106 protein-coding genes and 1 pseudogene (1 of these 107 running past the window's edge) are annotated in these 112166 nt (G+C 64.0%); 51 read left to right on the top strand and 56 right to left on the bottom strand.

Translation table 11 applies throughout. From position 1 onward, the window contains the following. The 7 genes from NCG91_RS19225 to NCG91_RS19195 all read right to left on the bottom strand — a co-directional run. A protein-coding gene (locus NCG91_RS19225; RefSeq protein ID WP_251350821.1) for a ribonuclease Z crosses the window boundary here: on the bottom strand, positions 1-354 show its start. It extends 627 nt beyond the left edge of the window; 354 of the gene's 981 nt are visible here — the first part of the coding sequence; the start codon lies at positions 352-354; its stop codon lies beyond the left edge, outside the window. A 46-nt stretch (positions 355-400) separates the two neighbouring features. Continuing rightward, positions 401-1900: a metal-dependent hydrolase family protein gene (locus tag NCG91_RS19220; protein ID WP_251350820.1), complete on the bottom strand. Its 1500-nt coding sequence runs from the start codon at positions 1898-1900 to the stop codon at positions 401-403. 154 nt (positions 1901-2054) lie between these two features. Beyond that, positions 2055-2894 carry a formate dehydrogenase accessory sulfurtransferase FdhD gene (fdhD, locus tag NCG91_RS19215; protein WP_251350819.1) on the bottom strand — a complete coding sequence of 280 codons (840 nt, stop codon included), beginning with the start codon at positions 2892-2894 and terminating at the stop codon, positions 2055-2057. A 15-nt stretch (positions 2895-2909) separates the two neighbouring features. After that, on the bottom strand, positions 2910-3830 hold the full coding sequence (locus tag NCG91_RS19210) for a bestrophin family protein (protein ID WP_251350818.1): 921 nt from the start codon (positions 3828-3830) through the stop codon (positions 2910-2912). A 27-nt stretch (positions 3831-3857) separates the two neighbouring features. Continuing rightward, entirely contained in the window at positions 3858-4838 is a 981-nt protein-coding gene (locus NCG91_RS19205; RefSeq protein ID WP_251350817.1) for a cytochrome d ubiquinol oxidase subunit II, read from the bottom strand. 30 nt (positions 4839-4868) lie between these two features. Continuing rightward, the gene (locus NCG91_RS19200; RefSeq protein ID WP_251350816.1) at positions 4869-6248 is read right to left on the bottom strand and encodes a cytochrome ubiquinol oxidase subunit I; all 1380 of its coding nucleotides are present in this window, start codon (positions 6246-6248) and stop codon (positions 4869-4871) included. A gap of 13 nt (positions 6249-6261) precedes the next feature. Continuing rightward, positions 6262-8574, bottom strand: a complete 2313-nt coding sequence (locus NCG91_RS19195) for an FdhF/YdeP family oxidoreductase (RefSeq protein ID WP_251350815.1) — start codon at positions 8572-8574, stop codon at positions 6262-6264. Positions 8575-8740: 166 nt separating this feature from the next. On the opposite strand from NCG91_RS19195, the gene NCG91_RS19190 reads away from it, so the two are divergent. Beyond that, complete coding sequence (locus NCG91_RS19190) at positions 8741-9025, top strand: helix-turn-helix domain-containing protein (protein WP_251350814.1); 285 nt, start codon at positions 8741-8743, stop codon at positions 9023-9025. Between the two features lie 113 nt (positions 9026-9138). Further along, positions 9139-10221: a GTP 3',8-cyclase MoaA gene (gene moaA / locus NCG91_RS19185; RefSeq protein ID WP_251350813.1), complete on the top strand. Its 1083-nt coding sequence runs from the start codon at positions 9139-9141 to the stop codon at positions 10219-10221. Positions 10222-10351: 130 nt separating this feature from the next. Here moaA and NCG91_RS19180 read toward each other — a convergent pair whose 3' ends face one another. Further along, on the bottom strand, positions 10352-11773 hold the full coding sequence (locus NCG91_RS19180; protein ID WP_251350812.1) for an aminotransferase-like domain-containing protein: 1422 nt from the start codon (positions 11771-11773) through the stop codon (positions 10352-10354). A 158-nt stretch (positions 11774-11931) separates the two neighbouring features. Between NCG91_RS19180 and NCG91_RS19175 the strand changes: the two genes are divergently transcribed. Continuing rightward, entirely contained in the window at positions 11932-12894 is a 963-nt protein-coding gene (locus NCG91_RS19175; protein WP_251350811.1) for a Dyp-type peroxidase, read from the top strand. Positions 12895-12937: 43 nt separating this feature from the next. Then, entirely contained in the window at positions 12938-13321 is a 384-nt protein-coding gene (locus NCG91_RS19170; RefSeq protein ID WP_251350810.1) for a hypothetical protein, read from the top strand. Positions 13322-13393: 72 nt separating this feature from the next. Here the strand turns inward: NCG91_RS19170 and NCG91_RS19165 are convergent, their stop codons facing one another. Further along, a complete protein-coding gene (locus NCG91_RS19165; RefSeq protein ID WP_251350809.1) occupies positions 13394-13756 on the bottom strand; it encodes a hypothetical protein in 363 nt (120 codons plus the stop codon). A 226-nt stretch (positions 13757-13982) separates the two neighbouring features. Between NCG91_RS19165 and msbA the strand changes: the two genes are divergently transcribed. Next, on the top strand, positions 13983-15818 hold the full coding sequence (gene msbA / locus NCG91_RS19160; RefSeq protein WP_251350808.1) for a lipid A export permease/ATP-binding protein MsbA: 1836 nt from the start codon (positions 13983-13985) through the stop codon (positions 15816-15818). Positions 15819-15822: 4 nt separating this feature from the next. On the opposite strand, the gene NCG91_RS19155 is transcribed toward msbA, so the two are convergent. Continuing rightward, positions 15823-16230 carry a hypothetical protein gene (locus tag NCG91_RS19155; protein ID WP_251350807.1) on the bottom strand — a complete coding sequence of 136 codons (408 nt, stop codon included), beginning with the start codon at positions 16228-16230 and terminating at the stop codon, positions 15823-15825. 77 nt (positions 16231-16307) lie between these two features. On the opposite strand from NCG91_RS19155, the gene NCG91_RS19150 reads away from it, so the two are divergent. From NCG91_RS19150 to NCG91_RS19140, 3 genes are all read left to right on the top strand, one after another. Beyond that, the gene (locus tag NCG91_RS19150; RefSeq protein ID WP_251350806.1) at positions 16308-17435 is read left to right on the top strand and encodes a toxin-antitoxin system YwqK family antitoxin; all 1128 of its coding nucleotides are present in this window, start codon (positions 16308-16310) and stop codon (positions 17433-17435) included. Positions 17436-17514: 79 nt separating this feature from the next. Next, positions 17515-18009 carry a MarR family winged helix-turn-helix transcriptional regulator gene (locus tag NCG91_RS19145; protein ID WP_099664914.1) on the top strand — a complete coding sequence of 165 codons (495 nt, stop codon included), beginning with the start codon at positions 17515-17517 and terminating at the stop codon, positions 18007-18009. A gap of 76 nt (positions 18010-18085) precedes the next feature. Continuing rightward, the gene (locus tag NCG91_RS19140; protein ID WP_251350805.1) at positions 18086-19201 is read left to right on the top strand and encodes a toxin-antitoxin system YwqK family antitoxin; all 1116 of its coding nucleotides are present in this window, start codon (positions 18086-18088) and stop codon (positions 19199-19201) included. Here NCG91_RS19140 and NCG91_RS19135 read toward each other — a convergent pair. Together NCG91_RS19135 and NCG91_RS19130 are read right to left on the bottom strand one after the other, a co-directional pair. Further along, complete coding sequence (locus NCG91_RS19135; protein WP_251350804.1) at positions 19198-20520, bottom strand: chloride channel protein; 1323 nt, start codon at positions 20518-20520, stop codon at positions 19198-19200. The two genes, NCG91_RS19140 and NCG91_RS19135, sit on opposite strands and share 4 nt — an antisense overlap. A gap of 86 nt (positions 20521-20606) precedes the next feature. Then, positions 20607-21530, bottom strand: coding sequence for a LysR family transcriptional regulator (locus tag NCG91_RS19130; protein WP_251350803.1), 924 nt, complete (start codon positions 21528-21530; stop codon positions 20607-20609). A gap of 96 nt (positions 21531-21626) precedes the next feature. On the opposite strand from NCG91_RS19130, the gene NCG91_RS19125 reads away from it, so the two are divergent. Continuing rightward, positions 21627-22637 carry a zinc-binding alcohol dehydrogenase family protein gene (locus NCG91_RS19125; protein ID WP_251350802.1) on the top strand — a complete coding sequence of 337 codons (1011 nt, stop codon included), beginning with the start codon at positions 21627-21629 and terminating at the stop codon, positions 22635-22637. A gap of 19 nt (positions 22638-22656) precedes the next feature. Here the strand turns inward: NCG91_RS19125 and nhaR are convergent, their stop codons facing one another. Next, positions 22657-23556: a transcriptional activator NhaR gene (gene nhaR / locus NCG91_RS19120; protein WP_251350801.1), complete on the bottom strand. Its 900-nt coding sequence runs from the start codon at positions 23554-23556 to the stop codon at positions 22657-22659. Between the two features lie 159 nt (positions 23557-23715). Here nhaR and NCG91_RS19115 point away from each other — a divergent pair, with 159 nt between their 5' ends. Together NCG91_RS19115 and NCG91_RS19110 are read left to right on the top strand one after the other, a co-directional pair. Next, on the top strand, positions 23716-24678 hold the full coding sequence (locus tag NCG91_RS19115) for a TerC family protein (protein WP_034759011.1): 963 nt from the start codon (positions 23716-23718) through the stop codon (positions 24676-24678). A 69-nt stretch (positions 24679-24747) separates the two neighbouring features. Continuing rightward, positions 24748-25149, top strand: a complete 402-nt coding sequence (locus tag NCG91_RS19110; protein WP_077401482.1) for a TerB family tellurite resistance protein — start codon at positions 24748-24750, stop codon at positions 25147-25149. Positions 25150-25155: 6 nt separating this feature from the next. Here the strand turns inward: NCG91_RS19110 and NCG91_RS19105 are convergent, their stop codons facing one another. Further along, positions 25156-25509 (bottom strand): YnfA family protein, encoded by a 354-nt coding sequence (locus NCG91_RS19105; RefSeq protein ID WP_251350800.1) that lies wholly within the window; start codon positions 25507-25509, stop codon positions 25156-25158. A 45-nt stretch (positions 25510-25554) separates the two neighbouring features. Then, complete coding sequence (locus NCG91_RS19100) at positions 25555-26718, bottom strand: sugar diacid recognition domain-containing protein (protein WP_251350799.1); 1164 nt, start codon at positions 26716-26718, stop codon at positions 25555-25557. Between the two features lie 146 nt (positions 26719-26864). Between NCG91_RS19100 and NCG91_RS19095 the strand changes: the two genes are divergently transcribed. After that, the gene (locus NCG91_RS19095; RefSeq protein WP_251350798.1) at positions 26865-28196 is read left to right on the top strand and encodes an MFS transporter; all 1332 of its coding nucleotides are present in this window, start codon (positions 26865-26867) and stop codon (positions 28194-28196) included. Positions 28197-28228: 32 nt separating this feature from the next. Continuing rightward, positions 28229-29497 carry a glycerate kinase type-2 family protein gene (locus NCG91_RS19090; RefSeq protein WP_251350797.1) on the top strand — a complete coding sequence of 423 codons (1269 nt, stop codon included), beginning with the start codon at positions 28229-28231 and terminating at the stop codon, positions 29495-29497. On the opposite strand, the gene NCG91_RS19085 is transcribed toward NCG91_RS19090, so the two are convergent. After that, a complete protein-coding gene (locus NCG91_RS19085) occupies positions 29498-30514 on the bottom strand; it encodes a zinc-binding alcohol dehydrogenase family protein (protein ID WP_251350796.1) in 1017 nt (338 codons plus the stop codon). A 95-nt stretch (positions 30515-30609) separates the two neighbouring features. Here NCG91_RS19085 and NCG91_RS19080 point away from each other — a divergent pair, with 95 nt between their 5' ends. Further along, positions 30610-31524, top strand: coding sequence for a LysR family transcriptional regulator (locus NCG91_RS19080; RefSeq protein WP_251350795.1), 915 nt, complete (start codon positions 30610-30612; stop codon positions 31522-31524). Between the two features lie 25 nt (positions 31525-31549). On the opposite strand, the gene NCG91_RS19075 is transcribed toward NCG91_RS19080, so the two are convergent. Further along, positions 31550-31927, bottom strand: a complete 378-nt coding sequence (locus NCG91_RS19075; RefSeq protein WP_077401501.1) for a c-type cytochrome — start codon at positions 31925-31927, stop codon at positions 31550-31552. Positions 31928-32176: 249 nt separating this feature from the next. On the opposite strand from NCG91_RS19075, the gene NCG91_RS19070 reads away from it, so the two are divergent. The 3 genes from NCG91_RS19070 (at position 32177) to NCG91_RS19060 (ending at position 36203) form a co-directional block, all read left to right on the top strand. Beyond that, positions 32177-33742 carry a DUF1800 domain-containing protein gene (locus NCG91_RS19070; protein WP_251350794.1) on the top strand — a complete coding sequence of 522 codons (1566 nt, stop codon included), beginning with the start codon at positions 32177-32179 and terminating at the stop codon, positions 33740-33742. Between the two features lie 20 nt (positions 33743-33762). Further along, positions 33763-34953: a DUF1501 domain-containing protein gene (locus tag NCG91_RS19065; RefSeq protein ID WP_251350793.1), complete on the top strand. Its 1191-nt coding sequence runs from the start codon at positions 33763-33765 to the stop codon at positions 34951-34953. 89 nt (positions 34954-35042) lie between these two features. Continuing rightward, positions 35043-36203, top strand: coding sequence for an AI-2E family transporter (locus tag NCG91_RS19060; RefSeq protein WP_251350792.1), 1161 nt, complete (start codon positions 35043-35045; stop codon positions 36201-36203). Positions 36204-36309: 106 nt separating this feature from the next. Here NCG91_RS19060 and NCG91_RS19055 read toward each other — a convergent pair whose 3' ends face one another. Then, positions 36310-36534, bottom strand: a complete 225-nt coding sequence (locus NCG91_RS19055; RefSeq protein WP_010396348.1) for a hypothetical protein — start codon at positions 36532-36534, stop codon at positions 36310-36312. A gap of 141 nt (positions 36535-36675) precedes the next feature. On the opposite strand from NCG91_RS19055, the gene NCG91_RS19050 reads away from it, so the two are divergent. The 3 genes from NCG91_RS19050 to NCG91_RS19040 are packed head-to-tail and all read left to right on the top strand — an operon-like array spanning position 36676 to position 39178. Further along, complete coding sequence (locus tag NCG91_RS19050; protein ID WP_251350791.1) at positions 36676-37434, top strand: phosphatase PAP2 family protein; 759 nt, start codon at positions 36676-36678, stop codon at positions 37432-37434. 12 nt (positions 37435-37446) lie between these two features. After that, positions 37447-38355, top strand: coding sequence for a diacylglycerol/lipid kinase family protein (locus NCG91_RS19045; protein ID WP_251350954.1), 909 nt, complete (start codon positions 37447-37449; stop codon positions 38353-38355). Positions 38356-38359: 4 nt separating this feature from the next. Beyond that, on the top strand, positions 38360-39178 hold the full coding sequence (locus NCG91_RS19040; RefSeq protein ID WP_251350790.1) for a metallophosphoesterase family protein: 819 nt from the start codon (positions 38360-38362) through the stop codon (positions 39176-39178). A gap of 139 nt (positions 39179-39317) precedes the next feature. On the opposite strand, the gene cls is transcribed toward NCG91_RS19040, so the two are convergent. After that, a complete protein-coding gene (gene cls, locus NCG91_RS19035) occupies positions 39318-40694 on the bottom strand; it encodes a cardiolipin synthase (RefSeq protein WP_369811612.1) in 1377 nt (458 codons plus the stop codon). 11 nt (positions 40695-40705) lie between these two features. Next, positions 40706-42817: a site-specific recombinase gene (locus tag NCG91_RS19030; RefSeq protein WP_251350788.1), complete on the bottom strand. Its 2112-nt coding sequence runs from the start codon at positions 42815-42817 to the stop codon at positions 40706-40708. A gap of 366 nt (positions 42818-43183) precedes the next feature. Here NCG91_RS19030 and NCG91_RS19025 point away from each other — a divergent pair, with 366 nt between their 5' ends. Continuing rightward, entirely contained in the window at positions 43184-44245 is a 1062-nt protein-coding gene (locus tag NCG91_RS19025; RefSeq protein WP_251350787.1) for a porin, read from the top strand. Here the strand turns inward: NCG91_RS19025 and NCG91_RS19020 are convergent. The 3 genes from NCG91_RS19020 to NCG91_RS19010 form a co-directional block, all read right to left on the bottom strand. Next, on the bottom strand, positions 44233-44811 hold the full coding sequence (locus tag NCG91_RS19020; protein ID WP_251350786.1) for a DUF3617 domain-containing protein: 579 nt from the start codon (positions 44809-44811) through the stop codon (positions 44233-44235). The two genes, NCG91_RS19025 and NCG91_RS19020, sit on opposite strands and share 13 nt — an antisense overlap. A 67-nt stretch (positions 44812-44878) precedes the next feature. Then, the gene (locus NCG91_RS19015; RefSeq protein WP_251350785.1) at positions 44879-46426 is read right to left on the bottom strand and encodes a TerC family protein; all 1548 of its coding nucleotides are present in this window, start codon (positions 46424-46426) and stop codon (positions 44879-44881) included. A gap of 82 nt (positions 46427-46508) precedes the next feature. Further along, the gene (locus tag NCG91_RS19010) at positions 46509-46784 is read right to left on the bottom strand and encodes a hypothetical protein (protein ID WP_251350784.1); all 276 of its coding nucleotides are present in this window, start codon (positions 46782-46784) and stop codon (positions 46509-46511) included. A 282-nt stretch (positions 46785-47066) separates the two neighbouring features. Here NCG91_RS19010 and NCG91_RS19005 point away from each other — a divergent pair, with 282 nt between their 5' ends. Next, a complete protein-coding gene (locus NCG91_RS19005) occupies positions 47067-49910 on the top strand; it encodes a M16 family metallopeptidase (protein WP_251350783.1) in 2844 nt (947 codons plus the stop codon). Between the two features lie 216 nt (positions 49911-50126). Here the strand turns inward: NCG91_RS19005 and NCG91_RS19000 are convergent, their stop codons facing one another. The 4 genes from NCG91_RS19000 to NCG91_RS18985 all read right to left on the bottom strand — a co-directional run bounded on the left by NCG91_RS19000 (position 50127) and on the right by NCG91_RS18985 (position 52373). Continuing rightward, complete coding sequence (locus tag NCG91_RS19000; protein ID WP_099668175.1) at positions 50127-50765, bottom strand: YiaD family glycine zipper/OmpA-like lipoprotein; 639 nt, start codon at positions 50763-50765, stop codon at positions 50127-50129. 214 nt (positions 50766-50979) lie between these two features. Beyond that, the gene (locus NCG91_RS18995; protein ID WP_010396376.1) at positions 50980-51126 is read right to left on the bottom strand and encodes a lmo0937 family membrane protein; all 147 of its coding nucleotides are present in this window, start codon (positions 51124-51126) and stop codon (positions 50980-50982) included. A gap of 183 nt (positions 51127-51309) precedes the next feature. Then, on the bottom strand, positions 51310-51552 hold the full coding sequence (locus NCG91_RS18990) for a hypothetical protein (protein ID WP_251350781.1): 243 nt from the start codon (positions 51550-51552) through the stop codon (positions 51310-51312). Positions 51553-51716: 164 nt separating this feature from the next. Beyond that, positions 51717-52373: an outer membrane lipoprotein gene (locus NCG91_RS18985; RefSeq protein ID WP_251350780.1), complete on the bottom strand. Its 657-nt coding sequence runs from the start codon at positions 52371-52373 to the stop codon at positions 51717-51719. Positions 52374-52559: 186 nt separating this feature from the next. Here NCG91_RS18985 and NCG91_RS18980 point away from each other — a divergent pair, with 186 nt between their 5' ends. Beyond that, positions 52560-53336, top strand: a complete 777-nt coding sequence (locus tag NCG91_RS18980; protein ID WP_099664892.1) for a Crp/Fnr family transcriptional regulator — start codon at positions 52560-52562, stop codon at positions 53334-53336. 96 nt (positions 53337-53432) lie between these two features. On the opposite strand, the gene NCG91_RS18975 is transcribed toward NCG91_RS18980, so the two are convergent. Then, positions 53433-53651, bottom strand: coding sequence for a YMGG-like glycine zipper-containing protein (locus NCG91_RS18975; RefSeq protein ID WP_010396384.1), 219 nt, complete (start codon positions 53649-53651; stop codon positions 53433-53435). A gap of 177 nt (positions 53652-53828) precedes the next feature. Next, positions 53829-55865: an AsmA family protein gene (locus NCG91_RS18970; RefSeq protein WP_251350779.1), complete on the bottom strand. Its 2037-nt coding sequence runs from the start codon at positions 55863-55865 to the stop codon at positions 53829-53831. A 252-nt stretch (positions 55866-56117) separates the two neighbouring features. Here NCG91_RS18970 and NCG91_RS18965 point away from each other — a divergent pair, with 252 nt between their 5' ends. From NCG91_RS18965 to NCG91_RS18935, 7 genes are all read left to right on the top strand, one after another. Then, positions 56118-56522, top strand: coding sequence for a DUF4398 domain-containing protein (locus NCG91_RS18965; protein ID WP_099664890.1), 405 nt, complete (start codon positions 56118-56120; stop codon positions 56520-56522). 25 nt (positions 56523-56547) lie between these two features. Continuing rightward, positions 56548-57447, top strand: a complete 900-nt coding sequence (locus NCG91_RS18960; RefSeq protein ID WP_099664889.1) for an OmpA family protein — start codon at positions 56548-56550, stop codon at positions 57445-57447. A 106-nt stretch (positions 57448-57553) separates the two neighbouring features. Next, positions 57554-58090, top strand: coding sequence for a ferritin-like domain-containing protein (locus NCG91_RS18955; protein ID WP_070224913.1), 537 nt, complete (start codon positions 57554-57556; stop codon positions 58088-58090). Between the two features lie 58 nt (positions 58091-58148). Further along, positions 58149-58451 (top strand): ElaB/YgaM/YqjD family protein, encoded by a 303-nt coding sequence (locus NCG91_RS18950; protein ID WP_035826246.1) that lies wholly within the window; start codon positions 58149-58151, stop codon positions 58449-58451. An 18-nt stretch (positions 58452-58469) separates the two neighbouring features. Further along, a complete protein-coding gene (locus NCG91_RS18945; protein WP_251350778.1) occupies positions 58470-58856 on the top strand; it encodes a phage holin family protein in 387 nt (128 codons plus the stop codon). A gap of 21 nt (positions 58857-58877) precedes the next feature. Beyond that, complete coding sequence (locus NCG91_RS18940) at positions 58878-59216, top strand: hypothetical protein (protein ID WP_035826249.1); 339 nt, start codon at positions 58878-58880, stop codon at positions 59214-59216. A gap of 134 nt (positions 59217-59350) precedes the next feature. Next, positions 59351-60505: a patatin-like phospholipase family protein gene (locus tag NCG91_RS18935; protein ID WP_251350777.1), complete on the top strand. Its 1155-nt coding sequence runs from the start codon at positions 59351-59353 to the stop codon at positions 60503-60505. A 28-nt stretch (positions 60506-60533) separates the two neighbouring features. Here NCG91_RS18935 and NCG91_RS18930 read toward each other — a convergent pair whose 3' ends face one another. The 3 genes from NCG91_RS18930 to NCG91_RS18920 are packed head-to-tail and all read right to left on the bottom strand — an operon-like array spanning position 60534 to position 61545. Next, positions 60534-60836 (bottom strand): hypothetical protein, encoded by a 303-nt coding sequence (locus NCG91_RS18930; protein ID WP_099664886.1) that lies wholly within the window; start codon positions 60834-60836, stop codon positions 60534-60536. 44 nt (positions 60837-60880) lie between these two features. Continuing rightward, a complete protein-coding gene (locus NCG91_RS18925; RefSeq protein WP_010396415.1) occupies positions 60881-61033 on the bottom strand; it encodes a DUF3309 family protein in 153 nt (50 codons plus the stop codon). A 59-nt stretch (positions 61034-61092) separates the two neighbouring features. Beyond that, complete coding sequence (locus tag NCG91_RS18920) at positions 61093-61545, bottom strand: outer membrane lipoprotein (RefSeq protein ID WP_077401560.1); 453 nt, start codon at positions 61543-61545, stop codon at positions 61093-61095. A 265-nt stretch (positions 61546-61810) separates the two neighbouring features. Between NCG91_RS18920 and NCG91_RS18915 the strand changes: the two genes are divergently transcribed. The 3 genes from NCG91_RS18915 to NCG91_RS18905 all read left to right on the top strand — a co-directional run bounded on the left by NCG91_RS18915 (position 61811) and on the right by NCG91_RS18905 (position 64028). After that, positions 61811-62365, top strand: a complete 555-nt coding sequence (locus NCG91_RS18915; protein ID WP_099664885.1) for a hypothetical protein — start codon at positions 61811-61813, stop codon at positions 62363-62365. An 82-nt stretch (positions 62366-62447) separates the two neighbouring features. After that, positions 62448-62759: a BON domain-containing protein gene (locus NCG91_RS18910; RefSeq protein WP_046682432.1), complete on the top strand. Its 312-nt coding sequence runs from the start codon at positions 62448-62450 to the stop codon at positions 62757-62759. 72 nt (positions 62760-62831) lie between these two features. Beyond that, entirely contained in the window at positions 62832-64028 is a 1197-nt protein-coding gene (locus tag NCG91_RS18905) for an AI-2E family transporter (protein ID WP_369812293.1), read from the top strand. A 60-nt stretch (positions 64029-64088) separates the two neighbouring features. Here the strand turns inward: NCG91_RS18905 and NCG91_RS18900 are convergent, their stop codons facing one another. Together NCG91_RS18900 and NCG91_RS18895 are read right to left on the bottom strand one after the other, a co-directional pair. Continuing rightward, positions 64089-65036 carry a YihY/virulence factor BrkB family protein gene (locus NCG91_RS18900; protein ID WP_251350776.1) on the bottom strand — a complete coding sequence of 316 codons (948 nt, stop codon included), beginning with the start codon at positions 65034-65036 and terminating at the stop codon, positions 64089-64091. Between the two features lie 70 nt (positions 65037-65106). Beyond that, positions 65107-66132 (bottom strand): OmpA family protein, encoded by a 1026-nt coding sequence (locus NCG91_RS18895; RefSeq protein ID WP_099664883.1) that lies wholly within the window; start codon positions 66130-66132, stop codon positions 65107-65109. A gap of 471 nt (positions 66133-66603) precedes the next feature. Here NCG91_RS18895 and NCG91_RS18890 point away from each other — a divergent pair, with 471 nt between their 5' ends. Then, positions 66604-72351, top strand: a complete 5748-nt coding sequence (locus NCG91_RS18890) for an alpha-2-macroglobulin family protein (RefSeq protein WP_251350775.1) — start codon at positions 66604-66606, stop codon at positions 72349-72351. Between the two features lie 17 nt (positions 72352-72368). Beyond that, a complete protein-coding gene (gene pbpC / locus NCG91_RS18885) occupies positions 72369-74465 on the top strand; it encodes a penicillin-binding protein 1C (protein ID WP_251350774.1) in 2097 nt (698 codons plus the stop codon). Here pbpC and NCG91_RS18880 read toward each other — a convergent pair whose 3' ends face one another. From NCG91_RS18880 to NCG91_RS18830, 11 genes and pseudogenes are all read right to left on the bottom strand, one after another. After that, positions 74466-75965, bottom strand: coding sequence for a type VI lipase adapter Tla3 domain-containing protein (locus tag NCG91_RS18880; RefSeq protein ID WP_251350952.1), 1500 nt, complete (start codon positions 75963-75965; stop codon positions 74466-74468). A 236-nt stretch (positions 75966-76201) separates the two neighbouring features. Continuing rightward, positions 76202-76798 carry an effector protein Tle3 domain-containing protein gene (locus NCG91_RS28150; RefSeq protein ID WP_435526500.1) on the bottom strand — a complete coding sequence of 199 codons (597 nt, stop codon included), beginning with the start codon at positions 76796-76798 and terminating at the stop codon, positions 76202-76204. Positions 76799-77437: 639 nt separating this feature from the next. After that, positions 77438-78520, bottom strand: a pseudogene (locus NCG91_RS18870) (T6SS effector phospholipase Tle3 domain-containing protein); the annotation flags it as partial. A gap of 92 nt (positions 78521-78612) precedes the next feature. Further along, the gene (locus NCG91_RS18865) at positions 78613-79209 is read right to left on the bottom strand and encodes a hypothetical protein (RefSeq protein ID WP_143451349.1); all 597 of its coding nucleotides are present in this window, start codon (positions 79207-79209) and stop codon (positions 78613-78615) included. Between the two features lie 159 nt (positions 79210-79368). Then, a complete protein-coding gene (locus NCG91_RS18860; protein WP_251350771.1) occupies positions 79369-79677 on the bottom strand; it encodes a hypothetical protein in 309 nt (102 codons plus the stop codon). A 104-nt stretch (positions 79678-79781) separates the two neighbouring features. Further along, positions 79782-81128: a sigma-54-dependent transcriptional regulator gene (locus NCG91_RS18855; protein WP_034758888.1), complete on the bottom strand. Its 1347-nt coding sequence runs from the start codon at positions 81126-81128 to the stop codon at positions 79782-79784. Next, entirely contained in the window at positions 81115-83022 is a 1908-nt protein-coding gene (locus tag NCG91_RS18850) for a sensor histidine kinase (protein WP_251350770.1), read from the bottom strand. Before NCG91_RS18850 ends, NCG91_RS18855 begins: the two co-directional genes overlap by 14 nt. A gap of 234 nt (positions 83023-83256) precedes the next feature. Then, a complete protein-coding gene (locus tag NCG91_RS18845; RefSeq protein ID WP_077401587.1) occupies positions 83257-84048 on the bottom strand; it encodes an ABC transporter ATP-binding protein in 792 nt (263 codons plus the stop codon). Between the two features lie 11 nt (positions 84049-84059). Next, the gene (locus NCG91_RS18840) at positions 84060-84869 is read right to left on the bottom strand and encodes an ABC transporter permease (protein WP_369812242.1); all 810 of its coding nucleotides are present in this window, start codon (positions 84867-84869) and stop codon (positions 84060-84062) included. 36 nt (positions 84870-84905) lie between these two features. Next, positions 84906-85907, bottom strand: a complete 1002-nt coding sequence (locus tag NCG91_RS18835; protein WP_099664875.1) for an ABC transporter substrate-binding protein — start codon at positions 85905-85907, stop codon at positions 84906-84908. A 404-nt stretch (positions 85908-86311) separates the two neighbouring features. Continuing rightward, complete coding sequence (locus NCG91_RS18830) at positions 86312-86548, bottom strand: hypothetical protein (RefSeq protein ID WP_251350769.1); 237 nt, start codon at positions 86546-86548, stop codon at positions 86312-86314. A gap of 479 nt (positions 86549-87027) precedes the next feature. On the opposite strand from NCG91_RS18830, the gene NCG91_RS18825 reads away from it, so the two are divergent. Together NCG91_RS18825 and NCG91_RS18820 are read left to right on the top strand one after the other, a co-directional pair. Then, positions 87028-87528: a winged helix-turn-helix domain-containing protein gene (locus tag NCG91_RS18825; protein ID WP_010396453.1), complete on the top strand. Its 501-nt coding sequence runs from the start codon at positions 87028-87030 to the stop codon at positions 87526-87528. 345 nt (positions 87529-87873) lie between these two features. Next, positions 87874-88746, top strand: coding sequence for a M90 family metallopeptidase (locus NCG91_RS18820; RefSeq protein ID WP_251350951.1), 873 nt, complete (start codon positions 87874-87876; stop codon positions 88744-88746). Positions 88747-88755: 9 nt separating this feature from the next. On the opposite strand, the gene NCG91_RS18815 is transcribed toward NCG91_RS18820, so the two are convergent. Next, positions 88756-89457, bottom strand: a complete 702-nt coding sequence (locus tag NCG91_RS18815; protein ID WP_251350768.1) for a LytR/AlgR family response regulator transcription factor — start codon at positions 89455-89457, stop codon at positions 88756-88758. Further along, positions 89454-91100, bottom strand: coding sequence for a histidine kinase (locus NCG91_RS18810; RefSeq protein ID WP_251350767.1), 1647 nt, complete (start codon positions 91098-91100; stop codon positions 89454-89456). The genes NCG91_RS18815 and NCG91_RS18810 overlap by 4 nt, the downstream gene beginning before the upstream one ends. Positions 91101-91264: 164 nt before the next feature. Between NCG91_RS18810 and NCG91_RS18805 the strand changes: the two genes are divergently transcribed. The 7 genes from NCG91_RS18805 (at position 91265) to NCG91_RS18775 (ending at position 97866) form a co-directional block, all read left to right on the top strand. Further along, the gene (locus NCG91_RS18805; protein WP_251350766.1) at positions 91265-93397 is read left to right on the top strand and encodes a beta-lactamase family protein; all 2133 of its coding nucleotides are present in this window, start codon (positions 91265-91267) and stop codon (positions 93395-93397) included. Positions 93398-93656: 259 nt separating this feature from the next. Continuing rightward, on the top strand, positions 93657-94487 hold the full coding sequence (locus NCG91_RS18800; RefSeq protein WP_251350765.1) for a transporter substrate-binding domain-containing protein: 831 nt from the start codon (positions 93657-93659) through the stop codon (positions 94485-94487). 20 nt (positions 94488-94507) lie between these two features. Next, the gene (locus NCG91_RS18795) at positions 94508-95185 is read left to right on the top strand and encodes an amino acid ABC transporter permease (RefSeq protein ID WP_251350764.1); all 678 of its coding nucleotides are present in this window, start codon (positions 94508-94510) and stop codon (positions 95183-95185) included. Then, positions 95185-95877, top strand: a complete 693-nt coding sequence (locus NCG91_RS18790) for an amino acid ABC transporter permease (protein ID WP_099664868.1) — start codon at positions 95185-95187, stop codon at positions 95875-95877. Before NCG91_RS18795 ends, NCG91_RS18790 begins: the two co-directional genes overlap by 1 nt. After that, complete coding sequence (locus NCG91_RS18785; RefSeq protein WP_251350763.1) at positions 95874-96617, top strand: amino acid ABC transporter ATP-binding protein; 744 nt, start codon at positions 95874-95876, stop codon at positions 96615-96617. The genes NCG91_RS18790 and NCG91_RS18785 overlap by 4 nt, the downstream gene beginning before the upstream one ends. A 126-nt stretch (positions 96618-96743) precedes the next feature. Beyond that, on the top strand, positions 96744-97310 hold the full coding sequence (locus tag NCG91_RS18780; RefSeq protein ID WP_099664866.1) for a glycine zipper domain-containing protein: 567 nt from the start codon (positions 96744-96746) through the stop codon (positions 97308-97310). 196 nt (positions 97311-97506) lie between these two features. Beyond that, positions 97507-97866 (top strand): hypothetical protein, encoded by a 360-nt coding sequence (locus NCG91_RS18775; RefSeq protein ID WP_077401630.1) that lies wholly within the window; start codon positions 97507-97509, stop codon positions 97864-97866. Positions 97867-97887: 21 nt separating this feature from the next. Here the strand turns inward: NCG91_RS18775 and NCG91_RS18770 are convergent, their stop codons facing one another. Continuing rightward, positions 97888-98754, bottom strand: coding sequence for a universal stress protein (locus NCG91_RS18770; RefSeq protein WP_251350762.1), 867 nt, complete (start codon positions 98752-98754; stop codon positions 97888-97890). Between the two features lie 86 nt (positions 98755-98840). Next, complete coding sequence (locus NCG91_RS18765) at positions 98841-99161, bottom strand: hypothetical protein (RefSeq protein ID WP_251350761.1); 321 nt, start codon at positions 99159-99161, stop codon at positions 98841-98843. 232 nt (positions 99162-99393) lie between these two features. On the opposite strand from NCG91_RS18765, the gene phbB reads away from it, so the two are divergent. Next, a complete protein-coding gene (phbB, locus tag NCG91_RS18760; RefSeq protein ID WP_251350760.1) occupies positions 99394-100140 on the top strand; it encodes an acetoacetyl-CoA reductase in 747 nt (248 codons plus the stop codon). Positions 100141-100327: 187 nt separating this feature from the next. Here phbB and NCG91_RS18755 read toward each other — a convergent pair whose 3' ends face one another. From NCG91_RS18755 to NCG91_RS18730, 6 genes are all read right to left on the bottom strand, one after another. Continuing rightward, the gene (locus tag NCG91_RS18755; protein WP_251350759.1) at positions 100328-100699 is read right to left on the bottom strand and encodes a TraR/DksA family transcriptional regulator; all 372 of its coding nucleotides are present in this window, start codon (positions 100697-100699) and stop codon (positions 100328-100330) included. A 109-nt stretch (positions 100700-100808) separates the two neighbouring features. Continuing rightward, positions 100809-101225: a VOC family protein gene (locus tag NCG91_RS18750; protein ID WP_251350758.1), complete on the bottom strand. Its 417-nt coding sequence runs from the start codon at positions 101223-101225 to the stop codon at positions 100809-100811. Between the two features lie 83 nt (positions 101226-101308). Beyond that, positions 101309-101770, bottom strand: coding sequence for a hypothetical protein (locus NCG91_RS18745; protein ID WP_099664860.1), 462 nt, complete (start codon positions 101768-101770; stop codon positions 101309-101311). Continuing rightward, positions 101755-102573 (bottom strand): hypothetical protein, encoded by an 819-nt coding sequence (locus tag NCG91_RS18740; RefSeq protein WP_251350757.1) that lies wholly within the window; start codon positions 102571-102573, stop codon positions 101755-101757. Before NCG91_RS18740 ends, NCG91_RS18745 begins: the two co-directional genes overlap by 16 nt. 88 nt (positions 102574-102661) lie before the next feature. Next, complete coding sequence (gene otnI, locus NCG91_RS18735) at positions 102662-103462, bottom strand: 2-oxo-tetronate isomerase (RefSeq protein ID WP_251350756.1); 801 nt, start codon at positions 103460-103462, stop codon at positions 102662-102664. 243 nt (positions 103463-103705) lie between these two features. After that, positions 103706-105076 (bottom strand): DEAD/DEAH box helicase, encoded by a 1371-nt coding sequence (locus NCG91_RS18730; RefSeq protein ID WP_099664857.1) that lies wholly within the window; start codon positions 105074-105076, stop codon positions 103706-103708. Positions 105077-105367: 291 nt separating this feature from the next. Here NCG91_RS18730 and NCG91_RS28060 point away from each other — a divergent pair, with 291 nt between their 5' ends. The 4 genes from NCG91_RS28060 to NCG91_RS18705 all read left to right on the top strand — a co-directional run bounded on the left by NCG91_RS28060 (position 105368) and on the right by NCG91_RS18705 (position 110662). Further along, positions 105368-106606 carry a methyl-accepting chemotaxis protein gene (locus NCG91_RS28060; protein ID WP_285817177.1) on the top strand — a complete coding sequence of 413 codons (1239 nt, stop codon included), beginning with the start codon at positions 105368-105370 and terminating at the stop codon, positions 106604-106606. Between the two features lie 44 nt (positions 106607-106650). Beyond that, entirely contained in the window at positions 106651-107028 is a 378-nt protein-coding gene (locus tag NCG91_RS18715; RefSeq protein ID WP_251350755.1) for a BlaI/MecI/CopY family transcriptional regulator, read from the top strand. A 3-nt stretch (positions 107029-107031) separates the two neighbouring features. Then, a complete protein-coding gene (locus NCG91_RS18710) occupies positions 107032-108438 on the top strand; it encodes a M23/M56 family metallopeptidase (protein WP_251350754.1) in 1407 nt (468 codons plus the stop codon). 88 nt (positions 108439-108526) lie between these two features. Beyond that, entirely contained in the window at positions 108527-110662 is a 2136-nt protein-coding gene (locus NCG91_RS18705; protein WP_251350753.1) for a TonB-dependent receptor plug domain-containing protein, read from the top strand. A gap of 2 nt (positions 110663-110664) precedes the next feature. On the opposite strand, the gene NCG91_RS18700 is transcribed toward NCG91_RS18705, so the two are convergent. After that, positions 110665-110907, bottom strand: coding sequence for a hypothetical protein (locus NCG91_RS18700; RefSeq protein ID WP_251350752.1), 243 nt, complete (start codon positions 110905-110907; stop codon positions 110665-110667). A gap of 215 nt (positions 110908-111122) precedes the next feature. Here NCG91_RS18700 and NCG91_RS18695 point away from each other — a divergent pair, with 215 nt between their 5' ends. Continuing rightward, positions 111123-111776 (top strand): hydrolase, encoded by a 654-nt coding sequence (locus NCG91_RS18695; protein ID WP_251350751.1) that lies wholly within the window; start codon positions 111123-111125, stop codon positions 111774-111776. Between the two features lie 70 nt (positions 111777-111846). Then, positions 111847-112166, top strand: a 320-nt coding sequence (locus NCG91_RS18690; RefSeq protein ID WP_251350750.1) for an amidohydrolase family protein, incomplete at its 3' end; no start/stop codon positions are given.

The following is a 112166-nucleotide window of genomic DNA, read 5'->3' as shown; positions in this document are numbered from 1 at the left end:
GATGTGGATCAGCGGATACGTCAGGAACAGTTCCGTGTGCAGCAGGGTGGCGTCGAGCCAGGCCTTGATGGCGGCCGGGGCGATCAGCAGCAAGGGCTTCTTGCGCCCCGTCATCGAGGCGCTGGCCAGCAAGCCCGGCAGCCCATAACTGTGGTCGCCATGCACATGGGTGATGCAGATGCCCACCAGGTCGTGCACGGACAGGGGGATGCGCTGCAGCCGGTGCTGCGTGGCTTCGCCGCAATCGATCATCCACCAGTCGCGGTTGTGCGTCGTTTGCAGGGCCAGCGATGTGACGTTGCGGTAGCGCGTGGGCACGCCGGAAGACGTGCCGAGAAAAGTCAGTTTGAACATGGGCGCATTATGCGGCAAGCCGACGCCGTTGCCAACGCGCCAGTCTTCAGCTTGCCAATGGCGCGCGCAATTTGTCCTTGTAGATGCGTCCGTTCTTCATGATCAGCAGCAGGTTTTCTTCCGGCTGGGCGAGGAAATCCAGGTTTTTCGCAGGGTCGCCATCGGCCACCAGCAAGTCGGCCAGCGCGCCCGCGGCCAGCTTGCCCAAGGTGCCAGGGTAGGGCGAGCGCTGGCCGGACAGGGCCAGCAGTTCGCCATTTTGCCCCGTCGCCTGCGCCAGCAAGGTCAAGGGATCGTAAAAGCGCGTGAGTTTTGCCAGCTGGCGGCCTTGCGTGGGCGTGTTTTTCGCGTTGAACAGGATATCCGTGCCCCAGCCCGTCTTGATGCCGTACTTTTGCGCCAGCGCATACGCCCTCACCGTGCCTTCGGATACGATCCTCTGGCTGGCCTTGCGCGCCGCATCGGGATACACGTTCGCATCCGCGTCTTGCAGGAACGGTTGCAGGCTCCACCACGTGCCCGTGTCGCGCATCAGGCGCGCGGAGTCGTCGTCGGCCAGCTGGCCATGCTCGATGCTGCGCACGCCGGCGCGGATGGCCCGCTGTATGCCTTTCGGCGTGTAGACGTGGGTCATCACATACGTGCCCCAGTCGGCCGCCGCTTCCACGCCGGCGCGCAGTTCGCGCTCCGAATACTGCGTACTGTCGAGCGGGTCATACATGGAGGCGACGCCGCCGCCCGCCATCATCTTGATCTGCGTCGCGCCCAGCATCAGCTGCTCGCGCACGCGGCGCAGCACTTCCGCCTCGCCATCGGCGATCATGGCCATGCCCGCCGTTTCCGCCATGCCCAGCGGTGCATTCGCCGCGCGGGGGATATCGGAGCGCAAACGGAAGTCGCCATGACCCGAGGTTTGCGAAATCATGGCGCCCGACGGAAAGATGCGGGGGCCGTCGACGATGCCTTCATCGATGGCGCGCTGCAATGCAAACGCGGGGCCGCCCGGATCGCGCACGGACGTAAAGCCCCGCAGCAAGGTGCGCTGCGCTTCCTGCGCCGCCACCAGGTACAGATAGCCGATATCGGACGTCATGGCCGTCACCTGGTTGATGGCGGCCAGCATGGTGTGCCAGTGGGCGTCGATCAGGCCCGGCATCACCAGCTTGCCCTGGCAATCGATCACTTGCGCGCCGTCCACCTTTTCGCCGGCCGGCAACAGGGTGGTAATGGTCGGGCCCGTCACCAGCACGTGGATGCCGGAGCGGGGCGCCTTGCCCGTGCCGTCGAACAGGCGCAGATTGGTCAGCAGCAGGGGGCGCTGGGGCGTTTGCGGCTGCTGGGCGATGGCGTTGCCGGTGGACAGGCCGAGGCCGATGAAGGGCGCCAGCATGGCGGCCGCGCCGCCGAGGAATTGCCGGCGCCGCATGTCCGCCATCACCCGCTGGTGCAGGATGGTGAAGACGGTGCCGCCGCAGTCGCAGGCGCGCGGCTTCAAGCCGCCCGTTTGCCAAGTGTCCGCCAGATGCTGCTCCTGTGCCAGGGCCATCGCGTCATCCTTTCATCGCTGCCGCGCCGTGTGCTGGCAAGCGGACAAAGTTAATTAATGGAAACAATGACCATTGAAAGCCCGCAGCGATGGCAAGTCAAGCGTGCACTTGCTTTACAGCAAAGAATGCAGCATCTGCCGTTCAAGGTACATGCTAAGGTGCATGCTGGCCGCTATCTTCGCCCGCCGTGTAATCGACAAAGCCGTCGCGGCGGCAAAAGCTGGCCAGCTGCATGCCGGCCTGGCGCGCGATGCGGATGGCCAGCGAGGTGGGTGCCGAGATGGTGGCGACGAGCCCGATATGCATGCGCGCCGACTTGCGCACCAGTTCATAGCTGGCGCGGCTGGACAGAAAGACGAAGCCGTCGTGCATGGCGATGCGGTGCAGCGCCAGGTAGCCGATCAGTTTATCCAGGCCGTTATGCCGGCCCACGTCCTCGAATACTTTCACGATGGCGCCCTCGGCCGTGCACCAGGCGGCCGCATGCACGCCGCCCGTCTTGTGCATCAGCTCCTGGTAGGGCAGCAGTTCGCGCGCGGCGCGGCCGAGGATGGCGCTGCTGGCGACCAGCGGCGGCAGGGGGCGCGTGATCTTTTCCGGCACCAGGTCCAGCAGGGCCAGGCTTTCGATGCCGCACACGCCGCAGCCCGTGCGCCCGGTCAGCGCGCGGCGGCGGGCCTTGAGCTTGATCAAATCCGGCTGTGCGATGGTCAGCCGCACTTCCGCGCTATCCTCGCCGCAGCACACGTCGAGGTCGTAGATGTCGCGCACGCTGCCGACGATGCCTTCGGTCAAGGTAAAGCCGACGGCGAATTCCTCGAGGTCGCGCGGCGTGGCCATCATCACGGCGTGGGCGATGCCGTTGTAGACGAGGGCCACGGGATACTCCTCGGCCACCATGTCGCGGCCCGCCGTGGCCACGCCCCCCTGGTGGCGCACCATGGGAACGTCCAGGTAGCCGTCGCGTTCGATGGTGGTGATGTCGCATTCCATGATTTTTTCCTCCGGTTAATCGATCTGATAGCGCGGGCAGGGCCGTATCGAGGGCGGCAGCGGGTCGCCATGCAATTCCAGCAGCGAGCGTTCCGTTTCCCGCGTCATGGCATTGAGGGCCAGGCAGTTGGGCGCCAGGCCGAACGGTTCGGCGATCTGCTGCGCGATGGCTTCCAGCGCAAACAGGGTGTAGGCGACGAACACGGAAATGAGGGGCGTGGCCACGCCGATGGCGTCCACCAGGCCCAGCGGCAACAGGAAGCAATACATGTAGACGGTGCGGTGCACCAGCACGCCGTATGGATACGGGATCGGCGTGTTCTTGATGCGCTCGCAGCCGGCCACGGTGGCGGCCAGGTCGTTGAGCTGGGTGTCGAGCATCCACAGCAGCTGCGTCTGGCCCGGCTGGTGCTGCACGGCGTCGTGCAGCATGGCGCGCACCGCATGCAGTATGGCGACGGGCTTGAAGTTGACGCCCTGCAAGCGCTGCACGTCTTCGGCCGGCAGGTAGCGCGCCAGGTCTTCCTGCGGGTCCGTCTGGCGCAGCTGGTGCTTGAGCGCGTAGACGAAGGCGACCAGGCGACGCAGCAGCAACTCGTGGTCCAGGCCGCTCGTTTCCTGCGGCAGATACGTGAGCGCCTGCGAAGCGAGGGCCCGCGCGGCGATCAGCAATTGCCCCCAGATATGCCGCGCCTCGACGAAGCGCGCATAGCTGGCGTTGTTGCGAAAGCCGAGAAAGATCGCCAGGCTGATGCCGACCATGGGAAACGGCGCCGTATCGAGCGGAATCTTGACGCCGAAGATACGGCCATCCGTCAGCAAGGCCAGCGAGCTGACGACCAGCATCAGCAGCAATTGCGGGATGATGGCTTGCAGCACCGAGCCATCCCAGACAAACAGCATGCGGAACCAGTTGGTGGTGGGGCGAATGATCATGATGGAAGACGCATGCTGTGATGTGAATCAATGTTTCCGGGGCACGACTTTGCCCTCGAAGACGTAATATTGGAACAGGTTGTAGCCGATCATGATCGGCAGCATCGTGCCCATGCCGATCAGCATGAAGATCAGGGTCGGCTCATCGGACGCGGCCGCCGCGATGCTGAGCTTGCCCGGCACCAGATCCGGGAAGAAGCTGATGGCCAGGCCCGCGAACGACGCCAGGAACAGCACGATGGCGCCGCGGAACGGGCCGCGCACGCCGTTCACGTGCACGGCCCACAGGATGTAGATGAAGGCGCTGGCGGCGATGGCGGCCAGGGCCAGCAGCACGCCGAACACGCCCGGCTGCGCCCAGCGGTCGTGGCCGATGGCGCTGAAGACCATGGTGCCGGCCGACAGCACGATGGCGGCCGCGACCGTCGCCAGCACGCTGGTGGTCGCGTAGCGGCGCGCCGCCGCTTCCAGCAAGCCGCCCGTCTTCTTGATCAGATACGTGCTGCCCAGCAGGCAATAGCCGGCCACCACGCCCAGCGCCGTGCACGCCGTGAAGATGCCGCTCAGCCAGCCCGGCTGCAAGCCCGTGATGACCTTGCCCAGCACCACGCCCTGCGCCACGGCGGCCAGCAGGCTGCCCACGCCGAAGACCACGTCCCACAGGCGCTTGTTGCCGGCCGCGTGGCGGAACTCGATCGAGGCGCCGCGCATGATCAGGCTGGCGATCAGCAGCATGATGGGAATGTACAGCTGTTCCAGCAAGGTGGCGTAAGCGCTGGGAAAGGCGCCGAACAGGGCGCCGCCCACCACCACCAGCCAGGTTTCGTTGGCGTCCCACACGTGGGCGATCGATTGGAAGATCAGGTTGCGTTCCTGCTCGCGGCGGGTGAACAGGCTGAGGATGCCCACGCCCAGGTCGAAGCCGTCCGTGACGACGTAAAAGATCAGCATCAGGCCGATCAAGCCGAACCAGGCATTGCCCAGCATGGCATGCGAATTCATATCCATTACATACTCCTAGTCAGATAGCGGCGCATGTCAATACCCCGCGGCATGGGCGGCGTCCGGCAGCGGCAGCGCCACGTCCGGGCCTTGTTGCAGCCATTTCTTTGCGAACACAAAGAAGGTGAGGAACAGCACGACGTAAAACACGGCAAACATCAGCATGCTGCCGGCCACGGCGTGGGCCGCCACGTCGGAGACGGCGTCGCGCGTGCGCAGCAAGCCGTACACGACCCACGGCTGGCGGCCCACTTCGCGCACGATCCAGCCGCACTCGACGGCGATGTAGGGCAGCGGAATCGTCAGCACCCAGGCCAGCAGCAGCTTGCGGTTGCACACGAACTCCTGCACCCGTCCACCCACCTTGCGCCAGGCCACGAAGGTCCAGAACGACAGCAGCACGAACCACATGCCGATGCCGGCCATGGCGCGGAACGCGTAGTACAGCAGCGGCAGCATGGGCGGCTGGTCTGCGCGGGCGATGTCGGCCAGGCCCGTGATCTTGCCCGTGGCGCTATGCGTGGCGATCACGCTGAGCATGCCGGGCACTTCGACGGACCAGTCATTCTTTTGCTCCGCCTGGTTGGGCCAGGCCAGCAAGGACCAGGCGGCCCCTTCGCCATCGCGGTTCGTGTGCCAGTGGCCTTCGATGGCCGCGCCCTTGGCGGGCTGGGTCTTAAAGACGTCGACGCCGCTGGAATCGCCGAGCCACACTTGCAACGGTGCGATGACCAGCAGCAACATCAGCGCCAGCTTGAACGAGCGGGCGAAGAAGGCCGGTTCGCGGCGCTTGAACATATACCAGGCGGAAATGCCGGCGATGACGAACAAGCCCGTTTCCACGGCGGCCACCCACATGTGGCCCACGGCCCAGGCCATGTCGGGATTGAAGATGGCGGCCACGTAATCGGTGACGATGATCTTGCCGTCCGCCACGCGCACGCCGGCCGGCGTCTGCATCCAGGAATTGGCGACCATGATCCAGAACGAGGAAATGCTGGACCCCAGCGCCACCATGCCGGTGGCAAACAGGTGCACGCCCTTCGGTACGCGGCCCCAGCCGAACATCATGACGCCGATGAAACCCGCTTCCAGCATGAAGGCCATGGCGCCTTCGAAGCCGAGGATGTTGCCGATGAACTGGCCGGAATGGTGCGAAAACGGCGCCCAGTTGGTGCCGAACTGGAATTCCAGGGGAATCCCGCTGACGACGCCGACGGCGAAGTTGAGCACCAGCAACTTGCTCCAGAAGCGTGCGTGGCGGTAGTAGACGGGGTCGCTGGTGCGCAGCCACAGCGCCTCGACGACGAACAGGAACAGCGACAGGCTGATCGTCAAGATGGGCCACAGGATGTGGAAGATGGCCGTCATCGCAAATTGCGCGCGCGACAGGTCCAGGGTATCGAAACCGAACATGGCGTTCTCCTGTTCAGCTGACTGCGGCCGAAGGCGACAGCAGCACGGGGATGGATTTGAAGGTCGGCGTGCGCGAACCGTAGCCGACGCTGTCGAGCGGCACCAGCGGATTGGTTTCCGGATAGTAGGCGCCGATGCAGCCGCGCGGGATGTCGTACTCGACCAGCAGGAAACGGTCGGCGCGGCGTGCTATGCCGTCGTGCCACACGCCGATCAGGTCGACCCAGTCGCCGGCCGCAAAGCCCAGCATGGCCAGGTCGTCCTTGTTGATGAAGACGACGCGGCGCTGGCCGAAGACGCCACGGTAGCGGTCGTCCATGGCGTAGATGGTCGTGTTGTACTGGTCGTGCGAACGCGTCGTCATCAGCACCATCAGGCGCTCGCCATATTGCTGGCGCGCACGGTGGATCGGCGTGTCCAGTTCCACGGCATTGACGAGGAATTGCGCCTTGCCGCTTTCCGTCTTCCATACCCGTTCGCGCGAGGCGATTTCTAGATGGAAACCACCCGGCTTGGCCACGCGCAAGTTGTAGTCGAAAAAGTCATCGAACACTTGCTCGATGGAATCGCGCAGCAAGGCATAGTTGCCGGAATAGCGCAGCCAGTCGATCTTCTCGCTGCCCAGGGTCGCTTGCGCCATGCCGGCCACGATGGCGATTTCCGAACGCAGGTTGGGCGAGGCGGGCTGGTTCATGCCGAACGAGATATGCACCATGCTCATCGAGTCTTCCACCGTCACGCCTTGCGCCACGCCCGACTGCACGTCGATTTCCGTGCGTCCCAGGGTGGGCAGGATCAGCGCATCCTTGCCGTGCACGAGGTGGCTGCGATTGAGCTTGGTGGCGATGTGCACGGTCAGGTCGCAGGAGCGCAGCGCGTCCCAGGTGCGCGGCGTGTCCGGCGTGGCCATGGAGAAATTGCCGCCCAGGGCGACGAACACTTTCACCTTCTTCTCCAGCATCGCTTCGATGGTGCCGACGGCGTCGTAGCCGTGGTGGCGCGGCGGCTCGAAGTTGAAGACGAGGCCCAGGCGGTCGAGGAATTCCTTGGTCGGCTGTTCCTCGATGCCCATGGTGCGGTCGCCCTGCACGTTCGAGTGGCCGCGCACGGGGCACAGTCCCGCGCCCCGCTTGCCGATATTGCCGCGCATCATCATCAAGTTCGACAGGATTTGCACGGTGGCCAGCGAATTCTTGTGCTGCGTCACGCCCATGCCCCAGGTCGAAATGACGGCCTTGCCCTTGACGTAGATCTGCGTCAATTCCTCGATCTTGTCGCGCGCCACGCCCGATTCGGCCAGCAGCAAGTCCCAGCTTTCCGCGCGCAGGTCGGCGGCGAAGGCGTCGAAGCCGCTTGTGTGTTCGGCGATGAAATCGCAGTCGAGCACGCGCTCCTGGCCGTGGGCGACGGCGTCGTCATCGAGTTCGACGACGCGCTTGGCCATGGCCTTGATCAGCGCGAAGTCGCCGCCCAGGGTGGGGCAGATGAACAGCGAACAGATGTTCGTGCTGCCGCCCGTCAGCATTTCCAGCGGGTGCTGCGGGCTCGTGAAGCGTTCCAGGCCCCGCTCGTGCAGCGGGTTGATGGACACGATGGTGGCGCCGCGGCGCGACGCTTCGCGCAATTCACCCAGCATGCGCGGGTGGTTGGTGGCCGGGTTCTGGCCGAACAGCAGCAGGGTGTCCGCATGCTCGAAGTCGTCCAGCAGCACCGTGCCCTTGCCGATGCCCACCGTTTCCGGCAAGCCGCGGCTCGTCGCTTCGTGGCACAGGTTGGAACAGTCGGGGAAGTTGTTCGTGCCGTAGGCGCGCACGAACAGTTGATACAGGAAAGCCGCTTCGTTGCTGGCGCGGCCCGACGTGTAGAAGGCGGCCTGGTTCGGGTCGTCCAGCGCGTGCAGGTGGTGCGCCACGAGGGCGAAGGCGTCGTCCCAGGAAATGGCCTGGTATTTGTCGCTGGCCGCGTCGTACACCATGGGGTCCGTCAGGCGGCCATGTTGTTCCAGATCATAGTCCGACTGCTCCATCAATGCGGTGACCGTGTGCTCCTCGAAAAACTCGGGGCGCACGCGCTTGCTCGTCGATTCGGCGGCCACGGCCTTGACGCCGTTTTCGCAGAATTCGAACGTCGACGCGTGTTCGCGGTCGGGCCAGGCGCAGCCGGGACAGTCGAAGCCGTCGGGCTGGTTTTGTTCGAACAGCGAACGGTAATTGCCCGCGCTGACTTTCTCCTTGAACAGGTTGATGGCCACGTACTTGAGGGCACCCCAACCGGCCGCGGCATGGGTGTAGGGCGCGATGCGCGCGTCGGACTTTGGCTTGCTCATGATGACTCTCCTGGTGATATGCGATGGGACAATCACATGGTAGGGGCGGCGGCTTGCCCCGTAGGCGCACAGTTCCGGACAAAAAAACAGAGTACAGATGGCAAGGTGACGATGCCGGTCGCGCCGGCGCCGGCCGTGATCTATGATGTGGACAAGGAGAAAAAACATGCACAAGGAAGACAAGGAAGACGGCATCGACGCGGCCCTGATAGCGCTGCTGGCGCTGCTGTGGGAAGCGCGGCAGGAGGCGCCGGAGAAACCGTGGTCGCTGGCCAAGCTGGCCAAGCGGGCGGGAGTACAGATGAGCACTTTGTTGCGCCAGCTCAATGCGCTGTCCAGCGCGGGACTGGTGAACGTGACGACGGCGGAGAGCGGCGGCGGCAGCGCGCTGCTCAGCGCGGCGGGCGCGGACCTGTGCGCCACGGTGTTTGCGGCACCGTCAGCGCAGTAGGAGCACAGTCCCGCGCGTCTGTACTCTATCGGCCGGAGCCGGACTGTACCTCCTTGCCCCCCTTCATTCGTCCTATGCTACTTCCAGACGAATGCCTATCGAGGGGAAGCACCATGAACACCATCCTGTATCCGCAGCCGGCGCTCCGGCAGCCAAGCCATATCGAACCGTGCGTGGACATGCTGGGCCGCCCCCTGACGGATTTGCGCATTTCCGTGATCGATCAGTGCAACTTCCGCTGCACCTATTGCATGCCGGCCGAGCTGTACCCCAGCGATTACCCGTTTCTTCCATCGAGCGAGCGCCTGTCCTTCGCGCAGATCGAAACGATGGCGCGCGCCTTCGTGCGCCTCGGCGTCGACAAGATCCGCATCACGGGCGGCGAGCCGCTGCTGCGCAAGAACCTGGAACAGCTGATCGAAGCGCTGGCGAAACTGACCACGCCGGACGGACGCGCCGTGAGCATCGCGCTGACGACGAATGGCAGCTTGCTGGCGGCCAAGGCGCAGTCGCTCAAGGATGCGGGCCTGGAGCGGGTCACCGTCAGCCTCGACAGCCTCGATAACGGTATTTTCCAGCGCATGAATGGCGTCGACTTTCCCGTCGAGAAAGTGCTGCACGGCATTGAGGTGGCGCAAGCCGTGGGCTTGACTCCCGTGAAGGTCAACATGGTGGTGCAGAAAGGCGTCAACGATAGCCAGATCGTGCCGCTGGCGCGCCATTTCCGCCACACGGGCGTGGTGCTGCGCCTGATCGAATTCATGGACGTGGGCGGCATCGGCGCCTGGTCGCGCACGCATGTCGTCACGTCCGAGGCGGCGCGCGCGTTGATCGCCGACGAGTTCCCCCTCGTGTCGCTGGGCGAAGGCAAGCCTGTCTCGCACGAAACGGCCAGCCGCTACCGTTATCTGGATGGCGGCGGCGAAGTGGGCTTCATTTCCAGCGTGTCGCAGCCGTTCTGCGGCGACTGCAGCCGCGTGCGCGTGTCGTCGGACGGCAAGCTGTTTACGTGTTTGTTCGCCCAGGACGGCCTCGACCTGCGGCCCCGGCTTGATTCCGCGCAAGGTCTGGAAAGCCTGTTGCGCCAGCATTGGCAGCGCCGCGGCGACCGCTATTCGGAAGTGCGCGGCGCACTGGCCCAGCTTGGCGGGCGCAAGCAGTATCCCACCGTGCGCATGTCGCTGGTGGGCGGATAACTGATTTACAACGCCTAGCAAAACCGTAGCGAGCGGAAGTAAGTTGTGGCTAAGAAGCGCAACTGTACGAAGGTACAGTGAGCATCGCAGGCCGCAAATTACGACGCGCAGTAGGTTTTGATAGGTGTTATTAGAGGAATTCGGTGATGAGCTTACCGAGCAGGATGATGGCTTGCTCGACGCCCACGCTCCACGGATAGCTGTAGTTGAGGCGGATGCAATGCTTGTAAGCCTGGCTGACGGAAAACATGCGCCCCGGACCCACGGTGATCTTGCATTCCAGCGCGCGCCGGTACAGCTGCATGGAGTCTATGTCGCCAGGCAATTCCACCCACAGCACGTAGCCGCCCTGCGGGTGCGAGATTTTCGTGCCAGCAGGAAAGAAACGCTGCACGGCGGCCGCCATGATGCGCGCCTGCTGGGCATACGCCTTGCGGGTGCGGCGCAGATGCTGTTCGTAGCCATCGTTTTGCAGGTATTCGGCGATGGCCAGCTGGGGAAACGAGGACGTGGCCAGGGTGTTGAGGAATTTGAGTTCCTCCACCTTGCCCCGGTAGCGTCCGGCCAGCGCCCATCCCACGCGCTGCGCGGAACTGAGGCTCTTGGAAAACGAGGAGCAATGCAGCACCAGGCCCTTGCGGTCGTAGGACTTGAGCGAGGTTGGGTGGGCGTCGCCGTAATACAGCTCGTTGTAGACGCCGTTTTCGATGGCGGGCACGTCGTGCTGCTCCAGCAACTGGTACAAGGCCCGCTTGCGCTGGTCGGACATCTGGAATCCCAGCGGATTCTGGAAGTTCGGCATCACCATGACGGCGGCGATCGGCTGCCGGGCCATGATGTCGGCCAGCGCTTCGATGCTGATGCCTTCATACGGGTCGGTGGATACTTCCACCACCTTCATGCCCAGCCGTTCGACGGCCATCAGCATGGCGTAGAAGGTGGGCGACTCGACGGCGATGGTGTCGCCCGGCTTGGCCACCGCTTGCAGGCACAGGTTGATGGCTTCCGTGGCGCCCACGGTGACGATGATTTCGTCGGGATCGACGGCCAGGCCGTTTTCCATGTAGCGGCGGGCGATTTCGCGGATCAGCTGCGGGTTGCCCGGCGGCAGGTCGTCCGTCACGTTCCAGGCGCGGTTGCGGCGCGCCACCGCGCCCGCATACTGGTTGATGCGTTCCCAGGGAAACAGCGATGGGTCGGGGTAGGGCGAGCCCAGCGGGATGGCGTCGTGCAAGCCGATCGAGCGCAGGGTCGACAGCACCAGGCGGCTCACGTGCACTTCCGCCGGCACGGGGCTGGGGTGCGACGCCTGCATGCAGATGGACGGCGTGGCGGTGTCGCCGGCCCGCTGGCGCACGAAGTAGCCGGACTGGGGCCGGCTTTCGATCACGCCCATGCCCTCCAGCTTGACGTAGGCGCGCAGCACCGTGGTGATGCTCAGCTTGTGCTGCTGGCTGGTCTGGCGCACGGACGGAATGCGTTCGCCGGGCAAGAGCACGCCCTTGGCCACCAGTTGCTCGATGTCGCTGACGAGCTTTTCATACAATTTCATGCAATGGTATCCATTCTTATTCTTGCTCTACGTCATTGCATTATCGTCCAATTCATGACTACCTATAGTTACAGTTATCGCATGTTGCCAAAATGAAACTACCAACCGGCACTTCTGGTTTAAGATCCACATAGAAACGAAAAAGAGGAACCTCTGTCATGGCAATTCCACAAAGCATGCTGTCTGTCGTCGCGCGCGACGAAGTGCATTTGCAGTTCAAGGTGAAGGCCGGCGTCGACATGCGGCAGCTGTTCCAGCGGCTGGGCAAGCTGTGGGAATCCGAAGTCACGGGCATCCTGGACCCCACCCTGAACCGCCACCATCAGTTGACGGGCGGCACGGCCAATGTGGTGCTGGGATTCAAGCCCGAACTGTGGCGCGCCGCGTGCCCAGGCTGCGTGCCGGACAATATGGCATCGTTCGCGCACGACCTGGTGGGCGCCAACGGCAAGACGGCGACGGCTACCCAGCACGATTTCTGGGTCTGGATCACGCAGTCGAACGCGGCCACCCTGTACGACAGCATGCGCACGACGCTCACCTTGCTCAGTCCCTTCGCCGAGCTGGCCAGCGAACAGGTGTGTTTTCCGTATCACAATAACGTGACCTTTGACGGCTTTGCCGACGGCGTCGCCAACCCGAATCCATTCCGCGCCAACGGCGTGGCCATCATCCCGGACGGCGAAGCGGGCGCGGGCGGCTCCACCGTGCTGCTGCAGAAATGGCGCATGGACGTGGAGCGCCTGCGCGCCTTGCCCGTGCACGCGGCAGAGCAGGTGTGGGGCCGCACCAAGGCCGGCAGCCATGAATTGTCGCCGCTGCCCGTCGATTCCCACGTGGGCCGCAACCAATTCATCCGCGATGGCGAGGAAGTCGATATCGTGCGCCGCAACGCCAATTACGCCAATGCCAGCGAGGCGGGCGTCATGTTCGTCGGTTTTTGCAAGGACATCACCGTGACCATGGGCATGCTGCGGCAAATGTACGGCGTAGGCTATGATGGCGTCACCAAGACGGACCGGCTGCTGGATTTTTCCACGGCGCTGTCGTCGGCGATCTATTTCGTGCCCAGCATCGACGCCTTGCTGGCCGCGGGCATTTCGCCGGCGGACCCCGGCTGAGGGCTGCCCCGGCGGTCCCTATTTTTACTTTAAAGGAGTTTTCATGCGTATACGTCCCGCCACACTGCTGTCCGCCCTGATCTTCGGCAGCGTCGTCTTCAGCGCTTCCGCTTCCGCCGTCGGCCTGGGTTTCCTGGCCGATACGCCGATGGCTTACCTGAACAAGAACGACAAGCCCGTCTTCGTCAAGGCCGTCACCGACGTGCTCAATGACAAGAAAGATGGCGAAACCGTGCAATGGAGCAATGAAGGCTTGCGCAATTCCGTGCGCATCGCCGCCGACATCACGGCCAGCGACACGCAAAAGACGGATGAGCAAACCTGCCGCAAGGTACAGGTGGGCTTGAGCGCCAAGGGTCAGGAACAGACCCTCAAGCTGACGGTCTGCAAGGCCGGCACGGCTGCCTGGAAAGTGAAAAAACAATAAGCACCGGCCGCCGCCCTTCCTTGCCGGGAGGGCGGCGTCGCGATGACTGCCCGCAGCGTGCGCTGCGGCTGCCTAGTCGTGGTTGATGGCTGCCACCTGGTGCAAGCATGCCTCGTCGGTGAGCAAGGTGACCACCGCATTGGTTCTGGCATGGACGCGCACGCCCTTGAGCCAGTCCGGCAGGGCAAGGACGGCGCCCGCCACGATGGGCAGGATGACCTGGATCACGGACTCGCTGCCCCTGGGCGGCGTCGCCTCGAAGTCCAGGTCCTGGATGCCGTCCTGCGGCGGCTTGAGGTAGACGCGCGGCGCGAGGGGGATCGCCTGCCAGCCGCCGGAGCTGACTTCGCCGATCGCGCTCACATGCAAATGCGGGGGAAGGCTCTTGTCGATGGCGAGGTGCACGGCCTTTACTTTGTAGATGGGAACGCTCATGGTATCTCCAGGAAGGATGGGGTGCGCCGCCAGGCCCGCGGCGTGTAGGGCCAGTCCCGATGTCTCGGCATCGTTAAGCTAGCTCAGCAAGTGTAGGTCGTATTTTCACCATCACCATCTCCAATTGTCACCATGGCCAGGCGCGCAAGCCATGCTGCTCTACTTTCTTGGGGGAAAGCCACCCGCAACGGTTAGAATCACGTTTTACCTTCTTTTTCCCATCTGCATGCAGCAAAGTCGCCTCCTGTTCTTCCGCCTGGCCGGCCAGTTTCGCCGCTATGGCGCCATCGTTGCCGCCACCTTGCTGGCCGTGGGCGTGGCGTCCGCCACCGATGTGTTATTAATCAGGCAATTGCAAAACGTCGTCGACGCCATGCGCGCGACGGCCAGCACGCAGGCCGCGCCCGCGTCCGGCGTGATGGGCATGCTGCAGGGCTGGGTCGACCGTTTCTTGCCGGCACAGGCAGGGCAGGTGGACTTGTGGGTGATTCCCGCCACCATCCTGGGCCTGGCCGTGTTGCGCATGGTGTCGAGCTTTGCCGGCGATTACGGTTCCGTCTGGTTATCGAGCCGGGTGCAGGCGGATTTGCGCGAAAAGATGTTCGCCACCATCATGCGCCTGCCCAGCCGCTTTTTCGACACCACCACCACCAGCCTGACGCAGTCGCGCGTGGCCTTCGACGCCAGCCAGGTGTCGCAGGCGGGCTTGAACGTGCTCAACGTGATGGTGCGCGATTCCGTCGCCACCGTCGGCTACCTGATTTTATTGTTCAGCATCGACGTGAAACTGGCCCTGTTCTGCATGGCGTCGATGCCCATCGTGGCCATCGTCGTGACGCTGGCGGGCCGCCGCATGCGCCACCTGAGCAAGAGTTCGCAGCAAGCCGTGGGCGAGCTGACGTCCGTGCTGGACGAAAGCATCGGCGGCCAGCGCGTGGTGAAAATCTTTGGCGGCCAGGATTATGAACAGGCGCGCTTCGTCAACGTCGTCAAGCGCAACCGCCAGCTGGCCGTCAAGCATGCCGCCACCTCGGCCATGAATTCCGGCTTCATCATGATGCTCGTCGGCATTACCCTGTCGTCCGTGATCTATTTCGCCATGCTGCGCGCGCAAAGCGGCGCCATCACGCCGGGCGCCTTCGTCGCCTTCATGGGCGCGCTGATGGCGATGCAGTCGCCGATCAAGAATTTGACCAAGATCAATGAGCCGCTGCAGCGGGGCTTGGCGGCGGCCGAGTCCGTCTTCGGCTTGATCGACACGCCGCTGGAACCGGACCCGGGCACCATCGCGCCGGTCACGGTGCAGGGTAATCTGTCTTTGCAGAACGTCAACTTCCGCTACAACAGCGACGATCCCGATGCGCCCACGGCCTTGAGCGATATCACGCTCGACATCCGCGCCGGCGAAACGGTGGCCCTGGTGGGCGGCTCCGGCGGCGGCAAGACGACCTTGCTGGGCTTGCTGCCGCGCTTCTACGACGTCAGCGGCGGCCAGATCCTGCTCGATGGCGTCGACCTGCGCGACTATGCCTTGCTGGCCCTGCGGCGCCAGTTCGCCCTCGTCAGCCAGGATGTGATTTTGTTCAACGACACGATGGCGGCGAATATCGCGTATGGCGACCCGGCCCCGGACCAGGCCCGCATCGAAGCGTCGGCGCGCGCCGCGTATGCGCACGATTTCATCATGCAGTTGCCGCAAGGCTACGAAACGCAGGCGGGGCAGAACGGTTCGCGCCTGTCGGGCGGGCAACGCCAGCGCCTGGCCATCGCGCGCGCCCTGTACAAGGACGCGCCGATTCTCTTGCTGGACGAAGCGACCAGCGCGCTGGATACGGAGTCGGAACGTTCGGTGCAGGCGGCGCTGGAAGTGCTGATGCGCAACCGCACCACCATCGTCATCGCCCACCGCCTGTCGACCATCGAAAGCGCCGACCGCATCGTCGTCATGCAGGGCGGGCGCCTGGTGGAATCGGGCAGCCACGCCACCTTGCTGCAGCAGGGCGGCGCGTATGCGCGCCTGCATGCGAGCCAGTTGTCGCCCGTCAAGGATGGCGCGGCCTAGAACCTCAGAACACGTGAATTTCCTGTAATACCAGCGTGGCGCCCAGCGCCGTGCCTTCCACGCGGAAGGTGGCGGTCAGGTCCGACCAAACGCCATTCAGTGGCAGCGCGTGGCGCACTTCGGCGATCGCCACGCCGCCGTCCTCGCTTGCCGGGCGCTCGACGCAGCGTTCGTGCGGCGCACCGCTGGCTTGCGCCGCCGGCGTGACGCGATACACCGTGCCATCCGCATACGGCTCCGGCGAACCATACCCTTCGATCACGGCGCGCAGCAGCGCCGGCGTCCAGCCGTAATACGCGTCGTGCGCCGTGCGCGCATGGGCGCACGCGTAATCGCCGCGCGCCAGGTCGGCGATCCAGGCGTCGATGATGTCCAGTATCTGTGTGTCGCTGGGGGCGGAGGGCAAGTGCATGGATTTCTTTCGTGACAGGGGAAAACGTTGCTTTCCATTATGATGGCCGCCGCACGATAACATTGCAACGGAACACAATGCACACACGACAGAAGATACGCGTGGCCCTGGCCGCCTTGCTGGGCATGGTCCTGGCCTTGCCGCTGGCGGCACAGGCACAGCCCGCAGGGCAAACGCCGACGCCAACCTTGCAGGAGGAAGACCGGACCATGTATTTGGATGAAAATTTCATGCCCAGCAATCAGCGCGGCGCCGTGTATGCGCTGCGCACGCCGCCCGTGCGCGACGAGGCGCTGGGCGCCTGGCATGTGCTGCTGGAATTTCCCGACACGCCGGGCGTGCCGGCCTTTGAAACCTATGCCACGGACCTGGACTTGAGCCAGGTCAAGTTCGTAAAGTTTCGCAAGTATTACCATGAAAATGGCCAGCTGCTGCGCGAAACCTATTTCGATGCCCAGGGCGAGGAATTGCTCGGCGGCAGCGTGTACTTCGAAAATGGCCAGGTCCAGCAGCGGGTGACCGCGTTGCCGAACGGGCGCGACAGCATCTCGGAAACGTATCACCAGAATGGCCAGCTGATGAGCCGCACGCTGTATCACGGCGACGAGATGGCCGATGGCGAGCAAGTGTCGTATGGCGCGAACGGGGCCGTCAGCAACCGCTCGTATCGACGCCATGGCCAGATGGATGGCGTGCAGGAATCGTTTTATGCGGATGGCAAGCTGTTCCGGAAGGGGTGGTATGTCGATGGCCAGCGCGAGGGCGAGTTCGTCATGTACGCGCAGGATGGCAAGGTGCTGGCCCGGACCGTCTGGGTGCACGGCCAGCCCGACGGCTGGTCGTTTGAAAGCCATGGCAATGGCGTCGTGTCGAACAAGACCCTGTACCAGAAGGGTGCCGTGCTCAGCTTGCAAACGTGGGCCCCGAATGGCCGGCCCGTGTTTGCCTGGCAGAAAGACGCGCAGGGGCGCGACCACGGCGACACGACGGATTGGCATGCCAACGGCGCGCGCGCCAGCGTGACCCCGTTTGTCGAAGGCCAGCGCCACGGCTTGCTGCAGACGTGGTTCGACGACGGCAGCCTGCGCCAGATCGTGCCGTATGAGCACGGCAAGAAGCACGGCATCGAGCGCCACTGGGACCAGGCCGGCAAGCTGGTGCTGGAGCAGGCGTGGCAGGCCGGAGAGCCAGTTTCCATGCGCTAGGAGTCGCCCGCCTTTGCAGGTATCATGCAGGGATTCCGGCCCGCCAGCAGGCGCGAAGCCGGCAGGATAACTGGAGGCAATGGTGGTGGAAGCGGAAGTTTCGGCGATGGCCAGGGCGCAAGGCATGGCCTTGCAAAACATGCGCGTCGTCATGCGCGCGGCGCAGCGCCACTCGGCGCAAATCGAAAAGCAATGCGGCGTGTCGGGCGCGCAATTGTGGGTGATGCAGGAATTGCTGGAACGGCCGGGCCTGCGCATGGGCGAGCTGGCCAGCAAGATGTCGATCCACCAGACGACAGCCAGCAACTTGGTCGAGGCGCTGGTCAAAAAAACCTATGTGCGCAAGGCGCGCGACCAGCCCGACCAGCGCGTGGTCACCCTGACACTGACGGCGGAAGGGCAAGCCGTCATCGCCGGCGCGCCGCAGCCGGCGCGCGGCTTGCTGCCCAGTGCGCTGGCCCAGCTGGACCCCGACAGCCTGGCGCACCTGAACCAGGGCTTGAACGCCTTGCTGGCCGTCGTCGCTCCAGACGACCGGCAGGCGGGAATGCAGCCGTTTCCGTTCACCATGTAGTCACGCGCAAGCGTGTGGCGCACCGCCCCGCTTGCCCGTATCATCGGCGCCGTCGCACCGTTGATGAAAGCATGCATTGAAGATACTCACCTCTGTTTTGCTGGCCTCTGTCCTGGCCGGTTCCCCGCCCGTTTCCATGGCCAGCGCCCCGGCCACCCCGGCCGTGGCTGCCGAACCGTCGCCGGCTTCCCAGTATTTTGACGGGGATTACCAGCCCGTGGCGCCCGCCGCGGCCGTGTACGAGCAGCGCGCGCCGCTGCGCCACGATGCGGCCCGCCAGGCCTGGCATTGGCAACTGCATTTCGCGCAGCCGCCGGGCAAGCTGCACATGGATGCCTGGCTGCTGGGCACCGACGTGGCGTCGCCGCGCTACGCCGGCCGGCGCAGCGTGTATTTTGCCGATGGCCAGCTGGGCCTGCTGGAAGAGCGCAACGGGGAGGGCGATTTCAGTGGCGTGAACGTGGAATACTATGCGGACGGGACGGTGAAGAGCCGCAAGGCGTACCGCGACGGCGAGTACGACGGCTTGCACAGCCACTTTCATGCGAATGGCCAGCTGAGGCATGCCTTGCTGTACCAGGCGGGCCAGCCCGCCGATGGCGAATTCCTGAGCTTTGACGAGCATGGCCAGGTCAGCAACCGAGCGCATTTCGCCGATGGCGTGCTGACCGGTGAAGTGACGGCGTTTCATCCGGATGGCCGGCTGGCCGAGCGGGGACCGTATCTGGACGGCCAGCGCAACGGCCTGCACCAGGCCTGGTGGCCGGACGGCCGAGAAATGTCGCGCCTCAATTTCCTGCATGGCAAGCCGCAGGGCTGGTCGCTGCTGTATTTCGCGAATGGCCAGCTGGACCAGAAAAACCTGTTCGAAGATGGCGTCATGCTGAGCACGCAAAGCTGGCGCGACGATGGCACGCCGCTGCGCCAGCGCCAGCAGGATGCGCAGGGCCGCGCGCAGGGCGAGGACAGGCAATGGCATGCAAACGGCACACTGGCCCGGCTCGCGTCCTACCGCGATGGCGAGCCGCATGGCGCGTGGCGCGAATGGCATGCGGACGGCTCGCCCCGCCATGCCGTGGACTACGTGCGCGGGCGCAAGCAGGGCCTGGAGCGGGCCTGGGCCGGCGACGGCACGCGCACCGTCTGCGAGTGGCAGGATGGCCGCTTGCTGCGCGCCTGCCGCAATTTCTAGTGCGGTGGCGCGGGCAGCCGTTGCAGCTGCAACTGCGCCAGCGCCCCGTACAGCGGTTCGCTGAGCACGCGCGAGACGGTGCTGGCCACGACGGCGCAAGCCATCAGGCTGAGCACCATGCCGTGGCCGTCGACCATTTCCATGACAATAATGAAAGCCGTCAGCGGCGCCTGCGTGGCGGCGGCCAGGAAACCCACCATGCCCAGCGCGATCAGGGCGGGCGCGTGCGGGTAGTGCAGCAATTGCGCAATGTCATGCCCGATGCCGGCGCCGATGGCCAGGGAGGGCGCAAAGATGCCCGCCGGCACGCCCGACCAGACGGTCAGCCACGTCGCCACATATTTGAAGGCAACGAAGGCGGGCGCCACGTCGGACGAGCCTTCCAGCATGGCGCGCGTGGCCACGGTGCCGCTGCCGAACGTGGCGCCATGGCTGGCGATGCCGATGGCCGCCACCAGCACACCGCAGACGGCGGCGAACAGCACGGGCCGGCCTTTTCTCCATGCGGACAGCTTGCCCAGCGGATTGCCCCTGGCGGACGCCAGCAGCAGGCGCGCAAACAGGCCGCCGGCCACGCCCGCGACCAGGGTCACCAGCAAACCCGGCAAGGCCAGCGCCAGGCCGATGGGGCCAGGGTGGATGATGCCGAAGTGGGTGGCGTTGCCGTGGATGGACACGGCCATCATGCCGGCCAGCACGATGCCGGCCACGATGAGGCCGCTGTTGCGCTGCTCGGGCGAGCGCGACAGTTCCTCGATGGCAAACATGACGCCCGCCAGCGGCGTATTGAAGGCGGCCGCGATGCCGGCCGCGCCGCCCGCCACCAGCAGGGAATGGGCGCTCACCTGCGAGTGACGGGGCAGCCAGCGGCGCGCGGCCAGCATCACGCCGGCGGCGATCTGCACGGACGGGCCTTCGCGTCCCAGCGAGAGTCCCCCCAGCAAGCCGCCCGCCGTCAGGCCGATCTTCGCGGCGCTCAGTTTCAACGAGACAAACAAGGAGCGCTGTTCGGGCGCCACGGCCGGGTCCAGCGTGGCCATCACTTGCGGGATGCCGGAGCCGGCCGCGCCCATCGCGTAGCGGCGCGTCAGCCAGACGAGCAGGGCGGCGCAGGCGGGCGTCCACAGCAGGGCGAACCACCAGGCCTTGCCGTTAAAAAACAGGAACAGGTCCAGCGCTTCCTCGGCCAGCCACGTAAAGCCCACGACGACGAGACCGGCGATGGCGGCCATGCCGACGACGACGGCGCGCGACCACCACAGGCGCGGGTTGGCAAATTCATGCTTGAAGGCAGAGGGAATATCGTGCAAGTGCTTCATTGCGGCAAGTCCAGGAAGGGGCGCGCAGGGCGTCGGGAAGACTTGCCATTATAGAGATATATTTGTTCGAATGTTTTTCCTCTGCCTTATTTGTGGGCAATTGACGACAACAGCTGCGCCTCGGCCAGGAAATCGACGAGCGCCCGCACTTTCGGCGCCAGGTGCGGCCCGGACGGCCACAGCAGCCAGCAACCGTGGGCCGGATGGCCGCTGATGGCGTAATCCATCAGCACCTCGATGAGGCTGCCGTCATCGAGTGCCGGGCGCACATGAAAGTCGGGCAGCCAGGCGATGCCCAGGCCTTGCCGGGCAAAGTGCAGCCGCGCTTCCACATTGTTGCAGATCATGGATTGCGGCAAGTCCGGCGCAGCCTCGCCATCGTCCTGGCGCAAGCGCCACTGCTCCACCTTGCCGCTGTGGCGGAAGCGGTAGTGCAGGCAAGCATGTTGTTGCAGCTCAAGGGGGTGCTGCGGCGTGCCGTGGCGCGCCAGATAGGCGGGGGAGGCCACGAGGCAAGAGCGGAACTGGCCCAGCTTGCGCGCGGCCAGGCGCGAATCGCGCGGTGCGCCGATGCGGATGACGGCGTCGAAGCCATCGCCGACGACGTCGGCCAGCGCGTCGGAAAAGTCCAGCTCCAGCGCGATGGCGGGGTGCTGCGCGGCAAAATCGGCCAGCGCGGGCAGGAACACGCCGCCCAGTTCCGGCAAGCCCAGGCGCAGGCGTCCCTGCGGCGCGCGCGCTCCCGCCAGTTCTTCCTGCGCCGCCTGCATTTCCGCCAGGATGCGTTCGCTGCGCGTCAAAAACAGCTGCCCCTCGGCTGTCAGGCTCAGCTGGCGCGTGCTGCGCTGGAACAGGCGCGCGCCCAGCCGCTGCTCGAGCCGGGCCAGGCTCTTGCTGACGGCCGACGGTGAAATGCCGGCCTGGCGCGCGGCGGCGACAAAGCTGCCCGCCTGGGCCAGTTGCACGAACAGGGCCACGCCGGAGAGATTATCTGTTTCCTGGTTTTGCATGATTCATGACAGTTTGGTCAGCAGTGAAACGCATTGAAGCATATTTTTCTTTGTTGCGTGGCTGCTTACCATGGGCTTTTATCTGCGGGGTAGGCAATGAAGACGATCGGTTTCAACAAGGGCAGCGGCGTGGGCGACGAGCATGGCTTGTTCGACATGGAGGGGGCGATGCCCGTGCCAGGCCCGCGCGACGTGCTGGTGCGGGTGCGCGCCGTGGGCGTCAACCCGCTCGACACCAAGGTGCGCGCCGGGCGGGTCACAGTGCCGGACAATGTTGTCAGCCTGGGCTGGGATGCGGCCGGCATCGTGCATGCGGTGGGCAGCGAAGTCACCCTGTTTGCGCCGGGTCAAGCCGTGTATTACGCGGGTTCGTTCGACCGCGCGGGCGCCAATGCCGAATATCACCTGGTCGATGAGCGCATCGCGGGGGCCATGCCGGCATCGCTGGACTTTGCGCAGGCGGCCAGCGTGCCATTGGCGGCGCTGACGGCGTGGCAATTGCTGTTCGAGCGCTTTGCCATCGCGCCCGGCGACATGCAGCCGCGGGGCAGCTTGCTGGTGCTGGGCGGCGCGGGTGGCGTCGGTTCCATGCTGATCCAGTTGGCGCGCCAGCTGACGGGTTTTACGGTGATCGCCACGGCGTCGCGCGGCGACAGCATGGCGTGGTGCCGCGCCATGGGTGCCCATCACGTGATCGACCATACCTTGCCGCTGGCGGCGCAGGTGGCGGCCTTGAGCGTGGCGCCCGTGCGCCACGTCGCCGCCCTGTCGCACACGGCCCAGCATGCCGCGGCGTTGGTGGAGCTGATCGCGCCGCACGGCAAGCTGGCCGTCATCGATGACCACGATGTTTTCGACGCGGCGCCGCTGAAGGGCAAGAGCATCTCGCTGCACTGGGAAATGGTGTTTACGCGGCCGTTGTTTGCCACCGACGATATGCTGGAGCAGCACCGCATTTTGCAGCGCGTGGCGCGGCTGCTGGACGACGGCGTGCTGCGCCACACGGTGCGGCAGCGCCTGTCGCCCATGGATGCGGCCACCTTGCGGCGCGCCCACGCGCTGCTGGAGCGGGGCGGGCAGCCGGGCAAGATCGTCGTAGGCGACTGAACCGGCTTGCACGGCACGCTTACACGAACAGCTCGCGCCGCGCGCTTTGGCTGATGGCGATGGTGGCCGGGTGGCTCAGGCGCCGTTCCGTGGTGATCGCATACACTTGCTCGACGAGGCTGTCGACCCGGCCCAGCGCCACCACGGCGTATTGCTCGCAGACCTGGGGCGCGATGACGGTGGGCGCGAAGAACAGGCCGGCACCGGACTGGCCGAAGGCCTTCATCATGGCGCTGTCGTCGAACTCGCCGACGATGCGCGGGTGCAGCTTGTTGTCGCCCAACCATTGCAGCAGGCGCCCGTAGATGGCGAAGTCTTCGCCGGGCAGCAGCAGCGGCGCCCCATCGAGGCATTGCGGAAAGCCGCCCGCCAGGGTGGCGGCCAGCGCCGGCGTGCCGAACAGGGTCATGCCGCTTTCGCCCAGCAAGTGGTTAAAGCCGCGCACGCTCAAGTGGGCCGGCATGGGGCGGTCCGCCATGATCAGGTCCAGCCGGTGCACGGCCAGGTCCGCCAGCAGGCTGGCCAGCCTGCCTTCGCGGCAAATGATGCGCAGCGGCTCGGCCAGTCCCAGCGCCGGCGCGACGAGGCGGCAAGCGATCAGTTTCGACACGGAATCGGCGCAGCCCACGCGGAAGGTCGTCGTCGTGGTGCGCGACTGGTCGCGCACGATTTCCAGCAATTCATCGCCCGTGCTGAAGATGCTTTCGGCATGGCTGAGGATGCGCCGGCCCGTGTCCGTCAATTCCAGCTGGCGCCCGCTGCGGCGGAACAGTTCCACGCCCAGGGTGTCGGCAAACTCGCTGAGCTGGCCGGAAATCGATTGCGGCGTCAGGTGCAGCTGCTCGGCCGCGCGGGCGATGCTGCCCGTCTTGGCCACCATCCAGAAATAGCGCAAGTGCTTGAAGTTGAGTGTGGACATGGTGTTTCCCGGAAAATAAATGCATCGAATTTTTCGATGTATTATTAAATTATATTCGATTTGTTCGATGTTTATAAGAAGGCTATGATGGCTGCTCAATTCATGCAAGGAGAGTGCCATGGACTTCAGAATACAAACAGAGCATTGCGGAGGCCGCCGATGAACGGCCTGGAAAGTATTGCAACGGCACCCATGTGGGCCGGTTTCATCGCCTTTGTCCTCGTGATGCTGGCGCTGGACTTGTTCGTCTTCGGCGGCAACAAGGCGCACAAGGTGGGCGTCAAGGAAGCGGCCACGTGGTCGCTCGTGTGGGTCAGCCTGGCCCTGCTGTTCAACGGCGGACTGTGGTGGTATCTGAACGGCACGGCTGGTCCCGAGATCGCCAACCAGAAGGCGCTGGAATTTTTCTCCGGCTACCTGATCGAAAAAGCCCTGTCGGTCGATAACGTGTTCGTCTTCCTGCTGATCTTCAGCGCCTTCCAGGTGCCGATCCAGTACCAGCGCCGCGTGCTGATCTATGGCGTGCTGGGCGCGATCGTCATGCGCGCCGTGATGATCATGGCCGGCGCGTGGGTGGTGAGCGAGTTCAGCTGGGTGCTGTACCTGTTCGGCGCCTTCCTGCTGGTGACGGGCATGCGCATGCTGGTGGCGGCCGATGCGGAGCCGGACGTGGCGAACAACCCGGTGCTGCGCTTTGCCCGCCGCCACTTGCGGGTGGCCGATGGCGACCATGGCGAACGTTTCTTCGTGGCAAAGGGCGGTTTGCGCTATGTCACGCCGCTGTTCCTCGTGTTGATCCTGATCGAGGTGACGGACCTGGTGTTCGCGGTCGATTCGATCCCGGCGATCTTCGCCATCACGACGGACCCGTTCATCGTCTTCACGTCGAACCTGTTCGCCATCATGGGCTTGCGGGCACTGTATTTCCTGCTGGTGGATGTGGCTGACCGCTTTCACATGCTCAAGTATGGCCTGGCGATGGTGCTGGTGTTCATCGGCGCCAAGATGCTGATCATGCCGTGGTACCACGTGCCGGTGGAAGCGTCCCTGCTGGTGGTGGCGGTACTGATCGTGTCGAGCTGCGTGGCCAGCGTGTTCATCACCCGCAGCGACAAGAAGTAAATGTTGTACGGCGCGCCCCGCCTGGCGGTGGCGTGCCTTTTAATTGACTAATAGAAAGAGTAGAAAATCATGCGTACCTATGAAGCGAACAGTCCCCAGGCAGCGGGACGTATCTTGGCCCTGATGATGGTGGTCGACGGCAACCTGGCCAGCGCCGAGCTGCAAGCCATGCATCGCAGCAAGATCCTCGAGCATATCGACCTGGAGCCGGCAGCCTTCCAGCAATTGCTGCAAGATTTGTGCGACGACATGCTGACGTCGACCGTGCATGGCGCCGTGCAGCTGGCCCATGGCGTGATCGACAGCCTGCTCGATGAAATCACAGACCCGGACTTGCGCCGCAAGCTGCTGCAAGCCATGTGGAAGATCGCCGATGCGGACGACTGGCTGGCCGATGGCGAAGCCGTCTTGCTGGCCCGCGCCAGCGCGGCATGGTCGGCGGAAACAAACTTCCGCGCGCATGCCGCTTGAGGAAAATCAAGCCGCCTTGTGCCCCATGGCAATGACGGCGGCGCCGGCCAGGGCCAGGCCCACGCCGGCGATGTCCGTCCAGGCGGGCGTGACGCCATCCACCAGCCACAGCCATCCCAGCGCCGTGGCGATATAGATGGCGCCATACGTGGCGTACACGCGGCCGCTGGCGGCCGGATGCAGGGTCAGCAGCCAGACGAAGATCAGCAGGCTGAGGGCGGCCGGCAACAGCAGCCAGGCGCTGCCCTTGTTGCTCAGCCATAGCATGGGCAGGTAGCAACCCAGCAGTTCGGCCACGGCCGTGACGGTAAACAGCCCGAAAGTGCGGGCAAGGCTGGTCCATTCGAAGGCGTCGTTCATGCTATTCCTGTTGTGCGGTCAGCCGCCATTGTAGACGCGCCTGCGTCAATTCAGTTGCAGAGCGACATACAGCAGCAGGCGGTCATCCGTGTCGTCCAGGTCCAGCCCCGTCAGTTCGGCGATCTTTTGCAGCCGGTAATCGAGCGTGTTGCGGTGGATGTGCAGGGCCCTGGCCGTGGCCATCGGGTGGCTGTGGTGGCGGAACCAGGCGGCCAGGGTGCGCATCAGGGTGCCGGACTTGCGGTCGTGCGCCTGCAGGCGCGCCAGGGTCTGGCGCAATTGCTCCGCCTGCCAACCGGCTTGCAAGCCGGACAGCAGCACGGGCAGGCTCAGTTCCAGGTAGGAAAAAGTGGTTTGCGCGCCATCGCGGGCGCGCCCCACGCGCGCCGTCTGCTTCGCCGATTCATACGACGCCGTCGCGCCATCGAGGCCTGGCAAGGCCACGCCCATGGACAGGGTGGCGGGCGGCGTGAGCGCCTGCTGCGCCACCTGGTGCAGTTCGAGCAGGCGCTGCCTTGCCTGCGCCGCGCGCGCCTGCTGCGGGCCGCTGGCGGGAAAGGCGTCGAGCAGCACCAGTTCGCCCGGCGAGACGACGGCCATCAGCAGGGCGGGCCAGCGCGCCGACAGGTCGGACTGCACTTGCTGCAGCTGCGTCAGCACCTGGTCCAGCCGCTCGCCCGGACCTTCTCCCGCATCGGGTATTTCCAGCACGAACATGGCGCGCGGCACGCGCAAGTCCAGCGCCAGGCGCGCCGCCCACGCCTGCATGCTGGCATCCGAAATGCCCGTGCGATACACGAGCTGGAACACGAATTCCTCGCGGTAGCGCTTTTCGTGCTGCAACTCGCTGACCAGGCGCGCCTGCTCCAGCATCATTTCCGCCATGGCCCGCACCAGTTCGCCGAACTGGCGCACGGCGTCCGGCTCGCCCGTCAGGCCCAGCACGCCGCAAATCTCGCCGCGCACCGTCAAGGGCAGGTTGATGCCGGCCCGCGTGCCCGGCAGCCTGGCCATGTCGGCCGTGCCGATTTCCACGCTGGCGTGCCGGGCCAGCGCCAGTTGCGCGCCCGGATGCAGGTCGCCCACGCGCTGCGGGTCGCCGCTGGCCAGGATCACGCCGCGCGCATCGATGACGTTGACGCTGAAGGGAATGATGTGCATGGTGCGTTGGACGATGTCTTGCGCCAGGGGGGGATCGATGCTCGGCATGGTATTCACCTTCTGGTTTTGTGCATTTGCATGGAATCATCGGATTCAAGACGGGTTTTCTTCATGCATCCGCACGATGACTGTTTCTGTAGGCGATTGTACGATGGGCTGGTCGCATCCCATAAAAAAATAGTCAGGAGACACCCATGACCACCCATCCAGGCGCCAGCCTGTCCGCCGGCGCGTCCGCGCAGGACCGCGTGCGCGAAGGCGCCTACCGCAAGGTCACCTTGCATCTGATCCCCTTCATCTTCATCTGCTACCTGTTCAATTACCTGGACCGGGTGAATGTCGGCTTTGCCAAGCTGCAAATGCTCGATGCGCTGCAATGGAGCGAAAGCGTGTACGGCCTGGGCGCCGGCATTTTCTTCATCGGCTACGTGGCCAGCGGCGTGCCCAGCAATCTGCTGCTGCACCGCCTGGGCGCGCGCAAGGTCATCGGCACCCTGATGATCGCCTGGGGCATCGCCTCGGCCTGCCTGATGTTCGTCACCACGCCGGCCGCGTTTTACTCGCTGCGCTTCATCACGGGCGTGTTCGAGGCCGGCTTCTTCCCCGGCATCGTGCTGTACTTTACGAACTGGTATCCCGCTTCGCGCCGGGGCCGCATCATGGGCCTGTTCATGTCGGCCATTCCCATTTCCGGCTTGCTGGGCAGCCCCCTGTCGGGCTGGATGATGCAATCGTTCGCCGGCCACGGCGGCCTGGCTGGCTGGCAATGGATGTTCTTGCTGCAAGGCATCCCCACCGTGCTGCTGGGCTTTCTCGTGTATGTGCTGCTGAACGACGGCATCGCCCAGGCGAAGTGGCTGAATGCGGAAGAAAAGCAGCTGCTGCGCGCCGACCTCGACGAGGACGAACGCCAGCGCCGCAACAGCGCGAATACGGCCGACACCTTCGCCAGCGTGCTGCGCAACAAGCACGTGTGGATGCTGGGCCTCGTGTATTTCTGCATCCAGATGGGCGTGTACGCGATCAATTTCTGGCTGCCCACCATCGTCAAGTCGCTGGGTTTCGCCAGCCCCGTGGCCGTGGGCTGGATCAGCGCCATTCCCTACCTGTGCGCCAGCATCTTCATGATCTGGGTGGGCCGTTCGGCCGACAAGCACAAGGAACGCCGCTGGCATTTGAGCGGCCCCCTGCTGATGGCGCTGTGCGGCTTGCTGCTGGCTACCCAGGCGCACGGCAACGTGGTCGTCGCCCTCATCGGCCTGTCGCTGGCGACCATGGGCGCGCTGTCCGGCCTGCCCATGTTCTGGCCCTTGCCGACGGCGTTTCTCGGCAGCGCGGCGGCGGCCGGCGGCTTGGCGCTGATCAATTCGCTGGGCCAGGTGGCGGGCTTCGTCAGTCCCTTCCTCGTCGGCTGGATCAAGGATGCGACGGGCGGCACCGACGTGGCCCTGTATATTCTTTCCGCAGTCATGCTGCTGGGCGCCATACTGGTGCTGCGCGTTCCCGCGCGCATCGTGAACCGTTGAACGAAGCTGCCATCGAACCGGAGGAATTGACCATGACGACCACCCCCGCGCCGCGCGCCTTGCTGCAAGCCATGTTCCAGGCCGCCATCGAAGCGGCCCAGCCATCGCACTGCATACCGCCCCATCTGCCGCCGGCGCCCAAGGGCCGTTTGATCGTCATCGGCGCCGGCAAGGCGTCGGCCGCCATGGCGCACGCCGTGGAACGGCACTGGCCGGGGCCGCTGTCCGGGCTGGTCGTCACGCGCTACGGCTATGCCGTGCCCTGCGAACGCATCGAGATCGTGGAAGCGTCGCACCCCGTGCCGAACCAGGCCGGCATGGATGCAGCGCGCCGCATGCTCGAACTGGTCGGCAACCTGCAGGCGGACGATACGGTGCTGTGCCTGATTTCGGGCGGCGGCTCGTCCCTGCTGGCCTTGCCGCTCGATGGCATCACTTTGGCCGACAAGCAAGCCTTGAACCGCGCGCTGCTGGCGTCCGGCGCCACCATCGGCGAAATGAATTGCGTGCGCCGCCATTTGTCCGCCATCAAGGGCGGGCGCCTGGCAGCCGCCTGCCATCCGGCGCAAGTCATCACTTTGGCGATTTCCGACGTACCCGGCGACAAGCTGGGCGACATCGCGTCCGGCCCCACGGTGGGCGACGCGACGACGTGCGAGGATGCGCTGGCCATCGTGCGCCGCTATGGCATGGACTTGCCGGACAGCATACGCGCCACCTTGGAAAGCGGGCGCGGCGAATCCGTGAAACCCGATGATCCCCGCCTGGCGCGCACGCAAACCACCCTGATCGCCACGCCGCAGATGGCGCTGGAAGCGGCGGCACAGGTGGCGCGCGCGGCCGGCGTCACGCCGTATATATTGGGCGACAGCCTGGAAGGCGAGGCGAGGGACGTGGGCAAGGTGATGGCCGGCATCGCGCTGCAAACGGTGCAGCGGGGCCAGCCGTTTCCCGCCCCGTGCGTGCTGCTGTCGGGCGGCGAAACGACGGTCACCGTGCGCGGCAACGGGCGCGGCGGGCGCAACGTGGAATTCCTGCTGGCGCTGGGCATCGCGCTCGATGGACGCGAGGGTATCCACGCGCTGGCCGGCGACACGGATGGCGTCGACGGCCAGGAAGACATCGCCGGCGCGGTCCTGGCGCCAGACACCCTGCAACGGGCCTGGGCGCTGGGCATCAAGCCCCGCGACAGCCTGGACAACAACGATGGCCACGGTTTCTTCCAGGCGCTGGGAGACAGCGTGGTCACGGGCCCGACCTTGACGAATGTCAATGATTTCCGGGCCATCCTGATTACCTGATTACTGGAAACTTGCCAGCACGATCTTTCCTTTTGCTGTGTTGCTTTCCAGCAGGGCATGCGCGCGCTTCAGATTCGCCGCATTGATCGTGCCGAAGCGCTCTGCCAGGGTGGTCCTGATGACGCCGGCGTCCACCAGTTGCGCCAGCTCTTCCAGTAGTTCATGCTGTTTGACCATGTCGGCCGTCTGGAACAGCGAACGGGTAAACATCAGTTCCCAGTGCAGCGACACGCTCTTGCCCTTGAACTTGCGCACGTCGATGTGCTCGGGGTCGTCGATCAGGGCGAACTTGCCTTGCGGCGCGATCAATTCCACGATCTGCTCGAAATGCTTGTCGGTCTGGTTCAGGCTGATCACATAGTCGACGGGCGGCAAACCCAGGCGCGTGATTTCCCCTGCCAGCGGCAGGCTGTGGTCGATCACGTGGTGCGCGCCCAATTCCTTCACCCAGTCCGCCGTTTCCGCGCGCGAGGCCGTGCCGATGATGGTGACGCCCGTCAATTGCCGCGCCAGTTGCACCAGCACGGAGCCGACGCCGCCGGCTGCGCCGATCACCAGCAGCGACTTGCCCGTCAGGCTCTTGTCGCGGCTGAGCTGCAGGCGGTCGAACAGCAACTCCCAGGCCGTAATGGCCGTCAGCGGCAGGGCGGCGGCCGGGGCGAAATCCAGGTTGGCCGGCATGTGGCCGACGATGCGCTCGTCGACCAGCTGGAATTCGCTGTTGCTGCCGGGGCGGTTGATGGCGCCCGCGTACCAGACCTTGTCGCCCACCTGGAACAGGGTGGCGTCGGGGCCGACGGCCGTGACGATGCCGGCCGCATCCCAGCCCAGCACTTCCGGCTGGCCATCCTTCGGCGCGCGGTTCTTGCGCACCTTGGTGTCGACGGGATTGACGGAAATGGCCTTGACGGCGACGAGCAGGTCGCGCCCCGTGGCGACGGGCACGGGCAGCTCGATGTCGAGCAGGGCGTCGGCGTCCGTGATGGGCAGGCTGTGGTGGTAGGCGATGGCTTTCATGTGCTTCCTCGTTGAGTGGATACCGTATGATGGTGGCAATGCCGCCCTGGAAACAGGGGGCGCGTACGGAAACACTTTCAAAGGAATGTTGAAAATTGCTGCGACTCGATGACTTGCAGGTATTTGTGCGCACGGCCGACCGGGGCAGTTTGTCGGCGGCTGCGCGCGAGATCGGCATCTCGCCCGCGCTGGCCAGTGCCGCCGTCAAGCGCCTGGAAGGCGTGTTGGGCTTGCGCCTGCTGGCCCGCACGACGCGCTCGCTGAGCCTGACGCCGGAAGGCACGCAATACCTGGAACATGCGCGGGAAGCCTTGCGCCTGCTGCGCGCAGGCCACGATGCACTGTTGGCCGGCAAGGACAGTTTCGGCGGAACCTTGAAAATTGCCATGCCCTCCGACCTGGGCCGCAACCTGATGCTGGGCTGGCTGGACGAATTTCAGCTGCGCCATCCGACACTGCATTACCAGCTCAGCGTCAGCGACCGGGTGGCCGACATGGTGCGCCAGCAAGTCGACGTGGCCATCCGCTATGGCCAGCAAGACGATTCGAGCCTGATCGCCATGCCGATCGCGCCCGCCAACGACCGGGTGCTGGTGGCGTCGCCCGCCTACCTGCGCGAATACGGCCCCCTGCTGGCGCTGGAAGAGTTGTCGCAGCGCAATTGCCTGCGCTTCGCGCTGGAAGACGGCTTGCACGACCGCTGGACTTTTTACCGCCTGCCCCAGCGCGAGCAAGTGACGGTGTCCGTGAGCGGCAACCGCAGCGCCGACGACGCCGACCTGGTGCGCCGCTGGGCCGTGGCGGGACTGGGCATCGCCTATAAGTCGCGGCTCGACGTGGCGGGCGACCTGGACGCCGGCCGCCTGCAAGCGCTGTTGCCCGACGTGGCGGGCGAGGCCACGCCCTTGCACCTGGTCTGCACGCACCGGGCGCAGGTGACGCCGCTGGTGCTGCAGTTGCGCGATTTCCTGCGCGACAAATGTGTGCAGTTATTAAAACAGCAGAATTGACCGGGGGGGCGTTGCTTATCTGATATCAGCGATTTTTTAAAATCACATCGCTCATGTATTGATTCAAATCGCGAAAGTCTTTCACCCGCCAGGCATATGGCGCAATCTTGACGCCATTCTCTTTCAAGGTCTTGGGAATCAGATCGCCATTCGGACGAAGGATGACCGACGATACGATCACGCCCGGATAATCCTTCAGGCGTTTTTTGAAGGCGGCGGTGGTCAGGTCCGGCGTGGGCGGATTGCTTTTATTCGCCAATGGCCCCGTTCCCTTGATCTCCGCGCCATGGCACACGGCACAGCGCTGTACATACAGGGTTTTCCCATTCAGATTCTCCGCCAAGGCTGACGGCGCTTGAATCAGCGATAACGTTCCTAATGCAGCGATAAATAATATTTTCATTTCTTTTTAATGTGGACGTATTGTATGGATAATGTCTGGGTCGAGAGAAAATACGCAGCTGCCATTGCAATACGCCATTCTCCCGATAACATTTTATCCGAGATGATTCATCATAATGTGCCCATACCGGCGAGGGCTGGGCTGATGAACCATCGTGCCTGATTACAACTCGTTGCAAATGGCAATCATGCGCAGGTCAACCTGGGCGTACCCTCAAGCATTCTGCATGAAACCGCTTGAAGGACCGCCATGACCCCGCACCGACTATTGCCGACGACCTTGATTTCCCTGCTCTTGCTGGCCGGCTGCGCCGCGACCGGACCAGGACCGGCCGCCCAGGCCGATCATCGCGCGCAGAGCAGTCCCGCGCAGACCAGTTCCGCGCAGGACGTCGCCATGCTGGAGCGGGTCAGCTGGGGCGTGAGCGGGGGCAGCGTGCGCCAGGTGCAGGACAAAGGCTGGAACGCCTGGCTGCGGACGCAGTTGCATCCAGGAAAAGCGGCCTTGCCGCCAGCCATCGCCGCGCAAATCGACGCCATGACCATCAGCCAGGTGCCGCTGGAGCAATTGGTGATTTCTATGGAGCAAAAGCGCAAGGAGTCGGCCGGCGTCATGGACGACATGGCGAAGCAGCAGGCGCAAAAGGATTACCAGCAAGAACTTAACCGCCTGGCGCGCGAAGCGGCCACGCGCTCGCTGTTGCTGGACGTGTATTCGCCGAACCAGTTGCAGCAGCAGCTGAGCTGGTTTTGGCTCAACCATTTCAGCGTGCACCAGGGCAAGCACAACTTGCGCGCCATGGTGGGCGATTACGAGGCGAACGCCATCGCGCCACATGCGCTGGGGAAATTCCGTGACTTGCTGGGCGCCACCGTCCACCATCCGGCCATGCTGCGCTACCTGGACAATGAAGCCAACGCCGCCAAGCGCATCAATGAAAACTATGCGCGCGAACTGATGGAACTGCATACGCTGGGCGTGAACGGCGGCTATAGCCAGATGGACGTGCAGGAACTGGCGCGCATCCTGACGGGCGTGGGCGTGAACCTGGGAGCGGACACGCCGAAGGTGAAGCCGGCGCTGCAGTCGCAATACGTGCGCCGGGGCTTGTTCGAGTTCAACCCCAACCGCCACGATTACGGCGACAAGCAATTCCTCGGGCAAACGGTGAAGGGCAGGGGGCTGGCTGAGCTCGATGAAGCGCTGGACCGCCTGAGCCGCAGTCCCGCCACCGCGCACTTTATCAGTGGCAAGCTGGCCCAGTATTTCGTCGGCGACAATCCGCCCGCGCCGCTGGTGGCGCGCATGGCGGCCACCTTCCAGCGCAGCGACGGCTTGATCGCCGACGTGCTGCAAACCATGTTCGACAGCCCCGAATTCAAGCAATCGCTGGGCAAGAAATTCAAGGACCCCATGCATTATGTCGTGTCGGCCGTGCGCCTCAGCTATGACGACAAGCCCATCCTGAATGCGGGACCCATGCTGAACTGGCTGTCGCGCATGGGCCAGCCTCTGTACGGACGCCAGACGCCCGATGGCTATCCGCTGACGGACGCTTCCTGGGCCAGTCCGGGGCAAATGACGACGCGCTTCGACATCGCCCGCACCATCGGTTCGGGCAGCGCCGGCCTGTTCAAGACGGATGGCCCGCAGCCGCAGGAAAAAGTGGCGTTCCCGCAACTGGCCAGCGCCCTGTATTACCAGTCGCTGCAGCCAGGCTTGAGCCCGGCCACGCGCCAGGCACTGGATCAGGCCGCTTCGCCGCAGGAGTGGAATACATTTCTTCTTTCCTCGCCGGAAATGATGCACCGTTAAGTTGAAATCGGAGGATTGCCATGAATCGTCGTGACCTGTTGAAAGCCCTGGCCGCCGCACCCTTGTTCACCCACGCGGGCAGCCTGCTGGCCGCACCGGCCACGGATGCGAAGCTGCTGTTCGTCTTCCTGCGCGGCGGCTATGACGCGAATAACTTGCTGGTGCCGGTCGGCAGCGATTTTTACTACGCGGCGCGGCCGAATATCGCCATCGCGAAACCGGGCGAGGAAAACGGCGCGCTGGCCTTGACCGCCGACTGGGCCTTGCATCCGGCCTTGCGCGAGAGCATTTATCCCATGTTCACGGGCGGCGAGGCGGCCTTCATCCCGTTCGCGGGCACGACGGATTTGACGCGCAGCCATTTCGAAACGCAGGATACCATCGAGCTGGGACAAGAGATCAACACGCGGCGCGACTTCCGTTCGGGTTTCCTGAACCGCCTCGTGCAGACCTTGAATGGCAGCAAGGCCGGCCCCGCCATCGCTTTCACCGACCAGCTGCCGCTGATCTTCCAGGGCGGCGTGCAAGTGCCGAACATGGCGCTGCGCTCCGTGGGCAAGTCTGGCATTGATGCGCGTCAAAGCCAGATTATCGCCGCCATGTACCGGGGCACGCCCTTGCAGCAACCCGTCAGCGCGGGCTTTGTCGTGCGCGACGACGTGACGAAGGAATTGACGGGGGAAATGCAGGCGGCCAACCGCAACGCCATCAGTACCAAGGGCTTTGAACTGGAAGCGCAGCGCATCGCCCGTTTGATGAAGGACAAGTACAACCTCGGCTTCGTCGACGTGGGCGGCTGGGATACGCACGTGGGGCAGGGCGGCGCCAGCGGCTATCTGGCGGGGCGCTTCGATGAACTGGGGCGGGGACTGGCCGCGTTTTCGCAGGAAATGGGCAGCGCCTGGCGCAATACCGTCGTCGTCGTCGTCAGCGAATTTGGCCGCACCTTCCGCGAAAACGGCAACCGCGGCACGGATCACGGCCACGGCAGCGTGTTCTGGGTGCTGGGCGGCGGGATCAAGGGCAAGCAGGTGGCGGGCGAGCAAGTGGCGATTGCGCAGGCAAACCTGTTCCAGAACCGCGACATGCCCGTGCTGAATGAATACCGGGCCGTGCTGGGCGGCTTGCTGCGCCGCACCTTCGGCTTGACGCCGGCGCAACTCGACCACGTGTTTGCCGGCGTGAAACCGGCGGAGCTGGGCCTCGTGTAAATCGGCGAATCTCCGTGTTACGCTACGCCTGCGCAACTGGCGCATAGCGAATACTGGCGGCCCATGGCGCCGGGCACGAATGGAGCAGCATGAACGATACCCAGCGCGACATTGTCAGCGCAGGCTTTTCCCTGGCCCTAATCGCCGTGACGGCCTTCGTCATGCAGCGTTTCTTTTTGCCGCTCGTGTGGGCCGGCATCCTGTGCGTGGCCACCTGGCCTTTGTATGTGCGCGTGCGCGCGGCGCTGGGCCAGCGCACCATCGTCGCGGCAGCCGTGCTGACCCTGGCGTTTGCCTGCATCTTCATCATTCCCGTGCTGTTCGGCGTGGCGCAGGCGGCGCGCGAAGTGCCCGTGCTGGCCAATTTCGTCGTGCATGCGAATGCCGACGGCTTGCCCGTGCCGGACTGGGTGGCGCATGTCCCGCTGGCCGGCAGCGCCATCGGCGACTGGTGGCAAGCCACCCTGAGCCAGCCCCATGGCCTGGGCCACTTCTTTGCGGGCAGCGCCGTGGGCGGCTTTCATTCCGCGCGCGACATGCTCAAGGTGCTGGGCGCGGACGTGTTCCACCGCCTGGTCGACTTTGGCCTGGCGTTTTTATGCCTGTTTTTCTTTTACAAGGATGGTGAAGCGCTGACGCGCCAGATCACGGCCGTCGGCAGCCATTTTTTGCGTCCCGAACGGTGGGGCCGCTATGCGCAAAAGATCCCCACGGCCATCCGCGCCACCGTCAACGGCCTGGTGCTGGTGGGCCTGGCAGAAGGCGTGCTGATCGGTATCGCCTATGCCATCGCCGGCTTGCCGTCACCGGCCCTGTGGGCGTTTGCCACGGGCATCCTGGCCATCATCCCGTTTGGCGCGCCGCTCGCATATGGATGCGCGGCCGCCCTGCTGGTGTTCCAGGGCAATGTGGGCGCCGCCATCGGCGTGGCCGCCTGGGGCACCGTGGTGCTGTTTGTTGCCGACCACTTCGTGCGCCCCGGCATGATCGGCAACGCCACCCGCTTGCCCTTCCTGGCCGTGCTGTTCGGCATTCTGGGGGGCGTGGAAACCCTGGGCCTCGTGGGCTTGTTCATCGGCCCTGTCGTGATGGTGCTGTTTGTTACCTTGTGGTACGAAGCGAATGCGACTGACCGCGTACCGCCGGCCACCATGCCTTCCAGCACAGCTGCCGATGCAGGTGCCGACGCACTTGCCGGTACAGCTGCCGAAACACCTGCCAGCCCGGCCGCGCTGGAACGCACACAGTAGTGAGGGGTCGGTCAGCGTGCCGCTGGCCGGTACTGAGGCGTTCCCGGCGTGGCCGGACGGAGCTGACTTGATAACAGGGTGCGAACACCTTGTTTTAAAGTCATTCTTAATGTGCCTTGGATAGAATAAGCAACCAACGGCGCATCAGCAGCACTTCAACATAGCCCGGCTCGATGCCCGTACCGCACTCGATCAAGGGATTGACGGTGTAGTAGCGCTTGCGGAAGTCGCGGCAGACGAGGATTTCGCGCTTGCCCATGCGGACGAGGAAAGAGCTTGGGGCGTATTCCAGGCCGAACCGTGAGCCAAAACCGCTATTCAATGTTGCCATGACAATTCCTTTGAGGGAGATGTGTTGAACGAGTCATCAGAATAGCATAAGTACTGTATGAATACACAGCTACTGTATGAATAAACAGTATTTTTTTACTGGTGTGGTTTTTTTGATCAGTACCAGGGATATGAAAGAGAGATGAGTTTGCAAGAGAAAAATGACATGGGCATGACCACGGGCTGGACCACGAAACTGCGCCGCTTCGTCGAGGCGCGCCTGTCGCCCGAAGGCGAACTGGGCCTGCATATGACGGTGGGCGTGGCCCTGATGCTCGTCGCCATCGTGGTCTTCCATGAGATCGCCGAAGCCGTCATGGGCATGCAGCAAATTACCGTGATCGACTTGCAGGTGGCGCAGTGGTTCAACCAGCATGCCGTGCCGTGGATCACCAGCTGCCTGCTGGTCGTCACGCATATGCACGGCGTGATCGGCGCCATCACCCTGGCCGTCTTGCTGGGCTGGTATCTGCACCGCAAGGGCGCCAGTTACTGGCTGTTTACCCTGGTCATTACCATGCCGGGCGTCATGTTTTTGAACCTGCTGCTAAAGTACATTTTTGTGCGCGCGCGGCCCAGCTTTGACGAGCCCATCCTGCAGACGGCCCTGAGCACGTACAGCTTTCCCAGTGGCCATACGGCCACCTCGACGGCCCTGTACGGCTTGCTGGCCGCCTACCTGATTTGCCAGACGGCGCCGGGTGCGTGGGGCAAGCGCATCGCCATCGCGCTGGGCGCCTTCCTGATGGCCTCACTCGTGGGCTTCAGCCGCATTTACCTGGGCGCGCATTACCTGAGCGATGTGCTGGCGGCCATGGCGGAAAGCTATGGCTGGCTGGCCATCTGCATCGCCGGCGTGTCGACCCTGCGCCGCCGCCGGCATATCCGGCAAACCAGATAAGGGGAAACCATCCTGAGCAAGATTGCAGTCATCATCAATGCGGGCGCCGGTTGCGGCTATGCGCCCGACTGGGCGCAGCAGCTCGAAGCGAAATTCGCCGCCGTGGGGCTCGACGCCGCCATCACCCTGGCCGCCAGCGGCGCCGACATGATCGCCACGGCCGGGCAGGCGCTGCGCGATGGCGCGCCCATCGTCGTGGCCGGTGGCGGCGACGGCACCATCAATGCTGTCGCGTCCGTCGTCGTCGGCAGCGGCACGCCGTTTGGCGTCTTGCCGCTGGGTACCCTGAACCATTTCGCCAAGGATTTGAACATTCCGCTCGAACTCGATGCGGCGATCACCAACGTGGCGCAGGGCGTGCCACACCAGGTCGACGTGGGCGAAGTCAATGGCCGCATCTTCCTGAACAATTCCAGCCTGGGCCTGTATCCCGACATCGTGCGCGACCGCGAAAAGCAGCAGCGCCGGCTGGGAAGGGGCAAATGGCTGGCGTTCAGCTGGGCGCTGGTGGCCGCCTTGCGCCGCTATCCCTTCCTCAGCGTCCAATTGAAACTCAAGGACGCCGTGCATGCGCGGCGCACGCCGTTTGTCTTTATCGGTAACAATGATTACCTGATGGAAGGCTTGAATATCGGCGAGCGCGAACGGCTCGATGGCGGCCAGCTGAGCCTGTACGTGGCGCAGCGTCCGGGCCGCCTGGGATTGCTGAAGCTGGCCTTGCATGCGTTGTTCGGCAAGTTGTCGCAGGCCAAGGACTTCGACGTGCTGACGGCGACCGACCTGGAAATCGCCACGAAGCACCGGCGCCTGCGCGTGGCCACGGATGGCGAAGTGACCGTCATGAATACGCCGCTGCAGTACCGCATCCGCCCCGCCGCGCTGACGGTGCTGGTGCCTGCGCCGGCATCGTCCGGGGAGTAAGGCCATGCGTACCATCGTGCATTTGTCCGACTTGCATTTTGGCAAGGTCGACGCGGACTTGCTGGCGCCCTTGCGCGCGCTCGTCGAGCGCCTGGAACCGGATGTGGTGGTGGTGTCGGGCGATTTGACGCAACGGGCCCGCAGCGCCCAGTTCCAGCAAGCGCGGCAGTTTCTCGACAGCTTGCCGGGGCCGCAGATCGTGGTGCCGGGCAACCATGACGTGCCGCTCTACAACGTCTTTTCCCGCTTCCTGACGCCGCTGGTGAAATACCGGCGCCATGTGACGGACGATTTGTCGCCCGAATATGTGGACGAGGAAATCGCCGTGCTGGGCATCAATACGGCCCGCTCGCTGACCTTCAAGGATGGCCGCATCAGCCACGAGCAGATCGATTTCCTGCGCGAACGCCTGGGCCATTTGCCGCCCGGTTTGACGCGCATCATCGTCACGCATCATCCATTTGACTTGCCCGAGCACTTCGACGACGATGATCTGGTCGACCGTGCGCCGCTGGCGCTGCAAATGTTTTCCGAATGCGGCGTGGATCTATTGCTGGCCGGGCACTTGCACGCCAGCGTGGCGGGCAACACGGCCGAGCGCTACAAGATCGCCGGCTACGCTGCCCTGATGGTGCAGGCGGGCACGGCCACGTCCACGCGAGGCAGGGGCGAATCGAATTCCTTCAACGTGCTGCGCGTGGAAAACAGTTGTATTCGCGTCGAGCGCTACAGCTGGAATGAAGACAGCGCCGACTTTGAAAAAGTCAGCACGGAAGCGTTCGCGCGCCAGGGCGGCGTGTGGGCCAGCTTGCGGCCGCTGTAGCCAGAATTAATGGGGTAGGCGGCAACCGGCATCAGGAGTGGCCGGCAAAATGGCCAGGGCTAGGCGCGTTGCCGAAGACAGTACGAATAGTACGGCGAGGCAATGCAACAACGCCCTGGACTTTTTGATGGCTACTCCGCTACAGCCAGTAATTCATGAAGCGGGCCGCCCACTCCTTCATGCGGTCGGCAATCGGCCGGGTTTCCCATTTCGCCCTGGTGATCTCTTCCGAGTCGCGCAAGTCTTCCTGGAAGGCGTTTTCCATTTCGCGGCCGAAGCTGTCGCCCAGCACGATCACGTTCAGTTCGCTGTTATGCAGGAAGCTGCGCATGTCGATGTTGGTCGAGCCGACCGTCGACCAGGCGCCGTCGATGACGGCCGTCTTGGCGTGCAGCACGGCCAGTTTCAAGTGGAAGATGCGGATGCCGCCGGCCAGCAGCTTGTCGTACAGCGCGTGTCCCGCATGGAACACGAGGCCGCTGTCGGACACGCCGGGCAGCACCACCGTCACGTCCACGCCCCGTTTCGCGGCAGCCACCAGCGCGTCGACCGTCTGCTGGTCGGGCACGAAATAGGCGGACGTGATGTGGATGGATTTTTTTGCTTCCTGGATGGCCAGGATATACGCCTTGTAGATTTCGAAGCCGCCGTCCGGCTCGCTGGCCACGACGCGCACCAGCTTGTCGCCCACTTCCGACAGGGTGGGGAAGTAATTCGCGTCCGGCAAGTCGGCCTGGTCTTGCTGGGCCCAGGTGCGGATGAACAGCCACTGGAAGGCGGCCACGGCCGGGCCTTCCACTTTCACGTGGGTATCGCGCCAGCCCACGTCGCTCTTGTCGGCGGACTTGTTCTTGGAGCGGAACAGCGAGCTTTTCGCATAGGTGTCGCTGATGTTGACGCCGCCCGTAAACGCCGTCTTGCCGTCGACGATCAGCACCTTGCGGTGGTCGCGGTTGTTGATCTTCCAGTCGTCGCCCTTGAGCTTGGCGGGATTGACGGGGTTGAAGGCCACCAGGTGCACGCCGGCCGCGCGCATGCGCTCGAAGAACGCCTGCGGCACGCCGAGGGTGCCCACGCTGTCGTAGATGACGTTGACCGTCACGCCCGCCTGCTGCTTTTCGATGAGCATGTCGGCAAACTTCAGGCCCAGCGGGTCCTGGTCGAAGATATACGTTTCCAGGTTGATGCTGTTCTTCGCTTCGCTGATGGCCTGGAACATGGCTTCCATCGTTTGCGGGCCGTCAAACAGCAGGGTCACCTTGTTGCCCTTGATCAAAGGCACGCCCGTGGCCGCCTCTTCCAGCGCGGCCTGGGCTTTCAAGTCCATGCCGGACTTCGCCCAGCGCTTGTTGAGCAGGGCGGCGCGGCTGTTGACGTTCAGCACGGCCCCCTTGCCCGTGATGACCTTGGGCTTGGCCACCGGTTCCAGGGTGGTGTTGAGGTTCTTGACATTGGGCAGCGAGGCGCATGCAGCCAGGGTCCAGCACAGCAGTAGGGCGGTGAGGCAGGGTTGCATGCGCCTGGCGGTCATTTTTGAGCCTTGGTCGTGGGTGACAGGTTTGCCGAGTCATCGGCCAATGCCAAAGGTGGCGGGTTTTTCGAGCCGAAGAAGAAGACGATGGGCGAGCGCAGGAAGCGCTTGCCCAGGATCTTCAGCAATTGCATGCCGTGCTTGAAGCGCACCTGGCGCGAACGCAGGGCCACCCACAGGGCCAGGCCGAAGCTCACCAGCAGGTTGGCCGTGCCGATGGCGAAGATGCCCGACAGCGACTTGACGGCCAGTTGCCAGCTCATGTTGTGGTCCAGGCCCACCAGCGCCGTGGCGAAGTTGGCGGCCGAGAAGGTGATGTGGCGGATATCGATCGGCAAGCCGATCAGGAAACCCAGGGTGCCGATGGAACCGAGCAGGATACCGAAATAGAAGTTACCCATCAGGCCGCCCAGGTTGTTTTCCAGGTACAAACCCAGCCGTTGCAGGCGTTCCTGGCCGATAACGCGGCCCAGGCCGCGCAATTGCGCGATGCGCTGCGCCCAGCGCGTGTACAGGGCCTGGTTGTCGTAGTAGCCGGAAATCAGGCCGGCGACGAACAGGCACACGCCGGCGATCATGGCGTAAAAGATGGCGGGGCTGCCGATGGGGTCGATATCGTGCAGCAAGCGCATGGCCTTCTCGGGCGTCACCAGGTTGTGCCCGGTGATCGCCTTGTAGCCGAGCGCGATCAGCCACGCCGTGGGGATGGCCGTGGCCAGGTTGCCCAGCACGGCCATGTTTTGCGTGCGGAACACCTTGTTGATCAATTCCGCCATGCTGTCGAGGTCGATATTCCGCCCATCCTTGCTGTGCAGGCCGGCGGCGATGCGCGATGCCGTCATGGCCGGCTGCTTGGTGGCCACCGTGAAATGCAGCAAGTGGATGAACATGAAGCCGATCGAGTAATTCATGCTGAACATGAACGCTTCGACCAGCGGCGCCGAGCGCAGGTAGGACATCAATATCTTGAACAGGGCCATGAAGCCGATGATCACGCCCGCGCCCGCGGACGAGAGGAACATGGCGCCCATCTCGCGGCGGTTTTCCGCGATGTAATGCTCGCCCGTGCGGCTGGCGTTTTCCGTCACATTGCGTGCAAGCAAGTTGATATTGTCGGAAAACAGGTCGCTGACCTTGTATTTGTGGTTATGCGCGCGTATCAGTTCCAGCGCCAGCCCGACGGCGCCCGCGCGGCGGCGGCTGACGGGTTGCGGGTGCAGCAAGTCTTGCGTGGCGTCCACCGTGATGGCGGCGATGTCCACGTTGTTCGAGGCCGGCAATTCGCCGCTCGTGTCGACGAGGAACAGCAGCTTGCGCAAGCGCTCGATGCTTTGCGCCAGCGCCACCAATAAATACGTAAGGGGAATGCTGGTGCCCTGGTACAGCGCCTTCTTGCGGATCTTGGCGATGACGGCGTCGCACTGGTCCAGCATCACCAGCAAATGGCGCGCATCTTCGATGTGCTCGAGATCGCCGTGCAGCAGATTCGTGTAGGCGTCCAGGTAGGCGTTCACTTCCGTGTTCTGCACCATGAATGGCGACTGGAACACTTCAATTTCGCTATGGAAACGCGTCAATTCCGGTTCCAGGCCCATGGCGCAGACGCGGTAGGACAGGGTGCGGATGGCGTCGAGCATGCCTGGCAACATGATATTGCCATCGCCGACGGCCAGTTCGATGTCGTCGCTCGTGAGCACGTCGAACAGTTCCAGCCAGTCCGTGGCGGGCACGTTGCTGATCCACAAATAATCGGTCTTCAGGTACAGCACCTGGTCGAGCGCGTCGTTCAGGTATTCGTCGCCGAGGGCGGGCGGCAGCATGCGGTAGGCGATGCGGCGTTTCAATTCCGTGAAAAAGCCGCTGTTCGACAGCACGCCGATATCGGTGTACAGGCTGGCGTGGCGGCGCGCGGCCAGCACGCGCAGCACGTATTCGTGCAGGGCGCGCGCTTGCGCGGGGTTACCTTTGAGAAGCTGGCGCAGGGTGCGCACGTTGGCAATCGCGGTAGCGCTGTCGTGGGGGCGCTTGGGACGCAGTGAGTTGAATAGTTCCACCAGCAAGTCGATATTGCTGGAGTTGGGGTCAATGCGTTCGAGGATAGCTAGCATGCAGAAAAAACGGGCGAGCCGCTGTCGGTAAAACCAGTAGTGTACCGCCTGCGTCAATTCTCGCAACGTTCGCCACCGAACATTGCTTTACGGCAGGGCCTGCATTTAACGCCATTTTGCCGCTAGTGCCTGAATCATGCTCACTCTTGCGTGTTGTCAGTACGCGACGTGGTTTCATGGCCTAAGCTGAAGTTTCTGTTGTACAACGCACGGATGGCTGGACAAAAAGCGAGGATAAGGTAACACTAAGATCAGACACACAGCGCATGTCCTGATCAATACCGGGAAGTTTCAATTCACGTTACCGAGATATTTATCATGCAGACCTCGTATTTTGCGCTTGCTGTGATAGGGATGGGGCCGTGGATGCTTTTTGCACCGGCCCAGGCTGCCGATGGCGCAGGCAGTGCCGCATCCACTAACGTTGCCGTGTACGGCGTGCTCGACGCAGGCATCGTGGCCGAGCGGGGCTGCGCCGCCAATTGCGCCAACACCAAGGTGTCCGGCGGCGTGGCGTCCGGCTCGCGCCTGGGCGTGCAGGGCCGCGAAGCGCTGGGCAATGACGTGTCCGCCGTATTTACCCTGGAAGCGGGCGTGCAGAACGACACGGGCCAGTCGGAAGAGGGCCGTTTGTTCGGCCGCCAGGCCTACGTGGGCCTCGACAGCCGCCTGGGCGCGCTGACCCTGGGGCGCCAGTACAATCCGCACTACCTGGCCCTGACCGACGTGGCCGACCCGTTCAAGGGCGGCATGGCCGGCAGCGCGAGCAATTTGGCCGGCTACAGCGTGAAACGCTACGACAATACCGTCAAGTACGTGACGCCCGCCTTGCGCGGCGTGACTGCCAGCGCCATCTACAGCTTTGGCGAGTCGCCGTACAGCAACGCCAGCAACCGCGCGTATGGCGCCACGCTCGGCTATTCGGCCGGCGCCGTGAATGTCAGCGTGTCGCACCAGCGCAAGAATAACCTCATCCTCGCTTCCGGCACCTTGCCCGCCATCGACATGTCGGCCCGCAACACCCTGATCGCGGCGAATGTCGACCTGAAAGTGGCCACCGTCTTTGCCGCCGTGGGCGTGAACAAGGGCTATGGCAGCTCGCCGTGGGACCCGAACAACGCCTACAGCGCGCTGGCCCTGTCGATGTCGTCGTCGGACAGCCGCGACACCTTGCTGGGCGTGTCCGTGCCCGTGGGCGGCTTCAAGCTGCTGGCGTCCTGGGTGCGCAAGGATGACCGCGACCTGGCCAACCGCGACGCCAGCCAGATGGCCGTCGGCCTCACGTATTCCCTGTCAAAGCGCAGCGATTTCTACGCGTCCTACGCGAAGATCCACAACAAGAACGGCGCCCGCTACACGGTGGGCAATGCCAGCGACAGCGGCCGCGGTGATGCTGCCTTCAACCTGGGCTTCCGTCAGGGCTTTTGAGCTGCCGTCGTGGCCGGGGCAGGGCAGCTGGCGCCCAGCCACTTGCCGCTGCTCGTCACGTTCACCTGTTCCGGCGCGCCGCGCGCGCTGGTCGTCACGGCCAGTTGCATGCTGAAAGCCTGGTCGCCCGTGAACATGACCTTGCCTTCGCCGCTCGATTTCGGGTTGGCGCAAGTGAACGATACCTGCATGCCGCCCGCGATGTCCGTATTCTTCGACTTGCAATCGCCGGGCTGGCCCGTGGGAATCTGCTTGCGCGCCGCCATGTCCGGCGTCACGCACGCCGTCACGCGCACGGCGCCGTCGGCGCCCACCGTGGGCATGGCCATGCCGCGGCTGGCCGCCATGCTTTCCAGCTGCTTGCGTTGATCGGGAGGAAGGTTGCCCAGTTGTTGCAGCACCATGGACATGGCGTTGTCGGTGGCGGCGTCCGGCGACGCCATCTTGCTGTCGACTTGCCACAGGCCCGGCTTGATGGTGGGCGATGGCGCGGCGGCCTGGGCGCCGGCGTGGCTGCCTAAGGCGGCGCAAGCCAGCAGGGTCAGGCGTAGCAGGGATTTTTTCATCGTGGGGTCTCCGGTATGGGCAGACCCCAGCATACGGCATGGCAAGCGGGGCACGCTTGCCATTGTGTTACAAACTGTGATCGGGCTCGATGCGGCGCACGTCCACGCAGGCGATGCGGCGCTCGTCGGCCTCGATGATTTCATAGCGTAAATCATCGAGTTCCAGCACTTCGCCCACGGCCGGCATGTTCTCGAAATGCGCCAGCAGGAAGCCGGCCAGCGAGTTGTATTCGCCATCTTCGCTGACCAGGGTTTCCGTCTCGAACACTTGCTCCAGGTAATGCAGGTCCGTCGCGCCATCGATGCGCCAGTGGCCGGGGCCCAGCACTTCCACGTCCGGCTGCTCGTCCTCGTCGGGGAATTCGCCGGCGATGGCTTCCAGAATGTCGATGGGCGTGAGCACGCCCTGCACGGTGCCGAACTCGTCGACCACCAGCACCAGCTGGCCGCGCGAGCGCTTTAACGTTTCCATGGCTTTCAGCACGCCGGCCGCTTCCGGCACGACGACGGCTTCGCGCATGCTGTCCGGGTCGATCTTGCCGCGCGAGACCAGGTCCTCGATCAGGTCCTTGCTGCGCGCGATGCCGACCACGTTGTCCAGGTCGTCATTGCAGACAGGAATCATGCTGTGCGGCGTTTCGCGCAGCAATTGCAGCATCTTTTCGCTGCTGTCGTTCAGGTTGACCCACGACACGTCGCCGCGCGGCGTCATGACGGAGCGGATCGAGCGTTCGGCCAGGGTCAGCACGCCGCTGACCATGTTGCGCTCTTCCACGCCGAAGGCGGAAACGTCGGGCAGTTCCTTGACTTCGTGCTCTTCCACGGCTTCGCGGCCCTTGCGTCCGCCCAGCAGGCTCAACACGGCCTGCGCCGTGCGGTCGCGCAGCGGGGCGTTCGACTGCAGCTTGAGGAAGTTGCGGCGCGCCAGCTGATTGAAGAATTCGATGACAATCGAGAAACCGATAGCGGCGTACAAATACCCTTTCGGAATGTGGAAGCCCAGGCCTTCGGCCACCAGCGACAGGCCGATCATCAGCAGGAAGCTCAGGCACAGCACGACGACGGTGGGGTGGGCGTTGACGAAGCGCGTCAGCACTTTCGACGCCAGCATCATGACGACGATGGAAATGACGACGGCCGCCATCATCACGTACAGGTTTTCCACCATGCCGACGGCCGTGATGACGGCGTCGAGCGAAAAGACGGCGTCGAGCACGACGATCTGCGCCACCACGAGGCCGAAGCCGGCGTAGACTTTCGGGCCCGTCTGGGCGTGCGTGACCCCTTCGAGGCGCTCGTGCAGCTCGCTGGTGGCCTTGAACAGCAGGAACAGGCCGCCGACGAGCAGGATCAGGTCGCGTCCCGAAAATGAGAATGTCAGTATGGAAAATAATGGCGTGGTCAGGGTGACCAGCCAGGAAATCAGCGAGAGCAGGCCCAGGCGCATGACGAGGGCCAGGGTCAGGCCCAGCACCCTGGCCTTGTCGCGCTGGTGCGGCGGCAATTTCTCGGCCAGGATGGCGATGAAAATCAGGTTGTCGATCCCCAGTACGATTTCCAGTACGACCAGCGTCAGCAGGCCGACCCAGATTGTCGGGTCAAATAACCATTCCATGTGTATAACCTTGTAAAGTCGATCAGTGTAAAGCGTGCCTGGTGGCTAAAGCCCCGGGCGCGTGGGTGCTGCATGCATGTCTTCAGGGGCGGACGCGCGGCGGCCGGGTGGCCAGCCGCACGTCCGCTTCGGCAAGTGCGCCCGGTCCCGCTTGCCAAATGATGGCGCAAAACGGCGCCCCCTGGCGCGAGCTCGGGTACAGCGTGATGGGGTCGTTGTCGCATTCTTCAGTATCGCAGCTGTCGCCAGGCAGGCCCGCATGGAGGCTGGCGTCAGCACAATCGATGCCGAAGGCGGGCGTGGCGGCAGCGCCGGCCGCGATTGCATGCTGGAATGGGGAAGGACTGGCGTAGGCCATGCTGGCGAACGCCTGGGGTAACGCGATGAAAACAAAAAGGCAGAGCAGGACGAGAGCTCGTCTCATATACAGGCAGATAGTTCTGGAACCAGGGAGTATAACACGGGCACATAACAGCTCGATGACAGGACTTGCGTAAGTGATAAGTATGCCGTAAATTGCGAGAGCAATGATTTCCCTGGGCAGCGAAGACGCAGCGCGGGTCCATGGCAATTCTTGCGTTTGCATTCCATGGCGCCGCTTGTGCGCTTGTCTAAAACGTAGTGTTACCAGGACTCTGCCTTGAAACCCATTACCGCCCTCCTGCTTGCCGCCGGCATTCTCTCGCCTTCGTTCATCCTTGCCGCCACCCCGGTGGAAGCGGCGCCGACCCAGAAAGCCGGCAAGGCTGCGCCCAGCCGCGCCGCCGTCAAAGTCACGTCCGTCGAAGGCATCACGGAATACCGCCTGGCCAATGGCTTGCGCGTGCTGCTGTTCCCCGACGCCAGCAAGCCCACTTTGACCACCAACATCGTTTACCTGGTCGGTTCGCGCCATGAAAACTATGGCGAAACGGGCATGGCCCACTTGCTCGAGCATTTGCTGTTCAAGCCCAGCGCCAATTTCGGCGTCAAGAAGGGAACCAAGACCCCCGTCGAGATCCTGAACTCGACGGGCGCCCAGTTCAACGGCACCACCTGGTACGACCGCACCAATTACTACGCCACCTTCCCCGCCAACGACGACAACCTGCGCCAGATGCTGGCCATGGAAGCGGACCGCATGGTGAACGCGGCCATCGACCAGAACGACCTGTGGAATCCGAAGACGCAGAAGGGCGAAATGACCGTCGTGCGCAACGAGTTCGAAATGGGCGAAAGCGACCCGATCGGCGTGACGAGCGAACGCATCCAGGCCGTCGCCTATGACTGGCACAACTATGGCAAGTCGACCATCGGCGCCCGTTCCGACATCGAGCAGGTGAACATTCCCCGCCTGCGCGCGTTTTACCATAAATATTATCAACCGGATAACGCCGTGCTGATGGTGGCGGGCCGCTTCGACGAAGCCAAGGTCTTGAAGCAGATCAATGAGCTATTCGGCAAGATCCCGAAACCGACGCGCGTGATCGAGCCGACCTACACGGCCGAACCCGTGCAGGATGGCGAGCGCGCCGTGACGGTGCGCCGCAGCGGCGGCACGCAGTTCGTCGGCGCCGGCTACCACGTGGCGCCGTCCGGCAACCCGGACGCCGTCGCCATCGAGGTGCTGGGCCACGTGCTGACGGACGCGCCGGCCGGCCGCCTGCACAAGGCGCTGGTGGAAAGCAAGCTGGCCAGCAAGATCGAATACAACTCCGTGAGCAACCTGGAGCCCGGTTACAACCTGTTCGGCGCGCTGGTGCCCGTCGATGGCAACCTTGATGCGGCGCAAGCTGCCATGCTGAAAGTGCTGGAAGACTTGAAATCGCAGCCGGTCACGGACGCGGAAGTGGCGCGCGTGAAACAGCAGCTGAACAAGCAGATCGAACTGGCCACCTCGAACACGGCGAGCCTGACGATCGCCCTGACGGAATCGCTGGCGGCCGGCGACTGGCGTTTGTTCTTCCTGCAGCGCGACCAGCTCGACAAGCTGACGACGGCGCAAGTGCAGGCGGCGGCCGAGAAATACCTGAAGAGCTCGAACCGCACCCTGGGCCGTTTCATCCCGACCGATGCGCCGGACCGCACCGTCGTGCCGGCCTACGCCGATGTGGCGCCGCAACTGGCCGGCTACACGGGTCGCGCCGTCGTGGCGCAGGGCGAAGCGTTCGATCCCAGCCCAGACAATATCGAAGCGCGCACCACGCGCTTCACCTTGCCGAACGGCTTGAAGGGCGCCTTGCTGCCGAAGAAAACCAAGGGCAGTACGGTCAGCGTCGTGTTGAAGCTGCGGATCGGCAGCGAAGAGAGCTTGCGCGGCAAGGGGCAAGTGGGCAGCTACACGGCGAATCTGTTGTCGCGCGGCACGGAGAAACTGTCGCGCCAGGAAGTGAAGGATAAGTTCGACCAGCTGGGCATGCAGGTCGCCATCACGGGCGGCGCCGAGGGCGTCACCGCCATGCTGACAGGCAAGCGCGAAAACTTGCCTGCTGCCATGGACTTGCTGGCGCAAGTGCTGCAAAAGCCGGCCTTGAACGAGACGGAATTCCTGGAATTGCAGCGCGAGCGCGTCGGCCGCGCGGAGCAGGAATTGCCTGAACCGCAACCGCTGGCCGTGAACGCCTTCCGCCGCCTGCTCGACGCCACGCCGGAAGGCCATGTGCGCCACGTGGCCACCTTGCCGGCCGAGCTGGCGCAATGGAAAGCCATCCAGGTGGCCGACGTGAAAGCCTTCCATGGCGCCTACTATGGCGCGTCGAACGCGACTTTCGCTGCCGTGGGCGACTTCGACCCGGCCGCGCTGAAGGCGCAAGTGGCCAGCCTGTACGGCAGCTGGAAGGCGCAGCAGCCGTATGTGCGCATTCTTGACACCGTCAAGCCCGTCAGCGGCGAGAAAGTCAAATTGGAAACGCCGGACAAGGCGAACAGCGTGCTGTTCGCCATCCAGCCTATTCCCCTCAAGGATGACGCCGCCAGCTATCCCGCCTTGCTGATCGCCAATCACATGCTCGGCGGCGGCGCCTTGCGCAGCCGCCTGGCCGACCGCATCCGCCAGAAGGAAGGCCTGTCGTACGGCGTCGGCTCGCAAGTGAGCATTCCATCGCGCGAACCGGCCGGTTACTGGATGGCGTATGCCATCAGTGCGCCGCAAAACACGGTCAAGGTGGAAGCGGCCCTGCGCGAGGAAATCGCCAAGGTGCTGGCCGACGGTTTCACGCAAGACGAATTGACGGAAGCGAAAAAGGGCTGGCTGCAATCGGAAGAAGTGGAGCGCACGCAGGATGCGGGCCTGGCGCGCGAACTGGCCGGCTATCTGGCGCAAGACCGTACCATGGCGTACAACAAGGACCTGGAAGCCAAAGTGGCCGCCTTGACCCTGGCGCAAGTGAACCAAGGCTTGCGCGACTACCTGAAGCCTTCGGCCGTGTCGATCGTGACGGCGGGCGACTTCGCCAAGGTGGCGAAAGAGGGTGAAAGCGGCGCCAAGGCAACGACGTCGAAATAAGCTGCTTCAAAATAAGCTGCTTTAAATGGAAAAAACCCGTTGGCAAGTGACCTTGCCAGCGGGTTTTTTTACGATCTTGATTTTGATGTCAACATCCCGACACCGAACAAAACCGTAGCGAGCGGAAGGGAGAGGTGGCCGAGAAGCGCAACCGTACTAAAGTACGGTGAGCATCGCAAGCCGCCTATACCGACGCGCAGTAGGTTTGGTTCGGTGTTACCCCCGTGGAGCCATTTCGGCTACGTAGATTTCCACGCGGCGATTGCGTGCGCGTCCCGAGGCATCCGCATTCGAAGCGATCGGCTCGCGGGCGCCGCGGCCTTCCGTGACGACGCGGGTCGGCGAAACGCCGCGCATGGACAGGTAGTCGCGCGTGTGGGCCGCGCGTTCCACCGACAGCGGTTCATTGATGGAATCGCTGCCCGTGCTGTCCGTATGGCCGATGATGCTGACCGTCGTGTTCGGGTTTTCATTCAGGGTGGCGGCGAAGCGGTCGAGAATCGGGCGGAAGTTGCCCTTGATGTCGGCGCGGTTGGTGTCGAAGGAAATATCGCTTGGAATTTCCATTTTCAGGCGGTTATCGGCCGTTTGCGACACTTGCACACCAGTACCCTGTGTCGCCTGTTCCATCGCGCGCTTCTGGTTTTCCATGCGGTTCGACCAGATATTGCCGACCACGGCGCCAGCCGCCGCACCCAGCAGGGCGCCGCCGGCCGTGCGGCCGCTGCTGCCGCCACCGGTGGTGCCGCCGATCAAGGCGCCCAGGCCCGCGCCGATGCCGGCGCCCGTGGCCGTGCCACGTTGCGTCGAGGACATGTCCGCGCAGCCGGTGGCGGCCAATGCGATCACCAGCATGCCGATCAGGGATTTGGCGCCAGGGCCTTTTTTGAATGTTTCTTTCATGGATTTTCTCCTTGTTTTGTTATGGGGACATACCCAGGACTACCTGTACACGTTACTGCAAAACGACGCCGCTTGCCAGTGCGCGCACATCGTGCGAAAAATACGGCAAAAGGCGGCGCCCGTTTGCACGCGCGCCGCTCTTGTCAGACCCGGCTAAGGGCCTGGGCTATAAGCCGCGCCCGCTGATCAGGCGCAGCAGCACCATGATCACGGCGACCACCAGCAGGATGTGGATGAAGCCGCCAATGGTATAGGAAGTTACCAGGCCCAGCAGCCAAAGAATGATGAGTACGACGGCGATTGTATACAGCATGATGTGTCCTCCGAGAGTAATGTGTGGATGACGGCGACTGCTGTGGCCTTGCAGGCGCTGGCGCGTGGCGCCGTCATCGGTTCTTGTCATTGCGCGGCGACCGGGTCGCTGAACGCTGATGCCATGACTAAGTGTCTACTTTGTTTCCCTTGCGTTCTGTACGCTGTCGTACACAAGGCTCAACTATCGGGGGCGGTCCGCGTGTTCATCGGCCATGTCCGGCACCCACGCCAGCATGCCGGCCATGCCGACTGCGCCAGCCAGGCAGCTGACCATGCCGCCCGTGAGCAGCAGCATGACGCCGAATACGGGGCTGCCCGCCGGCGGCGCCAGGTCCAGCGCGCAAAAGCCCAGCGCGGTGGCCAGCAAGCCGCCGCCAATAAAGCCCAGCCAGATCCTGTTGCTGCCTGTCTTGTCGTCTTCCATGGCGTCTCCTTTGACATTCCGTTGAACTTTCCTGAATGCATCATCTCGCGGGACTGCAAGCTCATCTGTACGCCAGCGAACATTGCTAAAAAGAAAACGCCCGGACAAGCCGGGCGTGTGTTTAATTTGCAACTAATCGCGGCAGCGGCGCCGCCGCGGTTCGCTTAGCCCATGGCGCGCAAGCCGCCGTTGACGACGCGCACGCGGTCGCCCTGGCGCCAGTTCGGCGCGGCGCTCTGGTGCACGGTGCGTGTCTTGCCGTTATCGAGGCGCACGACGATGTTGTAGCTGCGCGTGGCGCGCACGCTGCCTTCGATCTGGTTGCCGGCCACGGCGCCGCCGACGGCGCCCAGCACGGTGGCCAATTGCCTGCCGTGGCCGCCGCCCACCTGGTTGCCCAGCAAGCCGCCGACGACGGCGCCGCCGGCCGCACCCACGCCGCTGCCTTCGGCGCGCGTATTGACTTCATGGATGGCTTCGATCACGCCGCAATTGGCGCACACCTGCGGCGCCGGGGCGGCCGCGTATTGCGGCTGCGGCTGCGGCTGGCGCACGGGTTGCTGCTGTGGTTGCTGTGGCTGCTGCTGCGGTGGCAGGGCGGCCAGCGGCAAGGCGCCGGCAGGCTGCAGGTTCGCTGGCGGCTGGTTCGCCTGCAGGTTGGCCATTTGCTCGGCCGAGGTGCTGGCCGCCAGCGGCTGGGTGTCGCCCTGGGAGGAGGGCAGCCAGCCCATCAGGGCAGCCGTGCCCACGCCGCAAAACAGCAGGACGGCGACGGCGGCGGCAAGCACCAGCGGATGGAGGGATTTGGTGGTGGTAGTCATGGAAGGCTCCTTGGTTTTTTTAAAATAGTAAAAAGGGTAGTGCGTGTTCTGCGTGTTATGTGCGTCTGTTGCCAGTGTGCTGTGCCGCTTGCTCTGCTTCCGTGCGTCACCGTACATACAGGGCCGGTACTGCACCGTAGGCTAGGTAAAAATTATGTCGAGTTGTAACGACACCGAGGAAAAGCAATGCCACCAACGACTGCCAGCATGACCCTGCCCCGCGATGCAGGCCGATCCGGCCTGGGTTCGCCCGTGGGTGCGCCAGACGCCGGCAACCGCTTGCTGGCCAGCTTGCCCGAGCACGACTTGCGGCACCTGACGGCGCTGTTCGATACCGTCACGGTCGAGGTGGGCGAGGTGCTGTACGAACCGGGCCAGCCTATCGGCCACATCTATTTCCCCGGCGATTGCCTGATCTCGCTGCTGGCCGTGGCGGAAGGGCGGATGACCCTGGAAGTGGGTTCCGTCGGCCGCGAAGGCGTGCTGGGCGCGTCCGTCGCGCTCGGTCATGACCTGGCGCAAGTGCGTGCCGTGGTGCAACGTTCCGGTACGGCCAGCCGCATCGCGCGCGCGGAGTTCTGCGCCGAGTTCGCCCAGCTCGAATCCCTGCAGCGTTTGCTGTACCGCTACACGGACACCTTGCTGGCGCAAGCCATCCAGATTGCCGTGTGCAGCCGCTTCCACGTGCTCGAGGCGCGCCTGGCCCGTTCGCTGCTGATCACGCGCGACCGCCTGCAGTCGGAAAAATTTCACCTCACGCATGAATTCCTTGCCCACACCCTGGGCGTGCGGCGGGTCGGCGTGACCAAGGCGGCCAGCGCGCTGCAACAGCAAAAACTCATCACCTACAGCCGCGGCAATATCGAGATCCTCGATTCGGCGGGCCTGGAAGCCGTTTCCTGCCGCTGCTACGAGCTGGTCAAGGATAGCGGCGCCATCGGCATGGCCAACGTCTTCGTCTAATTTCCTCAGAATAACTTTTCAATTTCATCAACGGAAGCCGGACGCAAAAAAGCGGGGCGGGCGCCTGGGCACCCACCCCGCTTTTTCGATCAACGATTACTTCGGCTTGACCTGGTTGCCGATCACGCCGCCGACGGCGGCGCCGCCGACTGCGCCGACAGCGCTGCCGCCCGTCAGCACGGAGCCGGCAACGGCGCCGATGCCGGCGCCGATGGCCGTGTTTTTATCCTGGCCGGACATGTTGGCGCAAGCCGTCAGGCTCAGCAGCAGGGCGGCAACGGAAGTGGTGGCGGCGATTTTTTTAATGATTTGCATGATAGTTCTCCTATGAATTCGGACCTCGTGGCGCCGGCATGGTATGGGCCGGTGGGACTTCGTATCGCCACGTCTTGGGTGTTTCAGGCACGATCACAGAATAGATTTGCGGCAAGGCAGGGTCTGTTCGGCAACGCACATAGGGGTGTAACAATTGTAAAAGCACACATGCCGCGCTTAACGTGCCTTGCGCACGGTCTTGCCCGGCTTGGGCGCCACCGGTTTCACGCGCGCCTGGGCCAGCAAGGCCGCGCATTCGCTATCCTCGACGGGGCCGGTGTTGACCAGCGGCAGCAGCGCCGCCACGGGCGCCACCACGGCCAGCGCCAGCGCGCCGCCAGCGCGCAGGGCCAGCACGCCCTTGTCGACGCTCACGTCGGGCTTGCTGAAAGTGCCATGCACATACAGGGGCGAGCGCAGCGAAAAGATGCGCAAGCCCTTGCTGTCCGGCCGCAGGGTGAGGTCCAGCCGTTCATCGGCCAGGTTCACCGTGCCATCGATATTCAGGATGGCGTCATCCGTGTCGACGATGAACTGGCGCGTGCGCATCAGCCCCTTGGTGACGGCGAAGTCGGCCGCCATGCAGTTCAGCTTGACCTGCTTGTCGCCTGCCAGCTTGGCCAGCACGATACTGCCGATATTCAAGCCCATTTCTTCCAGTAACAGCTTGCTGATGCTGCCCCGGTTGATCAGCGCGCGCACTTCGCCGTTCGAGCTGCCCAGCAGGGTGGCGACGGAATTGCCCGTGGCCGACAGCGACGCATCGCCATTGATTTCGCCCACGCTCGCTTGCAGGGCCGGCAGGCGGGGGAACAGTTGCTGGATGTGCAGATGGCGGGCGCTGGCCTTGAGTTCGGCCGCGATGCCGTTGGCGATGACCTTGCCGCTGCCGTCGAGCTTGATCTGCGACGTCAGGGTGCCGCCCGCCACGTTGAAGTTGAGCGGCGTCAAAGACAGCACGCCGTCCGTCAGCACCACATGCGTGTCGAGTTTGCTGATCGGCAACTCGGCATCGCGCGTGATCTTGTCGGCCGTGTAGCGCACGTCGGCGTCCAGGCTGGTCCAGCGCTCCGTCTTGAAGGTTTCCACCGGCAAGACCCGGCCGGCCGGCTGCGTCGACGGCACGCCCCGTTCCTTCTTGCTGGCGCTGGAATCGGCGCCCACCAGCGGACCCAGGTCGGAAAATTGCAGCAGGCGCGAGTGGACTTCACCCGTCAGGCGCTTGCGCGGCGTGCTGGCGGAAAAGGCCAGCTTGCCGTTGATGTCGCTCGATCCCACCCTGCCGCTGAACTGGTCGTACACCCATTCGCCGCCGCGCGGCGCCAGGGTGCCCGTCAAATGGCCTTCCGTGCTGAAGTGCGGCGTTTCCGGCAGCAGCACGCCCGTCAACGGATACAGGCGCGCCATGCTGGGCCCGGATATTTTCAGGCGCACGTCGAGCGCGGCCAAGTCCGTCGGGCGGGTCAGTGTGCCTTCGATGGCCACGCTGCTGCCGCTGGCGCGCATGTCGGCCTGGATGGGGAAGGGCGTGCCTTGCCGCTGCAACGACAGCACGCCGCCCGCCTTGCCGCCGCCCTTGACGGTTTCGCCGCGGTAAGTGCCGGACAGCGTCCACGCGATGCCGTAGCGCGCATCGTCCGCGATGGTGTCGACATCGGCGCGCATCGCCGTCTTGCTGACGCCATCGTCCAGGGTCACGGTGCCCTTGCTGAAGACCACGCTTTGCAATTCCAGCTGCCATGGCGATGGCTGGTCCTGCTTGTCGAAGGTCCAGTTGTTCTTGCCATCCTTGCTGCGCAGCAAGCGCACCTGCGGCGTGTCGAAGCGCAATTGCGGGATGATGATTTTCTTGTCCAGCAGGGCCAGCGGATTGAGCGAGAACGCCAGCTGGCTCACGGTGGCCAGTTGCGCCTTCTCACCCGTGTCCGCCATGGCGTTCGGGTTGCCCAGGCGCACGTCCTTTGCCTGCAGGTGCGGCCAGGGCAGATAGTCGCGCCAGGTTTTTCGCTCCGCGGTGGCTGGCTGCTGCCACGTCAGCGCCAGGTCGCCCTCGATGGCAAACGGCCGCCCCAGCGCGTCGCTGGCGCGCGCATTGAGCCAGGGCTTGGCGCGGTTCCAGTCCATGTTCAACAGGACGACGGCGGCCGTGACGGGCAGGGCGATCAGCACGGCGGTACTGGCGAGGGCGATTTTTTGACGGCGGGAGAGCGGCATGAGCTGATTCTTTCTGGACAAGTAGTCAGATGCTACAGGAATCGCTCCAAAGCCGGGCCTGTTTCAGGTTTTGCTGGCGGACACGTGCGCTGGCGCACGTTGCCCATGCAAGTATTGTCGATTTCCTACCCTATGTGCGGCACCGAACGGATATGCGGGGATGCGGGGCCTATAACGTCATACATCAAACGCAGTTCCTGATTCGTTCCATGTATGACTTATATCGTTACCTCACTCTCCAGGAGAAGAAAAATGACAAACCGAGATTCCATCAAAACCCCCTTGACCGCCCTGGCTGCCTGCATCAGCGCCGTCGTCCTGATGACGGGCTGTTCCAGCCTGAAAACGCCAGCCACGGCCGATGTCGCCGTGTCGCGCGCCGCCGTCGATAACGCCGCCAGCGCCGGCGCCGCCGACCTGGCTCCCGATGAAATGCGTTCGGCCCGCGAAAAAATGCGCATGGCTAACCAGGCCTTGAAAGACCGCGACTACAAGACGGCGCGCGACCTGGCCGACCAGGCGCAAGCGGACGCCAAGCTGGCGCAAAGCAAGGCCAACTCGGCCAAGGCGACATCGGCCGCCGATGAAATCAACGAAAACATCCGCGTCATGCGCGAAGAACTCGACCGTGCCAATCAGCAAGCCCCAAAACAATAAGCAACAACAATAACAGGACTCCATCATGAAAAAAGCTACCTACACCACCATTCCCGGCCTGCTGGCCATGGCCGCCCTGGTTGCCGCTTGCAGCTCCGCACCGACCACCACCAGCCTGCTCGACCAGACGCGCGGCGACTACATGGCGGCGCAATCGAATCCGATCGTGTCGACCTATGCGCCACGCGAATTCCGCGAAGCGAGCGCAGCCCTGGAAGCGGCAAACGCGGCCGCCACGCGCCAGGAAGATAGCGAAAAGGTCGACAAGCTGGCTTACCTGGCCAAGCAAAAGATAGCCACGGCGCAAGAAGTTGCCAAGCAAAAGGCAGCGGAAGCCGATATCGCCAACGCCGGCAAGCAGCGCGACCAGTTGCGCCTCGATGCGCGCACGCAGCAGGCTGACCAGGCCACGGCCCGCGCCCAGTCGGCGCAAGCGGATGCGGAAGCGGCCAAGGCCCAGGCACAAGCGGCTGAAGCGTCGGCCCGCGATGCGCAAGCGCGCGCCGCCGGTCTGGAAGCGCAGCTGGCCGACCTGGCAGCCAAGAAAACGGAACGGGGCATGGTCATCACCCTGGGCGACGTGCTGTTTGGCACGGACAAGGCGAACTTGACGGCCGATGGCGCGAATACGGCGCGCAAGCTGGCCGACGTGCTGAAAAACAACCCGCAACGCACCGTGCTGATCGAAGGCTTTACGGATAGCACGGGCGGTTCCGCGCACAACCTGGAATTGTCGCAACGCCGCGCCGAGTCCGTGCGCAATGCGCTGCTGGAGCAAGGCATCAGCCGCGACCGCATCGCCACGAAAGGCTATGGCGCCGCTTACCCGGCCGCCGGCAACGATACGGCGGCGAACCGCCAGCTGAATCGCCGGGTGGAAATTGTCCTGTCTGAGGACAACACGGCCATTCCCGCCCGCCGCTAAAACACCAGGCCAAACTACGGTTTTGCCAGGTGTTTGATTTGTTAGTAGGCAGCACCGGCTGAACCTTGGCCGGTGGATACCCATGCAAGACTTGAAAGGAAACATCATGACCCAAACATCTGTTGAGATTCCAGCTGGCATCGATACGGCCGCCATCCGCGCCGCCGCGAAAAACCTGGACGATGGCGCCGTGACGGCCGGCTATCAGGGCGACCGCCAGGAGTTGATCACCCTGTTGAATGGGGCGCTGGCCACCGAACTGGTGTGTATTGCGCGCTATAAACGCCATTACTACACGGTGAGCGGACGCGACAACGGCACCATCAAGGCCGAGTTCCTGGAACATGCGCAGCAGGAGCAGGAACACGCCGACTGGCTGGCCGAGCGCATCGTGCAATTGAATGGCAAGCCAGATTTTAATCCTGCAACATTGCTTGCGCGTAGCCATGCCGAGTATGATGACTCCGAAGACGTGCAAAGCATGGTGCGTGCCAATCTGATCGCGGAACGGGTGGCGATCGAGTCGTATCGCCAGATGATCGTGAAAATCGGCGACAAAGACCCGACCACACGCCATTTGTTGATCAAAATCATGGCTGTCGAGGAAGAGCACGCCGATGATATGCGCGATCTAATGGAATAGTGTTTTTGAGTAAAGTAGGTATAGTAACTACATTCATCCACAGCTAAGGAGCTAAACCATGTTGGAAAACAATATCACCACCGTCAATAACGATGTCAAAACCCTGGTCAAGGACGCCCAGGCCCTGTTCAGCGCCGCTGCCGCCCTGACCGGCGAAAAAGCCGATGAAGTGCGCGTCAAGGGCATGAAAACCCTGGATGCTGCGCTGGCCAAAGCGCATGAAGCGCAAGCGTCGGCCATCGTTGCCACCAAGCAGATGGCTGCCCAGGCAGACGGTTATGTCAAGGAAAACCCATGGCGGACCGTGGCCGTCGCCGCTGGCGTCGGTGTGCTGGTTGGCTTCATCCTGGGCCGCAAGTAATCCACTGTCAGGAGCGATATGGACAAGTCTGCTTCGTCTCACCAGGGGCCGGGATTGATCGGCTCGGTCGCCGGCCTGGCCAAAAACGCCGTCGGACTGATGTTGTCGCGGCTGGAACTGGCCACCATCGAACTGTCGGAAGTGCGCAATCACATGCTGCAGCTGATTGTCATTTTCGCGTTGGCGACCGTGGCGGGCTTGTTTGCCATCGCTTACGGCAGCGTGCTGGTCGTCTTCCTGGCCTGGGATAGCCTGGGCTGGAAGATCCTGGCGATCATGACGGTCGTGTTCGTACTGCTGGCGATCGCCCTGGTCATGTATGCGCGCGCCATGTTGCGTCAAGGAAAGCTGTCCATGCCGGCCACCATGGCGGAATTGAAGGCCGACCGCGACATGCTGATGTAAGCGGCCTTACGAGGAGAATTCATGTCGGAAAACGACAAACTGGCGGCGCAAGCCGCCCGCAAGCGCCTGCTGATCGCCCAGGGTGAAATGTACCGCGTGGGCATCGTGCATGCGCGCGCCAACGTGGGCTACGCATTGCGTCCCGAATCGATGCTGCAGGGCGTGGTCGAAACGGCCGTCGGCTTTGCCGGCCACCGCGTCGAATCCCTGCTGGCGCCGGGCGGCATGCGTTTGCAAGGCGCCATGCCTTACGTGCTGACGGCGCTGTCCTTTATCGGACGCAAGAAGTTGGTCAAGCCGGCCCTGGTCCTCGTGGCCGTTGCCGCCGTTGCCGCCAGCTGGCTGCGCCGCAAGCGCTGAACGCCAGCCGTGTTGCACAGGAACGCCGTCATTGACGGCGTTTTTTTTGCCCGTACCCAACGTCCGGCACGTGCAGGCGCAATCCCTTACAATGATTCACGCCGCACCCGCGCGGCGGACAGAGGGCCATCTCGATGACGAATTCAAAGACACCGATCAATCAGTTAAATCCCTCGCGCCTGCGCATCGTGCTGGTGCTGCAAGGCGGCGGCGCACTGGGCGCCTACCAGGCTGGCGTCTACCACGCGCTGCACGAACATGGCCTGGCGCCCGACTGGGTGGTGGGCACCTCGATCGGCGCCATCAATGCCGCCATTCTTGCCGGCAACAAGCACGAAGACCGGCTCGTGCGCTTGAAACAGTTCTGGCAGCGCGTGGCGCACCGTGACAGCATCGACATGAACCTGGTATCGGACCAGCAACGCCGCTCGAACATCTGGCTGGCCACGCTCGATACGGTGCTGCGGGGCGTGCCCGGCTTCTTCAAGCCGCGTTCCTTCAGCATGTTTCCGGCAGGAATCGCCGTCAAGCCGGAAGAGGCCAGCTTCTATGACACCAGCGAACTGGCCGGCACCCTCGAGGACCTGGTCGATTTCGATTACCTGAACCAGCCCGGCGGCATGCGCCTGACGGTCAACGCCCTGCGCGTCAAATGCGGCAGCCTCACCAGTTTCGACAGCCAGCAGCAACCCCTGACGGCGGACCATATCCGCGCCAGCGGCGCCTTGCCGCCCGGCTTTGCCGGCGTGCGCGTCGATGGCGACTTATATTGGGATGGCGGCCTGTATTCGAACACCCCGCTGGAAACCGTGCTCGACGACACGCCCCACGTGGACACCCTCGTCTTCATGGTGGACCTGTGGAGCTCGGAAGGGCCGGAACCGACCACCCTCGACGAAGTGCAGACGCGGCAAAAGGATGTCACCTTCGCGTCGCGCTCGAAGCGGCATATCGCCGATTATGTCAATACGCATACCTTGCAGCGCAAATTGCGCGAACTGTATGCCGGGCTGCCAGATACCAAGCACAACCGCCAGCAGACGGAAGAGCTGGTCGCGCTGGGCTGCGACAGCACCATGCACATCGTGCGCCTGCCGTACGCAGGGCGCGACTGGCACATGGCGGCCAAGGACATCAATTTTTCCAAGGGCTCCATCGAGTGGCGCTGGGAGCAGGGCTACCAGGATGGCTTGCGCGCGATCAAGGCGGCCGGCTGGCTCGCCTACGTCACGGAAGACACGCCGCTCGTGGTGCACGAACTGCCCCCTTACGAGCGCGACGCCGCCTGATCAGGCCGAGTCGCAAGAGTACGCTTCACTATTGCGGATGGGCTGCTTCGCGCAGTTTTTCCGCGTTCGCCATGTCTTGCCGGTAAGTGTCTTGCGCCTCCTTCAGGCAGGTGGCGCGCGCGGCGGACGGTTCCGAGCGGCAGGCTTTCTTGGCTTCGGCCAGGGCGGCGGCGATTTCCTTGCGCAGGGTGCGCAGCTGGGCTTGCGCCGTGCTGTCTTCCTGGTACCAGCGTTGCGGGTCGCCCGGCTGTGGCGTGGCCGTCTGGGCCAGCGCCAGCGGCGCCAGGCTGCAGGCGAACAGGGTGGCCAACAGTGTGTTGTGGATAGTCATGATATTTCCTCCTTGAAATAAAAAAGGCGCCGTAGCGCCTTTTTTTACAACCTGCCCGTCAGTAATAGCAGGATCAGTATCACTACGACGAGGCCGGCGATGCCGCTGGGGCCGTAACCCCAGTTGCGGCTATGCGGCCAGGTAGGCAGGACGCCGACCAGGGCCAGGATCAAGATGATCAGAATGATGGTGCCCATGGTATCTCCTAGTTGGTGCATGGTCCGGCGCAGGCTTGCGGGCAAGCCTGGCCAGCGGATTAATAGCGGTAGACGCGGCCGTCAACGATGCGCACGCGATTGCCGGGGCGCAAGTCATTCGCGTTGTCCTGCACCACGGTGCGGTATTCGCCGTTATCGAGGCGCACGCTGATCTGGTAGCCCTGCGCTTGCTGCCTGCGGCCTTCCACCTGGTTGCCCACGACGCCGCCGGCGACGGCGCCCGCTACAGTGGCGGCCGTGCGTCCGCCGCCCGAGCCGATGGTGTTGCCCAGCAGGGCGCCCGCGATGCCGCCCACGACGGCGCCGGCGCCGCTGGTCTGTCCGCCGCCCTGCACGAGCTGGATGGAATCGACGGTGCCGTACATGGCGGACTCAGGCTGGTTGGCTGGATAGTATGGTTGTTGTGACTGGTAAGACGGGCCGGTGGCGCAACCGCTCAGTACGGCGGTGGCGGCGAGCATCAGTGCAGCCATGGTGGCGTTGGTTTTCATTTTATTCTCCTGACGAGGTGAGGGTGTAATGCCATCTTAGTCATGCCCCCGTCCCCGGTCTGTACGCTGCCGCACGTACTTATTTCATGTCGAAATGGTATTTTTTACCACGGCGATCCCGCAAAACGTTGTTATTTCTCCCTGTCTGCCTCCCGCTTTCAAAATAAATTACTTGTGTACGGCAGCGTACAGAAGAGAGGCGGCGATCCACGTAAAACGGTAGTCATGCCAAGCAGACATGCTTGCTACCACCAGGGAGAAATACATGAACAAGAATAAGCTTTTCACCGCCATCGTCGTCAGCCTGGCGTGCGCCGCCTGGGGCGGCCAGGCAGCGGCTGCCACGCCGGAAGCGAAAGCAGCGTACAAGGCGGCCAACGAGCAGGCGGGCCTCAATTACAAGCTGGCGCATGCGGAATGCGAAAAGATCACGGGCAACCCGAAGGATGTCTGCATCGCCGAAGCGAAGGCCGTGCGCGCTTACGATGAAGCCGTGGCCCAGGCGCAATACACGAATACCCTGCGTGCCTACACCAAGGCGCGCATCAAGATTGCCGATGCCAATTACGACGTCGACCTGGCGCGCTGCAATGCGCTGACGGGCAATGACAAGGATGTCTGCGTCAAGCTGGCCAAGTCCACCAAGGTGGCGGCCCTGGCCGACGCCAAGGCGGACAAGAAAGTGATCGAAGCGCGCAGCGATGCGCGCGAAGCAAAAAGAAAAGCCGAGTACAAGGTCGCGACAGAAAAATGCGATGCATTAGCCGGCGCAGCCAAGGATGACTGTATCAAGGCTGCAAAAACCCAGTTCGGTTACTGAGCTCCCTCCGGCGCGCAGTCACCAGACTGGTATAAGAAGCTCATTGTGAGCACATTGATTGACCACTCCTAAGGAAACCACCATGAAATTCACTAAATCTATCGCTACTGGCCTTTTCGTCGCTTCCCTGTTCGCCGTTGCAGGTTGCGCTTCGACCCCAACCAAGGAAGGCACGGGCGAGTACATCGACGACGCGGCCATCACCACCAAGGTGAAAGCCAGCATCTTCAACGAGCCTACCCTGAAATCGACGGAAATCAACGTTGAAACCTTCAAGGGCGTGGTTCAGCTGAGCGGCTTCGTGGCCCAGCCGTCGGATGCCGCCAAAGCAGGCGAAGTCGCCCGTGGCGTCAAGGGCGTGAAGTCGGTGAAAAACGACATCCGCGTCAAGTAATGGCCTGACCTGCCGCAGCGGCCCGCCCCATGGCTGGCCCTGCGGCCCACCACCGACCGTCGCGGGAATCGCATGCATATCCAGCCTACAGATACCCCGCCCGAACCGGTGGCGGCCGCCTCCACCGAGCCTGCCGGGCCACCTCCCGGCGCGCCCGTGGAGAATCCGGACGCATCCCTGCGTTTGCCGCTGCATGTCAATGCGCGCGGCATGGCGCTGGGCATCATCGCCACCGTCAGCTTCATTTATGCGCTGCAGTGGGCACAGAAATTCCTCATTCCCGTCATCTTCGGCATTTTCATTGCCTATACCCTCAATCCCGTCGTCGCCTGGCTGGAAAAGCTGCGCCTGCCGCGCGCCATCGCCGCCACGGCCGTGACGGCCCTGATCCTGTTCGGCTCCATCGTCGTCGTCGAGCGCGTGCAGGGCGAATTCGAATCCATCGTGGAAGAGTTGCCGGCCGCCACGCACAAGCTGTCGCGCCTGATCGCCGCCAATACGGGCGGCAAGAACAGCACCTTCCAGAAGATGCAGGCCGTGGCCAATGAAATCGAGCAAGTGGCCGCCGGCGCCGAAGCGCGCCGCAATAACCGCCGCGCTGCCGCGGCCGAGGCGCCCAACTTCAAGATCATGGACTGGGTCTGGGCCGGCTCGCTGGGCCTGGTGGGCTTCCTCAGCCAGGCCACCATGGTCATCTTCCTCGTGTTTTTCCTGCTGCTGTCGGGCGATACCTTCAAGCGCAAGCTCGTCAAGCTGACGGGGCCGTCGCTGAGCCGCAAGAAAGTCACCGTGCATATCCTGGAAGACATCAATACCTCGATCCAGAACTATATGTTCATGCTGCTCGTCACGAATGGCTTGCTGGCCGTCCTGATGTGGATCGCCCTGCGCGTGATCGGCCTGGAAAACGCGGGCGCCTGGGCCATCGTGGCCGGCTTGCTGCACATCATGCCGTATTTCGGCCCCTTGCTCATCACCATCGCCACGGGCCTGGTGGCCTTTTTGCAGTTCGAATCGCTGGAAATGGTCTTGCTGGTGACGGGCACGTCGATGGCGATTGCCACCCTGGTGGGCACCTTTGTCACCACCTGGATGACGGGGCGCATCGCCCGCATGAATCCCACGGCCGTGTTCATCAGCCTGCTGTTCTGGGGCTGGCTGTGGGGCGTCTGGGGCTTGCTGCTGGGCGTGCCCATCATCGTCATCGTGAAGGTCGTGGCCGAGCGCGTGCAGGGCATGGAAGTGGTGGCCGAGCTGCTGGGCGAATAGTTTGCGGTAACTCAAGAAAAACGGCGCCCGCGGGCGCCATTTTGAGTTGCCGCAGCCGGCTCAGGATTGGTGGCGTTTCAATATCTTGACTTGCACGTCGCCATCGTCTGTCTTCGGCATATCCTTCATGCTGCCCAGCTGCAGGGCGAACTGGCGCGTGAACTCGGCGCCCAGGAAAAAGATTTGCGCCGAGTAATATACCCACAGCAGCAGGGCCACGAGCGAACCGGCCGCGCCATAGCTGCTGGCCACGCCGCTATTGCCGATATACACGCCAATTGCATATTTCCCCAGGGAAAACATGAAGGCCGTGCCCACGGCGCCGATCACCACGTCGCGCCAGGACAGGCGCACGCGCGGCAGCATTTTATAGATGACGGCAAACAGGCTGGCGATGACGGCAAAGCCGATCAGGTTCGACAGGATGGTAAACAGCACGGCCGTGTCTTTCCACACGCCTTCCCAGAAATTGGCGAGGATGGCCATGGCTGCATTGACCACCAGCGACACCATCAGCAGGAAGGCCAGCACCAGCACCAGGCCGAAGGAGAGCAGACGCGTGCGCAGCATGTCCCAGGCGCCCGCTTCCTTCAAGGGCGGCACTTGCCAGATTTCATCCAGGCTGGCTTTCAGCTCGGCAAACACGCTGGTGGCGCCAAACAGCAGCAGGGCGCTGGCGATGAGGGTGGCGATGCGGCCTTGCTCATGGTTCTTCGCGCCGGCCAGCACCAGCTGGATGGCTTCGGCGCCCTGCGTGCCCAGCAAGCCCTGCAATTGCCCCATCAGCTCGCCGCGCGCGGCGGCCGGACCATAGAAAAAGCCGGCGATGGCGATCACCAGCACGAGGATGGGGGCGATGGAAAACAGGGTGTAATAGGCGAGGGCGGCACCCTTGCTCGAGGCGCGGTGTTCCAGCCATTCGGTGACGGAACAGACGATGACGCTGCGCATCTGCTTGCTGAGCGGCGCCAGGCCGGCCAGTCTGGGATAGCGGGGAGAAATATTCATGATGGCTTTCAATGCAAAAAAGGGGCGCGAGCCCCTTTTTCTATTCACGAGTGGCGTACCACTGTTGAGCTTACTGCACGCGGCGTTCGATGGTGATCTGTTCCACTTCAACGCGGCGGTTTGGTTCCAGGCACTTGATCAGGTCGGCACGTTTCTTGTTATCGCAGGTGACGACAGGATTGGTGGAGCCCTTGCCTTCGGCCGTCAGGCGGTTGGCGGCGACACCGTGAGCGACCAGGTATTCCTTGACTGCATCAGCGCGCTGCTGCGACAGTTTCAGGTTGTACTTGGGCGAACCGATGCGGTCGGCATAACCGCTGATGACGACGTTGTTGACGTCCGGCGCTGCGTTCAGCACGCGGGCGATTTCGTCGAGCTTGGTCTGTGTCGGACCCAGCTTGGCGCTGTCGAACGCGAACAGTTCCGTTGCCGCCATCGTCACTTTTTCAAAGCGTGGCGGCGGTGGTGGTGGCGGTGGCGGCACGACCACGACGACTTCTTCACGCACTGGCGGCGGTGGCGGTGGTGGCGGCGGTGCAGGCGGTTTGTCGAACGCGTAGTTCAGGCCCACGGTGACATAGTAATTGTTGGACTTGCTGCTCGGGTCGAACGTATTGCCACGCAGGAAACCGTGCACATTGCGCACGTCAGCCTGGACGGACAACTGATCCGTGATGCTGGACTGGAAACCCAGGCCCACGCTGGCGTATGGCGAGCTCTTGCTGCGTTCACCGAAGGCGGAGCTGGTGTCCTTGTCGCGCTGCATGCCGGCACCGACCAGCAGGAAGGGACGGAAGGCTTTGCGCGAGAACATGTACAGGCCGTCTACGCCCAGCGTATTTTGCTGGTAGCGCTGACCGCCATCCTTGGAGCGGGCATACGTGGTGCCCAGCTGGATATCCCAGTCCGGCGAAACGGGTTTACCGAAACGCAAGCCCGCGCCATAGCCGGTTTTATCCGTGGCGAAGTCGGAATCTGGTTTGAGTGCGTTGATGCTAGGTTGAATGTACCAGGAGGGATTGATTTCCTGGGCCTGTGCGCCGAGGGCGGAGCACAGTACTGCGGCGGCGACGGCGATTTTTTTTAGATTATTCACAAGTAACTCCCAACGTTGATAAGAGATTTTCTCTACTGCATCAATGCGACAACTGCCAGACATGCTATTGCTAGAGGTAGACAACAATTCCAGGTGCGCTTTCTTGCGACAAATGCACTGCTGTTGGACTAGAGAATACGGTTGCAGGTTCAAGTGGTCGGTGCGTTGGCGCACAAAGCATTGTTGTATATCAATGGTGTTGCAGATTCACGACAAAGACTTCGATGTTGAAAAAAACTAATTCGCCTCGGGAAACTTTTGCAATCACGGCCACTTCCTGGCGCCGCGACCAGAGGCAATCGTACGACTTGTTACCAGCGTGCCACTGTATATTAGCAACAATGATGAGCTTGATAACTAATATTACATTGATGTTGTATTCCTGCCGCGTTCTGTTGCCTTGCCGGGCTTCTTTCAGGCAACTTTTGCGCGCCGCAGCCAGCTCCGCCACTTTTCATCAAGGAGTCACCCGTGCCTGATCACCCCCGTGTTGTTTCTTCCCCGCTGTCTGGCAAACTGGGCCCGCTATGTCTGCTGGGCCTGCTGCTGTTGCCGGGTCTGGCCATGCCGGCCTGGGCCGATAGCGGCGTGTCCCTGTTTTCGCCCAGCGGCACGGTCAAGGCCGTGCGCCAGGTGCGGGCCCAGTTCGCCACGCCGATGGTGCCGTTCGGCGACATGGGCTTGCCCGCGCCGTTCGCCATCGATTGCGGCAAGGCCGAGCCTGCCGTCGTGGCGGGCGCGGGACGCTGGGCCGACGAGCGCAACTGGAACTACGATTTCGAGCGCGACTTGCCGGCCGGCGTGGCGTGCAGCTTCACCTTGAAAGCGGGGTTGAAGGACGTGGCGGGCCAGGCCTTGCAGGGCACTGGCGCTTACCGCTTTTCCACGGGCGGCCCGGCCATCGTCGAGGCCGTACCATATGACGGCCAGCCGTATATCGATGAAAACCAGGTCTTCGTGCTGGGCCTGGACGCCGCGCCGAACGAGGCCAGCGTGGCCGCCAATGCGTATTGCCGCGCCGATGGCATCAATGAAAAGATTCCCGTGCGCCTGCTCAAAGGCAAGGAACTGGAGCAGGTATTGACCCTGCGCAAGAACTTCGTCGACCGCTACCTGACCGTGTATTTCAAGAAGCGGGGCACGCTGTGGAAAGTGGGCATGCCCGTCGCCAGCAAGGGCGCGCCGCCGCTGCCCGTCACCGTGCTGCAATGCAAGCGCAGCTTCCCCGCCAACGCCAAGGTGTCGCTCGTGTGGGGCGAGGGCATTGCCAGCGCCAGCGGCATCGCCACGGACAAGGCGCAAACCCTGCAGTTCAAGACCCGGCCCGATTTCACGGCCAAGTTCAGCTGCGAGCGCAGCAATCCGAAGGAGCAGTGTATTCCCTTCCTGCCCATGCGCGTGCAGTTTTCCGCGCCCGTGAGCGCGGCGCAGGTGCGCGCCATGACCCTGAAGGGGGGCGGCAAGACGTATGCGCCGACGATATCAAAAGACGAGGAAAAGGCGGAATTCCTGTACGGCGCCACCTTCAACGGCCCGTTTCCCGTGCAAGCCAGCTTCGTGCTGAATTTGCCGCCGAAATTGACGGATGACGCGGGCCGCGCCTTGCTCAACCGCGCGCGCTTCCCCATGACGGTGCGCACGGGCGAACAGCCGCCGCTGCTCAAGTTCCCGGCCCCGTTCGGCATCATCGAAGCGAAGGGCGACGGCTTGCTGCCCGTCACGGTGCGCAATATCGAGCCCGTGCTGTCTGGCAAGGAAATCGCCCAGCCAGCCGCCGCCACGGGCGCCACCTTGCGCGTGCCCGACAATGACGACAAGTTCGTCATCGAGTGGATGCAGCGCCTGGCCGGCAATGGCGACGGGGGAGAGTACTGGCAGCCGTACGCCCAGTATGCGGGCAACATGAGCAAATCCGTGTTGGCGGACGCGGCCGGTACGCGCCCCATCAGCCTGCCACGCCCCGATGGCAAGAAAACCTTTGAAGTGATCGGCATCCCGTTGCAGAAGCCGGGCTTTTACGTGGTGGAGCTGGCCAGCCCCATCCTGGGCAAAGTGCTGCTGGGCAAACCGACGACGGCCTACATCCGCACGGCCGCGCTGGTGACGAACCTGGCGGCCCACTTCAAGCATGGCGCGCAATCGTCGCTCGTGTGGGTGACGTCGCTGGACAAGGGTGCGCCTGTTGCGAAAGCGCAAGTGGCCGTGCGCGACTGCGCCGGCAAGCTGCTGTGGCAAGGCGCCACGGGCGCGGACGGCGTGGCGCACATTCCCGGCGAGCTGGCCAATTCCAGCTGCAAGAACAATGGCCGCTACTTTATCAGTGCGCGCAGCGGCGGCGACATGACGTTCACCCTGTCGGACTGGGTGGGCGGCATCGAAGCCTGGCGCTTCAATTTGCCCACGGACGACACGCGCGCCGACAACACCTTGCTGGCCACGGTATTTGACCGCACCTTGCTGCGCGCCGGCGAAACCGTGCACATGAAGCATTTCATCCGCAAGCACACGAGCGAAGGCATGAGCCTGGTCGACAAGAACAACGGCCCCGGCAGCGCGACGTCCATCGTCATCACGCACCAGGGCAGCGACCAGAACTACCAGTTGCCCCTGCGCTGGTCTGCCGGCGGCACGGCGGAAAGCGACTGGCTCATTCCCGCCGACGCCAAGCAGGGCGAGTACAGCGTGACGATGGCGGGCCGTCCTTCCGGCAGTTTTCGCGTAGAAGCGTTCCGCGTGCCGACCATGAAAGCCGTGCTGCAGGGACCGAAGGCCCCCGCCGTGCAGGCGAAGCAGCTGGCCCTGGATGCGCAAATCACCTATCTGGCCGGCGGCGCCGCCACGAATGCGCCCGTCAAGCTGCGTACCGTGCTGCAAGACAAGAGCGTGACGTTTGCCGACTATCCCGACTATAGCTTCAGCAATGGCGACGTGAAGGAAGGCCTGGTGAAACAGGGCACGGGCTACGACGACGATGAGGGCGAATGGCAGGACGAAGGCCATGGCGCTGCCGGCGCCGGCGCGGCGGCCGCGCGCACGCAAAGCTTGACCCTGGACAAGGCGGGCGGCGCGCGCATCGTCATCGACCAGCTGCCGCAGCTGTCCACGCCGCGCGACCTGGTGGCGGAAATGGCTTTCCAGGATGCGAATGGCGAGACAGCCTCGGTGGCTGCGCGGGTGCCGCTGTGGCCGTCCAACTATGTGATCGGTATCAAGCCCGACGCCTGGGCCCTGAGCAAGGATGCGTTCAAGTTCACGGTGGCCGTGCTGGGCACCAATGGCAAGCCCGTGGCGAACGCCCCCGTTGCCGTGGATTTCTTCCAGCGCAACAGTTATTCGCACCGCCGGCGCTTGATCGGCGGCTTCTATGCGTATGAAAACAGCAGCGAAGTCGTCAAGCTGGGCCCCGCGTGCTCGGGCAAGACGGACAACAAGGGCCTCTTGATCTGCGACGTGAAGGCGCCCGCCAGCGGCAATTTGATACTGCGCGCCCGCACGCAGGATGGTGCCGGCAATGCGGCCGTCGCCAACCGCGAAACGTGGGTGGCCGGCAGCGGCGACTGGTGGTTCAACGCCAGCGACAATGACCGCATCGACGTCTTGCCTGAAAAGAAACGCTATGAGCCGGGCCAGGAAGCGAGCTTGCAGGTGCGCATGCCCTTCCGCTCGGGCACGGCCCTGATCACGGTCGAGCGTGAAGGCATCCTCGACACCTATGTGCGCCAGCTCAACGGCCGGGAACCGGTGGTGGCTATCCCTGTCAAACCGAACTACGCGCCGAATGTGTATGTATCCGTGTTTGTCGTGCGGGGCAGGGTCGATGGCGTGCAGCCGACGGCCCTGGTCGACCTGGGCAAGCCGACTTACAAGATGGGCATCGCACCGCTGAACGTGGGCTGGCAGGCGCATGAACTGAACGTGATGGTCGTGTCCGACAAGGAGGTGTACAAGACGCGCGACAAGGCGGAGGTGTCCGTGCGCGTGCGCCGCGCCGACGGTAAAGCCTTGCCGGCCGGCGCGGAAGTGGCGCTGGCGGCCGTCGACACGGGGCTGCTGGAATTGATGCCCAACGATAGCTGGAAGTTGCTCGACACCATGATGGCGCAGCGCAGCTTGCAGGTGGAAACGGCAACGGCGCAGATGCAGGTGATCGGCAAGCGCCACTTCGGCCGCAAGGCCTTCCCGGCCGGCGGTGGCGGCGGCAAGGGCGCCAGCCGCGAGCTGTTCGACACCCTGCTGTTCTGGAAGGGCACCGTCAAGCTCGACGCCAAGGGCGAAGCGACCGTGCAAGTGCCGCTCAACGATTCGCTGACGGGCTTCCGCATCGTCGCCATCGCCAGTGCCGGCAAGGAATTGTTTGGCACGGGCAGCACGGACATCCGCAGCTCGCAAGACTTGATCTTGCTGTCCGGCTTGCCGACCCTCGTGCGCGAAGGCGACCAGTTGCGCGCCGGCTTTACGGTGCGCAACACTTCGGCCGCATCCTTGAGCGTGGACCTCAACGCCACGGCGGCCGGCAAGGCCTTGCCGCGCCAGAGTGTGACCCTGGCGGCGGGCGAGGCGCGCGAAGTGGGCTGGGATTACCAGGTGCCGCTCGGCGCGGCCAGCATTGTGTGGGAGATCGGCGCGAAAGCAGGAAACCATACGGACAAGCTGAAAATCACGCAAAAAGTGGGCCAGGCCACGCCCGTGCGCACGTATCAAGCCACCTTGCAGCAGATCGACAAGCCCGTCAATATGTCCGTGCAAATGCCGGCCGGCGCCTTGCCGGGCCGGGGCGGCATCCAGACCAGCTTTGTCGCCAAACTGGGCGGCGAGCTGCCCGGCGTGCGCGAGTACATGGCTGCGTATCCGTACACCTGCTTCGAGCAAAACACGTCGAAAGCCATCGCCCTGCAAGACCAGGAGGCGTGGAACAAGCTGGCCGCCAGCCTGCCCGCCTACCTGGACAGCGATGGCATGCTGAAATACTTCCCCATCATGGAGCAGGGCAGCGACAGCTTGACGGCGTATGTACTGTCGGCAACGAGGGAGGCGGGCTATGCGATTCCCGAACAGACGAAGAACCGCATGGAAGAAGCCTTGACGGCCTTCGTGCAGGGCCGCATCGTGCGCCGTTCCACGCTGGACACGACCGACCTGGCCGTGCGCAAGCTGGCCGCCCTGGAAGCGCTGTCGCGTTCGAACAAGGTGCCGCCCGACGCCCTGGAGAGCATCAGCATCAATCCGAACCTGTGGCCGACGTCTGCCGTCATCGACTGGAGCTTGTTGCTGCAACGCACGCCAAGCCTGGCGCGCCGCGATGCATTGCTGGCCGAGGCGCAGCAGATCTTGCGCAGCCGTTTGAACTTCCAGGGCACGACCATGGGCTTTTCCACCGAGCGCAAGGATAACTGGTGGTGGCTGATGGTGTCGGGCGACGTCAACGCCAACCGTTTATTGCTGGCCGTGCTGGACAATCCCGCGTGGAAAGACGACATCGGCCGCCTCGTGCGCGGCAGCATGGGCCGCCAGAAGAAGGGCCGCTGGGATACGACGGTGGCCAACGCCTGGGGCACCCTGGCGATTGCCAAGTTCTCGGCCAAGTTCGAATCCACCCCCGTGACGGGCGCCAGCGCCGTCAAGCTGGGCAGCGATACGCAAGCGCTCGTGTGGAATGGCGCGGCGAAAGTGGGCCCCGTGCTGCAAGCGTGGCCGAAGGGCACGGATACCCTGGGCCTGGCGCACAGCGGCACGGGCAAGCCGTGGGCCACCGTGCAAAGCCTGGCCGCCATCCCGCTCAAGGCGCCCGTGTCCAGCGGCTACACGATCAAGAAAACCATTACGCCAGTGGAACAGAAGACGGCGGGTGCGTGGTCGCGCGGCGATGTCTACCGCGTGCGCCTGGACTTGTCCGCGCAGGCGGACATGAGCTGGGTGGTGGTCGACGACCCGATCCCCGCCAGCGCCACGGTGCTGGGCAACGGCTTGGGCCGCGATTCGCAGCTGCTGACGGCCGGCGAAAAATCCACGGGCTGGGTCTGGCCCACGTTCGAGGAGCGGGCCTTCGACGCCTTCCGCGCCTATTACGCCTTCGTGCCGAAGGGTAACTGGAGCGTGGAATACACGGTGCGCCTGAACAATGCCGGGGATTTCAGCCTGCCCGCCACGCGCATTGAAGCGATGTACTCGCCGGAAATGTTTGGCGAATCGCCGAATGCGAATGTGAAGGTGGGGCAGTGAAGAAGTTGATTCTTGTCATGAGTTGCATGCTGTCCGGCTCTGTGCTCGCGCAAGCGGTGCTGACGCCGGCCCAGGTGCAGGCCGCCTACCGCAGTTCGGAAGCGCAATTGCTGGACCGCAACGGCGCGCCCCTGCAATCCTTGCGCGTGGACATGAAGGTGCGGCGCTTGCCGTGGGTGCCGCTGGCCGATATCTCGCCCGCCGTGCAGCAAGCCGTGCTGCTGGCGGAAGACCAGCGCTTCATGCGCCACGGCGGCGTGGATGTGTCCGCGCTAGCTACGGCCGCCTGGGACAATCTGTTTTCGAAAAAGCCCCGGGGCGCTTCCACCATCACCATGCAGCTGGCGGGCCAGCTGGATGCGGACTTGCAGGCATCCTCGGGCGGACGCAGCCTGCGCCAGAAGTGGGACCAGATGCGCGCGGCCCAGGCCATCGAGGATAGCTGGAGCAAGGCGCAGATTTTCGAAGCGTATCTGAACCTCGTGTCGTTCCGTGGTGAATTGCAAGGCATCGCGTCCGCCTCGTACAGCCTGTTCGGCAAGGCGCCGTCGGGCCTGAACCAGACGGACGGCATCATTTTGGCCAGCCTCGTGCGGGCGCCGAACGCGCCGCCGGCCACCGTCACGCGCCGCGCCTGCGCGCTGGCAAAAGAGTGGCGCATGGACAGCAGTTGCCAGCTGATCGGCCAGCGCGTGCAGACGGCCTTGCAGCGCAACGCCCTGTATGCGGAGCTGGCGCCGGCGCCGCAAGTGGCGCAGCAACTGTTGAAACAGCCGGGCGCGCAAGTGGCCAGCACCCTCGACGGTCCCTTGCAGCGTTTCGCGCAGGAAAACCTGCGCCAGCAACTGGCATCCTTGCGCGAGCGCAATGTCAACGATGGCGCCATCATCGTGCTCGACAACCGCAGCGGAGACATTCTCGCCTATGTCGGCAATGCGGGCGGCAGCCACGTCGATGGCGTGGCGGCCCTGCGCCAGGCTGGTTCCACCTTGAAACCATTCTTGTATGAACTGGCCATCGAGCGCCGGCTGATGACGGCCGCCTCCGTCATGGACGACTCGCCGCTCGACGTCGCCACGGCGTCCGGCATGTATGCGCCGCAAAACTACGACCGCAATTTCAAGGGATACGTCAGCGCCCGCACCAGCCTGGCCAGTTCGCTCAATATTCCTGCCGTGCGCACGGTGTTGCTGACGGGGCAGGATGGCTTCTACAACCGTCTGAAGGACGTGGGCCTGTCCAGCCTGACGGAGCCGGCCGAATACTATGGCCCTTCGCTGGCGCTGGGCTCATCGGAAGTGACCTTGCTGGAACTGGCCAACGCCTACCGCGCGCTGGCGAATGGCGGGCTGTACAGCACAGCCAGCCTGCAGCCGGGCCAGGCGGGCAAGGACAAACGCCGCGTCATGGAAGCGGGCGCCGCCTTCATCGTGGGCGACATCCTGGCCGACCGCGCCGCGCGCAGCATGACCTTTGGCTTGCGCAACGAACTGGGGACGAATTTCTGGAGCGCCGTCAAGACGGGCACGAGCAAGGACATGCGCGACAACTGGTGCATGGGCTACTCGGCGCGCTACACGGTGGGTGTGTGGGTGGGTAACTTCGACGGCAAGCCCATGTGGGACGTGTCGGGCGTGACGGGCGCCGCGCCCGTGTGGCGCGACGTGATGGATTATCTGCACAGGAACGTGCCCAGCCATGCGCCGAAAGCGCCGCCCGGCGTGCTGCAGCAAATGGTGGCGTACCAGCCCGCGCTGGAAGCGCCGCGCCGCGAATGGTTTATCGCGGGCACGGAAAGCCCCGTCATCGCCGTGCTGGGTGACACCGTGAAGCCGCCCGCCATCGTGTATCCGGCAGACGACAGCATCCTCGCCATCGACCCCGACATCCCGCCTGCCCTGCAGCGTGTGTTCTTCCAGGCGCAGGGCAGCCGCGACTTGCGCTGGGTGCTCGACGGCAAGGACCTGGGCGGCGCGGCGGAGAGCATCAGCTGGCGTCCCGTGCCCGGCAAGCACGCGCTGGCCCTCGTCGATGGTGCCGGCAAGACGGTGGCAAGGGTGGCGTTCCAGGTGCGGGGGAATGCGCTGGCGCAGCTTGCCGCACAGGGTAAGTAATCAGTTCGATGGATAGTTCGCCGGGTCGATGGCTGGCGTGACGTAATGCCGCAATACATCGCCGCCGTGCGGGTGTTTTTGCGTGCGGCGTCTTTCGTCCGATGGCGGACTGACCAGCACGATGGTCGCTTCTTCCGGATTACGCAGATTCACCACGGCGCTGACGCCGCCGTCGCGGTAGCTGCCCATCACGCCGACGGCCATTTGCACGAACAGAGTGGCCGCGCCCGTGTTGCCCAGGCGCTGGTCCGTATCGATCCACTGCTGCGGCTTGCCGCTGTCGAGTTCCGTGCCGCCATCTTCCGCATGCTTGAGCAAGGTCTTGTGTAGCGCCATCAACTGTGCCTGATTGCCGCCCGTGGCGGCGACCAGGCGCGCCGGGGCGGCGGGGCGCTCGGCTTCCGGCAAGCTGTGCAGGGCCTCCTGCCAGCCCGCCTGCAAGGCCTGTTCGCGCTGGTCGCGGCGCGTGAGCGGCTTGCCGTGTTCATCCGTCATCCTGACGAACGTGGGCCTGTGGATGAAGCCGAAGGTCGGCAGGCGGTCCAGTTGCGCCAACTGTTCCTTGTTGAAGGGCACAGGAAACCAGGGCGTGGGCTGCCACTCTTTCGGCGGGTGATAGTTCTTGTGCTGGAGCCTGTCGAGCATGCTGAAGCTGCCCGTGCCACGGATGTCGGGACGCTGCGCGAATTGTGCGGCGACGGGGAGCCATTCGGCGATTGAGGGCTGGCGCCGGGTGGTGGCTGCCGGATCGCTTTCCAGACGCTCCTGGGGAACGGTGCCCATCAAGTCATAGTAGGCCAGATACAGGCGCCGCGCCACGCCGTAGGTATTCAAGTCATCGACGCTATCCTCGGGCGGTGCATCGTCGTAGGCGAACTTGCGCACGGCATCGATGCGTTCGCGCCGGGCCAGCACGAACAGGGCCGAGGCGTCGGGCATTTCGGGAATGTAGTAGCCGTCCTTGACGAGTGATGGCGATTCATTTGGCCGGTAAAGATCGCGCGTGGATATGCTGTCCTCTGAATTGAGTACGATGTACGGTACGTCGGGATGGGCATCGAAGAAGGAAAATATGTCTTCCAGGATGCGGTCCGGGTATTCGCTGAAGCGGCGCGGACCGGCAGCGAACAGGTGCCAATGCATGCCGGAAGGTGCTGCGCCAGCGGCCAAACCTATTACCGGGGCATCGGGTCTGTCACGCATGCGTGAGTTAATGATCGGCGGTTCTGCGTTAAAAACGGGTACGCCGAAATACATCGGAGTATCCCTCGCCCCATTTTCCAGCGTGTCGCCGCCGCGGCCACCAGCCATTCCAGATCGTTCCATCGCATCCCAAGGATATTTTTTAGTATCCTGCTCGCGGATGCTGGCGTAGGCATTTCCATTCTGCAGCGCTTCCCACAGCTTGCCTTGGCGATACTTGTCCAGGGTGATGCCAAGGCCGATGACTTCCAGCACGTACTCGCGCTTTTCCTGCTCGGTGGGCGCCGCCAACTGCATTTGCTGCTTTGCGACTGCCACGGGCTTGGGCGAATGTAACCAGCGTGATCCAAGCAATGTGGCCGCGACGATAGGCGGGACCAGCAACAGCCACTGCAGGTGTTTCCATATATTGCTGCGCATCGTGGACTCCAGCAAGAAAGGTAATGGGCTGATAAGTAATGACCACAGCAGTAGCAGTGCCATGACGATGGCGGCTGCATACAGCGGATATTGCATGCGGAGGAATAAATTTTTCATCTTGGGATGTCGTTGCTGGCTTTATGGACGACAGGAGTAACGACCGATTCAGTGCGCCTGCCGTTGACTATTTCACATACAACGGTGGAGGGCAGCCCAGCCTGCAGGGCAGGTAGCCAGGCCGGTAACTCTCCCGAGCTATAGTATTGAGCATTGCCTTCAATAATCTGTTTGCGCTGCGCGGACTCAGCGGCCCAATAGATACCAAATTGCGTCAAGAACTCTTCCCATCTGGGTATGGACGGTCGCTTAAGTATCAGTGGATTTCGTTGCAGCCGCCAATCCGCCACCGCACACAAATACCGGTAAAACCTCGGATCGCTGCTGGCCTTGCCCCCGCCGATGGCCACGTCATACGCCGTCACGTTGCGGTGGTTTTCCGCGTTGCCGATGATGGCGCCGTGGAAGGATTTGGGGCTGACCTCGTTCTGCCAGCGCTGGCGCGCCTCGTTCGGGGTTTCTTCGCGGTCCACGCGCAGCCTGTCGCCACCGCCCGGGTGGCGCGAGACGCGGTCGAGCTTGCATTGGTCGCCCGCTTCCTTGTCCAGGTTCAGGGCCTTTTCCACTTGCTCGCGCTCGCCCGCGCCGAACATGCCGGCGCCGTACTCGGGAATGCGATGCTTGAGCGGCCGCGGATCGGCGATGATTTCCTGCTTGCGGATGCGCAAACCTTTCTTGCTGGTCACCGCGATGGCCGCGTCGATCGGGTCGACTTCCTCGCACGGTCCTTGCTGGTCGCGCGGCAGCCTGGCCTGGTCGGAATCCTTCGGGAATTGCCCAGGGCGGATCTCGCCGCCGTCCAGCACGGCCGCCCTGGGTACGCGCAGCGCTTCGCCATTGATCGTGCGCAAGCCTTCGCGCCTTCCCGCTGCCGTGGAAAAGATATTCCATTTGCTGGGTTTGACGGGCGGCCAGGGCGCTTCGTCATGGCTGGCGCGGTGACCCCGGTTGGCGCCCGCCACGTGGGCATGGTCATCCTCGCCTTCCACGCGCAGGGCGAAGTCGTGCGGCGGCAGGCCCACCGGCACCGGCCCGCGGTTCTTGCCGGCCGCATCGGGGCGTTGTTTGTTGGTAAATACGCGCTGGTAAAACCCTTTGCCCAGTTCCGCCAGCGGCTGGCGGCGCTGGAATTCCTTTTCCCAGTAGGTGGGGCCGTCGCCCCAGATGCTTTTGTTCGTCTTGCCCCTGGTTTTGGACAGGCCATGGCCATCGACGTGGTCGGGTATGCCTTGCCAGCCTATGCCCTGCATATTATCCAGCGCCACAGTCATGTCTTCGGGGCAAAAGTACAGGTAAACCTTGCCCCGGTTGTCGCGGTCCGCTTCCGCGCGCCATGCGGCGCCCGCCATGCCATGGCAGATAGTGTGATCCTTGATGTGCGCAAAGGCGGGCGTGGCGTGCTTTTTTGCCACCACGCCCTGCACGATCTGTACGAGGGTTTACAAGCGTGCATGCAGGGTCTGGCGGTTGTCGATGGCGTCGTACTGGCTTTCCATCGCAGCATCGCGGCCGCCGCCGAAGATGCGGCTCGCCTCCGCCGCGCCGAAAAACATCGTCGTGTCTTCCACCAGGCTGTAGGGCGGATGCGTGAGGATCAGGGTGTCGGCGGGGCGCTTGCCCTCATCGAGCAGGAAGGCTTGCGCCAGCAGCGAGATCAGACAGCCCTGGCTGTGCGCGACGATGGATACCACGTCGTCGCTGTCGTAGTCGCGGATCATGGCGATCAGCGCGGCCAGGCGCTTGGCCGCCAGCACCATGTACATGCGGCCCGGCGCCGTCATCAGCGGACGCACGGGGTCGCCGCCAACATCGTAGGGTGAAAACAGCCCCTTGTTCCACATGTCGGGCAGGGTGTTGGTGGCATTGCCGAACGGACCGCCGTTCTTCGACATGTCCTTGTCCAGGCGGTTGCCGTAGCGGTCAGTGTTTTGGCCGTTGACCACTTTGCTGGCGTTGCCGCGTTCGCGAAAGCCCCAGTAAAACGGAATGACGGGGCTGTACGTCGCCTCATCAGGCTTGCGCTTGAAATACACATCGTCCGGGTCGGCGATGGTTTCACGCTTGTCGGCCTCTTGCGGCAGGCGGTAGGCGGCTGGGGTGAAAACGTGGCCGCCGCCGTACATGCGCGCATCGAGTCCCTGGCACAGCCCCTTTTCCACGGCACTGAAACTCGTGCCCACGTCGTTGACGCCATGGATGACGATGACGTTGCCGGGCAGTTCGGGGCGGATGCGCACGATGGCTTCCTGCGTGCGGTCGCAGTGCAGCAGGGCGGTGCTCTTGCCGCTGATATACGGAAGTTTGGGATACGCCATCGCCGCTCCAGGCTGACCAGACAGGTCAGTGTAGAGGGGCGGGATGGTGGATTAATTGCGTTTCCGCAAGCATTGCGGAAAAGACGGTGTCCTTACGGCGCGCTGATGATCTTCGTCAGCGCGATGCGGTACGCGGGCTGCACGTCGCCGTCCTTATCCAGCTTGTCCGTCATGATCGCGCCATAACCTTGCGCGTACCACACGTATTCGCCGCTTTTACCCTTGCTCTTGCCGCCGACGTCGCGCAGTTCGAACTTGCAGGCGTCGGGGAAGCGGCGGCCGCCCAGTTCCAGGCGTTCCCAGCCGAGGAAGGTGATCGAGAAATCGCGTTTATCGGTGCGCGTGGAGGTGGTGATCTTGTCGGACAGGCCCGCCAGCGGGTAGTGGGTGCTCGTTTGCGTGTCCGTGAACTGCACGCGCACTTCCTGGCCGGGGCGCATGTTGGCGGGGATGGCGGACTGCGGCGTATAGACGTTCTTGCTGCGCACGGTGCCGTCTTCGTTGTAGTGGATGGCGCCCGTCAGGAAGACCTGGCCGTCGCGGATATCCTGGTAGGACGTGGCCAGCAGCACGCCGCCGTCGAGGATCAGCTGCGTGCCTTTCTGTTTCTTGCCCTCGAACATCTCTTCGACGTTGACTTGCGCGTCGCCATTGTTCTTGCTGAATTTGATGCCTGTCGTCAATTCCATGCATTCGCCCACCGTGGGCGCCGCCTGTACGCTCGCGGCCGCGAATACGCTGGCCGCCGCCATTCCACACCATGCTGCTTTCATTGTCATCCTGGATATATTGCAAAGGCGCGATGATAGCGTGCCTTGGAGCAATGTGGCGCAGCGCTGGAGGCAGACTTAGCGGGCCGGCGCGACTGGCGTCGCTGGCGGCGCGGTGGCCGGTCCGCTGGCGGCCGGGGTGTCCGGCGTGGCCACGGGCTTGCCGCGCCGCGTGCGCTTGTCCGTGCGCGTCTTGCCGGGCTTGGCGTCGTGGATAGGCTTGCCCTTGTTATCGAGCTTGTCGGACTGGTCCGATTGCTGGCCAGGGTCCCTGGCATTGTTGGTGTGGTTGCCCGTCTGGTTCACATTCGTCGTCGACTGGGCTTGCACCCAGGCGCCGCCGACGGTCATCAGGGTGGCGGCCAGCAAGAGAGCGGCGGTTTTCATGGCGGTATCCTGTGAGAAATGAGGTTGAGCCTGCATTCTCACACAGGAGTCCGCCCGCACGGGTAGGACGCCGCCTCATGGCCGTGTCGGCTATTTGCTTCAGATCAACGGAACTGTTCCGTCGAGATATCGAAGCGCTTGAGCTTGTCATACAGGGTTTTCTTCGGGATATTCAGGCTGGCGGCCGCATCGATGACGTTGCCATTGTGGCGGCGCAAGGCTTCCTCGATGATGGAAATCTCGAAAGTGTCGACTTGTTCGGCCAGCGAGGCTTCGCGGCAGCCTGCCGGGCTCAGGGTGTCGTCGAGCAGGCCCAGCACGAAGCGGTCGGCCACATTGTGCAGCTCGCGCACATTGCCGGCCCAGCGCTGCGCCATCAGCGAGGCGATCAGTTCGCCGCTGACGAGGGCGGCCGGCTGGCCGTAGCGCAAGGCTGCTTGCAGCACGAAGAACTCGAACAGCAGCGGGATATCCTCGCGCCGGTTGCGCAGCGCGGGCAGGGTCAGGCTGGCCACGTTCAGGCGGTAATACAGGTCGGGCCGGAATTTCCCTTGTTCGGCCAGCACATTCAAGTCTTCCTTGGCGGCGGCGATGACACGGAAATTGACGGAAATCAATTTGTTGGAACCGAGCCGTTCCACTTGGCGTTCCTGCAGCACGCGCAGCAGTTTCACTTGCAGGGCCAGCGGCATGCTTTCGATTTCATCGAGGAACAAGGTGCCGCCGTTCGCGTACTCGATCTTGCCGATGCGCTGGCGCTGCGCGCCCGTGAATGCGCCTTCTTCGTGGCCGAACAGTTCCGACTCGAAGATCGATTCGGGCAGGGCGCCGCAATTGATCGCCACGAACGGGTGGTCGCGCCGCTCGCTGAAATCGTGCAGGCAGCGGGCGATGAGTTCCTTACCGGTCCCCGTTTCGCCGAGGATGATGATGTCGGCCGATTTCGGCGCCAGGTTCAGCACCAGCTGGCGCACCTTGGCCATGGCCGCGCTGCGGCCCACGATGCGCGCCTCGATGCCGACCCGCTGTTCGAGCTGGCGGCGCAAGTTCATGTTTTCCAGCACCAAATGGCGTTTATCCAGGGCGCGGCGGCACACTTCCACCAGCAAGTCGGCGGAAAACGGTTTTTCGATGAAATCGTAGGCGCCACGGCGCATGGCGCCCACGGCCATCGACACGTCGCCGTGGCCCGTGACGAGGATGACGGGCAGGCTGGCATCCTGCGCCACGGCGATATCGAGCAGTTTCAAGCCATCCATGCCGGGCAGCTTGATATCGCTCAATAAAATGCCCGCAAATTCGGGCACCAGGTAGGGCAGTGCTTCCTCGGCCGTGGCGACGGCCGTCACTTGCAAGCCCGCCAGCTCCAGCGATTGCCGCGCGCCCTTGCGCACGACGGCATCGTCTTCCACCAGCAGCACTTGCATGCCTTCAAAATTATTCTCGTGCATCGGGTGTTTCCTCTGTCTCTTTATTCTTTTCCCCCGGGGCGCAGCTGAGGGTGATGGTAAATTGCGCGCCGCCCCCTTCCTGCGCGCTGCGGTTGCGCACGGCCAATGCGCTGCCGGCCGCGCGCAGTATGCCAGCGCTGATCGACAATCCCAAGCCCAGCCCGTGTTCCTTGGTGGTATAGAAGGGGTCGAAAATCTTGTCCAGCGAAGCGAGCGGGATGCCGGGGCCATTATCGGTGATATGCAGCACGGCGAGGTTGCCTTCGCGGCGCACCTGGAACCAGATTTGCACGGGCTCGTTTTCCGGCACGGCATCCATGGCGTTCGTGATCAGATTGGTAAACACCTGTTCCAGGCCGATGGCGTTGCACAGGACGATGATGTCGTCCTCCAGCCAGCTTTCATGCAGGGTCAGCCGCTGCGAATGCTTGCGCGTGCGGATTTGCAGCATGGTTTGCGCAAACGCCTGGCGCACGCTGACGGGTTTGCGCGCATCGTCGCTGCGCCGCGCAAAGCCTTTCAGTTGCGACGTCACATAGCCGAGGCGCTTGACGAGGTCGGAAATGGTCGACAGATTGTCCAGCGCATCGTCGATGCGCCCGCGCGCCAGGAAGACCTTGGCATTGTCGGAAAAGGTTTGCAGGGCGGCCAGCGGCTGGTTCAGCTCGTGCGTGACGCCGGCCGCCATCTGGCCGATGGCTGCCAGCTTGCCGCTTTGCACCAGTTCCGCCTGGGCATAGCGCAGGGTCTGCTCCGCCCGCTCGCGCTCGGCCACCTCCGCCTGCAGGCGGCCATTCGCATGCACGAGGTCGGCCGTGCGCTGCTCGACCTTGATTTCCAGCTGTTCATAGGCGCGCGCCAGCGTCTGTTGCGCATTGAGCTTGTCGGCGATGCGGCGCCGGCGCTGGCGCGCATACATCAGGGCCAGCAACAGCAAGGCCCAGCCCAGCGCGGCGGCGATGGCCGCGTTGCGCGCCGCCTCGTCGACCTGGTCGAGCTCGGCCAGCACGGTGATCTGCCATTGCAGCGGGCCCAGGGCGCGGTTCACGGCCAGATAGTCGGCGCTGCCGGACAGGGCGGGCGTGTCGCCCGTCTGCGGACGTTCCAATGTCATCACGCTGGCGCCATCGGCAAACTGGCGTCGCAGCCGGTGCGGCAAGATGGGCAGATTTTCCTGCAGGAACTGGCGCTGCGCGCTGATATCGTTCTTCGCGGCCGGCGACAGGGGCGCCAGGGTCTTGAACTTGAAGGCGGGCGTGGTAGCCAGGATCAGCACGCCATTTGCATCCTTGACCCAGATCTGTTCGCCGGCGCCGGGCGTGCGCCACGATTGCTCGATCCAGTCCAGGTTGACCTTGGCGGCGACGATGCCGATGATGCGCCCGTTGCGTTGCACGGGTTGCGAAATGAAATAGCCGGCCTCGAAGGTGGAAGCGCCGATGCCGTAGAAGCGGCCGATGCCGCCCGCGATCGCATCCTTGAAGTAGGGCCGGAAACCGTAGTTGACGCCCACATACGAGCTGCGGTCTTGCCAGTTGCTCGACGCCAGGGTCGTGCCCTTGTCGTCGAGCACGTAGACGGCAAAGGCGCCCGCGCGGCGGTTCATGTCGACCAGGTAGGCGTTGATTTGCGTGACCTTGTCGGCACTGGGCTGTTCCAGCAATTGCGCCACGGCATCGCTCTGGGCCACGGCCAGGGGCAGGAATTCGTACTTGTTGAGGGCGCCGCCGATGGACGCCGCATACAGTTCCGCGCGCGAATCGAGGGTGCGGTGCAATTCATCGAGCTGGCGCTGCTTGACCCAGGCATACGAGGCCCACGTCAGCACGACCAGCGATCCCACGGCCAGCAGGGGGCCGAGCGCGGGTCTCAGGGTCCATTTGCCGAATGCCATGGTGCTCCGTGTGTCGGGTTAAGCTTGCGTGTGCCGCAAAGAAGGAATGGTAGTGTACGGCGGGATTCACCCGAATGGGTGAATCCTGATTTACGACTGACATGCAAAGTTGCAGTGTCTGACAAAACCGTAGCGAGCGGAAGGGAGAGGTGGCCGAGAAGCGGAACCGTACTCTAGTACGGTGAGCATCGCAGGCCGCCTATACCGACGCGCAGTAGGTTTGGTCAGACACCACTAATCAGCGGTGCTGGCCATCGTCTCGGCGTTATGATGGCGCTGTTGCTCTTCCATCACCATCTCGCCCAGCATGCGCTTGAGGCGGTTGAACTCCGGGTCGCTCGGGTCGCGCGGGCGGGGCAGTTCGATGGCCACGTCGCGCTTGATGGTGCCGGGACGGTAGGTCATGACGATGGTGCGGTCGGCCAGGTAGATCGATTCCTCGATCGAGTGCGTGACGAACACGATGGTGGTGCCGAAGACTTTCCAGATTTTCAGCAATTCATCTTGCAGGTTGCGCCGCGTCAAGGCGTCCAGCGCGCCGAACGGTTCATCCATCAGCATGATGGGCGAATCGAGGGCCAGCACGCGGGCAATCGCCACGCGCTGGCGCATGCCGCCCGACAAGTCTTTCGGGTAGCGGGCACGGAATTCCGTCAAGCCCAGCATGCTCAGCAGCATGTCGACCCGTTCCTTGATTTCGGCCGGCGTCTTGCCGGCGATTTCCAGGCCGAAAGCGATATTGCTCTCGATGGTCATCCAGGGGAACAGCGCGTATTCCTGGAACACCATGCCGCGGTCGGGACCGGGCTCGGTGATCAGCTTGCCGCCGGCCAGGATCTGGCCCGAGGTCGGCTGCGAAAAGCCGGCGATGGCGTTGAGCAGGGTCGACTTGCCGCAGCCGGACGGTCCCAGCAGGCAAATGAACTCGCCGCTGGCGATTTCCAGGTTGATATCCTTCAGGGCGATGACGTCCGCGCCGCCCGTGGTGAAGATTTTATTGACTGCATTGATATTGATCGTGGTCATGGCCGTTCCTCTCAGTGTTCCAGGCCGCGGTGCCACTGCAGCAAATGATTATTCAGGGCGTTCATGGCCATGTCGATGGCCAGGCCGAACAGGCCGATGGTGAACATGCCGGCGATAATCTTGTCAGACCAGAAATATTCGCGCGCTTCCAGGATGCGGAAACCGAGGCCGCTATTGACGGCGATCATTTCCGCCACGATCACGACGATGAAGGCCGTGCCCATGCCGATGCGCGCGCCCGCCAGGATGTAGGGCGTGGCGGCCGGCAGGATGACGCGGCGGAACATGGTCATCTGGCTGGCGCCCAGGTTGCGCGCGGCGCGGATGTAGATGCCGTCGACCTGGCGCACGCCGGCGATGGTATTCATCAGCACGGGGAAGAAGGAGCCGATGCTGATCAGGAAGAAGGCGGGCGGGTTGCCCAGGCCGAACCACAAAATGGCCAGCGGAATGTAGGCGATGGGCGGAATCGGGCGCAGCACCTGCACCAGCGGGTCGAACAGTTTATAGATGGTCTTGTTGGTGCCCATCAGCAAGCCCAGCGGCAAGGCCAGGCCCGCGCCGATGGCGAAGCCGCCCAGCACGCGCGACAGGCTGGCCCAGGCGTCGTGCGGCAGTTCGCCGGAGAACATCCACACGAGGTAATTGCCCGTTTCGGGCGTGTAGGCTTCCATCGGCACCAGGTATTCATACCATTTCACCAGTACGGCCACGGGCGAGGGCAGGATTTGCGGGTTGATCCAGCCGAACGTCGACATGGCTTGCCACAGCAGCAGCACGGCCACGGGCACGGCGGCACCGTGCGCGAAGCGTTTCATCATTTGAATATTCATCGTGATACTTTCAGATTAGCGTGGTTAGCGTGGTGCGTAGGACTTCTTGGCTTTTTCCAGCAGGTCCAGCTTGACCCAATCCTGTGCTGCAGGCGGTTTGGCCATGCGGCCGACGCCGAATTTCACCATGTAATCGGTGGTCAGCTGCACGTGGCTTTGCGTGATGTCTTCCGTGAAGATGGCGTTGTCGATGGCGTCGCGGTAATCCTCGGTCGTGATCTGGTTCTTGAACATCGATTCGCGCACGTATTTTTCCGCCAGTTTCGGGTCGGCCAGGAAGGCGCGCGTGGCGGCGACGAAGCAATCCATGAAGCGCTGGGCCACGGCAGGTTTCTCTTTGTACATCTTTTCCGTCATCACGAGCGCGCGCACGGGCTCGCCCAGCGGCGTGTCGTAAGGCTTGATGATGGCCGCGCCGTATTTCTTGTGGATGGCCTGGGTCGAGTACGGCTCGGACTGGCTCATGACGTCGATATCCTTGGTCAGCAGCGCCTGGTTCAAGTCCGGGTAGCCCATGTACAGGATCTGCACGTCCTTGCCCGGCTTGTCGGACCAGGTCAGTTTGGCCTTGGTCAGTTCGGCAAACAGCAGGATTTCCTGCGGGCCGCCGCGCGTGACGCCGACTTTCTTGCCTTTCAGGTCGGCGATGCCCTTGATGTTCAGGTCGGGACGGCCGACGATCTGCACGCCGCCCTTGGCGAAGCCGCCCACCAGGTACACGGGCAAGCCCGTGGCGCGGCCCGTGATGGCCGCTTCCAGCGCGCTGGCGGACACGTCGATTTCACCGGCGATCATGGCCGGCACGATGTCGAGGCCCTTGGCGAAGATGCGCTCTTCAATTTTCAAGTCGTATTTGGGCGCGATTTCCTTCATGTAGGCGACGGCGCCGTAATGGGCGAATTTCAGGTTGCCCAGGCGGACCAGGTCGGCCGCATGGACGGCCAGCGGGAATTGCGCGGCCAGTGCGACGGCGACGGTCAGTGCCTTGGTGTTCAGGAAGGACGAGATGCGGAAGGTGCGTGCCATGCTGTTGTCTCCAAAAGGTAGATGGTTTTATATAGTGGGTCGGGCTGCCGCTCTGACGGCGGTTATGAAAATATAAAAGCATCTTCCGTGCCAGTGGAGCGCATTTTGACGTTTATTGCAAGTGATTGTTTATAAAGGTTTAATTTGAATCTAGTGAAAATGGGAAATGGCGAGATTCCGTCTTTCCGCACGGCGAGGGGAAAGGCTGTGCGGATTGCCGCATTTTCGGGGCGGTGCGCGCTTGGCTTGCGGGCCACATGCCGGTGAACCTTCAGGGCGTGGCCGACTCCAATCGTAAAAAAACGCGTTGCAAACAGGCTGGCAACGCGTAACTCCCCCGTGGAGTAGGGACGGCGCCGCGCGGGCGCCCGTCTGAGGCCGTGTGCCGGCCTCGACTGTAGGCTTTACTTCGGCGCCGTGGCCGGCGGCAGGGCGGGCGCGGTGGCGGGATCGGTCAGCGGCGCAGGCGGCGTCGTGCTGCCCGGGCCGGTTTCCGGCATGGCTGGCGTGACGGGGGCAGGCATCACTTGTGGCGTGGAAGCGGGATTGGGCGCCGTTTCGGGCAGGGGCGGCTCGGCCGGTTTCTTACAGGCGGACAGGGTGACGAGCAAGGCGGCGGCCAACAGGGCGGGCATTTTCATGATGTTTCCTTTGCAAGAGTCGAAGATTCGCGATGCGGGCGGCAGGCGCCGCGCGCGAAGCTTGAATTTATTGCAATGGCGTTTCCGCTTCTGTTCGCTATTTCACTTTGCGCCACGAATGGCGGCACAGGCTCGTCATGCCGGTTTTTTAGATGTCTTTTTTAGATGCCACGAGAGAAAGAATTCAATAGGGCAATATTTTTCACTTTCTTGCTTCTAATGTTCGTTAACGCACAGACCGCAGCCGCCGACACGGGCATTCTGTGCCCAGACGCTCAGGATTCGTGGTGTTCTGGTATAAAAATTGCCAAGAACTTAACAATCCGGGCTACCGGCAATCGTTTAAAAGGAGTATTCAAATGCATGCAATGACTCAGTCTCACGTGAAGAGCGAATTAAAGGCAGCGCACCAGGAACTTCGTAGCCCCGAAAAAGGCTCGCAAATGGTAGAACGCGCAGCACCTATCCCCCCGGAACGCATGAATCCCATTTCCATGGCACCGATCGAGCGCGTGCGTTCGACGTCGGCCACCCTGCGCCGCATCGAAAACATGCAAAAGCTGATCGGCGAATTGTCGCTGCACGAGATGCTGGCCGACGAAATCGCCTGGTTCCTCAAGTTTTCGCCATCGGGCGCCCGCAAATACATCCGCGACCTGCGCGAAGCGGGCGTGATCGAACTGGCCCGCTACATCGAAGGCACCGCCACCTATCTGGGCAAGGCAGTGTACCAGCTGACGCCAGACCCTGAGCGCGTGCGCGCCTTCCTGGCCGCCATCGTCCAGCCAAAACGCGAAGGCGCGCCACCGCGCAAGGATCGTCCAGGCTTGCGCGAGCAAAGCATGGCAGGCAGCGGCCGTCACTTCCACATCCTGGCCGATGACACGCATTACGCCATCCGCGTCAACCGTGGTCCCGTGACGCGCGATCCGCTGGTGGCCGCCCTGTTTGGTGCGCCGCAGCAGAAAGCTGCAGAGTAACACCTGATCAAACCTCGCGCGGCGTGCGGCCTGCGCTGCTCACCGGCTCGGCGCCCCCGTACAGAGTACGGTTGCGCTTCTTGGCCACAAATCATCGCCGCTCGCTACGGTTTTGTCAGGCGTTGTAACGTTGTAATGAAAGAATGAAAGCCGGGTTGCAACCCGGCTTTTGGCGTTCGAGCCGGCCCTTTGATATTGGCGGATTGAAAAGATGTTAATCAACCCCATGTGGGCTGGACTGCCCGCCCGTCCCGATGCGGGGTTCATTCGAAGGAGCTTGTCCTTGTCTGCCTACGCCGCCTTGTTACCGTGTCTGCCCCTGCCTTGCCTGAAACGGGCCGCCGCATGAACCCGCTGCTGTGGATCGCCCTCGTCACGGTGGCCATCGTCTTTTCGCTGTGGTTCCCCCGCTGGCGTCTGAAGCGTGCCCTGGCGAAACCCTTGCCGGCCGCAGGCCTGGCCGTGCTGAAAAACAATATCCCCGTCTATCAGCATATGCCGGCGCTGCTGCAGGAGCAGTTGCGCCGCCTCGTCGTGCAATTCCTGTATCAAAAGAAATTCGTCGGCTGCGGCGGCCTGGAAATCACGGACGAGATGCGCTACACCATCGCCGGCCAGGCTTGTTTGCTGTTGCTGAACCGCCAGACGCAGGTGTATCCCGAACTCGACACCATCCTCGTGTATCCCACGGAATTCATCGTCACGCGCAATGAAGTGGGGCCGGGCGGCGTGGTGACGCCGTCGGCGAATGGCTTATTGGGCGAATCCTGGGGCGATGGCCGCGTGGTGCTGGCCTGGGACCACGTGCAGCGGGGCGCGGCCGACTGGAGCGATGGCCACAATGTCGTGCTGCATGAATTTGCCCACCAGCTCGACAGCGAATCGGGCGCCGCGAATGGCGCGCCCTACCTGCCCAGCGTGTCGAGCTACCGCAGCTGGGCCACCGTGCTGTCGCGCGACTTCGACAACCTGCGCCACGACGCCATGGTCCAGCAGCAAAGCGTGATGGACCATTACGGCGCCACCAATCCCGCCGAATTCTTTGCCGTGGCCACGGAAACCTTCTTTGAAAAGCCGTACCAGATGGCCGAACACCATGAAGAACTGTATGCGCAATTCTTGCAGTACTACAAGGTCGACCCGCGCGACTGGATGGCGCCGCCCGTGGAACCCGAGCACATGGCCTCGCCATTCCCCAATTACGCACCGCACTGGTAAGCGGGGACTTCAGCCCAGCAGCCGCTGTTTCAGCGCGGGATAGCTGCTGCGCGACACGGGGATGCCCGTGCTCGTCTGCGTGTCGAGCGCGTATTTGCCGCCCGCGCCGATCTGCAGCCGCTTGAAGCCCAGGCTGTTGACGATGTAGGAGCGGTGCACGCGCAGGAAGTGGGGCGGCAGCAGGGCCATGAGCTTGTCGATAGGCAAGTCGTGAAAGCATTGCTCGCCGCTGCACAGCACGATATTGCTGTAGTGGCCATCGGCTTGCACGTGGTCGATGTCGGCCATGGCGATCCATTCCAGCGCCCCCCGTTTCTTGACGGACAGCGAAGCCGCTTCCGTGTGCCACCCCGTATAGCGTTGCAGCGCCTTGTGCAGGCGTTCGCGGCTGAAAGGCTTGGCGACGAAATCGAGCACGCCGAACTCGAAGGCCGTGATCGAGCGTTCCGCGTGGGCCGAGACGATGATGGTCTGGAAGCGCGCATCGGCGGCCAGGCGCAGCAAATCATAGCCGTCCGCACCGTGCAGGTGCAAATCCAGCAGCAGCAAGTCGATCTGCTCCTGCCCTTGCCCCTGCGCCAGGGCGGCCAGCGCTTGCGGCACATTGTCATGCAGCACCAGATTGCTGAGGCGCGCGCCGAAATGCGCGCGCACTTCGCGTTCGAGGCCTTGCGCGATCAGCGGTTCATCTTCCAGTATCAACACATTCATGGCGCCGCCGGCAAGGTAAAGGTGAGGCGCCAGCCTGCTGCTTGCTGTGCGCTGGCATAGTTGGCCGCATCGCCGAACACGGCGTGCAGGCTGGCGCGGATGTACTGTTCGCCCACGCCGCCGCCCGCATGGGGGCGCGCCTCGCCTTCGGGCAGCTGCAAGGTAAGTATTTGCGTTTGCGCATGTTGTGCGATGCGCAGGATAAAGGCCGCGCCGTGGCGGTAGCGGTTGTGGCTGAATGCATTTTCCAGCGCCGTCAGCAACAGGGCGGGCGGCACGGTGATGCCTGCCGCCTCGCCGTCGAGCTGCAAACGGCACGGCTGCTGCAGCCGCGTGCCCATGATGCTCAGGTAATTCTCGCACAGGGCCAGTTCCTGCGTCAGGGCAATGCTGGGCTGCTGGGCAAACTCGTTGAGCATGCGCAATTCGGCCCCCAGCGCCTCGATGAAGGTTTCGGCCGCCTGCGGCGATTGCGCGTTGAGTTCGCTGATCAAGCTGAGGGAATTCATCAGGAAGTGCGGTTGCATGCTTTTGCGCAAGAGCTGGTTTTCCAGCTGCTGGGCGCGCGCCGCCTTGCTGCGTTCGCGCAATAGCTGCGCCAGCAATTGCGCGCATACAGGCAGCAGCAGGAAGCACACGACGAGGGCGAAGCCGCCTTCGGCAAACTGGCTGCCCGTCAGCAGGAACAGGGCGCACGAAGCCAGCGCGATCAAGGTGCCGCCGCGGCTGCCCGGCAGGCGGCGCCACAGTGCGCCCAGGTTGAGCGCCAGGCTCGCCGCCAGGCCCGTCAGAAACATCAGCCAGCAGCGGGCGTCGAAATGCGTGGGCAGCGCGCCGGCCAGCGCGATGCCCGCCAGCAGGGCCGCCGCCGCCAGCGGCCAGCGGGGCAGGCGGTAAGCCGTATAAAAATACAGGGGCAGCAAGGCGGAAAACAGCCTGGTCAGGGCGCTGACGGCGTACAGGCGCGGCATGTGCGAGGGATAGGCATAGCCGGCAAAGCTGCGCCACAGTTCCGCCACCAGCAGCAGCGCCGCCGCCAGGCACAGCGCCGCAAACATGGCCCAGTGCCGCTGCCGCTGGTACAGTACCGTCAAGGCGAGAAACAGCAGGGCGACGGCGCCCAGCGCCCCGGCCAGCAGCAGTGGCGGCAACCGGTACCAGGCCAGCGCCGCGCGGTAATCTTGCCGGTCGACCAGGTACAGCGCATAGAATGGCGATGCCAGGTGGGCCGGCACCTGCTGCGTCGACAGCAGCAGGCGCAGGTGGTGCGTGCCCATGGCCAATTGCTGCGGCATCAGGTGGAGGGCGAAATCGACGTCGCCCGCGCGTTCCCCGCTGGCCTGGCTGGCCGGCTGGCCATTGCTGCCGATCAAGACCCCATCGAGCCACAGCTCGCTGGAAGCCAGCGCCGACAGCACCAGCAATTGCGTCGACGACGGCGTGGCGGCCAGGGCGACATCGCGCTCGACGCACAGCAGCTGGCCCGGCCGGACCAGCTGCTGCAGCGAGGCGGGCGCGGAAGCCGTGTTGCCGCAGGTGCGCCAGCCGTCGTCCAGCGAGAGCGGATGCATGGCGCAGGCGAAAGAGGGCAAGGCCAGGCAGCACAGCAACAGGTAGCGGAAGACGGAGGGCATGGCGGGCATTGTAGCTGCTCATTTACTACTTCTTTGCAACATTTTCATCGACGCCGGTGCCGTTCGTGCGGGCCACGTGCATTTCGTGCACGGCCCGCCAACGGCGTGTGAAAGACATTTACCATGCATCAGCGCCGTGCTGTGCACACGGCCCTCACCATGGAATCATGACTATGCAAAGCAGCAAATACTACGGTTTCGCCGGCGCGCTGGCGCTGTTCTGCGGCGTGGCGCAGGCCGCCTCCGCCCCATCCTCTGTTTCACCCGCAGCTCCGTCCGCCGCGCTGGCCGCGCGCCTGGCCGATTTCGACGGCTGGGCGGCCCGGCGCATGGGTGCGGAGCGCATCCCGGGCGTCACCGTCGGTTTCAGCCAGGGCGACGTGGAATGGGTAAGAGGCTATGGCTATGCGGACCTGGAAAACCGCGTGCCGGCCACGGCCCAGTCCAGCTACCGGCTGGCGTCCGTCACCAAGCCCATGACGGCGGTGGCCATTTTGCAACTGGTCGAACAGGGCAAGATCGACCTGGATGCGCCCGTGCAAACCTATGTGCCGTATTTCCCCGTCAAGCCGTTTCCCGTGACGGTGCGCCAGCTGCTGGGCCACCTGGGCGGCATCGACGCCTACCGCGACAGCAGGGTGGAACAGCATTTCAAGGAGCACAAGGATACGCGCCAGTCCATCGCCGTCTTCGAGCAGTTCGACCTGATCGCCGAACCGGGCACGCGCTTCCGCTACACCAGCTATGGCTACAACCTGCTGGGCGCCGTCATCGAGAGCGCCTCGGGCGAAAGCTATGGCGGCTACATGCGGCGCCACGTGTGGGGGCCGCTGGGCATGGACGCCACCGTGATGGACGACCCGGACGCCGTGATCGCGCACCGCGTGCGCGGCTACCGGCTGGCCGGCAAGGAGTTGAAGAATTCGGAATTCGTCGACATCAGCAGCCGCTTTTCGGCCGGCGGCACGCGCGCCAGCGTGCCCGACATGCTGGCCTTCGGCCGGGGCGTTCACGCAGGCAATATCCTGTCGGCGGCCAGCGTGGCCGCCATGGTGCAGCCGATGGCCACGCGCGCGGGCCGCTTGACGAATTACGGCATGGGCTGGGAAATCCTGCCGACGGGCGGGCGCTACGCCATCGCCCACAGCGGCCAGCAGCCGGAAACCGTTACCTACCTGTACAGCTTTCCTTCGCGCAAGCTCACCATCGCCGTCGCCGCCAATCTCGAGCGCGTCAATCCCGAAGCCTTCGTGCAGCGCCTGTTCGAAGTGGTCACGGGCGAACCGTGGCAGCTGAACACGTATATCGCCGACGCGGGCGCGCAGCGCGCCTACCAGGTGGCGCAAGGCCTGTTCGAGGAGGGCCGCGCCTACGCCGAACGCACGGATCAGGCGTATGCCGATGCGGCCGCCACGCGCGCAGCCTTCACGCACATCAACCGGCAAGCGCTGGCGCCCGACGCCCAGGCGGCGCGCGCCTACATCGAGGCGGCCCGCCATCCCGCGGGCGGCCGCGTGTTTCTCGTGGCCGGCGCCAGCATGGCCCGGGCATTGCGCGAATCGGGCGTCGACCTGAATACCTACTCGCGCGGCGGCGCGCTGGCGTTTGCGCGCGACTATATCCGCTTGTCGCAAGATGCAAAGGCCGGCACCGTGCCCCGCTTCGACCCCGCCTTCGAGCAAGCCATCGTGGCCCTGGCCGCCAGCTGGGACCGCACGGCCGCCATCGCCTGGCCGGCCGCGCCCGCCTCGGCATCCATCGCCGCCCTGGATAGCCAGTTGCGCACGGCCTTCCGCGGCCAGCGCGCCTATCCCGATTTCGTGCCCGAACTGCTTGATCTGGCGCAAGCGTCGGCCGCGCGCGGCGAGGCGGATGCGGCGCTGGCGGCCAGCCGCCTGGCCGTGGAACTGTATCCGCTCAGCGACCGCGCGCATGCGCTGCACGGCTTGACCTTGTTGCGCGCCGGAAAGACGGAACCCGCCCTCGCGGCCCTGCGCCTGGCGCTGGCCCGCGACCCGCTGGGCGCGGCCAGTCCGGCGGCGCTGAACCTGGAAGCGTATCGCCTAAAGGGCGGCGGCGCCGTGGCGCAAGGCATGGCCGTGCTGCAGGCGGCCGCCAGCCTGCATCCGCGCGACGCGAATCTGCAGGACAGCCTGGCCGAGTTTTATGTGGAACAAGGCTTGCGCCCGCAGGCGCTCGAGGCGTACAGGCAGGCGCTGCAGCTCGACCCCCGCTATCCGGGCGCGGTGGGGGCCAGGGCGGCGATCATCCGCCTCGGCGGCGAGACGAAGGCGCTGGCGCCTTAGATGACGCCTTACAACACCTAACGAAACCGTAGCGAGCGGAAGGAAGGCTCGGCGCCCCCGTTGGCTTGAGAAGCGCAACTGTACGAAGGTACGGGGGCGCCGAGCCAGTGAGCATCGCAGACCGCAAATTACGACGCGCAGCAGGTTTTGATAGGTGTTCTTAGATGAATTCTGCATAAGCAAGGGTGAAAAGATTCCTTTTTGGAAATAAGAGCGCTGCGGTCTAATGGCGGCATTCATTGTCCACCAGAGGAATTCCATGCAGACCCGCCTACACTTCGCCGCGCTTCTTTTCACCTCCATCGCCTTCACGCAGGTGGCGCAAGCGGACCAGCTGGCCGCGATCAAGGCGAAGGGCGAGCTGGTCTGCGGCACCCTGGGCACGGACGAGCCGAACAGTTTCATCGACGCCAAGTCGCGCCAGCTGGTCGGCTATGAAGTCGACCTGTGCCGCGCCATCGCCCAGGGCCTGGGCGTCAAGCCGGTGATCAAGCAGCTGGCCGTGGCTGCCCGCATTCCGGAACTGCAGCAGGGCCGCATCGATATCCTGACGGCATCCTTGACGCACAACAAGGAACGCGAAGCGCTGGTCGATTTTTCCCTGTCCACGTTTTATACAGGCCAGCGCGTGCTGGTGAAAAAAAGCAGCAGTATCACGACGGTCGCTGGCCTGGCCGGCAAGAAAGTGCTGACCGTCAAGGGCGGCACGCAGGAACCGAATATCCGCAAGGCCGTGCCCGGCGTGGACGTGGTGACGTTCGAGACGGCGGGCCAGGCCTATCTGGGCTTGCAGCAAGGCAAGGGCGTCGGCTATGTCGACGATGAAGTCTCCTTGCTCAACAACTACGCCAAGCTGGGCGCTGCGCAAAAGGATTACATTGTGCTGCCGCAAAACATCAGCCAGGAAGTGTTTGCCTTCGGCATCCGCAAGGGCGAGACGGGCGTGAAAACCGCCGTCGACAAGGTGCTGCGGGAGCTGGAAAAGTCGGGCGAGGCGGAAAAACTGTTCTTCAAATGGTATGGCCCGACGAGCAATGTGAAATTCCAGAAACGCACATTTAAAATTGAATCGGACAAGATCGACGCCTGAACCTTGCCTGACTCTTCCGCATGTTTGATCTGAACTTTTTGCTGGCCGGCGACTACCGAGACTGGTTGCTGTCCGGCTTGCTGCTGTCATTGCAACTGATGGGCATCACCTTGCTGTTGTCGCTGCCGCTGGCGTGCGGCGTGGCCATGCTGCGCCTGGCGCCGTCGCGCCTGCTCAACGGGCTTGGCGCCGTGTATGTCGAGCTGATCCGCAACGTTCCCTTGCTGGCCCACTTCCTGTTCTGGTATTTCGGCACACCCGAACTGCTGCCCGACGCCTGGAAGGAGCGCTTGTATGCCGGCAATATCGAGGCCGTCAGCGCCGTCACGGCCCTGACCTTATATACGGCCGCCTACATGGCGGAAGACATCCGCAGCGGCATCCGCGCCATTCCTGCCCAGCAATTCGAGGCGGGCCGGGCGCTGGGTTTCGGCTTTCTCGCCACCATGCGCCTGTGCATCGTGCCGCAAGCCTTGCGCCTGGCCGCGCCGCCGCTGCTGTCGCAAACCCTGAACCTGTGGCAAAACACCAGCATCGCCACCGTCATCGGCGTGGCCGAGCTGATGTACCAGACGCAGCGCGTGGAAGCGGCTTCGTTCCGCAGCGTGGAAGCGTTCGTCTTTGCCAGCGTGGCCTATCTGGCCGTTTCCCTGGTGATCGCGGGCTTGGCGGCCTTGCTGCAAAAGAAGGTGTCCTGATGCTGGAACTGATCCACGATTACTGGCTGTATTTCCTCGTGGGACGCTATCCCGAGGGGCCGTTGGGCGGCCTGGCGCTGACGGTGCTGCTGGCCAGCCTGGCGCTGGTGCTCAGCCTGCCGTTCGGCTTGCTGCTGGGGCTGGCGCGTTTGAGTCCCTGGCGCCTGCTGCGCTGGCCCGTCGCCGCGCTGATCCACGTGGTACGGGGCATCCCCTTGCTGCTCGTCATCTTCTGGGCGTATTTCTTCCTGCCCAGCCTCACCGGCCATGAAAGCGGGCAATTCGGCACCATGCTGGCGGCCCTCGTCATCTTCGACGGCATTTATCTGGCGGAAATCGTGCGCGCCGGCGTGCAAGCCGTGCCGCGCGGACAGGTGGAGGCGGCCCGTTCGCTGGGCTTGAACTATCTGGACAGCATGCGTACGGTGGTGCTGCCGCAGGCGCTGCGCCACATGCTGCCGTCCCTGGTCAACCAGTTCGTCTCGACCATCAAGGAAACCTCGCTGGGATACATCATCGGCCTGGCCGAAGTGTCGTTCATCGCCTCGCAAGTCAATGGCCTGGTGCTGACGAAACCCGTGCAAGTGTATTTCTTGTTGGGCATGACGTACTTTGTCTTATGTTTCAGCCTGTCGCGCGCCGCCTTCTGGCTCGAGCGGCGCCAGGCGCGACTCTTGAAAGCGGCTGCATGATTACCTTTGACAACGTCAACAAATACTATGGCGAGTATCACGCCTTGAGCGGCATCAATGAGCACGTCGCCAAGGGCGAAGTGCTGGTCGTGTGCGGCCCATCCGGTTCCGGCAAGTCCACCCTGATCCGCACCATCAACCGGCTGGAGCCGATCGCCTCGGGCCGCATCACGGTGGCGGGCCAGGACATCCACGCGCCGGGGCTGGACGTGAACGCCTTCCGTTCGCATATCGGTTTTGTTTTCCAGCAATTCAACCTGTTTCCGCACCTTTCCGTGCTGGACAATTGCGCGCTGGCACCGCAGCGCTTGCGCGGCCTGAGCCGCAAGCAAGCGGAAGAGCGGGCGCTTGCCCTGCTGGAACGGGTGGGCCTCGCGCATAAGGCGCGCGCCATGCCGGCGGCCCTGTCGGGCGGGCAGCAGCAGCGCGTGGCGATTGCCCGCGCGCTGGCCATGCAGCCGCCGCTGATGCTGTTCGATGAACCGACCAGCGCGCTGGACCCGGAAATGGTGGGCGAAGTGCTGCAAGTGATGCGCGGCCTGGCGCAGGGCGGCATGACGATGGTGTGCGTGACGCATGAAATGGGCTTTGCGCGCGAAGTGGCGGACCGCGTCTGGTTCATGGATCACGGGCAAGTGCTGGAACGGGCCGCGCCCGAGGATTTCTTTGCGCGGCCTCAACATGCGCGTGCACAACAATTCCTGTCGGATATCCGCAGCCCCTTCAGCGCGTCTGCTTGAGTGAGCATATGATTGGGCATGGGAGTAAGCGGCTGTGTGCGTAAGCGAACGGTATCCTGGCGTTGTCTGGCGCACGCTATCGAGGCGGCGCATGGTGCGCCAGCAGCCGACGAGGAGGGCCGTATCATGTCACGCATCATCGCAGGTCATTTTCAGTTGCAGGAGCAGATCGACGTCGCGCGCGCCGCGCTGAACCAGGCGGGCTTTTCCGACAGCCGCATCAGCGCCTTCTTTGTCAACCAGCCGGGGCAGCATGATCTGCACGCGCTGGGCGGCGACCGCGACATGTCGCCGGGCGCGAAGGAAACGCCGGAGGGCGTGGTGGAAGGTGTGGCCGTCGGGGCCGCCTTGGGCGCGGGCATCGGCGCGGCCACCGCCCTGGCGACAGGGCCGCTGGGTCCGGTCGTGGGGGCGCTGGTGGGCGCCCACGTGGGCTCGCTCTACAGTTTCAACAAGATGAAGGAAGCGGGCGAAGCCGAGAAGAATGGCGAAGACAACGGTGAAAACCGCCGCCAGCCACGCCATCCGGGCATGCTGATCGCCGTCGCGCTGGGCGGCCTCGACGAGCGCGAACGGGCGCTCGAGGCGCTGCACCGGCTGGGCGCCGAGCATATCGAGGAAGCGGAAGGCACGATCGCCAATGGCGACTGGCATGATTTCGATCCGCTCAGCATTCCCGTGCTGGTGGCGTGAATTGGCGCTTCTGTGGCGCAAGATGCATAAATTCCGCGCTGCATGAAATTTAGGTATGATCCTTGTTAGTATGAGTAATTATTGGTAAACAATGCCGACAGGGATAGTTTCCGCGCGCCCGAAGTGACACTGGACCAAGGTGACTGCCCGTAGTACTTGCCTCGCATGCTAACGAGTATGGATAGGAGGGCGCGTCATGACACAGGCATGGTTCATTCTGACACGGGCCGATGGGCGCGACATCTGCGCGCCCTCGCCGGCACAGCTGGCCGATGCGCTGGCCGAGGTGTACCGCGGCGGCGCCGTCACGCCGGACGGCAGCCCGGCCGCCGTCCTGTTGCGCTTTGGCTACGACGATGGCTTGATGTATCAGGTCGAGGTCGCTAGCGGAGGCGAAGTCACTTTCGAGGAATGGTCGGATCGCGATTGTGAAATCGCCCTGGCCACGCCGCGCCACATGTCGGCGCTGCCGCAGGACGCCGCCCTGCAGCTGTGGCAGTGGCTGGCGCAGCGCCAGGTGGCGAAGATCCGCAGCCAGCCCTGGCAGGGCGGCTAGTCCTGCCATCAGTCCGCCCGCCTAGTGCGCCATCAGCACGGGGATCGTCATGCTTTGCAAGATCGTGCGCGTGACGCCGCCCAGGATGGTTTCGCGCAGGCGCGAATGACCATACGCTCCCATCACCAGCAAGTCGGCCGACAGGTCGGCCGCCTGCGACAGCAGCGCTTCGCCGATATCGCCGCGCCGCACGCCACCGCCATCGAGCAAATGCAGCCGCGCTTCCACGCCGTGGCGCGCCAGGTAGTGCGTCAGTTCGGCGCCCGGCTGTTCGCCGTGCTCGGCGGCATGTACCTGGGCGTCGAAGATGGCTACGTGGACTTGTCCGGCGCGCTGCAGCAGGGGCAGGGCGGCGCTCACGGCGCGGCTCGCTTCCTTGCTGGCGTTCCAGGAAATGAGCACATTGCGCGCGGCCGCCGGCGGCGCCAGCCGGGGCAGCGGCGGCGCATACGGCACGATCAGCACGGGGCGGCCCGAATGCAGCAGCACATAGGCGGGAAAGTCGCGCATCACGGACGGCGATTTATCGCTGGCATTGTATTGGCTGATGACGACCAGGTCCGCATAGCGGGCCAGCAGGCTGATGCCGCCCGCCGCCTCGTCGTCGAGCACGCGCTGCTCGAATGAAGCGACGCCGGCCGCGCGCACCTGCGCCTCGAAACCGTCGAGGGCGCGCGTCGCCCGCTCGCGCAGAAAATTGAGGTGCAAGCTCAGGTTCGGGTCCGCATCGAGGTCGGGCTGGTTCTGGTACAGCAGGCGCGACACGCCCGTCAGCGCCACGCCTGTCAGGTGGCCGCCGCACGCCTGGGCGATGCTGGCCGCCGCGTCGATGCGGGCGGCGCGCCCGGCGCTGTCGTCGATATGGAGCAATACGGTCTTGTACGTCATGGTCTGTCCTCTCGCTGTGCAGTAGTGGCCATTCTGGCACAGTCCCGGGTGCCGGCCGCGCACGACTGCGGCCGGTGCTTGTTGCCTCAGCTCATGGCGATGATGATGATGTCGGCGTCGCAGTTGCGGTAATGAATCACGATGACGATGACGCGCCGCAATTGCGCCGCCTTTTGCGCCACCTCCAGTATGGCGCGGCTGGCGCGGTTCTTCATCGTCACCTGCACTTGCGAGGCATCGCTGACGGGGATGCCCATGGCTTTCAGCGCCGCTTTCGGGTTGGCCATCAGGGCCAGCGCATGCTGTGGATCGAGCTCCGCCTGATGCACGGATTCCACGTCGCTCATGCCGGGATTGATATCGTTGAACAAGTCCCTCAATGCTTCTGTGTCGTCCTGGATTTCCATCGCGTTCTCCCTGTGAGTCTTACCGTCAAGCAAGGTTTGCACGACCTGCCTGTCGAGGTGCCATCACCTCTTTGAGGAGTATAATTTTGATAATTGTCTCTGCATGGATGCAGCGCAGACGGACGCTGCAATACGCAGGCTCAGCCTTTGATCTGGCGCAATGCCCGCTTCAAAAGTGCCACCTACACTTGATCCCACGCAGAACAACCATAACAAGCGGGGAGAGACAGCAATGAAGGAACAAAAGGTAGCACTGGTCACGGGCGGCATGGGCGGCCTGGGCACGGCCTTGTGCCGGCGCTTGCATGGGGCGGGCTTTGCCGTCGTGGCGGCGCATACGCCGGGCAATGCGCGGGTGGGCAGCTGGCTCGACGAGCAGCAGACGCAGCAGTATTATTTCCACCCGCTGGCCGTCGACGTGAGCGATTTCGATGCCTGCAGCGAGGCCGTGGCAAGCGTGCTGGCAAAGTTCGGCCGCATCGACGTGCTGGTCAACAACGCCGGCATCACGCGCGACCAGAGCATGCGCAAGATGGAATTGCCGCACTGGGCCGAGGTCATGCGCACCAATCTCGACAGCCTGTTCAACATGAGCAAGCAAGTGCTCGAACCGATGCTGGCCAACCGCTGGGGCCGCATCATCAATATCTCGTCCGTCAATGGCCAGAAGGGCGCGTTTGGCCAGTGCAACTATGCGGCCGCCAAGGCGGGCGTGCACGGCTTCAGCAAGGCGCTGGCGCTGGAAGTGGCGCGCCACGGCATCACCGTCAACACGATCTCGCCCGGCTACCTGCGCACGCAGATGGTGACGGCCGTGCCGGCCGATATCCTGGAAACGAAGATCCTGCCGCAGATTCCCCTGGGCCGCCTGGGCGAGCCGGACGAGGTGGCGGCCCTGGTCGCTTACCTGGCGTCCGACGAGGCGGCCTTCGTCACGGGCGCGAATATCGCCATCAATGGCGGGCAGCACATGAGTTGATCCGGCATGCAGCCGGATACTTGAAGCAGGGCAATGGCAGTAGAGGAGACCCGTCCACCCAGCCGGCGCACAGAAGCTGGCGGGGGACGCAAGGCAGCAGCAAGGAAGGAAAGCAGGGGGCAGGGCAGCGATGCCTTGCCCTTTGTCACGCAGCAACGGCTGGTGACATGCGGCGCCGCTGCCCGGCCTAGCGCTGGGCTTTTTCCAGCCGCGTCTGGCAATCGATGCACAGGCGCGCTTCGGGACGCGCATTCAGGCGCGACAGGCCGATGGCTTCGCCGCAGTTGTCGCACAGGCCGTAGCTGCCGTCGGCAAACTTGGCCAGCGCGTGCTTGATGATGGCCAGCTGCGCCACGTTGTGTTCGGCCGCTTCGCTGACGAGGGCATTCAAGGTGCGCACGCTGGCGTTGTCGGCCGGCGAGGCTTCGATTTCATTGAGCAGCGAGGCGCGCGCGTCCGCTTCGGCCGCTTCATTCTCGATCTGTTCCAGCAACGCCAGCTTGCGTTGCTCCAGCACGCCCTGCAGGCGCTGCAGCTGGTCTTGCGGCAATCCATTCATGGCCATCACCCGTTAAGAGTCTGTCCTATATGGTAGTCCAGGATGGGCGACTCTGCTTGCGCTACCACCCGCGCCGCGTTTGACGCGGCGCAGGCTGGCAGCGGCCGTTCTATGCTGGTTCTTTCAGGCAGTTGATCATCCAGGCGACGCCGAACTGGTCTTTCAGCATGCCGAAGCGCTTGGCCCAGAATGTTTCCGCCAGGGGCATCTGGATGGTGCCGTCGCGCGCCAGCGCGTCGAAGGCCCGTTCCGCCTCTTCCGGCGTGTCGACGGTCAGGCAGATCGCGCTGCCGCTCATGCCCTTGGCGCCCTCGTCGCAGCCGCCGTCCGAGCCCATCAGCATGGTCGGCCCCAGCTGCACGGAGCCGTGCATGATCTTGTCGTACCAGTCTTCCTTGACTTGCGCCTGGGCCGGCGAGCCCCGATACGGCATCAGGCACAGGTCGCTGCCATGCAGGTGCTGGCGGTAATATTCCAGCGCTTGCGCGCAGTTTCCATCGAATTGCAAATACGGTTCGATACGCATGTTGGTCTCCTCTGGTCATCGTCCCGCAGGCACGATTGCCAGGCGGGGACGTCCCAGTATAGGCGCTTGCCAGCCGATTTCAATCAGTCCGGCGCCATCTCTTGCAGCCGCTCACGCACCTTGCCCAGGGCGCCGAGGATGCGTTCGGGATTGCCGGCGAGGACGGCGCTGCCCAGGTGCAACAAGCTCGTCGCCAGGCTGATCCAGTGCCGCACGTCGTCGTTGCGGGCGATGCGCAGGCGCACCGTGTCGAGCAGGCCGCTGAGCTGGCGCTGCGCCGTTTCCAGGCCCGCCACCGTGTGCCCGGCCGCATCGGCATACAGCTGGTTGGCTTGCTGGCGCAAGGCCACTTCCAGGGCGAAGACGGCTTGCGCCTGGCTCAGGCTGATGCCGTTTCCCCCCTGGCTGGCGCGCTTGCGGATGGCGCGCATGACGGCGCCGTGCAAGGTGACGGCCGCCTGCGACAGGCTGTCGGCCAATTGCTCGACGCGCATGGCGCTGCTGAGAGCCGCTTCGCGGCGTTCGCTGCCTACCGATCCGTCCATCTTGCCTCCGTGGTGGTGAGGGCGGCGGCGAGCTGGGCGTGTTCGCGCCCCAGTGCCGCCAGTTGCCGGCGCGCCAGGGTATGGCGCAGGCCAGCCAGGCGGTATTCCTCGGTTTTGCTTTGCTGCATGTTTTTCGCCAGCACGGCCAGCAGGCGCTGCTGCGGCGTGTCCGCATACGCGATTTCCACGTCGAGCAAGCCGAGCACCATGTCGCGCTCGTTATCGCCGCTCTTGTCGTACAGCGCCAGCAAGCTGTCGAGCGCGGCCAGCAGGGCTTGCAGCGGCGCATCGCCCTCGTGCAGCACTTGCGCCAGGTGCGCCTGCTGGCTGGCCGCGCCGCCCAGGCGCGATAGTTGCTGCAGCAACAAGGTGTAGGCGCTGACATGGCGGTCGTCGATGCCGCTGCCCGGCCAGGCGCGGATGGCGGCGCCGGCGCCGGCCAGTTCGGACTGCACGTCATACGCATCGGCATCGGCCAGCCGGCCCAGCGCCTGCAGGTACAGGCGCACGGCCTGCGCCAAACGCGCCACATCCGCCTGCGCGGCGCGGCGCTGTGCATCGAGCAGGCGCTCGCGCGCGTCTTCGGCCGGCGACAGATAGGGGCGGGCGCGCTGGTAAGTGTCCACGTGGCGCTGCGCCAGTTCGTTGAAGGCGGTCAAGACATCGGCGCCGGCCGCCAGGGCGCGCACTTGCGCCAGCTCGGGGCGCGCGGTGGTGCAGCCGCACAGCACGGCAGCCAGGAAGAGGCTCAGGTACAGCTTCAGGCAAAGGGCGCGGCGATGGCAGGCGGGCAGGGTGGACACGGCACCTCTCGACAGGAAATACTGTATGGAAAGGTATTGTCGTGCCGGCTTGCGCCGGCCGCCTTGTGCGGGCGCAAGCGCGCTGCGATCAGGCGCCCAGCGTGCCCGCTGTGCCCGTCAATTGCTCGCGCCAGCCCAGTCCCGCGACGGTATCGCTGGCGGGGCGGTATTCGCAGCCGACCCAGCCTGCGTAGCCGACCTGGTCCAGCAGTTTGAACAGATGGCGGTAGTTGATCTCGCCCGTGCCCGGTTCGTGGCGGCCCGGCGTGTCGGCGATCTGGATGTGGCGGATCAGGGGCAGCAGGGCGCGGATGGTGTTGCTCAGTTCCCCCTCCATGCGCTGCATGTGATAAATGTCGTATTGCAGGAAGACATTGCCGCGCTGGCAGTCGGCGATGATGTCGGCCGCCTGCTGGCTATGGTTCAGGAAGTAACCGGGCATGTCGTAGCGGTTGATCGGCTCGATCAGCACGTTGATGCCATGCGGACGGCAGGCGTCGGCCGCATATTGCAGGTTGGCAATCAGGCTTTGCCGCGCCCGCTCCAGGCTCATGCCGGGCGGCACGATGCCGGCCATGCAGTGCAATTGCTTCGCCCCCAGCGCCAGCGCGTAATTGAGCGCCAGTTGCACGTTGCCGCGGAATTCCTCGCCGCGGCGCGGATCGCAGGCGATGCCCCGCTCGCCGTGTTCCCAGTCGCCGGGCGGAAAGTTGAAGAGGGCCAGATGCAGCTGGTGGCGTTCCAGCCGCATGGCGATCTGCCGCGCCTCGACGGCATAGGGGAACAGGAATTCGACGGCATCGAAGCCCGCTTCCCTGGCGGCGGCAAAGCGGTCCAGGAAGGGCAGTTCGGTAAACATCATGCTGAGGTTGGCAGCGAAGTTCGGCATGGCAGCACGCAGGTGAGGATGATGGGCACTATCCTAGCCCAAATCGGCAAATGGTGGCGTGCATAAAAAAACCGTCCCGGAAGCAAGTCCTGGAACGGTTTTATTGTATTTTTAATACAGGTAAACGGGGCCTGAAAGCGTAGCGAGCGGGAGTGATATTGCGTCGAGTCGCGCAGCCGTACAAGAGTACGGCGAGCAACGCAAACGCCATAGCGCCCCGCGCAGTAGCTTTAAGGCCGCGTTTTAGCGGCCGCGGCCGCCGGAGCGATGGTTCGCCGCCGAACGCGGCGCATTGCCCGAACGGTTGCCGCCGCCACCGCCGCCCGATGGGCCGGCGCTGCGTGGCTTGGCGCCGCTGCCGCCCGTTTTCACGCGCACCACGGCGCCGGCTGGCGCGCGACTGTTGTTGCGGTGACCACCGGTGCCGCTGCGCAATTGCACAGGCTGGGCGCGGGCGTTCAGGTCCGGCTCGAAGCCTTCGATGACTTCGCGCGGCAGGGTTTGCTTGATCAGCTTTTCGATGTCTTTCAACATTTCGTGCTCATCCACGCAAACCAGCGACACGGCTTCGCCCTTGGCGCCGGCACGGCCCGTGCGGCCGATACGGTGCACATAGTCTTCCGGAATGTTCGGCAAGTCGTAGTTGACGACGTGCGGCAACTGGTCGATATCGATACCGCGCGCGGCGATGTCGGTGGCGACCAGTACTTGCAGGGTGCCATCCTTGAACTCGGACAGCGCGCGCGTGCGCGCCGACTGGCTCTTGTTGCCGTGGATGGCCAGGGCGCCAATGCCGTCCGCGCCCAGCTGCTCGACCAGTTTATTCGCGCCATGCTTGGTGCGCGTAAATACCAGCACTTGCGTCCAGTTGTTCGATTTGATCAGGTAGGACAGCATCGGGTGCTTCTTGTCGCGGTCGACGGGATGGATCTTTTGCTTGATCACTTCCACGGTCGAATTGCGGCGCGCCACTTCGATCATGGCCGGTTTGTTCAGCAAGCCGTCCGCCAGGGCCTTGATCTCTTCCGAGAACGTGGCCGAGAACAGCAGGTTCTGGCGTTTTGGCGGCAGCACGGCCAGCACTTTCTTGATGTCGCGGATGAAACCCATGTCCAGCATGCGGTCGGCTTCGTCCAGGATCAGGATTTCCACTTTCGACAGGTCGACGGTGCCCTGGCCCATGTGGTCCAGCAAGCGGCCCGGCGTGGCGACGAGGATGTCGACGCCATGTTTCAGTTGCTTGATTTGCGGATTGATGCCGACGCCGCCGAAGATCACGGCCGAGTTCAATTTCGTGTACTTGCTGTAGGCGCGCACGCTTTCCTCGACCTGCGCGGCGAGTTCGCGCGTCGGTGCCAGGATCAGGGCGCGGATCGGGCGCGTCGAGGTGTTGCTGGTGATGGCCGCGCCATTGGCGTCGGTCGACAGGCGGTGCAGCACGGGCAGGGTGAAGCCGGCCGTCTTGCCGGTACCGGTTTGTGCGCCGGCCAGCAAGTCGCCGCCAGCCAGCACGGCGGGAATCGCCTGCGACTGGATCGGGGTCGGCACGGTGTAGCCGTGTTCGGTAACGGCACGTACGATAGCGTCGGACAATCCGAGGGAGGAAAAGGACATGGTAACTTTATTGTGAGATCGGCCTGTCGCCATCGTGGGGCGCCAGTCGCAGGCAATCAGATTAGGGGTCGAAAGACAGCGGCAAGGGGACTGGTCATATGTGCCGCACACGCGAAGTATAACAGCATGGCAAAAACGCGCCTGTTTTGTTTCAGGTTTGCAATGCCGCAAGTAAAGAAAAATGCGGCAAGGGCGCGCTGCCCCGGCGTAAATCTGGGTAGAATTCCCGCCTGCACCCCTTGCGCGGGGGGATCGCCGCGCTGCCGGGGTTCTTGTTCCTGGAGGAATACCATGCGCATTGCCGACCTTCGCATCGCCACCCGCCTGTACGGCGGCTTCGGCGCCATTGTCTTGCTGCTGGCCGTCCTGGTCGCAGTAGCCACCTTGAATTTCTCGAAACTGGCCGACGCCAACGCCATCAATACCCACACCTACCAGGTGCTCGGTGAAAATGACGCCATCCTGGAAAGCCTGATCAATATGGAAACGGGGCAGCGCGGCTACGTGATCACGGGCGCGGAGGCGTCGCTGGAACCCTACACCGTGGGCAAGACTTCGTTTCGCAGCCACCTCGACAGGACGCGCGCCTTGACCAGCGACAATCCTGTCCAGCAGCAACGCCTGGCGAAACTCGATGCTGCCCAGCAAGCCTGGCTGGCCGGCGCGCTCGACCCGGTGATCGCGCTGCGGCGCGCCGTGGCGCAGGGCACGACCCCCATCGAGCCCGTGCTGGCGCTGGAAAAAGAGGGTCGGGGCAAGCAGGGCATGGACGCCATGCGCGCGTTGCTGAAGGAAGTGGGCGACGCGGAAACGGCGCTGCTGGCGCAGCGTTCGCAGGCGCTGGCAGGCTTGCAGGCGCAGACGCGCTGGGTCTTGCTGGGCGGCGGCGCGGTGGCCATGTTGCTGGCCGGCATGATCGCCATGTGGCTGGCCAGAAATATCAGCCGGCCCTTGCGTTCGGCCATCGAGGTGGCCAGGCAGGTGGCGCAAGGCGACTTGACGGTGCCGGTGGCGGTGGGCTCGAAGGATGAGACGGGCGAGCTGATGCAGGCCTTGCAGGACATGACGGCCAGCCTGCCGCGCATCGTCACCGAGGTGCGCAGCGGCACGCAAACCATCGCCACGGCTTCGCGCCAGATCGCTTCGGGCAACCTCGACCTGTCGGCGCGCACGGAACAGCAAGCCAGTTCGCTGGAAGAGACGGCGTCGTCGATGGAAGAACTGACGGGCACGGTCCAGCAGAATGCGCAGAACGCCCACGAAGCCAATGGCCTGGCCGCGTCGGCCGAGTCCGTGGCGGGCAAGGGCGGCCCGCCTGGCCGACGCCGTGGCCGTGTTCAAGACGGCGCAGGCGGCCGCCACGCCGGCGCTGGCGTCCCGTCCCGCCGCCCGCCTGCCCGCCAAGGGGGCGCAGCCCCGTGCGCCGCAAGTTTCAGCCAGGAAACAGCGTCCGGCGGACGATGCGTGGGACGAGTTCTAGGGCGCCAGTGCATGCGACAGGTGTCGCAAATAGCGCTTGCGTGCGTGTGACTGTTGTCGCATAATTGTGTCAACAGTCACTAGAAGGAATCGCCATGAGCACGCCCTCCGTCACCGAACTATCGTTATTGAAAGCCCTGTGGAAAGAGCAGCCGCTGTCCGCGCGTGAATTGCACGCCCGCGTGGAAGAGGAGCTGGGCTGGTCGTTTTCGTCCACGCGCAAGACCGTGGAGCGCATGCTGGACAAGGGGATGTTGCTGCAGCGCAGCGTGCATGGCGTGCTCGTGTATGAAGCCAACGCGGACAAGGTGGCCACCCTGGCCGCCTTCGCCCATGACTTCGGCCGCCGCGTGATGGAAATCGACAGCCCCTTGCCGGTCAGTATGTTTACAGGCAGCAAGCTGGTGGACCAGCAGGAGCTGGCGGCGCTGGAGCAGTTGCTGCACGACTGGCCTCTGGACGGCAAGGAGTAAGCGATGAGCTTGTTTCCCCTGACCTTGCTGCAGGCGACGGCCGCCTGTCTGCTGAGCGGCTGGCTGCTGCAAGGCTTGCTGTACCTGGCGCAACGGCGCTGGCCCGCGCTGGCGGCCCAGCGCAGCGTGTGGCTGGGCGCCCAGCTGGTGCTGGCTGCCGCTTTCGTGCTGCCGTTGCTGCCTGACGCGCGGCAACTGAGCGTGGTGCCCGAGCTGAGTGTGCCCGTTTCCCTGGCCAGCGCAGCGTCCGGCGTGCCGCTGGCTGTGGATGCGCCGGCGGCCGGGCTGCCATCCGGCGCTTCCTGGCTGTCCCTGGTGCCGGCTGCCTGGGGCCTCGTCTATCTGCTGGGCGTCGCTTGCACGGCCTGGCGCTGGCAGCGCGGTCGCGCCACGTTGCGCACCTTGCTGCAGCTGGCGCAGCGGCGCCGCCTGCATGGCACGGATGTGCTGGAAGTGGATGCGCCGATCTCGCCGATGCTGGTGGGCGTGTGGCGGCCGCGTTTGCTGCTGCCGGCGCACCTGGCCCAATTTACGCCGGAACAGCAGCAGATGGTGATCGCCCATGAGCTGACCCATGCACGCCGCCGCGATCCCATGTTGTTGCTGCTGGCCACCATGCTGCAGATGCTGCTGTGGTTTCATCCGGCCGCGCGCTGGCTGGCCGGCAAGCTGGCCTGGGCGCAGGAGCTCGGTTGTGACCGCCAGGTCCTGGCCGGCCGCCCCGCGCGCCAGCGCCAGCAATATGCGGCGGCGCTGGTGAAGCAGCTGGGCTTGCAGGCCCAGCCGCTGCCGGGACTGGCGTTTGGCGGCGGCGGCATGGCCGAGCGCCTGCTGCGCATGCGCGACGGGCAGGAGCGGCTGCCTCCCGCCTTGCGGGTGCTGACGGTGCTGCTGTTGTGCGCAATCGGCGCGGCCAGCCTGGCGCTGCAGCCGGCACTGGCGTGGACGGCGGCTGCCGCGCCGGCAGCCATGCCCGCCGCCTGGCGCAATCCCCTGGATACCATGCGCGTGACGGGCTTCTTTGGCGTGGTGCGCGAGATCACGCCGCAAGGCCATGGCGGCATCGATCTGGGCGCCAGGCGGGGCACGCCCGTGCATGCGGCGGCCGACGGCATCGCCAGCGTCAGCGAGGATGCGCGCCTCGGCAAGGCCGTGCGCATCGACCATGGCGGCGGCGTCGAATCGCTGTATGCCCATCTCGACCGGGTCACGCTCACTACCGGCATGGCCGTCACGGCGGGGCAGCCCATCGGCACGGTGGGCGCGACGGGCCTGGCGACGGGGCCGCACCTGCATTTCCAGGTCACCCGCAACGGGCGTCTGCAGGATCCGCAGCAGTGGCTCGCTGGCCTCGATGCCAACGCCAGCGCGCGGGCCCTGCGCATGCGCAAGCAGCAGTTCGGCCGCTGACGCCTGTTTTTGACTGCAGGCCGGGCGGGCGCGGCGCGCCTGGCCCGGCAACCATTCATCCGGCAACCGCCATCTTTCTGGAATTCCCATGCGATTGAGTATTTTCCTGTGCAGCCTTGCGCTGCCGTTGACGGCGCACGTCCGTGCCGAAGACACCCTTCCTTCCGTGACGGTCAATGCGGGCAAGCTGGAGCAGCGCCGCAACGATACCGTCGCCGGCATGGTCGTCGGCCACGATGAGCTGATACGCCAGGGCGACCGCGTCCTGTCCGATGCCTTGAAGCGCCTGCCCGGCATTACCATCGGCGCGCCGGCCGGCACGGGGCAGGGCGGGCAGCTCCAGCTGCGGGGGCTGGGACAGGGCTACACCCTCGTCATGCTCGACGGCGACCCCGTGCCGGCCGGTTTTTCGCTGGACGCGCTGGACCCGGAACTGGTCGAGCGCGTGGAAATCATGCGCGCCGCCACGGCGGAATTTTCCGCCCAGGCGATCGCCGGCTCCATCAATATCGTGCTGAAGAAATCCGCCAAGCGGCGCGAGCGCACCTACAAGCTGGGCGGCTCGGCCAGCAACGGCATGCCCGCCGGCAGCGCCACCGTGCAATGGTCCAGCCAGGACGGGCGCCTGTCGTACGCGCTGGCCGGCACGCTTGGCCACACGGGGCGCCGCGGGTTGCTCGATGAATGGAACCGCGAATATGCGGCCGGCGGCATAGCCACCGTGGTGCGCCGCATGCCGCTGACCGAGCGCGTGACCAGCGACACGTTCGAGCTGGCGCCCCGCCTGCAATGGGCGCTGGCGGGCGAAGACAGCCTGGCCTGGCAAAGCCTGCTCAACGTGCGTCGCCTGGCCAGCCGCCGCCATGTGGTGGAAACGGCTTACCTGGGCGGCCACACCGGCTATCCGGACAACGACGCCACCTTCGACCAGGACAGCAGCACCGTGCGCAGCGACCTGCGCTGGCTGCGCAAGCTGGAAGCTGGCGCCAGCCTCGATGTGAAGCTGGGTGTCGATATCAACCACCGCGGCAGCGATTACCTGTTCCGGGGCGTGGGCGCTCTGCCTGGGCCGGCGAATGTGCGCCTGGTCGACGCTGGCGTGGACGATGTGGGCGTGCAGGCCAGCGGCACCTACCGCCGGGCGCTGGGCGAGGGGCACGCGCTGGCGGCGGGCTGGGACGGGGGCCGCCGGCGGCGCGCGGAGTATCGCCGCGAGCGCCAGCTGGAGCCGGGCGGGCCGCCCGTCCTGCCGGACGCGGACTACGCGGTCACGGTGCGGCGCCTGGCCCTGTTCGCGCAGGATGAGTGGGATGTCTCCGCGCGCTGGTCGCTGTACCTGGGCCTGCGCTGGGAAACCTGGCGCACGGCCAGCGCCACCGGTGGCGCGAACCCCGTCGACGTGCGCGCGCAGGTGTGGAGTCCCGTGCTGCAAAGCCTGTGGAAGTTCGCCGGCAAGGACCAGGTGCGCCTGGCCGTCACGCGCACGTACAAGGCGCCGCAGATTTTCCAGCTGATCCCGCGCCCGTACGCGGTCGATAACGGCAATAGTCCCACGAATCCCGACAACCAGGGCAACCCCGCGCTGCGCCCGGAAATGGCGTGGGGCCTGGACGCGGCCTATGAGTACTACCTGGGCGAGGGCGCCATGCTCAGTGCCAGCGCCACCTGGCGCCGCATCCGCGACGTGATGCTGGACCGGCTGTACCAGGACAACGGGCGCTGGGTGGCCACGCCCGCCAACAATGGCAGGGCGCAGGTGCGCGGTATCGAACTGGAAGCGAAGCTGCCGCTGGCGGTGCTGTTCCCCCGTGCCCCCGCGCTGGACCTGCGGGCGAATCTGGCGCGCAACTGGTCGGCGGTGGATGCCGTTCCCGGCCCGTACAACCGCCTCGATGGCCAGCTGCCGTGGAGCGCCAACCTGGGCGCGGACTACCAGCTGGCCAGCCGGCCGCTGGCCGTGGGCGGCAACCTGCATTACCAGGCGGGAGGGCCGTCGCGCGAGTCAGGCCAGCTGCTGGCCTGGCAAGGCGCCCGGCGCGAACTCGATGTGTATGCGCTGTGGAAGGTCAGCGACACGCTGCGCCTGCGCGTGTCGGGCGCCAACCTGCTGCGGCAGGCGGACCGCACGCGCAGCCTGTATGCGGATGGCGGGGGCAGCGCGCTGCGCACGGTCGATACGGGCACCTACCGCACTTGGCGCGTGATGCTGGAAGGCACCCTGTAGCGTCAGTCGTCGACCTCCGCGACGGCGTAGTCCACGCCCTGCGCATCGAGCCAGGCGCGCACGGCGTCCAGGCCGTGCCACGGCTCCGGGCGCAGGTACTGGCATACATACAGGCCGGCCTCCGTCAGCCTGGCGTCCGTGCCGGGCATGCCGTCGGCCGCCTGCGGCAGCGCCGCCAGCAGCTGTTCGATGTGCTGGCGCTGGCCGGCCGTCAGGCTGGCCGCGATCCTGAATTCAAACCCCATGTTTTCCTCCGTGCGATTGGTTGCGGTGCGCTTATTTTATATCATCGAAAAAATCGAATATAGCTTGGCATTCTTTCCGTTTTTGTTTTCCTTTTTGTGCGTGCATACTGCCTGTCACTGACACGCAACATGGCAGCGCAAGAAGGAAGGCGCAAGATTGTGCGGGCCGGATACCACTACTTTGATATTCAATTATTTTCACTGAGGAAAACATCATGCCTATCGCTACCGCCCAAGCCGCCCAAAAACTGCTGACCCCGAACGACCATACCCTGATCATGATCGACCACCAGTCGCAGATGGCGTTCGCCACGCGCTCCATCGACCTGGCCTTGCTGCGCAACAATGCGGCCCTGGTCGCCAAGGCGGCCGCGGAATTCAAGGTGCCGACGATCCTGACGACGGTGGCGGCCAAATCGTTCTCCGGCCCTATTTTTGACGAAATCCAGTCCGTCTTCCCGGAGCAGGCGCCGATCGACCGCACCAGCATGAATACCTGGGAGGATGCGCGCATCGCCGACAAGGTGAATGGCTACGGCAAGGGCAAGATCGTGCTGGCCGGCCTGTGGACCTCCGTGTGCATCGTCGGCCCCGCGCTGTCGGCGCTGGAGCAGGGCTTTGACGTGTACGTGATCGCCGACGCCAGCGGCGACGTCTCCGACGAAGCCCATGCGATGGCCATGCAGCGCATGATACAGGCGGGCGCGCAGCCGATGACGTCCGTGCAATACTTGCTGGAACTGCAGCGCGACTGGGCCCGCGGCGAGACCTACAACGAGACGGTGGCGACGGCCGTGGCGCACGGCGGCGGCTATGGCCTGGGCTTGATCTACGCCAAATCCATGTTCAATGCCAGCGAAGGCCATTGAGATTTTATTGATATCGCGCCACCGCCGCCCGCCGGCGGGGGCGTATCCTTCACCTGAATCGGGAGTTCCCATGCATGCACACACGATCTTGCTCAATGGCCGTTTTCACACGGTCGACAGGGCGCAGCCGCTGGCGTCCGCCGTCGCCATCGCCGATGGCAAATTTCTCGCCGTGGGCGACGTCGAGGACGCGATGCGTCATCGCGGCCCCGCCACGCAGGTGATCGACCTGGCTGGCCGCACCGTCATTCCCGGCCTGAACGACTCGCATTTGCACCTGATCCGCGGCGGCTTGAACTACAACCTGGAATTGCGCTGGGAAGGCGTGCCTTCGCTGGCCGACGCCTTGCGCATGCTCAAGGAACAGGCGCTGCGCACGCCGAACCCGCA

The organism is Janthinobacterium kumbetense, from assembly GCF_023703445.1.
Lineage (GTDB): Bacteria > Pseudomonadota > Gammaproteobacteria > Burkholderiales > Burkholderiaceae_D > Janthinobacterium > Janthinobacterium kumbetense.
This window is presented reverse-complemented; position numbering and strand designations above follow the sequence as displayed.

Excerpts from the sequence above, each read along its gene's own strand:
- NCG91_RS19220 (WP_251350820.1), bottom strand. The coding sequence starts at position 1,900 with ATGGCCCTGGCACAGGAGCAGCATCTGGCGGACACTTGGCAAACGGGC.
- fdhD (WP_251350819.1), bottom strand. The coding sequence starts at position 2,894 with ATGGAATGCGACATCACCACCATCGAACGCGACGGCTACCTGGACGTT.
- NCG91_RS19210 (WP_251350818.1), bottom strand. The coding sequence starts at position 3,830 with ATGATCATTCGCCCCACCACCAACTGGTTCCGCATGCTGTTTGTCTGG.
- NCG91_RS19205 (WP_251350817.1), bottom strand. The coding sequence starts at position 4,838 with ATGGATATGAATTCGCATGCCATGCTGGGCAATGCCTGGTTCGGCTTG.
- NCG91_RS19200 (WP_251350816.1), bottom strand. The coding sequence starts at position 6,248 with ATGTTCGGTTTCGATACCCTGGACCTGTCGCGCGCGCAATTTGCGATG.
- NCG91_RS19195 (WP_251350815.1), bottom strand. The coding sequence starts at position 8,574 with ATGAGCAAGCCAAAGTCCGACGCGCGCATCGCGCCCTACACCCATGCC.
- NCG91_RS19190 (WP_251350814.1), top strand. The coding sequence starts at position 8,741 with ATGCACAAGGAAGACAAGGAAGACGGCATCGACGCGGCCCTGATAGCG.
- moaA (WP_251350813.1), top strand. The coding sequence starts at position 9,139 with ATGAACACCATCCTGTATCCGCAGCCGGCGCTCCGGCAGCCAAGCCAT.
- NCG91_RS19180 (WP_251350812.1), bottom strand. The coding sequence starts at position 11,773 with ATGAAATTGTATGAAAAGCTCGTCAGCGACATCGAGCAACTGGTGGCC.
- NCG91_RS19175 (WP_251350811.1), top strand. The coding sequence starts at position 11,932 with ATGGCAATTCCACAAAGCATGCTGTCTGTCGTCGCGCGCGACGAAGTG.
- NCG91_RS19170 (WP_251350810.1), top strand. The coding sequence starts at position 12,938 with ATGCGTATACGTCCCGCCACACTGCTGTCCGCCCTGATCTTCGGCAGC.
- NCG91_RS19165 (WP_251350809.1), bottom strand. The coding sequence starts at position 13,756 with ATGAGCGTTCCCATCTACAAAGTAAAGGCCGTGCACCTCGCCATCGAC.
- msbA (WP_251350808.1), top strand. The coding sequence starts at position 13,983 with ATGCAGCAAAGTCGCCTCCTGTTCTTCCGCCTGGCCGGCCAGTTTCGC.
- NCG91_RS19155 (WP_251350807.1), bottom strand. The coding sequence starts at position 16,230 with ATGCACTTGCCCTCCGCCCCCAGCGACACACAGATACTGGACATCATC.
- NCG91_RS19150 (WP_251350806.1), top strand. The coding sequence starts at position 16,308 with ATGCACACACGACAGAAGATACGCGTGGCCCTGGCCGCCTTGCTGGGC.
- NCG91_RS19145 (WP_099664914.1), top strand. The coding sequence starts at position 17,515 with ATGGTGGTGGAAGCGGAAGTTTCGGCGATGGCCAGGGCGCAAGGCATG.
- NCG91_RS19135 (WP_251350804.1), bottom strand. The coding sequence starts at position 20,520 with ATGAAGCACTTGCACGATATTCCCTCTGCCTTCAAGCATGAATTTGCC.
- NCG91_RS19130 (WP_251350803.1), bottom strand. The coding sequence starts at position 21,530 with ATGCAAAACCAGGAAACAGATAATCTCTCCGGCGTGGCCCTGTTCGTG.
- NCG91_RS19125 (WP_251350802.1), top strand. The coding sequence starts at position 21,627 with ATGAAGACGATCGGTTTCAACAAGGGCAGCGGCGTGGGCGACGAGCAT.
- nhaR (WP_251350801.1), bottom strand. The coding sequence starts at position 23,556 with ATGTCCACACTCAACTTCAAGCACTTGCGCTATTTCTGGATGGTGGCC.
- NCG91_RS19115 (WP_034759011.1), top strand. The coding sequence starts at position 23,716 with ATGAACGGCCTGGAAAGTATTGCAACGGCACCCATGTGGGCCGGTTTC.
- NCG91_RS19110 (WP_077401482.1), top strand. The coding sequence starts at position 24,748 with ATGCGTACCTATGAAGCGAACAGTCCCCAGGCAGCGGGACGTATCTTG.
- NCG91_RS19105 (WP_251350800.1), bottom strand. The coding sequence starts at position 25,509 with ATGAACGACGCCTTCGAATGGACCAGCCTTGCCCGCACTTTCGGGCTG.
- NCG91_RS19100 (WP_251350799.1), bottom strand. The coding sequence starts at position 26,718 with ATGCCGAGCATCGATCCCCCCCTGGCGCAAGACATCGTCCAACGCACC.
- NCG91_RS19095 (WP_251350798.1), top strand. The coding sequence starts at position 26,865 with ATGACCACCCATCCAGGCGCCAGCCTGTCCGCCGGCGCGTCCGCGCAG.
- NCG91_RS19090 (WP_251350797.1), top strand. The coding sequence starts at position 28,229 with ATGACGACCACCCCCGCGCCGCGCGCCTTGCTGCAAGCCATGTTCCAG.
- NCG91_RS19085 (WP_251350796.1), bottom strand. The coding sequence starts at position 30,514 with ATGAAAGCCATCGCCTACCACCACAGCCTGCCCATCACGGACGCCGAC.
- NCG91_RS19075 (WP_077401501.1), bottom strand. The coding sequence starts at position 31,927 with ATGAAAATATTATTTATCGCTGCATTAGGAACGTTATCGCTGATTCAA.
- NCG91_RS19070 (WP_251350794.1), top strand. The coding sequence starts at position 32,177 with ATGACCCCGCACCGACTATTGCCGACGACCTTGATTTCCCTGCTCTTG.
- NCG91_RS19065 (WP_251350793.1), top strand. The coding sequence starts at position 33,763 with ATGAATCGTCGTGACCTGTTGAAAGCCCTGGCCGCCGCACCCTTGTTC.
- NCG91_RS19060 (WP_251350792.1), top strand. The coding sequence starts at position 35,043 with ATGAACGATACCCAGCGCGACATTGTCAGCGCAGGCTTTTCCCTGGCC.
- NCG91_RS19055 (WP_010396348.1), bottom strand. The coding sequence starts at position 36,534 with ATGGCAACATTGAATAGCGGTTTTGGCTCACGGTTCGGCCTGGAATAC.
- NCG91_RS19050 (WP_251350791.1), top strand. The coding sequence starts at position 36,676 with ATGAGTTTGCAAGAGAAAAATGACATGGGCATGACCACGGGCTGGACC.
- NCG91_RS19040 (WP_251350790.1), top strand. The coding sequence starts at position 38,360 with ATGCGTACCATCGTGCATTTGTCCGACTTGCATTTTGGCAAGGTCGAC.
- cls (WP_369811612.1), bottom strand. The coding sequence starts at position 40,694 with ATGCAACCCTGCCTCACCGCCCTACTGCTGTGCTGGACCCTGGCTGCA.
- NCG91_RS19030 (WP_251350788.1), bottom strand. The coding sequence starts at position 42,817 with ATGCTAGCTATCCTCGAACGCATTGACCCCAACTCCAGCAATATCGAC.
- NCG91_RS19025 (WP_251350787.1), top strand. The coding sequence starts at position 43,184 with ATGCTTTTTGCACCGGCCCAGGCTGCCGATGGCGCAGGCAGTGCCGCA.
- NCG91_RS19020 (WP_251350786.1), bottom strand. The coding sequence starts at position 44,811 with ATGAAAAAATCCCTGCTACGCCTGACCCTGCTGGCTTGCGCCGCCTTA.
- NCG91_RS19015 (WP_251350785.1), bottom strand. The coding sequence starts at position 46,426 with ATGGAATGGTTATTTGACCCGACAATCTGGGTCGGCCTGCTGACGCTG.
- NCG91_RS19010 (WP_251350784.1), bottom strand. The coding sequence starts at position 46,784 with ATGGCCTACGCCAGTCCTTCCCCATTCCAGCATGCAATCGCGGCCGGC.
- NCG91_RS19000 (WP_099668175.1), bottom strand. The coding sequence starts at position 50,765 with ATGCTGGTGATCGCATTGGCCGCCACCGGCTGCGCGGACATGTCCTCG.
- NCG91_RS18995 (WP_010396376.1), bottom strand. The coding sequence starts at position 51,126 with ATGCTGTATACAATCGCCGTCGTACTCATCATTCTTTGGCTGCTGGGC.
- NCG91_RS18990 (WP_251350781.1), bottom strand. The coding sequence starts at position 51,552 with ATGGAAGACGACAAGACAGGCAGCAACAGGATCTGGCTGGGCTTTATT.
- NCG91_RS18985 (WP_251350780.1), bottom strand. The coding sequence starts at position 52,373 with ATGACTACCACCACCAAATCCCTCCATCCGCTGGTGCTTGCCGCCGCC.
- NCG91_RS18980 (WP_099664892.1), top strand. The coding sequence starts at position 52,560 with ATGCCACCAACGACTGCCAGCATGACCCTGCCCCGCGATGCAGGCCGA.
- NCG91_RS18975 (WP_010396384.1), bottom strand. The coding sequence starts at position 53,651 with ATGCAAATCATTAAAAAAATCGCCGCCACCACTTCCGTTGCCGCCCTG.
- NCG91_RS18970 (WP_251350779.1), bottom strand. The coding sequence starts at position 55,865 with ATGCCGCTCTCCCGCCGTCAAAAAATCGCCCTCGCCAGTACCGCCGTG.
- NCG91_RS18965 (WP_099664890.1), top strand. The coding sequence starts at position 56,118 with ATGACAAACCGAGATTCCATCAAAACCCCCTTGACCGCCCTGGCTGCC.
- NCG91_RS18960 (WP_099664889.1), top strand. The coding sequence starts at position 56,548 with ATGAAAAAAGCTACCTACACCACCATTCCCGGCCTGCTGGCCATGGCC.
- NCG91_RS18955 (WP_070224913.1), top strand. The coding sequence starts at position 57,554 with ATGACCCAAACATCTGTTGAGATTCCAGCTGGCATCGATACGGCCGCC.
- NCG91_RS18950 (WP_035826246.1), top strand. The coding sequence starts at position 58,149 with ATGTTGGAAAACAATATCACCACCGTCAATAACGATGTCAAAACCCTG.
- NCG91_RS18945 (WP_251350778.1), top strand. The coding sequence starts at position 58,470 with ATGGACAAGTCTGCTTCGTCTCACCAGGGGCCGGGATTGATCGGCTCG.
- NCG91_RS18940 (WP_035826249.1), top strand. The coding sequence starts at position 58,878 with ATGTCGGAAAACGACAAACTGGCGGCGCAAGCCGCCCGCAAGCGCCTG.
- NCG91_RS18935 (WP_251350777.1), top strand. The coding sequence starts at position 59,351 with ATGACGAATTCAAAGACACCGATCAATCAGTTAAATCCCTCGCGCCTG.
- NCG91_RS18930 (WP_099664886.1), bottom strand. The coding sequence starts at position 60,836 with ATGACTATCCACAACACACTGTTGGCCACCCTGTTCGCCTGCAGCCTG.
- NCG91_RS18925 (WP_010396415.1), bottom strand. The coding sequence starts at position 61,033 with ATGGGCACCATCATTCTGATCATCTTGATCCTGGCCCTGGTCGGCGTC.
- NCG91_RS18920 (WP_077401560.1), bottom strand. The coding sequence starts at position 61,545 with ATGAAAACCAACGCCACCATGGCTGCACTGATGCTCGCCGCCACCGCC.
- NCG91_RS18915 (WP_099664885.1), top strand. The coding sequence starts at position 61,811 with ATGAACAAGAATAAGCTTTTCACCGCCATCGTCGTCAGCCTGGCGTGC.
- NCG91_RS18910 (WP_046682432.1), top strand. The coding sequence starts at position 62,448 with ATGAAATTCACTAAATCTATCGCTACTGGCCTTTTCGTCGCTTCCCTG.
- NCG91_RS18905 (WP_369812293.1), top strand. The coding sequence starts at position 62,832 with ATGCATATCCAGCCTACAGATACCCCGCCCGAACCGGTGGCGGCCGCC.
- NCG91_RS18900 (WP_251350776.1), bottom strand. The coding sequence starts at position 65,036 with ATGAATATTTCTCCCCGCTATCCCAGACTGGCCGGCCTGGCGCCGCTC.
- pbpC (WP_251350774.1), top strand. The coding sequence starts at position 72,369 with ATGAGTTGCATGCTGTCCGGCTCTGTGCTCGCGCAAGCGGTGCTGACG.
- NCG91_RS18880 (WP_251350952.1), bottom strand. The coding sequence starts at position 75,965 with ATGCAGTTGGCGGCGCCCACCGAGCAGGAAAAGCGCGAGTACGTGCTG.
- NCG91_RS28150 (WP_435526500.1), bottom strand. The coding sequence starts at position 76,798 with ATGTTCGGCGCGGGCGAGCGCGAGCAAGTGGAAAAGGCCCTGAACCTG.
- NCG91_RS18865 (WP_143451349.1), bottom strand. The coding sequence starts at position 79,209 with ATGGAATTGACGACAGGCATCAAATTCAGCAAGAACAATGGCGACGCG.
- NCG91_RS18860 (WP_251350771.1), bottom strand. The coding sequence starts at position 79,677 with ATGAAAACCGCCGCTCTCTTGCTGGCCGCCACCCTGATGACCGTCGGC.
- NCG91_RS18855 (WP_034758888.1), bottom strand. The coding sequence starts at position 81,128 with ATGCACGAGAATAATTTTGAAGGCATGCAAGTGCTGCTGGTGGAAGAC.
- NCG91_RS18850 (WP_251350770.1), bottom strand. The coding sequence starts at position 83,022 with ATGGCATTCGGCAAATGGACCCTGAGACCCGCGCTCGGCCCCCTGCTG.
- NCG91_RS18845 (WP_077401587.1), bottom strand. The coding sequence starts at position 84,048 with ATGACCACGATCAATATCAATGCAGTCAATAAAATCTTCACCACGGGC.
- NCG91_RS18840 (WP_369812242.1), bottom strand. The coding sequence starts at position 84,869 with ATGATGAAACGCTTCGCGCACGGTGCCGCCGTGCCCGTGGCCGTGCTG.
- NCG91_RS18835 (WP_099664875.1), bottom strand. The coding sequence starts at position 85,907 with ATGGCACGCACCTTCCGCATCTCGTCCTTCCTGAACACCAAGGCACTG.
- NCG91_RS18830 (WP_251350769.1), bottom strand. The coding sequence starts at position 86,548 with ATGAAAATGCCCGCCCTGTTGGCCGCCGCCTTGCTCGTCACCCTGTCC.
- NCG91_RS18825 (WP_010396453.1), top strand. The coding sequence starts at position 87,028 with ATGAATCCCATTTCCATGGCACCGATCGAGCGCGTGCGTTCGACGTCG.
- NCG91_RS18820 (WP_251350951.1), top strand. The coding sequence starts at position 87,874 with ATGAACCCGCTGCTGTGGATCGCCCTCGTCACGGTGGCCATCGTCTTT.
- NCG91_RS18815 (WP_251350768.1), bottom strand. The coding sequence starts at position 89,457 with ATGAATGTGTTGATACTGGAAGATGAACCGCTGATCGCGCAAGGCCTC.
- NCG91_RS18810 (WP_251350767.1), bottom strand. The coding sequence starts at position 91,100 with ATGCCCGCCATGCCCTCCGTCTTCCGCTACCTGTTGCTGTGCTGCCTG.
- NCG91_RS18805 (WP_251350766.1), top strand. The coding sequence starts at position 91,265 with ATGCAAAGCAGCAAATACTACGGTTTCGCCGGCGCGCTGGCGCTGTTC.
- NCG91_RS18800 (WP_251350765.1), top strand. The coding sequence starts at position 93,657 with ATGCAGACCCGCCTACACTTCGCCGCGCTTCTTTTCACCTCCATCGCC.
- NCG91_RS18795 (WP_251350764.1), top strand. The coding sequence starts at position 94,508 with ATGTTTGATCTGAACTTTTTGCTGGCCGGCGACTACCGAGACTGGTTG.
- NCG91_RS18790 (WP_099664868.1), top strand. The coding sequence starts at position 95,185 with ATGCTGGAACTGATCCACGATTACTGGCTGTATTTCCTCGTGGGACGC.
- NCG91_RS18785 (WP_251350763.1), top strand. The coding sequence starts at position 95,874 with ATGATTACCTTTGACAACGTCAACAAATACTATGGCGAGTATCACGCC.
- NCG91_RS18780 (WP_099664866.1), top strand. The coding sequence starts at position 96,744 with ATGTCACGCATCATCGCAGGTCATTTTCAGTTGCAGGAGCAGATCGAC.
- NCG91_RS18775 (WP_077401630.1), top strand. The coding sequence starts at position 97,507 with ATGACACAGGCATGGTTCATTCTGACACGGGCCGATGGGCGCGACATC.
- NCG91_RS18770 (WP_251350762.1), bottom strand. The coding sequence starts at position 98,754 with ATGACGTACAAGACCGTATTGCTCCATATCGACGACAGCGCCGGGCGC.
- NCG91_RS18765 (WP_251350761.1), bottom strand. The coding sequence starts at position 99,161 with ATGGAAATCCAGGACGACACAGAAGCATTGAGGGACTTGTTCAACGAT.
- phbB (WP_251350760.1), top strand. The coding sequence starts at position 99,394 with ATGAAGGAACAAAAGGTAGCACTGGTCACGGGCGGCATGGGCGGCCTG.
- NCG91_RS18755 (WP_251350759.1), bottom strand. The coding sequence starts at position 100,699 with ATGAATGGATTGCCGCAAGACCAGCTGCAGCGCCTGCAGGGCGTGCTG.
- NCG91_RS18750 (WP_251350758.1), bottom strand. The coding sequence starts at position 101,225 with ATGCGTATCGAACCGTATTTGCAATTCGATGGAAACTGCGCGCAAGCG.
- NCG91_RS18745 (WP_099664860.1), bottom strand. The coding sequence starts at position 101,770 with ATGGACGGATCGGTAGGCAGCGAACGCCGCGAAGCGGCTCTCAGCAGC.
- otnI (WP_251350756.1), bottom strand. The coding sequence starts at position 103,462 with ATGCCGAACTTCGCTGCCAACCTCAGCATGATGTTTACCGAACTGCCC.
- NCG91_RS18730 (WP_099664857.1), bottom strand. The coding sequence starts at position 105,076 with ATGTCCTTTTCCTCCCTCGGATTGTCCGACGCTATCGTACGTGCCGTT.
- NCG91_RS28060 (WP_285817177.1), top strand. The coding sequence starts at position 105,368 with ATGCGCATTGCCGACCTTCGCATCGCCACCCGCCTGTACGGCGGCTTC.
- NCG91_RS18715 (WP_251350755.1), top strand. The coding sequence starts at position 106,651 with ATGAGCACGCCCTCCGTCACCGAACTATCGTTATTGAAAGCCCTGTGG.
- NCG91_RS18710 (WP_251350754.1), top strand. The coding sequence starts at position 107,032 with ATGAGCTTGTTTCCCCTGACCTTGCTGCAGGCGACGGCCGCCTGTCTG.
- NCG91_RS18705 (WP_251350753.1), top strand. The coding sequence starts at position 108,527 with ATGCGATTGAGTATTTTCCTGTGCAGCCTTGCGCTGCCGTTGACGGCG.
- NCG91_RS18700 (WP_251350752.1), bottom strand. The coding sequence starts at position 110,907 with ATGGGGTTTGAATTCAGGATCGCGGCCAGCCTGACGGCCGGCCAGCGC.
- NCG91_RS18695 (WP_251350751.1), top strand. The coding sequence starts at position 111,123 with ATGCCTATCGCTACCGCCCAAGCCGCCCAAAAACTGCTGACCCCGAAC.